The organism is Taibaiella koreensis, from assembly GCF_003545715.1.
Lineage (GTDB): Bacteria > Bacteroidota > Bacteroidia > Chitinophagales > Chitinophagaceae > Taibaiella > Taibaiella koreensis.
Window position 1 is genome coordinate 519,044 of the sequence record NZ_QVNU01000004.1, and the last position, 115,343, is coordinate 634,386.

96 protein-coding genes (2 of these 96 running past the window's edge) are annotated in these 115,343 nt (G+C 50.3%); 43 read left to right on the plus strand and 53 right to left on the minus strand.

The features are described 5' to 3' along the window. Together DZK30_RS15965 and DZK30_RS15970 are read right to left on the minus strand one after the other, a co-directional pair. Window positions 1-198 carry the 5' portion of a DUF427 domain-containing protein gene (locus DZK30_RS15965; RefSeq protein ID WP_118975130.1) on the minus strand. The gene continues 84 nt to the left of window position 1, outside the view, so the window shows 198 of its 282 coding nt (coding positions 1-198); its start codon is at window positions 196-198; its stop codon lies off the left edge, out of view. A gap of 46 nt (window positions 199-244) precedes the next feature. Beyond that, complete coding sequence (locus DZK30_RS15970; RefSeq protein WP_118975131.1) at window positions 245-2,491, minus strand: gliding motility-associated C-terminal domain-containing protein; 2,247 nt, start codon at window positions 2,489-2,491, stop codon at window positions 245-247. A 377-nt stretch (window positions 2,492-2,868) separates the two neighbouring features. Here DZK30_RS15970 and DZK30_RS15975 point away from each other — a divergent pair, with 377 nt between their 5' ends. After that, window positions 2,869-3,045, plus strand: a complete 177-nt coding sequence (locus DZK30_RS15975) for a hypothetical protein (protein WP_162903145.1) — start codon at window positions 2,869-2,871, stop codon at window positions 3,043-3,045. Between the two features lie 57 nt (window positions 3,046-3,102). Here DZK30_RS15975 and DZK30_RS15980 read toward each other — a convergent pair whose 3' ends face one another. Both DZK30_RS15980 and DZK30_RS15985 read right to left on the minus strand, forming a co-directional pair. After that, complete coding sequence (locus tag DZK30_RS15980) at window positions 3,103-4,266, minus strand: trans-sulfuration enzyme family protein (protein ID WP_118975133.1); 1,164 nt, start codon at window positions 4,264-4,266, stop codon at window positions 3,103-3,105. Between the two features lie 31 nt (window positions 4,267-4,297). Beyond that, complete coding sequence (locus DZK30_RS15985) at window positions 4,298-4,750, minus strand: OsmC family protein (RefSeq protein WP_118975134.1); 453 nt, start codon at window positions 4,748-4,750, stop codon at window positions 4,298-4,300. Between the two features lie 66 nt (window positions 4,751-4,816). Here DZK30_RS15985 and metX point away from each other — a divergent pair, with 66 nt between their 5' ends. Continuing rightward, a complete protein-coding gene (metX, locus tag DZK30_RS15990) occupies window positions 4,817-5,857 on the plus strand; it encodes a homoserine O-acetyltransferase MetX (RefSeq protein ID WP_262706909.1) in 1,041 nt (346 codons plus the stop codon). Here the strand turns inward: metX and DZK30_RS15995 are convergent. Beyond that, window positions 5,852-6,253, minus strand: a complete 402-nt coding sequence (locus DZK30_RS15995; protein WP_118975136.1) for a hypothetical protein — start codon at window positions 6,251-6,253, stop codon at window positions 5,852-5,854. The genes metX and DZK30_RS15995 overlap by 6 nt on opposite strands. Before the next feature lie 118 nt (window positions 6,254-6,371). Here DZK30_RS15995 and DZK30_RS16000 point away from each other — a divergent pair, with 118 nt between their 5' ends. Then, on the plus strand, window positions 6,372-7,217 hold the full coding sequence (locus tag DZK30_RS16000) for a phosphatase PAP2 family protein (protein WP_118975137.1): 846 nt from the start codon (window positions 6,372-6,374) through the stop codon (window positions 7,215-7,217). A 121-nt stretch (window positions 7,218-7,338) separates the two neighbouring features. Here the strand turns inward: DZK30_RS16000 and DZK30_RS16005 are convergent, their stop codons facing one another. After that, window positions 7,339-8,340: a lipid A deacylase LpxR family protein gene (locus tag DZK30_RS16005; protein WP_118975138.1), complete on the minus strand. Its 1,002-nt coding sequence runs from the start codon at window positions 8,338-8,340 to the stop codon at window positions 7,339-7,341. Between the two features lie 543 nt (window positions 8,341-8,883). On the opposite strand from DZK30_RS16005, the gene DZK30_RS16010 reads away from it, so the two are divergent. Both DZK30_RS16010 and DZK30_RS16015 read left to right on the plus strand, forming a co-directional pair. Further along, the gene (locus tag DZK30_RS16010) at window positions 8,884-9,885 is read left to right on the plus strand and encodes an EamA family transporter (RefSeq protein ID WP_118975139.1); all 1,002 of its coding nucleotides are present in this window, start codon (window positions 8,884-8,886) and stop codon (window positions 9,883-9,885) included. A gap of 5 nt (window positions 9,886-9,890) precedes the next feature. Beyond that, window positions 9,891-11,351, plus strand: a complete 1,461-nt coding sequence (locus DZK30_RS16015; protein WP_118975140.1) for an amino acid permease — start codon at window positions 9,891-9,893, stop codon at window positions 11,349-11,351. A gap of 431 nt (window positions 11,352-11,782) precedes the next feature. Here the strand turns inward: DZK30_RS16015 and DZK30_RS16020 are convergent, their stop codons facing one another. The 6 genes from DZK30_RS16020 to DZK30_RS16045 form a co-directional block, all read right to left on the minus strand. Beyond that, the gene (locus DZK30_RS16020) at window positions 11,783-12,301 is read right to left on the minus strand and encodes a cupin domain-containing protein (protein ID WP_118975141.1); all 519 of its coding nucleotides are present in this window, start codon (window positions 12,299-12,301) and stop codon (window positions 11,783-11,785) included. A gap of 162 nt (window positions 12,302-12,463) precedes the next feature. Further along, on the minus strand, window positions 12,464-13,894 hold the full coding sequence (locus DZK30_RS16025; RefSeq protein ID WP_118975142.1) for a TolC family protein: 1,431 nt from the start codon (window positions 13,892-13,894) through the stop codon (window positions 12,464-12,466). A 32-nt stretch (window positions 13,895-13,926) separates the two neighbouring features. Then, window positions 13,927-17,103: an efflux RND transporter permease subunit gene (locus DZK30_RS16030; protein ID WP_118975143.1), complete on the minus strand. Its 3,177-nt coding sequence runs from the start codon at window positions 17,101-17,103 to the stop codon at window positions 13,927-13,929. Window positions 17,104-17,279: 176 nt separating this feature from the next. Then, window positions 17,280-18,416, minus strand: a complete 1,137-nt coding sequence (locus tag DZK30_RS16035; RefSeq protein WP_118975144.1) for an efflux RND transporter periplasmic adaptor subunit — start codon at window positions 18,414-18,416, stop codon at window positions 17,280-17,282. Window positions 18,417-18,752: 336 nt separating this feature from the next. Continuing rightward, complete coding sequence (locus tag DZK30_RS16040; RefSeq protein WP_118975145.1) at window positions 18,753-19,355, minus strand: TetR/AcrR family transcriptional regulator; 603 nt, start codon at window positions 19,353-19,355, stop codon at window positions 18,753-18,755. A gap of 354 nt (window positions 19,356-19,709) precedes the next feature. Next, complete coding sequence (locus tag DZK30_RS16045) at window positions 19,710-20,315, minus strand: MCP four helix bundle domain-containing protein (RefSeq protein ID WP_118975146.1); 606 nt, start codon at window positions 20,313-20,315, stop codon at window positions 19,710-19,712. Between the two features lie 621 nt (window positions 20,316-20,936). Between DZK30_RS16045 and DZK30_RS16050 the strand changes: the two genes are divergently transcribed. Continuing rightward, entirely contained in the window at window positions 20,937-21,188 is a 252-nt protein-coding gene (locus DZK30_RS16050; RefSeq protein WP_118975147.1) for a class I lanthipeptide, read from the plus strand. 323 nt (window positions 21,189-21,511) lie between these two features. Here the strand turns inward: DZK30_RS16050 and DZK30_RS16055 are convergent, their stop codons facing one another. The 8 genes from DZK30_RS16055 to DZK30_RS16090 all read right to left on the minus strand — a co-directional run bounded on the left by DZK30_RS16055 (window position 21,512) and on the right by DZK30_RS16090 (window position 36,972). Then, window positions 21,512-23,926: a GAF domain-containing protein gene (locus DZK30_RS16055; protein ID WP_118975148.1), complete on the minus strand. Its 2,415-nt coding sequence runs from the start codon at window positions 23,924-23,926 to the stop codon at window positions 21,512-21,514. 31 nt (window positions 23,927-23,957) lie between these two features. After that, the gene (locus DZK30_RS16060; RefSeq protein ID WP_118975149.1) at window positions 23,958-27,581 is read right to left on the minus strand and encodes a BamA/TamA family outer membrane protein; all 3,624 of its coding nucleotides are present in this window, start codon (window positions 27,579-27,581) and stop codon (window positions 23,958-23,960) included. A gap of 72 nt (window positions 27,582-27,653) precedes the next feature. Continuing rightward, complete coding sequence (locus DZK30_RS16065) at window positions 27,654-28,238, minus strand: phosphatase PAP2 family protein (protein WP_118975150.1); 585 nt, start codon at window positions 28,236-28,238, stop codon at window positions 27,654-27,656. Window positions 28,239-28,269: 31 nt separating this feature from the next. Next, complete coding sequence (locus tag DZK30_RS16070) at window positions 28,270-29,130, minus strand: SdiA-regulated domain-containing protein (RefSeq protein ID WP_118975151.1); 861 nt, start codon at window positions 29,128-29,130, stop codon at window positions 28,270-28,272. Further along, window positions 29,127-31,151, minus strand: a complete 2,025-nt coding sequence (gene ppk1, locus DZK30_RS16075; protein WP_162903146.1) for a polyphosphate kinase 1 — start codon at window positions 31,149-31,151, stop codon at window positions 29,127-29,129. Before ppk1 ends, DZK30_RS16070 begins: the two co-directional genes overlap by 4 nt. A 15-nt stretch (window positions 31,152-31,166) precedes the next feature. Further along, entirely contained in the window at window positions 31,167-32,402 is a 1,236-nt protein-coding gene (locus tag DZK30_RS16080) for a Pycsar system effector family protein (protein ID WP_118975153.1), read from the minus strand. 539 nt (window positions 32,403-32,941) lie between these two features. Next, a complete protein-coding gene (locus tag DZK30_RS16085) occupies window positions 32,942-33,682 on the minus strand; it encodes a LytR/AlgR family response regulator transcription factor (RefSeq protein ID WP_118975268.1) in 741 nt (246 codons plus the stop codon). Between the two features lie 182 nt (window positions 33,683-33,864). After that, window positions 33,865-36,972: a ligand-binding sensor domain-containing protein gene (locus tag DZK30_RS16090; RefSeq protein WP_118975154.1), complete on the minus strand. Its 3,108-nt coding sequence runs from the start codon at window positions 36,970-36,972 to the stop codon at window positions 33,865-33,867. Window positions 36,973-37,227: 255 nt separating this feature from the next. Here DZK30_RS16090 and DZK30_RS16095 point away from each other — a divergent pair, with 255 nt between their 5' ends. Then, entirely contained in the window at window positions 37,228-37,485 is a 258-nt protein-coding gene (locus DZK30_RS16095) for a helix-turn-helix domain-containing protein (protein WP_118975155.1), read from the plus strand. 303 nt (window positions 37,486-37,788) lie between these two features. Here DZK30_RS16095 and DZK30_RS16100 read toward each other — a convergent pair whose 3' ends face one another. From DZK30_RS16100 to DZK30_RS16110, 3 genes are all read right to left on the minus strand, one after another. Beyond that, complete coding sequence (locus tag DZK30_RS16100; RefSeq protein WP_118975156.1) at window positions 37,789-38,853, minus strand: NAD(P)H-dependent flavin oxidoreductase; 1,065 nt, start codon at window positions 38,851-38,853, stop codon at window positions 37,789-37,791. A 69-nt stretch (window positions 38,854-38,922) separates the two neighbouring features. Then, entirely contained in the window at window positions 38,923-39,657 is a 735-nt protein-coding gene (locus DZK30_RS16105) for a LytR/AlgR family response regulator transcription factor (RefSeq protein ID WP_118975157.1), read from the minus strand. Continuing rightward, a complete protein-coding gene (locus DZK30_RS16110; RefSeq protein WP_118975158.1) occupies window positions 39,654-42,497 on the minus strand; it encodes a sensor histidine kinase in 2,844 nt (947 codons plus the stop codon). The genes DZK30_RS16105 and DZK30_RS16110 overlap by 4 nt, the downstream gene beginning before the upstream one ends. 257 nt (window positions 42,498-42,754) lie before the next feature. On the opposite strand from DZK30_RS16110, the gene DZK30_RS16115 reads away from it, so the two are divergent. After that, entirely contained in the window at window positions 42,755-43,687 is a 933-nt protein-coding gene (locus DZK30_RS16115; protein ID WP_118975159.1) for a hypothetical protein, read from the plus strand. 74 nt (window positions 43,688-43,761) lie between these two features. Here DZK30_RS16115 and DZK30_RS16120 read toward each other — a convergent pair whose 3' ends face one another. The 3 genes from DZK30_RS16120 to DZK30_RS16130 are packed head-to-tail and all read right to left on the minus strand — an operon-like array spanning window position 43,762 to window position 47,778. After that, the gene (locus tag DZK30_RS16120; RefSeq protein ID WP_205529467.1) at window positions 43,762-44,802 is read right to left on the minus strand and encodes a TerC/Alx family metal homeostasis membrane protein; all 1,041 of its coding nucleotides are present in this window, start codon (window positions 44,800-44,802) and stop codon (window positions 43,762-43,764) included. Window positions 44,803-44,838: 36 nt separating this feature from the next. Beyond that, complete coding sequence (locus DZK30_RS16125; RefSeq protein WP_118975161.1) at window positions 44,839-46,347, minus strand: helix-hairpin-helix domain-containing protein; 1,509 nt, start codon at window positions 46,345-46,347, stop codon at window positions 44,839-44,841. A gap of 27 nt (window positions 46,348-46,374) precedes the next feature. Next, on the minus strand, window positions 46,375-47,778 hold the full coding sequence (locus DZK30_RS16130; RefSeq protein ID WP_205529468.1) for a PP2C family serine/threonine-protein phosphatase: 1,404 nt from the start codon (window positions 47,776-47,778) through the stop codon (window positions 46,375-46,377). A 118-nt stretch (window positions 47,779-47,896) separates the two neighbouring features. On the opposite strand from DZK30_RS16130, the gene DZK30_RS16135 reads away from it, so the two are divergent. Beyond that, a complete protein-coding gene (locus DZK30_RS16135) occupies window positions 47,897-49,642 on the plus strand; it encodes a hypothetical protein (RefSeq protein ID WP_162903147.1) in 1,746 nt (581 codons plus the stop codon). A 3-nt stretch (window positions 49,643-49,645) separates the two neighbouring features. Here DZK30_RS16135 and DZK30_RS16140 read toward each other — a convergent pair whose 3' ends face one another. From DZK30_RS16140 to rplM, 15 genes are all read right to left on the minus strand, one after another. After that, window positions 49,646-50,698, minus strand: a complete 1,053-nt coding sequence (locus DZK30_RS16140; RefSeq protein WP_118975163.1) for a TerY-C metal binding domain-containing protein — start codon at window positions 50,696-50,698, stop codon at window positions 49,646-49,648. A gap of 589 nt (window positions 50,699-51,287) precedes the next feature. Beyond that, window positions 51,288-51,923, minus strand: coding sequence for a vWA domain-containing protein (locus DZK30_RS16145; RefSeq protein ID WP_118975164.1), 636 nt, complete (start codon window positions 51,921-51,923; stop codon window positions 51,288-51,290). 13 nt (window positions 51,924-51,936) lie between these two features. Beyond that, window positions 51,937-52,575: a vWA domain-containing protein gene (locus DZK30_RS16150; RefSeq protein ID WP_118975165.1), complete on the minus strand. Its 639-nt coding sequence runs from the start codon at window positions 52,573-52,575 to the stop codon at window positions 51,937-51,939. 20 nt (window positions 52,576-52,595) lie between these two features. Continuing rightward, the gene (locus tag DZK30_RS16155) at window positions 52,596-52,961 is read right to left on the minus strand and encodes a hypothetical protein (RefSeq protein ID WP_118975166.1); all 366 of its coding nucleotides are present in this window, start codon (window positions 52,959-52,961) and stop codon (window positions 52,596-52,598) included. 2 nt (window positions 52,962-52,963) lie between these two features. Beyond that, entirely contained in the window at window positions 52,964-53,926 is a 963-nt protein-coding gene (locus DZK30_RS16160; protein ID WP_118975167.1) for a hypothetical protein, read from the minus strand. A gap of 174 nt (window positions 53,927-54,100) precedes the next feature. Then, on the minus strand, window positions 54,101-55,201 hold the full coding sequence (locus DZK30_RS16165) for a toxic anion resistance protein (RefSeq protein WP_118975168.1): 1,101 nt from the start codon (window positions 55,199-55,201) through the stop codon (window positions 54,101-54,103). A 180-nt stretch (window positions 55,202-55,381) separates the two neighbouring features. After that, window positions 55,382-55,990 carry a TerD family protein gene (locus DZK30_RS16170; protein WP_118975169.1) on the minus strand — a complete coding sequence of 203 codons (609 nt, stop codon included), beginning with the start codon at window positions 55,988-55,990 and terminating at the stop codon, window positions 55,382-55,384. A 5-nt stretch (window positions 55,991-55,995) separates the two neighbouring features. Further along, window positions 55,996-56,547 carry a TerD family protein gene (locus DZK30_RS16175; RefSeq protein WP_118975170.1) on the minus strand — a complete coding sequence of 184 codons (552 nt, stop codon included), beginning with the start codon at window positions 56,545-56,547 and terminating at the stop codon, window positions 55,996-55,998. Further along, window positions 56,537-57,358 carry a phosphoribosyltransferase family protein gene (locus tag DZK30_RS16180; protein WP_118975171.1) on the minus strand — a complete coding sequence of 274 codons (822 nt, stop codon included), beginning with the start codon at window positions 57,356-57,358 and terminating at the stop codon, window positions 56,537-56,539. Before DZK30_RS16180 ends, DZK30_RS16175 begins: the two co-directional genes overlap by 11 nt. Next, a complete protein-coding gene (locus DZK30_RS16185) occupies window positions 57,358-58,050 on the minus strand; it encodes an HAD family hydrolase (RefSeq protein ID WP_118975172.1) in 693 nt (230 codons plus the stop codon). The genes DZK30_RS16180 and DZK30_RS16185 overlap by 1 nt, the downstream gene beginning before the upstream one ends. Window positions 58,051-58,054: 4 nt before the next feature. Beyond that, window positions 58,055-58,729 (minus strand): TerD family protein, encoded by a 675-nt coding sequence (locus tag DZK30_RS16190; RefSeq protein WP_118975173.1) that lies wholly within the window; start codon window positions 58,727-58,729, stop codon window positions 58,055-58,057. A 20-nt stretch (window positions 58,730-58,749) separates the two neighbouring features. Further along, the gene (locus DZK30_RS16195; protein ID WP_118975270.1) at window positions 58,750-59,325 is read right to left on the minus strand and encodes a TerD family protein; all 576 of its coding nucleotides are present in this window, start codon (window positions 59,323-59,325) and stop codon (window positions 58,750-58,752) included. Window positions 59,326-59,708: 383 nt separating this feature from the next. Then, on the minus strand, window positions 59,709-60,614 hold the full coding sequence (gene rpsB, locus DZK30_RS16200) for a 30S ribosomal protein S2 (RefSeq protein WP_118975174.1): 906 nt from the start codon (window positions 60,612-60,614) through the stop codon (window positions 59,709-59,711). Between the two features lie 83 nt (window positions 60,615-60,697). After that, window positions 60,698-61,087, minus strand: a complete 390-nt coding sequence (gene rpsI / locus DZK30_RS16205) for a 30S ribosomal protein S9 (RefSeq protein WP_118975175.1) — start codon at window positions 61,085-61,087, stop codon at window positions 60,698-60,700. A 40-nt stretch (window positions 61,088-61,127) separates the two neighbouring features. Continuing rightward, complete coding sequence (gene rplM, locus DZK30_RS16210) at window positions 61,128-61,577, minus strand: 50S ribosomal protein L13 (RefSeq protein ID WP_118975176.1); 450 nt, start codon at window positions 61,575-61,577, stop codon at window positions 61,128-61,130. Between the two features lie 497 nt (window positions 61,578-62,074). Here rplM and DZK30_RS16215 point away from each other — a divergent pair, with 497 nt between their 5' ends. The 8 genes from DZK30_RS16215 (at window position 62,075) to DZK30_RS16250 (ending at window position 71,638) form a co-directional block, all read left to right on the plus strand. After that, window positions 62,075-63,667 (plus strand): glycosyl hydrolase family 28-related protein, encoded by a 1,593-nt coding sequence (locus DZK30_RS16215; RefSeq protein ID WP_162903148.1) that lies wholly within the window; start codon window positions 62,075-62,077, stop codon window positions 63,665-63,667. Window positions 63,668-64,139: 472 nt separating this feature from the next. Next, window positions 64,140-64,370 (plus strand): hypothetical protein, encoded by a 231-nt coding sequence (locus DZK30_RS16220; protein ID WP_118975178.1) that lies wholly within the window; start codon window positions 64,140-64,142, stop codon window positions 64,368-64,370. A gap of 205 nt (window positions 64,371-64,575) precedes the next feature. Continuing rightward, window positions 64,576-64,788, plus strand: a complete 213-nt coding sequence (locus DZK30_RS16225; RefSeq protein ID WP_118975179.1) for a hypothetical protein — start codon at window positions 64,576-64,578, stop codon at window positions 64,786-64,788. Window positions 64,789-64,880: 92 nt separating this feature from the next. Continuing rightward, complete coding sequence (locus DZK30_RS16230) at window positions 64,881-66,092, plus strand: lanthionine synthetase LanC family protein (protein ID WP_118975180.1); 1,212 nt, start codon at window positions 64,881-64,883, stop codon at window positions 66,090-66,092. Window positions 66,093-66,609: 517 nt separating this feature from the next. Beyond that, the gene (locus DZK30_RS16235) at window positions 66,610-67,323 is read left to right on the plus strand and encodes a LytR/AlgR family response regulator transcription factor (protein WP_118975181.1); all 714 of its coding nucleotides are present in this window, start codon (window positions 66,610-66,612) and stop codon (window positions 67,321-67,323) included. Between the two features lie 200 nt (window positions 67,324-67,523). Further along, the gene (locus tag DZK30_RS16240; RefSeq protein WP_118975182.1) at window positions 67,524-68,927 is read left to right on the plus strand and encodes a T9SS type A sorting domain-containing protein; all 1,404 of its coding nucleotides are present in this window, start codon (window positions 67,524-67,526) and stop codon (window positions 68,925-68,927) included. Window positions 68,928-69,015: 88 nt separating this feature from the next. Further along, complete coding sequence (locus tag DZK30_RS16245) at window positions 69,016-69,363, plus strand: YkvA family protein (RefSeq protein WP_118975183.1); 348 nt, start codon at window positions 69,016-69,018, stop codon at window positions 69,361-69,363. A gap of 28 nt (window positions 69,364-69,391) precedes the next feature. Then, on the plus strand, window positions 69,392-71,638 hold the full coding sequence (locus DZK30_RS16250; protein WP_118975184.1) for a WG repeat-containing protein: 2,247 nt from the start codon (window positions 69,392-69,394) through the stop codon (window positions 71,636-71,638). A gap of 20 nt (window positions 71,639-71,658) precedes the next feature. Here DZK30_RS16250 and DZK30_RS16255 read toward each other — a convergent pair whose 3' ends face one another. Continuing rightward, entirely contained in the window at window positions 71,659-72,777 is a 1,119-nt protein-coding gene (locus DZK30_RS16255) for a fatty acid desaturase family protein (protein WP_118975185.1), read from the minus strand. Window positions 72,778-72,963: 186 nt separating this feature from the next. Between DZK30_RS16255 and DZK30_RS16260 the strand changes: the two genes are divergently transcribed. Together DZK30_RS16260 and DZK30_RS16265 are read left to right on the plus strand one after the other, a co-directional pair. After that, window positions 72,964-74,028, plus strand: a complete 1,065-nt coding sequence (locus tag DZK30_RS16260; protein ID WP_162903151.1) for a hypothetical protein — start codon at window positions 72,964-72,966, stop codon at window positions 74,026-74,028. Between the two features lie 228 nt (window positions 74,029-74,256). Continuing rightward, entirely contained in the window at window positions 74,257-74,742 is a 486-nt protein-coding gene (locus tag DZK30_RS16265; protein ID WP_118975187.1) for a hypothetical protein, read from the plus strand. A 128-nt stretch (window positions 74,743-74,870) separates the two neighbouring features. On the opposite strand, the gene rplL is transcribed toward DZK30_RS16265, so the two are convergent. The 4 genes from rplL to rplK all read right to left on the minus strand — a co-directional run bounded on the left by rplL (window position 74,871) and on the right by rplK (window position 77,185). Then, complete coding sequence (rplL, locus tag DZK30_RS16270) at window positions 74,871-75,245, minus strand: 50S ribosomal protein L7/L12 (protein ID WP_118975188.1); 375 nt, start codon at window positions 75,243-75,245, stop codon at window positions 74,871-74,873. A 95-nt stretch (window positions 75,246-75,340) separates the two neighbouring features. Continuing rightward, a complete protein-coding gene (gene rplJ, locus DZK30_RS16275; RefSeq protein ID WP_118975189.1) occupies window positions 75,341-75,919 on the minus strand; it encodes a 50S ribosomal protein L10 in 579 nt (192 codons plus the stop codon). A 90-nt stretch (window positions 75,920-76,009) separates the two neighbouring features. Then, window positions 76,010-76,705, minus strand: coding sequence for a 50S ribosomal protein L1 (gene rplA, locus DZK30_RS16280; protein ID WP_118975190.1), 696 nt, complete (start codon window positions 76,703-76,705; stop codon window positions 76,010-76,012). Between the two features lie 36 nt (window positions 76,706-76,741). Then, window positions 76,742-77,185 (minus strand): 50S ribosomal protein L11, encoded by a 444-nt coding sequence (rplK, locus tag DZK30_RS16285; protein WP_118975191.1) that lies wholly within the window; start codon window positions 77,183-77,185, stop codon window positions 76,742-76,744. Between the two features lie 54 nt (window positions 77,186-77,239). On the opposite strand from rplK, the gene DZK30_RS25900 reads away from it, so the two are divergent. From DZK30_RS25900 to DZK30_RS16340, 10 genes are all read left to right on the plus strand, one after another. Continuing rightward, a complete protein-coding gene (locus tag DZK30_RS25900; protein ID WP_162903152.1) occupies window positions 77,240-77,467 on the plus strand; it encodes a hypothetical protein in 228 nt (75 codons plus the stop codon). A 77-nt stretch (window positions 77,468-77,544) separates the two neighbouring features. After that, the gene (locus DZK30_RS16290; RefSeq protein ID WP_118975192.1) at window positions 77,545-78,471 is read left to right on the plus strand and encodes a TIGR01777 family oxidoreductase; all 927 of its coding nucleotides are present in this window, start codon (window positions 77,545-77,547) and stop codon (window positions 78,469-78,471) included. Between the two features lie 770 nt (window positions 78,472-79,241). Beyond that, window positions 79,242-79,808 carry a hypothetical protein gene (locus DZK30_RS16305; protein ID WP_118975195.1) on the plus strand — a complete coding sequence of 189 codons (567 nt, stop codon included), beginning with the start codon at window positions 79,242-79,244 and terminating at the stop codon, window positions 79,806-79,808. A gap of 162 nt (window positions 79,809-79,970) precedes the next feature. Continuing rightward, window positions 79,971-80,354: a hypothetical protein gene (locus tag DZK30_RS16310; RefSeq protein WP_118975196.1), complete on the plus strand. Its 384-nt coding sequence runs from the start codon at window positions 79,971-79,973 to the stop codon at window positions 80,352-80,354. Window positions 80,355-80,365: 11 nt separating this feature from the next. Then, a complete protein-coding gene (locus tag DZK30_RS16315) occupies window positions 80,366-80,977 on the plus strand; it encodes a hypothetical protein (protein ID WP_118975197.1) in 612 nt (203 codons plus the stop codon). A 2-nt stretch (window positions 80,978-80,979) separates the two neighbouring features. Continuing rightward, a complete protein-coding gene (locus DZK30_RS16320) occupies window positions 80,980-81,597 on the plus strand; it encodes a hypothetical protein (protein ID WP_118975198.1) in 618 nt (205 codons plus the stop codon). 1 nt (window position 81,598) lies between these two features. Continuing rightward, a complete protein-coding gene (locus tag DZK30_RS16325) occupies window positions 81,599-82,084 on the plus strand; it encodes a hypothetical protein (RefSeq protein WP_118975199.1) in 486 nt (161 codons plus the stop codon). A gap of 121 nt (window positions 82,085-82,205) precedes the next feature. Further along, a complete protein-coding gene (locus tag DZK30_RS16330) occupies window positions 82,206-82,508 on the plus strand; it encodes a hypothetical protein (protein WP_118975200.1) in 303 nt (100 codons plus the stop codon). Between the two features lie 3 nt (window positions 82,509-82,511). Next, window positions 82,512-83,291, plus strand: a complete 780-nt coding sequence (locus DZK30_RS16335) for a hypothetical protein (protein ID WP_118975201.1) — start codon at window positions 82,512-82,514, stop codon at window positions 83,289-83,291. A 172-nt stretch (window positions 83,292-83,463) separates the two neighbouring features. Beyond that, a complete protein-coding gene (locus DZK30_RS16340) occupies window positions 83,464-83,775 on the plus strand; it encodes a hypothetical protein (RefSeq protein WP_118975202.1) in 312 nt (103 codons plus the stop codon). 413 nt (window positions 83,776-84,188) lie between these two features. Here DZK30_RS16340 and DZK30_RS16345 read toward each other — a convergent pair whose 3' ends face one another. Further along, window positions 84,189-85,307, minus strand: a complete 1,119-nt coding sequence (locus tag DZK30_RS16345) for an acyltransferase family protein (protein WP_118975203.1) — start codon at window positions 85,305-85,307, stop codon at window positions 84,189-84,191. 106 nt (window positions 85,308-85,413) lie between these two features. Here DZK30_RS16345 and DZK30_RS16350 point away from each other — a divergent pair, with 106 nt between their 5' ends. Next, window positions 85,414-86,025 carry a hypothetical protein gene (locus DZK30_RS16350; RefSeq protein WP_118975204.1) on the plus strand — a complete coding sequence of 204 codons (612 nt, stop codon included), beginning with the start codon at window positions 85,414-85,416 and terminating at the stop codon, window positions 86,023-86,025. A 522-nt stretch (window positions 86,026-86,547) separates the two neighbouring features. Here the strand turns inward: DZK30_RS16350 and DZK30_RS16355 are convergent. Then, window positions 86,548-89,103, minus strand: coding sequence for an ATP-dependent Clp protease ATP-binding subunit (locus DZK30_RS16355; RefSeq protein ID WP_118975205.1), 2,556 nt, complete (start codon window positions 89,101-89,103; stop codon window positions 86,548-86,550). Window positions 89,104-89,413: 310 nt separating this feature from the next. On the opposite strand from DZK30_RS16355, the gene DZK30_RS16360 reads away from it, so the two are divergent. The 5 genes from DZK30_RS16360 (at window position 89,414) to DZK30_RS16380 (ending at window position 95,564) form a co-directional block, all read left to right on the plus strand. After that, a complete protein-coding gene (locus DZK30_RS16360; protein WP_118975206.1) occupies window positions 89,414-89,788 on the plus strand; it encodes an STAS domain-containing protein in 375 nt (124 codons plus the stop codon). 22 nt (window positions 89,789-89,810) lie between these two features. Further along, window positions 89,811-90,722, plus strand: coding sequence for a ribonuclease Z (locus tag DZK30_RS16365; protein ID WP_118975207.1), 912 nt, complete (start codon window positions 89,811-89,813; stop codon window positions 90,720-90,722). A 616-nt stretch (window positions 90,723-91,338) separates the two neighbouring features. Continuing rightward, on the plus strand, window positions 91,339-93,771 hold the full coding sequence (locus DZK30_RS16370; RefSeq protein ID WP_118975208.1) for a C25 family cysteine peptidase: 2,433 nt from the start codon (window positions 91,339-91,341) through the stop codon (window positions 93,769-93,771). A gap of 25 nt (window positions 93,772-93,796) precedes the next feature. Beyond that, window positions 93,797-94,975, plus strand: a complete 1,179-nt coding sequence (locus DZK30_RS16375; protein WP_118975209.1) for a tail fiber domain-containing protein — start codon at window positions 93,797-93,799, stop codon at window positions 94,973-94,975. A gap of 400 nt (window positions 94,976-95,375) precedes the next feature. Next, window positions 95,376-95,564: a hypothetical protein gene (locus tag DZK30_RS16380; protein ID WP_162903153.1), complete on the plus strand. Its 189-nt coding sequence runs from the start codon at window positions 95,376-95,378 to the stop codon at window positions 95,562-95,564. A 225-nt stretch (window positions 95,565-95,789) separates the two neighbouring features. On the opposite strand, the gene DZK30_RS16385 is transcribed toward DZK30_RS16380, so the two are convergent. Next, window positions 95,790-98,219, minus strand: a complete 2,430-nt coding sequence (locus DZK30_RS16385; RefSeq protein ID WP_118975211.1) for a TonB-dependent receptor — start codon at window positions 98,217-98,219, stop codon at window positions 95,790-95,792. A 247-nt stretch (window positions 98,220-98,466) separates the two neighbouring features. Here DZK30_RS16385 and DZK30_RS25905 point away from each other — a divergent pair, with 247 nt between their 5' ends. The 4 genes from DZK30_RS25905 (at window position 98,467) to DZK30_RS16395 (ending at window position 105,024) form a co-directional block, all read left to right on the plus strand. Next, window positions 98,467-98,736: a class I lanthipeptide gene (locus DZK30_RS25905; RefSeq protein ID WP_162903154.1), complete on the plus strand. Its 270-nt coding sequence runs from the start codon at window positions 98,467-98,469 to the stop codon at window positions 98,734-98,736. A 164-nt stretch (window positions 98,737-98,900) separates the two neighbouring features. Next, window positions 98,901-99,191, plus strand: coding sequence for a class I lanthipeptide (locus DZK30_RS26595; RefSeq protein WP_205529469.1), 291 nt, complete (start codon window positions 98,901-98,903; stop codon window positions 99,189-99,191). Window positions 99,192-99,536: 345 nt separating this feature from the next. Further along, a complete protein-coding gene (gene gcvP / locus DZK30_RS16390; RefSeq protein WP_118975212.1) occupies window positions 99,537-102,425 on the plus strand; it encodes an aminomethyl-transferring glycine dehydrogenase in 2,889 nt (962 codons plus the stop codon). A gap of 91 nt (window positions 102,426-102,516) precedes the next feature. Continuing rightward, window positions 102,517-105,024 carry a zinc-dependent metalloprotease gene (locus DZK30_RS16395; protein WP_118975213.1) on the plus strand — a complete coding sequence of 836 codons (2,508 nt, stop codon included), beginning with the start codon at window positions 102,517-102,519 and terminating at the stop codon, window positions 105,022-105,024. Between the two features lie 73 nt (window positions 105,025-105,097). On the opposite strand, the gene DZK30_RS16400 is transcribed toward DZK30_RS16395, so the two are convergent. Continuing rightward, window positions 105,098-105,331, minus strand: a complete 234-nt coding sequence (locus DZK30_RS16400) for a hypothetical protein (protein ID WP_118975214.1) — start codon at window positions 105,329-105,331, stop codon at window positions 105,098-105,100. A 111-nt stretch (window positions 105,332-105,442) separates the two neighbouring features. On the opposite strand from DZK30_RS16400, the gene DZK30_RS16405 reads away from it, so the two are divergent. From DZK30_RS16405 to DZK30_RS16415, 3 genes are all read left to right on the plus strand, one after another. Continuing rightward, window positions 105,443-106,036, plus strand: a complete 594-nt coding sequence (locus tag DZK30_RS16405) for a hypothetical protein (RefSeq protein ID WP_118975215.1) — start codon at window positions 105,443-105,445, stop codon at window positions 106,034-106,036. Between the two features lie 89 nt (window positions 106,037-106,125). Further along, window positions 106,126-108,738, plus strand: coding sequence for a valine--tRNA ligase (locus tag DZK30_RS16410; RefSeq protein WP_118975216.1), 2,613 nt, complete (start codon window positions 106,126-106,128; stop codon window positions 108,736-108,738). A 44-nt stretch (window positions 108,739-108,782) separates the two neighbouring features. After that, a complete protein-coding gene (locus tag DZK30_RS16415) occupies window positions 108,783-109,250 on the plus strand; it encodes a hypothetical protein (RefSeq protein WP_118975217.1) in 468 nt (155 codons plus the stop codon). A gap of 473 nt (window positions 109,251-109,723) precedes the next feature. Here DZK30_RS16415 and DZK30_RS16420 read toward each other — a convergent pair whose 3' ends face one another. From DZK30_RS16420 to DZK30_RS16430, 3 genes are read right to left on the minus strand one after another with little or no spacing between them, the layout of a single operon-like run. Next, window positions 109,724-110,173, minus strand: coding sequence for a hypothetical protein (locus DZK30_RS16420; protein WP_118975218.1), 450 nt, complete (start codon window positions 110,171-110,173; stop codon window positions 109,724-109,726). A gap of 57 nt (window positions 110,174-110,230) precedes the next feature. Then, window positions 110,231-112,975 carry a TonB-dependent receptor gene (locus DZK30_RS16425; RefSeq protein WP_118975219.1) on the minus strand — a complete coding sequence of 915 codons (2,745 nt, stop codon included), beginning with the start codon at window positions 112,973-112,975 and terminating at the stop codon, window positions 110,231-110,233. Between the two features lie 19 nt (window positions 112,976-112,994). Next, complete coding sequence (locus tag DZK30_RS16430) at window positions 112,995-113,738, minus strand: GLPGLI family protein (RefSeq protein ID WP_118975220.1); 744 nt, start codon at window positions 113,736-113,738, stop codon at window positions 112,995-112,997. A gap of 141 nt (window positions 113,739-113,879) precedes the next feature. Between DZK30_RS16430 and DZK30_RS16435 the strand changes: the two genes are divergently transcribed. Next, a protein-coding gene (locus DZK30_RS16435) for a sensor histidine kinase (protein WP_118975221.1) crosses the window boundary here: on the plus strand, window positions 113,880-115,343 show its 5' portion. 42 nt of this gene lie beyond the right edge of the window; only the first 1,464 of its 1,506 coding nucleotides appear in the window; the start codon lies at window positions 113,880-113,882; its stop codon lies beyond the right edge, outside the window.

Consider the following 115,343-nt stretch of genomic DNA (forward strand, 5'->3'; position numbering starts at 1 on the left):
GGCCGCGTCTTTATTTTTTTCTCCGTTGACCTGCAAAGAGTAGTAAGAGGCCTCTCCTTTCCAGGGACAGGTAGTATGAGTAGCCGAATGTTCCAGCAGGTGCATATTGATCGATGAAGGTGGAAAATAATGATTATTCTCGATCACAATGGTATTGTCGCTTTCGGCCAGCACGGCGTCGTTCCATATCGCTTTCATAATTATTATGTTTTAAAAAGTAACAAAACGGAACCGGTATTGTTGCTTAGCGGATCAGTACAAAGCTTCCCTGCTCACGCAGGGAAAGATCGCCCGTGCAGCGGCCCTCTATGCGATAGTAATAGGTACCTGCATCGGCAGGACTGCCGTCAACAGTGCCGTCCCAGCCGGCTTCAATACGGGTGCCCGCAAAAACGATACGGCCCCAGCGGTTAAAGATGCGCAGGATATAGGGATCGGGATGTGCATTGGATACGGGTAAGAAATGATCGTTCAGGCCATCGCCGTTAGGACTGAAAGCGTTAGGCAGCTGCAGCCGGCAGCAATTAGCCGCATTCAGGCGCAGATCGTTTGTATTGCTGCAAGCCAGCAGGTCTTTACCCTTAACCCGGACCAGGTTGTCGCCGGCAGACAAAAGTATGCTCATCTCCTGCCCAGCGCCCAGGAAGCTCCCGTCGTCAAACCATTCATAGCTTGATCCGCCGGAAACCGACAAGTGAAGCGAATCCCCGGCACAAAGCTTTCCTGCGACATCGGGCCCCTGTATCCTGATATCCGGTAAGGCCTGTACGGACAGCAGGAGCACCTCTGTTGAATCACACCCTTGCGGCGTTTGGTAAAGCCGGCTGTAAATACCAGCGCCTTCAAACGGTTCACCGGCAAACCAATAAACCTCACCCTGACAAACAGTCGCCCGCAGGGTATCGTTCCGTGTCTTTTCAATCGTGATCTGCAGACTGTGGTATAGGCTATCACAGCCATAAGTCGTATATAAGGTATCCCGTACTACAGTATCTGCTATATAAAGCTTCCCGTTGACACCGACCGGGCCGCAGGAAACGAGCGTACTGAAACTAACCACGGGATTGGCCGGGACATGAAGCACCAGGGTAACCAGGCTATCGCAGCCTGCATGGGATACAAAGGACTGCATAAAAGTACCGCTACCGTTACAGGATTGCCCACCAAACGGGTAAGGCAACATACCGCTACAGATCGTCGTGTCAACAATGCGGCTGATCACGGGACTAAGAATGTCCAGGATCGTGGTGCTGTCGCAGCCGGAAAGCTGCGAAGCCATGGTATAGGTTGCCGCAGCCGGCCCCGAAGCCGTGACGGTGATCCAGTTCCAGGTATAAGGCAACTGACCGGGACAAAGAGATAAGGTATCGTGGGCAGTAACCGGCGCCAGGGTAAAAAGATCAAGTACGGTCGTGCTGTCGCAGCCGGTCACGACCGAAGGACAGGTAAAGGAGGCAACTGCGGTCCCGGCAACGCCGACACTGATCCCGTTCCAGGTATACGGCAGCTGTCCCATGCAAAGCGTAAGGGCCTGTGTATCGGATCGCAGGGGATTGACCGTCATGATGATGCTATTGCTGACTGCACTGCTACCCGTACAACCCGCTCCCGGTGTGATCACACAGCTGATCCCGTCGCCATTGGACAATACTGCCGTCGTATAGCTGCTGCTGTTACTACCGGTGTTGATGCCGTTCTTCTTCCATTGGAATAAGGGTGCGATGCCGGCATTCACCGCGCTGGCAGTAAAGCTGACCGGCGTACCGGCACAAACGGTATCGCCGGGAATTGCGGTGATACCCGCCATCACAGGCAGCGCCTGGCTGCCGATAGCAGTATCTGCAAGATGGACCAGGATATTCCGCATCAGGTCCTGCGACGCCGGATAAACATTGGCCGCCAACACCCAATCCTGATCGCTAGTAAACAGCAGGCGGCCCGTTCCCGGCGAATGGAACTGCCATCCGACGGGTTGCCCGCCCGCGAGCATAAAGGCAGCGCAATTGCAGGATGCCGAGGCCGTGCAGCCATACCAGAAGTAAGGCAAGGTACTTACGCTCTGGCTTACCGTAGCCAGCGACCCGTTGATCGAAGGATTCAGGTTGCCGTTTAAGACGCCTCCCCATACGAAACTTCCACCCAGGCTATTGATCAGCTGGGCAAAGGCTGCATTGCCAGGTTGGGTGGGCAGGTATTCTCCCTGCAGGTATACCGAACGGCCGCTTTGCAGGAAAGCACGCAGCGTATTGACATGCGTGGGGCTCAGTGCACCCATTGCATTGCTCACGACCAATATATCCACTGTATCCAGCAGGGAAAGATTATTTAGTGTAACGGCAGGTATAATAGCGGTAGTATAACCGGCTCCGGAAGCGACGCCTTGCCAGCGGATATCCATCTGGTAAGGTAAAGAGGCCACAATAGCGACATGAAGCGCCCTGGCAGCAATGCCGTTCAGTGCCAGGAGCAGGAAGAACAGAAGCCGTTTCATGATACAGAGCGATAGAGACCGGCTCCTTCGGCAAGGTGCCAGGCAGGGTTTATGGGATATGCCGGATGTATATGGATAAGGTTAAGCCCATCAGCCGGTAATACTGCAAACGCCGGGTGATCATCTACGGCGGCATCTTGCAACAAGATAAACATTAGCCCGGGTAAAAGGAAGCGGCAGGGTACAAAAAAGGGTAAACCTACCCTATTTATAACCATCAGCTACAGGAATAGCGTACTATAGTCGGGACGGGCAAGCCTTGCGGTCGTCTACGGGTTTATCCTATAAGGGTAAACCCTGAAATTTCCACAGGGGATTACCATGTTAATTTTTAAAGAAAATTTTGATCTACTTTAGCATTCCAAACAATGGAGGCCATGAGTTATCAAATCAAATATACTGATCAAACGGAGCTGAAGCAGATCAAAACCCTTCTTGACCATCCCGAGTTTTACCTGAAGAACCTGGAAGAATACCGGAAAATGCTGGAACTACTCTCACTCAACGAGCATCTTACCCGGCTCCTCATCCAGGAAGACGCGCAACCTATATAAGCACAAACATCAATACCATTGAACAGCCACAGCAAATCCCGCTGTGGCTGTTGTCATTCAGGCTTCCGGCAAGGCCTGCAGAATATCGGCAAGGATATCGTCCCTGTGCTCAAGACCCACCGAGATACGGATGAGCCCAGGGGTTATGTTTACAGCCAGGCGTTCCGCCTCGCTCAACTTGGCATGTGTGGTGCTGGCCGGATGCGAGGCTATGCTGCGTGTATCGCCGAGATTGGCGGTCAGCGACAGCATCTGCAGCCGGTCAAGGAACTGCCGCCCGGCTTCAAGGCCTCCTTTCAGCTCAAAGCAAACAATTCCGCCGCCATTCTTCATCTGCCTTTGTGCGATCGCATATTGCGGATGACTGGGTAGAAAAGGATATTTGAGTCCGCTTAAGGCGGGATGCCCTTCGAGCTGTTGTGCCAGGAACAAAGCATTGGCGGCGTGGCGCTCCATGCGTACATCCAGGGTCTCAAGGCTTTTGCTCAGGATCCAGGCATTGAAGGGGGACAAAGAAGGTCCCATGCTACGACAAAACAGGTAGATCTCCTGGATAAGCGCCTTTTTGCCTGCTACAACACCTGCCAATACCCTCCCCTGTCCATCCAGCCATTTGGTACCCGAATGGATCACCAGGTCGGCCCCATAGGTAATGGGCTGCTGCGCTACCGGTGTGGCAAAGCAATTGTCGACCACCAATAACAGCCGGTGCTTTTGCGCCAGCCGGCCCAGCCGTTCCAGATCAAGAATATCCAGACCCGGATTGGTCGGCGTTTCCACATAGATCATTTTTGTTTCGGGCCGTATGGTCTGCTCCCAGGTATCGGGCTGGTCGGCAGCGAAGTAGGAATAGCTGATCCCATATTTAGGCAGGTATTTGCTCAATACGGTATGAGTGCTGCCAAAGATAGCATTGCAGCTGAGCAGATGATCGCCCTGCTTGAGCAAAGCCAGGAATGTGGATGAGACCGCACTCATGCCGGAAGCCGTGGCGTAAGCGGCTTCCGCACCTTCCAGGGCAGCGATCTTGTCTGTAAATTCAGTAACGTTGGGATTAACGAAACGGCTGTAAATATTGGCCTCCCGCTCATCGGCGAAGGTAGCCCGCATGTCTTCGGCAGAGTCGAAGCAGAAGCTGCTGGTAAGATAAAGAGGTACGGAATGCTCCATTTGTGCGCTGCGCGCCGCCTGGATCCGTATAGCTTTCGAGATCGGGTGCATATGGATGTATTAAAAAGGGTTACCCGCCGCGCTATGCGGTCACGGCGGTATTAAGATGAACAGTATAAGTAATCGCACAGCCTGCACGTCGCAGGGTCTCAGCTACGGAACAATATTTTTCGATCGACAAAGCTGCCGCCCTTTGCGCTTTGTCCTGCTCCAGGGGACCACTCAGGATAAAATCGACATGGGCCTTGATCCAGAGGGCCGGTACCTTATCCTGTTCCCGCTCCCCGGTGATCTTCAGGCTGAAGCCATCGAACGGCTGACGCTGCTTCTCAAGAATAGCCACGATATCGATACCGCTGCAGGTACCCAGGGCCATCAGCAAGCCCTGCATGGGCCGTACCCCATGGCTCACAGAAGCCTGCCTGGGGCGCTCTTCACCATCGGGCACAGACTGGAAGCTCACCTCGTTCTGCTGTTCATCCGAGGCGATAAAAGTGCGGCTGTGGATATCGTAGCGGATCTGTATCTCGGGCATATCTAATTTTTGCTGTAAAAATAAGAAGCAGCCATTACATTTGCCGGGAAATTACAGGACCTGTATCTGTCTATGCAACAAAGCTATCATTACGACCACCCCTTTCTCCTGGAGTGCGGCGCCGAGCTGCCGGAGCTGCATATTGGCTATACGACTTACGGCCAGCTGAACGAAGCCGGAGACAATGTGATCTGGATCTGCCATGCACTTACGGCCAGCGACGATGCTGCCGGCTGGTGGGAAGGCATGATAGGCGAAGGTTGTGCTTTTGATCCCCGCTACCATTACATCGTTTGCGCCAATATTCTGGGTAGTTGCTACGGTAGCACAGGCCCGCTCAGCATTGATAAAACAACGGGAAAGCCTTATTACAGCAACTTCCCGCTGCTTAGTATCCGCGATATGGTACAGGCCCACGTACTGCTGCGGCAACACCTCGGCATCGGCAACATCAGCCTGCTGGCCGGCGGCAGCATGGGCGGCTATCAGGCACTGGAGTGGGCGCTGCTGGAACCGGAGCGCATAGACAGGCTGTTTGTCCTGGCTACCTCGGCAGCTGAAAGCGCCTGGGGTATAGCCGTGCATACAACTCAACGGATCGCGATTGAAGCCGACCCCAGCTTTGGCGAAGATGATCCCGGCGCCGGCGCCAAAGGTCTGAAAGCAGCCAGGGCCATAGGCATGCTTACTTACCGCAACTACGAGCTGATGGTACAGCAGCAAACCGATCCCGACACCGAAAAAACAGACCATTTCAAAGCCAGTGCGTATATGCATTATCAGGGCGATAAGCTGGTCAGGCGTTTCAATGCCTACAGCTACTATTTGCTCAGCAAAGCGATGGATAGCCACAACCTGTCGCGTGGCCGTGGCGGTTCTATACCCCCGGTACTTGCCACGATAAAGCAGCCCGTGCTGTTGATCGGCATTTCCAGCGATATCCTTTGCCCTCCCGAAGAACAGCGGCAGCTGGCTGCACATCTGCCTCATTGCCGTTACGAAGAGATCACCTCTCCTTATGGCCATGACGGTTTCCTGGTCGAATCAGCGCAGATCAGCTTGTTGCTGCAGCAATGGTGGTCAACAAGAAAGGATGGGTTATTATAGCAGGCGGGAAAAAGAAGCAAAAGCAAAGCCGGCAATAAAGAAGGTAAGCAGATTTTTCAGCTCATACCAGCAAAGGCCATGTCCGATTCCCGTGCTGAAGGCCACCACCATGCTGATAAGACCGCAGCAAAGAGCCGATAAGGGCAGCGGCAGACGATACAGGAATAAGCGGTGCAGGATAAGATAAAGGGCGAAGGATAAGGCAAGACCTATAGCGCTTAGCCGCAGCCACTGCCGGTAATCGATCTCCAGCACGGCATCGGAGAGATATCCCCGGTGTGCCGAATGGATCAGCATATCATTGCCCATTACGATCAACATAGAACATACCACAGCTGCGGTAACATAAGAGAGCCCATAGCGAAACCCTGATTTGATCCAGACCGAAGTGAGCATAACGGATATTGTACCCGCAAGGTATTATTTCCTGCCGAGAATCAAAGCAACGATCGACAATTTTGATAGAGACAAGCGTATCGTTATCTTATTTTTGCATTAGTTATTTTTGCAGCCAATGAAGATCTCCATTACGTTACTATACTTAACGTTGTTGCCTCTGGCCCTGAACGCCCAGGCCGATAGCCTGCCCATTGAGACAGACCATAAGGTTTACCAGATGCACCTCAAATACGAGGTGCCCGGTTCCCTGGTGTTTATTGTAGGTTCTTTTTTTGGCTTCAAGGCACTGGATAAAGCTTCGATCATGAGTGAAAGCGATGTCCTGAAGCTAAATCGTGCCAACATTAACGGCTTTGACCGGCCGGTGGTCGACTACAACCCGGCCGGATTTACGAAAGCGGAAGGCCGCTCAGACTTCTTCCTTAATTTCTCTATCGCCAGCCCGGTGCTGCTGGCCCTGGACAAAAGGGTACGGAAGGATTGGCTCGACCTGCTTACCTTGTACATGGTGAGCCATGCGGTCGACAACACCATTTACTTCGCCGCTGCATTTCCGGTACGCCGCGCCCGCCCGCTGACCTACAATCCGGACATACCCATGTCGTTCCGTACCGGAGAGGCCCGCAGCAATTCCTTTTTCAGCGGACACGTTTCGTTCAGCGCCACTTCGACTTTTTTCCTCGTAAAGGTACTCACGGACTACCATCATATCAAAGGCTGGCAACGGATCGCGCTGTACACCGCCGCAGCTATACCGCCGGCTATGGTGGGCTATTACCGCATGCATGCCGGCAAGCACTTCAAGACCGACATATTGCTCGGACTGGTTGTGGGCGGCGCTTCCGGCATACTGGTGCCCGAACTGCACCGCAAGCTAAAGCAACAGAAACACCTTTCCCTGCAACCCTATTTTAATCCCTACGGCGGCACCAGCGGACTAAACCTGAGCTATAGATTTTAGATGTTAGAGATTAGATGTTAGATGTTAGATATTAGATGCAGGAGTCAAAAGATATCAGCACCAGGTTCTTGATACCTGATACCTGATACCTGATACTTGATACCTGGCTCTTGGTTCCAAATCACCAGGCAACATACAAAGAAATATTCCCCAGACGTTCGTGGTTCAAACCATCGAGCAGGCGTGGCATAATACGCTGGGTAAAAGAGAAGCTGACAGGCCCATAGGCAAGCACTGCCGATAGATCCAGGCGCCGCGACACACTGCGATTGCTGCTGATCCGCTTATCGCTGTTTTGGTAATAGTCTGACCGGCCGGCAAAAACACCACCTTCGATCACGGCATTGTAGCCCACCCATTCCAGCGAAGGTCTGGCAGTAATATAAGCTTGTAGCCGGTGCTTCCTGCGGCTTACAAATTGCGGCAGCAGGCCATCGAAGTAAGCATTCATTTTACCGATACGAACCAGGCCGTACAAGGAAGCCCCATCCATCATCGTACCCACCATTGCCTGTCCGCCACCGGTCACATCAAGCCATCGGTTGTATTGCCAAAGCCGCTTTTCAAGGCTAAGGTTCAGGTTAAGTAGGATATCTGTCGGGTATTGCTTATCCCAACCCATAGGCTTTGCCGAATTGATCAATTTATGGACGCCTGTCTGTAGCTGCTCGGCCAGGGAAGCTGGCCCCATGACACCCGCTATCAATTCCGTTTGAACATTATACCCTTTATCCGCATTGGAAGAATGCTGGCTGTAGCTCAGGAACAAAGCACCTGTATAAGGCCAGTCCGACGCATCGGGTTCAGTGGCGTGCAGGTCTTCCGGGGTATACATGGTCTGCATTAAACCAATACCATAGGTATTTACCGCCTGCCTTCCTGCCTTAGGCATCAGCTTGTTGAGAAAGAAACGGGAGGAATCTTTTACAAAGTAATAGTCGAAACGGGTACCATTGGTATAGCCCTTATCCGATGCAGGACCGAAAAGCTTGATCAAGTCATTGTCTTCATAACCTTTAAGGGCATGGCGATACGATGCCTCCTGTTGCCCCGAAGCGCGCAGCGATCCGGCGAGCGAGAGAAATACAATGGACAATCGAGAAAAGAGAAGGAGTCGGTTCATGGTTTAATTGACCTGCCAAAAGTAAGGCTTTCTCCCCGGCCGCTCCCCTGTTCAGAGTTAAATGTTATTGATGTCCTGATTGATGTTATCGCTGTTTTCCCGAAAGCAGGTGACGATTAATGAAATGACGATAGTCTCGCTTGACTAAGATCAATAAATAATTACACCTGTTGGTGATCCGTTATCCTGGCGTAGATTTGCAACCTGAATGAATAGTCAATACCGCCATATCAATAGTAATGCATGCTGCAACAATTGTTGTATGTGTATGGCTATGCTATGGAAAGGCTGATAGACGCTTCATTATTGTTGTCTCCCAGGCTGCCTTTCCTTACCGGAAGGCTTTTTTTATGTACTTTATTTCTCAGAATATGCTGTTGCACACACATTGTTGTCCCTGTTGTATGTACCTGTTCCGGCGACGGAGCCAGCGATGTTGTGCCTGATCCATAAAATCACACAGCATACACAAGGCCTTCTGTCGTACCGGCAGAAGGCCTTTTTCATTTTCATCTCTTTGTCCAACGACTTAATACAAAACAAATGTTACCCGCTACAAAGACAAAGCTACTGACCTTACTGGCCTTTGCCAGTGTCTACCTGATCTGGGGATCCACTTTCCTGGCCATCAGCTATGGCCTCAGGGGTATCCCCCCTTTTTTACTTTCCGGCCTGCGCTTCCTCATAGCCGGCGTGCTGCTATTGCTTTGGCGTTTTTCCCGCGGAGAAAGCGCACAGTCGCGTACCAACTGGCTCAGGAACGGCATTACCGGCATCCTTATTCTTACCGGCGGCACTGGCCTGGTCGCCTGGGGCGAACAATACATCAGCGCCACAGAGGCCGCAATTGCCATAGCCACAGGTCCTTTCTGGTTCATCGCCCTGGATCGTAAAAACTGGCGCAGCTACTTCAGCAATCTTCCTACCATAGCCGGGCTGCTCGTCGGATTTGCCGGATTGCTCCTGTTCTTCAGCGATAGTATAGGCGGCACTGGCCGGCCGGCGGGCAATACAGTGCGCATTCTGGCCTTTGCCGTGTTGGCGCTCAGCTCCATCTCCTGGGTATTGGGGTCGCTATATGCCAAGCATCGCCGGGCCGACCATTCTACTTTTATGAATATCGCACAGCAATTGCTGGTCGCCGGGGTCGCCGCGATGGTGATCAGCGCTTTCCGTGGGGAATGGCAGGATTGGGTTCCGGCAAATGTCCCGCTGCAATCCTGGTTTGGCCTCGTCTTCCTGGTATTGTTCGGATCGATCGTCGCCTACTTATCCTATATCTGGCTGCTGTCCGTCAAATCGCCGGTGCTGGTTAGTACCCATACTTACATCAATCCTATCGTTGCTGTATTGGCCGGCTGGCTCTTCATTGATGAACATATGAGTGTATTCCAGCTGGCTGGTCTCGCCGTGATCCTGGCCGGCGTATTGCTCACCAACGCTTCCGGATACAAGCTTAGCAAAAGATTACGTGTCCGCATCAGGCGTTCCTTTAAAATATGGACGGGCGCACCACGTTCAGACAAATACCTCGTAGAGTTTTAATAGCTATGTTGAAAAAATCGATCGAAAAGCTGCAACAGGAGGCTTCCCTGCAAAACAGCGATACCCTGAAAAGAAGCCTGGGTCCGGTAAACCTTATTGCTATTGGTATCGGCGTGATCATTGGCGCCGGCCTGTTCTCGCTCACCGGCATTGCTGCGGCCAATAATGCGGGGCCTGCCGTTACGCTATCGTTTATTATCGCTGCCATAGGCTGTGCTTTCAGCGCCCTGTGCTATGCAGAATTTGCGGCAATGGTTCCCGTATCGGGCAGCGCTTATACCTATGCCTATGCAACGCTGGGTGAAGTATTTGCCTGGATCATCGGCTGGGACCTGGTGCTGGAATACGCTGTGGGTGCCGCAACCGTGGCGATCAGTTGGTCGCAGTACCTCGCCCGGTTCCTGGAAAAGATACACTTGCAGCTTCCCTACGAACTGATCCATTCTCCCTTCGAGACTGCAATAGCGAGCGATGGTACGGTACTACGTGGCTGGCTCAATTTTCCGGCGGCCCTCATCGTATTGCTCATTACTGCGCTGATCATACGCGGCGTCAGAAAATCGGCCCTGTTCAATATCATCGTTGTCGCGCTGAAAGTGGGCGTAGTGCTACTCTTCGTTGCCCTGGGCTGGCGCTATATCAACCCGGCGCACTATCATCCTTATATTCCGGCCAATACCGGTAGCTTCGGCGCTTTTGGCTGGAGCGGGGTACTGCGTGGCGCAGGCGTTGTCTTCTTTGTCTTTATCGGTTTCGATATTGTCGCCACCATGGCCCAGGAAACGAAAAACCCTCAAAGAAATATGCCTATTGGGATCATTGGCTCCCTGCTCATCTGTACCTTGCTGTTTGTGCTGTTCGGCTATGTAATGACGGGGCTGGCTTCCTACAAGGCTTTTAAAGACAGCGCCGCGCCGGTAGCTGTAGCAATACAACAAACACCCTATGAGTGGCTGAGTTTTGTCATTATTCTGGCCATACTGATCGGGTACACCTCCGTTATCCTTGTCGATCTGCTGGGGCAATCCCGGGTGTTCTATTCCATGAGCCGTGATGGACTGCTACCCAGGCTCTTTTCCCGGCTGCATCCAAGGTTCAGCACGCCTTCGCAGGCCAATACGGTGTTGGGATTGTTCATTGCATTATTTGCCGCCTTTGTTCCCATACAAGTCGTTGGCGAGATGACCAGTATCGGCACCCTGCTGGCTTTTGTCATGGTTTGCCTTGGTGTGCTTATTCTCCGCAGGAAACAACCGGAGATACCGAGGCCTTTCAGAACCCCATGGGTGCCGGTAGTGCCGGTACTGGGCATTATCACGTGCCTAGTCATGATGTACGCGCTACCCTGGGAAACCTGGTTGCGCCTCTTGCTGTGGCTGGCCGCCGGCATGCTCATCTATTGGCTGTATGGCAGGAAGCATAGCAAGCTGCGCCGGGAAAGCATAAGTGAGCAGCCGGAGACATAGTTTGCTGATCATCCTTTCCGGCCAATCAGCGAGGCAACACGACCATCTGGGCGGAACCTGATAGCGGCCTGAACAGGAAAGGGTCGCTTAACCAATAGGAATAAAGACTTCTCGCTGCGACGCCGCATCGCTGCGAGAAAAAAACATATGCCTTTGTGTCGTTGTGTCTTTGCGAGCAAAAAAGGTTTCCTTTAATCCACTGATCGTGCAGACCGGTTATGGCCGTTCCGGCCAATCAGCGAGACAACACAACCATCTGAGCGGAACGCGATAGCGGTCTGAACGATAAAAGGGTTGGCATATGCCTTCTTGTGCCGCTGTGTCTTCCCGGGCAAAAGAGGCCTACCTGCAACGATAAAGAAGAAGCCCCCTCCGTATACCGGACAGGGGCCTCTTTTTGCAAAAAACAACAGCACTCATTCCTCATTCTGTCAGTGTACAGGGCTGATCTTTTTATCGATGCCCAATAACTTTCCTACGAAGGCCAGCAGGGCATGTCCTATTGCCGGTATTCCGGAGCGATAGTACTCTCCCTTGATCTGGTTCAGGATGTATGATTCTTCAATAGCCGACATCAGCCTGGACCTTTTCCTGCTGGTCACCGCCTTTAGCTCGCGGGCCAGCCATTCCGTATGCAGCGCGGGTTTCAGGGTGCTCCTGAACACGACCGCTTTTTCATCTGCATTATAGAAGGCATGCTCCGTATTGCGCGGGATCTCGAAAGATTGTCCCGGCTTGATGATCAGCCTGCGGTCGGGCAACATAATACCCAGCTTGCCGTCGATGGCTTCCAGCTGTATCGTCTGTAACGGATGCCGGTGCAGCGCAGATTCCTCGGTGCAACGGGGCAGTACAGACAGTACTTCTGCATAAGCTCCTCCTGTTTCAGCGCCGCTGCGGGTAACCACAGCCGCGGCCTCCAATGCGTTTACTTTAAAAGGGCTTCCCATTTCATTCGTTTTAAAAAATTAGTAAAATTCAATGTCCTATTGCTTCGACGGGCTCAGCAACCGGGCCTTTCCCATCTGGTCCCTGAACCTGTCGAACTTTTCTCACCAAAGGTAAAGGACAACATTAGCCTTGGTTGCTTCGACAAGTTCAGCAACCGCCTCTTACTTCCAGCCGCCTCCCAGTGAACGGTACAGGTCAACAGCAGCGATCAGCTGATCTCTTTTAAGCGTAGCGACTTCCAGCTCGCTCTGCAACACATTGCTTTGCGCCGTGATCACTTCAAGATAGCTGGCCATACCGCTCTGGAACAACATCCCGGCATTGCCGGTAGCCTGCTGCAGGGCATCGACCCGCTGCACGGCAAAATCATACTGGCTTTGCAGTTTTTCCAATCGGGCCAGAGCGTCGGATACTTCGCCTACGGCAAACAATACCGTCTGCCGGAAACGGATGACGCTCTGCTCGCGTTCTATCTTCGCCACTTCAAACTGCGTCTTCAGCTGGCGTTTGTTAAGGAGGGGCTGCACCAGGTTGCCTGCCACCGTACCGAATAATGATGCCGGTATATTGAACCAATTGCTGGCCTTAAAGGAATTGACCCCACCGCTGGCCGTAATGCTGAGTGTAGGATACATATTGGCCTTACTGATCCCTACCTTGGCGTTAGCCACCGTCAGATCCAACTCAGAGCTACGTACATCGGGCCTGTGGCCCAGCATCGCCGAAGGAAAGCCAGTCGCGAGGCTCTTCGCTACTGGTGTGCTGTTCAGCGTAGATTGGCGCTCAGCAACTGTAGGCAGCACACCGCTCAATACGCTCAATGCATTTTCTTGCACCGTAATGTTCTGCTCCAGCAAAGGCACCAGCTGCGCCGCCACCAGGCGTTGTCCTGTGGCCTGCTGAACAGCCAGCGAAGTAACCTGGCCGGCATCAAACTGCAATTGTATCATGCGCAGGGTACTATCGTTCAGCACCAGGTTCTTGCGGGCCACTTCCAACTGTGCATCCATCATCAACAGGTTGTAATAACCCCGGGCCACATTAGCAACGATATTGGTCTGAATAGCCTTGCGGGCTTCTTCTGTTTGCAGGTAAGCCGCCAGGGCGCTACGTTTCTGATTCCTGATCTTGCCCCATATATCCGCTTCCCAGCTCAATCCTATGCTGGCATTGTAATCTTCAATATGATTGGTCTTCAGGAATTGGTTGGCGCTGATCCCGTTCAGGCTGTTGTCTGAAGGCCGGTTGGAAGCCGCGCCTACCTGTAGCCGTATGTCGGGCGCATAATTCCAGTTGACCTGTTTATACAGGAGCTGTGACGCTTCTATGTTTTTCAGTGCAAGCTGCATGTCGAAGTTCTTCTCAATGGCCTGTCCGATCAGCTTCTGCAGCGAAGGGTCGGCAAAGAAGCTTTTCCAGGGCAGATCGGCTATGGTTTGCGTATCGGTATGCGGGGCTCCTGTTACAGTGACCCCTCTGTAACTATCCGGCAGGCCGGTATCCGGCGTAGCTACGTCTTTCGACACCTTACAGGCGCTAAGGGTTGCCATTGCCGTTACGACCAGGAGATATTTACTGATATATGATTTCATGTCTGCTAAAAATTGGTTGTTAATACAAATCCTTAATAAGTGGTCGCAGCAGCGACTTCTGTTTCCGTTTCTTCTTCAGAAACCCTGGGGCCGGGCCTGCCGGTCACTTTCTCCTGCAGGTACTGGAAGATAACGAACAGCACCGGTATGATAAATACACCCAGGATAACGCCGGTAAGCATGCCGCCTACTGCGCTCCACCCGATAGAGTGGTTACCCATGGCCGATGCGCCTGAAGTCCATACCAGCGGCAACATACCCACCACGAAGGCGAAAGAAGTCATGAGGATGGGACGTAGCCTGAGCCTTGCTGCTTCCAGCGCCGCTTCCAGCAGGCGCATGCCGGCTCTTCGCCGTTGCACTGCAAACTCCACGATCAGGATCGCATTCTTGGCCAGCAGGCCTATCAGCATGATCAGACCTACCTGAACATAGATATTGTTATCGATGCCGGCCATACCAATAAACAGGAACACTCCCAGGATACCTGTGGGCACCGAAAGGATCACCGACAGCGGCAGGATATAGCTTTCGTATTGCGCTGCCAGCAGGAAGTATACAAAGATGATGCTCAGTATAAAGATGAACACGATCTGGTTACCTGTCTTGATCTCCTCACGGGTCATGCCGGTCCATTCGTAGGCATAACCGCGGGGAAGCGATTTCTTGGCGGTCTCTTCGATTGCTTTGATGGCATCGCCGGTGCTATATCCGGGCTTGGGTGCGCCGTTGATCGTTACTGCATTGTACAGGTTGTTACGTGTTACTGTCTCAGGACCGTATTCACGCTTCAGGGTCACCATCGTATTGGCCGGAACCATTTCGCCTTTGTTGTTCTTCACATAGATACCATTGAGCGATTGGATGTCGGAACGGTAAGCAATATCTGCCTGTGCCATTACCCTGTAGTACTTACCAAAGCGGTTGAAGTCTGAAACGAAACTACTACCATAATAGATCTGCAGGGTCTGCAGCAATTCACTGATCGGTACGCCCAGCTGCATCGCTTTCATATTGTCGATCTCTATCTTATACTGCGGGTTGCCTGCTGCGAAGGTGGTGAAGGCTGCTGCGATCTCTTTACGCTTCATCAGCTCGCCGATAAAAGCCCAGGCATTATTGCCCAGATCCTGCAGAGAGCCATTCGTACGGTCCTGGAGCATAAACTCAAAGCCGCTCACATTACCAAAACCCTGTACAGTCGGGAACGTAAAGAAGAAGGTATTGGCATCCTTTACGCTGCTCACCTTCTGGGCCAGCGTATTGGCGATCATATTAATGTCTTCTACCTTACCTCTTTCGCCATGCGGTTTCACACGGATAAAGCCGGCGCCATACGGCGATGCGTTGGCATTGGAAATGAAGTTCAGACCATCGATAACATAACGGTTCTGTGTCGCGGGCTCTGTCTTCACAATGCTGTCGATCGCTGCCATAGCCTTGTGCGTTCTTTCAAGTGAGCTACCCGGAGGGGTATTCACCGCATACAGGATAAAGCCCTGGTCTTCGGTAGGAATAAAGCCTGTAGGAGAGCTTTTCATCATGACAAAGGTTGCAATCACGATCACTGCCAGGCCGCCTATAGCAAGCCATTTGCGGCGTATAAGGAAGCGAAGGCTGTGACCATATTTAGTGGTCAACGTCTTAAAACCTGCGTTGAAAGCGGCAAAGAAGCGGGCCATAAAGCCTTTCTTCTCGTGGCCTTCGCCATGGTGCGTATCCTTGAGGAACAGCGCACACAACGCCGGGCTAAGGGTCAATGCATTCAACGCCGAGATCAGGATCGCGGTAGCCAGTGTAAAAGCAAACTGCCGGTAAAATACCCCTGCAGGGCCTTGCATAAAGCCTACCGGTACGAACACCGCGGCCATGACCAAAGTGATCGAAATGATGGCACCCGATATCTCGTTCATCGACTGTATGGTTGCCTTTCGTGGCGACAGCCGGGTGCGCTCCATCTTTGAGTGCACGGCCTCCACCACCACGATCGCATCATCCACCACGATACCAATAGCCAGTACCAGGGCAAACAGGGTAAGCAGGTTGATGGTAAAACCAAACAACTGCATGAAGAAGAAGGTACCGATAATCGCCACAGGCACTGCTATCGCGGGAATCAGCGTAGAGCGGAAATCCTGCAGGAAGATAAACACCACGATAAATACCAGGATAAAGGCGATAAGCAGTGTCTCCACTACCTGGTGTATGGAGGCGTCCAGGAACTCTTTGGAGTTGTACATAATCGTCGCCTTAACACCCTTGGGCAATTCGGACTGGAATTGCTTTATCTGGCGTTCTGCTTCGGTAAGGATATCGTTGGCATTGGAACCTGCAGTCTGGAATACAGCGAAACCCGATGTAGGGCCACCGTTCAAACGGCCCATAGACGAGTAGGTATAAGAACCGAACTCAACCCTGGCCACGTCTTTCAGGCGCAGCATGGAGCCATCAGAATTGGCCTTGATGATAATGTTCTCGTAGTCTTCGTTCTTGTTAAGCTTGCCTTTGTACTTCAATACGTATTCGAATACTTCTTTGCTGCCTTCACCGAAACGGCCCGGAGCCGCTTCCACGCTTTGATCGCGGATCGCGCGGGTTACATCGTTGGGCGAAAGGCTGTTGGCGGCCAGGCGATCGGGATTGAGCCAGATACGCATGGAATAATCCTTGGAACCGAAGATCTGCGCCTGGCCTACGCCGGGAATACGCTGTACCTGCGGGATCATATTGATCTTGATATAGTTTTGCAGGAAGGTCTCGTCATAAGTGCTGTCGGTACTGGACAAGGCCACGAACATAATGATGCTGTTCTGTTGCTTTTGGGTGGAAATGCCCGCCTGTACTACCTCCTGGGGGATCTGGCTGGTTGCCTTGGATACCCTGCTTTGCACGTTCACCGCAGCGATATCGGGATTGGTACCCTGCTTGAAGTAAACGGTAAGCGTCATGGTACCGTCGTTATTCGAGTTGGAGGTCATGTAGGTCATGTTCTCCACACCGTTGATCGCCTCTTCCAGTGGCGTAGCTACGGAACGCGCTACCACCTCGGCATTCGCACCGGGATAAGCAGCCGTTACCAGCACGCTTGGCGGCGCAATGTCGGGGAACAGCGTGATGGGCAGCGACATCAGTGAGAGGCCGCCCAGCAAAAGCAGGATAATAGAAACAACGGTAGAGAGTACCGGTCTTTCAATGAATTTTTTGAGCATGAACGTATGTTTTTTACAGCTGCAAGGCAGCTTGATTGGGGCAAAAAGAATTCAGGAACGTTGAACCGGTCAACGCTATTCACCAGGCCAACGGCCGGGGAACGCAGGCTGTAAATCGCTATGGCAGCGCATTACAGCTTCAATCGCTAGAAAAAAGAACGGTCGTGTTGATTACCTTACAGCGACTTCGTCTTGAGCACGCTATCGGCGGTTACCATCTGCGGCGCAATAACCACACCGTCCCTCAGGTTGCCGATGCCCGACAGAACGATCTTGTCGCCAGTGCGTACACCATTGTCCACGAAATAATAGCTGGCGGTCTTACCGAGGATACGGATTGGCTTGCTGACTACCTTATTGCTGTCGGCTACGGTATAGACAAACACCTTGTCCTGTATCTCGAAAGTCGCTTCCTGCGGCACGATCAGCGCCGACTGGAACAACTGGGGTATTCTTATTTTACCCGTGTTACCGCTTCTGAGAACACCGTTGTCGTTGGTGAACGTAGCGCGGAAGCTGATCGCACCCATCGTCTTGTCAAATTGGCCTTCGATAGTTTCAATCTTTCCTTTTTGTTCAAACACGCTATTATCGGCCATCACCAGCTCTACCTCGGGCACCTGTTTCAGTTTCTCTTCCAGGGTAGCGCCGGGGAATTTATTTTTAAATGCGATAAAGTCCTGCTCGCTCATGGAGAAATAAGCGTACATCTTCTTCACATCCGACAACATAGTCAGAGGCTGTGTTTCACCACGGCCTACCAGGCTACCGGTCTTGAAGGGTATTCTGCCGATATAGCCGCTTACCGGTGCTGAGATGAGCGTATAGCCTACATTGATCTGTGCGCTGCCCACCATGGCGCGGGCTTGCGCCACGGAAGCTTTCGCCGCTTCGTAGTTGGCCCTGGCGGTTTTCATTTGCACATCAGACACCACTTTGTTGGTTACCAGCGGCTGCAAGCGATCGATCTCCACCTGCTCCTTTTCCATATTGGCTTGTGCAGCCATTAAAGAGGAGCGGGCATTGTTCAGCTGCTCGCTGTACACCCTTTCATTAATCTTGAACAAAGGTTGACCTGCTTTGACAAAGGCACCTTCATCGACATAAATCTTTTCGAGGTAACCATCTACCTGCGGACGGATCTCTACGTTGACCGTACCTTCCAGCGAGGCATTGAACTCCTGGTAAGTCGTTGCGGGCGCCGACACTACCGACATTACCGGCAGTTGGGCTGGGGGCGCCGCGGTTTCAGCAGGTTTAGACGAGCAACTATACAACAGGACCAGGAGACTAAATAAAGGGACAAGTTTCATAACAGCAATAAATTATTTAACAATGTTAAGTATAAGAGTACGAAAAGACCGCAGATATACGTTCGCGCATGAACAATGACATACAGAACGGAATGCGGGTACTGTTGGTTAGGGTTTGGTTGGGGTAATTATGACAGTTGAGGAACGGGGGTAAGCGCGTGGTTTATCGGGGCTGAGGACTATGGATCTTCATAGGTCGTCAATGTGCGGTTGGTTGATGCATGCGATATATGTCTATTGGTTAATTGTTTTTGGCTTTTAATTCCCAGGGAATCCGGAGACCGGATTTCCTGTTATTTTATTTAACGGTGTTAATTGTATCAAACAAAAAAAAAGCTATTTCGAAATCACATTAATGATGCCCGTTATCGCGTCGGAAAGGACCCTCTGGTTGATCTCGTCCGAAACGCCCTGGCGTACGATATTGATCGAGATCAAACCATGCACTACCGACCAGAATGTGTAATACCATTTACAGATATAGTCGTCGCCGGGATCCTTGTCCTTCGTCAGTTCACGCATCACATCCCAGATCAGGTCCGAAGGTTTGGCCACATCGTCGCTCAGCGTTACCTGGTCCATACAACAGTTCATCTCCACACCAAACATCAGCTGGTAAAACTCTTTCTCGGCAAAAGCAAAATCCCAGTAAGCCATCCACATGGCCTCAAGCTGCCGGGCCGGCGTATCGTGCCGGGCCTTGGCCTTTTGCATCTCCATCGATAAGAGCGTAAAACCCTTCTTCGTCACCTCCGAAAGCAGGGCATCCTTATTCGAAAAATACTCGTAAATAATCGGGGCGGTGTACTCTATTTTATCTGCAATCTTACGCATACTCAGCGCCTGCCACCCTTCTTCTTTTCCTATTGTTAGCGCTGCGTCGAGAATATTACATCTGGTTTCTTCTTTTAAACGCAGGATACGGTCTTTGCTTCCCATCACTGTAATTTTACAATCCTAAAATATTTAACACCGTTAGGCAAAGGTAATATCGCCCGAAGCGATTCACCAAATTTTGCCTGCCGGAAAATGAAATTATAACCTGATAGTTCTATAGTATTTTCCAATACTTATTGTAAAACAATCATTTATGAAAATAGTTGACGACAGTATCAACTATTTTCAGTACTGCAAACATACGGTTATCGGCTGATAATGTAGCTACATAATAATGTGAAACTTATGGCAGGGCAGTACCGGCGACGCATGCAGATCTTTACCAGTAGGTATAGCGCTTAAAGCATGTTTCATTTGCTGTCTATGCCAGGAAAACCAACCACGATCAACCTTCTCTTAGTTAAGCGATGGGTCCGGAGGCATTTTCTGACTGAATATATTCTTCGAGAAGCCAATCAGCGAAAGAGTAATAGCCCCGATGATGATCAGCAAACAAACTTCGACGTAGGACAAAAACGTGGAACCACGTACTTTGCTTACCATATCTGCTTTTAAATAACGGCCTTCCCGGGATTGTATCCGAAGAAGATCGTTCAGATTCTCCAGGGTGTTCCCAAAGTGTTGCTCTTCTTTCGGAGCGTTAATAAAAAGTGTGATATTCGATTTCAACGACCGCAAATGAATACTTTCTTCCGGGGTCAGTACCGTGTGCTCATATTTGTCTATAAGCGCCGTAATGGCTTCGCTGCACTTCATCGCTATATTCGATCCTTCACTGTAGTCGGCTGTCTGTGTCAACTGTCTTCGTTTGTATACATATTCGCGCAGTTCAAAAATATAGGTAGAGGGCAATAACCGGTCTTCATAAATAGACGTTGCTGCCTTTTCGATATGTTCAAAGTTAGACTGGTTAATGATATTATTCAGTAATAAACAAATCAACAGGGCAGCCAGCAAGAGGCCAATTCTTGTTTTGTAACGAAGCTGTTGAAACAAATTCATGATAAAATTCTTTTAGAAGTGACGAAAGGCACGCGCTCTGTCTTTTTAAAATTAAGTGGCTGTCCGGATAAAGGAAATAAAGCGTTGCACGTCTATAAATACTAGCCAGCACGCTTTGCTTTATCCATTTTTATTTGATGTCATCATCTTCTTCTTTTTTATTCGCAATCTATGTTTATTGCTTGTTATGGTGCTCATGAGAAAAGTTGCTCCGCCAAAAAAGAAGCAAAAAAGGCGGCAAAAAAACAATGCTCCGCTGTTTTTTTATGGCCGGCGCACCCGGGCTTAAAAACAGGTATCAACTTTAATGCAGCATTGCCGGGCATAAGATCATAAATAACGTTTTAATCATTAACCAAAAGGATCTTTTTTCATTGCTCCTGTTTTGGCTGGTTTTCTATATGCGGATAGGCACTTAAAATTAAATCATTTCCCTGCATAAAAGCGTATTACCATTATTTCCGGATGCAAAAACAAAAGATCCCGATGTGCCAGGCGGATGGCAAATAAGCTGCTGCTTCCGGCCTATCCCACATATCCATGTCGCCGCCTCCCCTAAGGGCGACACTGCACCGTTTCTGCAGTGCGCCTGGTTAGCTTTGAGGAACTAAACATCATCTTATGAAAAAGAAGCAGATCAACTTCTCAAAGAAATTATTCCTGGGCAAAGAAACGGTTGCTAACCTGAGCGACAACCAACAAGCTGCTGTAAAAGGCGGAGCAACCCTGGAAAAAGGCTGCACTGCCGGCCCTTACACGGCACAGTGTCCCTCTGCCGTTTTTATTTGCTACGATACCGCGCATACGGCCTGCCTGCAGACCAACCAGTATTCTTACTGCGTATGCACGATACTCGGTGTTACCGGCTGCTAAGACCAGCTTTTGCCCATGTTACAAAACAGCATTGCTTTTCGGCAGTGCTGTTTTGTTTTTCTCGTGGCGCTGCGAATCCTTCTCTCCGTTCAGACCGCTATCGCGTTCCGACCGGCACTGCTGAAAAAAAGAATGACTATCCCGATAGAGGAAACAGGATACAATTTGCTTTTAAATAACGGTTGCTGAGCCTGTCGAAGCAACATCTTTGTCCTTTCGACAAGCTCAAGGACCGGCTTTGTTTCCTATATCGGGATAGTCAGTAAAAAGAAAACCGGCCCACAGTGTGGACCGGTTCCAGATTATCTTGTATTATTCATTCCTTACTTCCGGCTGAGGCTTACCGCATGTTCCTGCTCTTCGTCAAGCGTACGGCCATTGTCCGCCGCATTTTCTGGGATCACTACGCTTACCCTGATGGCTTTGAGCCCGTTCACGCCCTGCAGCTCTTCCAGCTCCAGGAATTCGATCTCGTCGGTAAGTATATGCTGGTCCTGCAGGTAATGGATATGCGAAATATATTCTTCCACATCCTTGGGCTGAAAATAGACCATAGCGATCTTTCCCGGCTGTGTGAGGCGTTCGTTGCTATCTTTGATCAGCACCTTATCAATCCGCTTCTTGATCATTTCGTAGCGGATGTTATAGGCGCCTTCCACATCGAAACGGTGCTCGTCGTTACGGAAGCTGATGTCGATAGTATTGGCATGTACAAAGATCAGCTGTGTGGTCTCCAGCTTGCGGGGTAGCTCGGCCTGCAGGTTGTGTGTGAGCCGGGCTATAATGGCCATTGAGTTCAGCTGCCACAGGCGCAGGTTCTTCAGGTACAAAGGGTGGAACTCCTTGTCGGGAGTAATGGATTGTCCGATATAGATATCATACTCGATACCATCGCTCCTGAATTTTTCGAAATAGCAGGGATAAGTGCCTTGTATTTCGACGTTCATCTGCTCGAGCAGGTTGCCGATAGTACGGTTCAGCATCTGCAGCGAGTCTTCAAGGGCCTTGCGGTTGTTATGCGCTACACCACCCGGGGCGATAGCGGTAAAATAATGGTCGATAATGGATGCCGTGCGGGGATGCGTCAGACGGAAATGTCCCAGGAAGGGCATGATCTCTTCCTCGAAGTAGAGGTTAAGCTGGAACTCATCGTCGGAAGAAATAAAATCCCTGATCTGCTCCAGCCATTTACGGCTCTTGAAGATCATTTCGCTGGTGAGCCCCATATCTCGGTGATCGCGCAGCTGATCCAGCGTGCTGATGAGTATCTCGAGCTGGCGCTGCATATCCAGGCGCAGCGCGTTGTTCCGCTCCAGGGTAGAGTTGCGGATATCGATAGCGCCGTACAGCGGGTTTACATCGGAGAAGTACACCTGCGCTACCTCGGCCCTGGGGTCCATCTTGCGCTGTTGCAGGTAGTCGAAGGCGACTTCGTTGAAACGCCATTCCACCGCGGGCTGCAGCGAGGTAAATTTCTCCTTCACGGTATTGTCCAGGGTAATATTGTAATCGTCGATCGAGGTTTGCAGCAATTGCTCCAGCAGCGGGATAGCGGGTTCCAGTGCCGACAGCATATTCTCGTTAAGCACATTCTTTTCCCGGCTGTACACCGTAAGCATACCCACCAATTGTTTTTGGAAAAAGATAGGCAGCACGGCGAGGCCTTCCACACCGATCTCACGCAGTACTGGATAAAAATCATCCTCTCCGTCGACAACCTCGCTTACATTTTTGCGGAAGATAATCTGCGGATCGGCCGAATAACGCTGTATGGTTTCCACGTAAGCGTTCATCGACATATTATAGCGGCTGCATACCTGCTGCATATTCTCATTCAGCCCGTCGAAACAATTGGTCACCAGCTTGCCGTTCAGCTTGATCACCGGCGTTAGCTCTATGTCCAGCAGGTTGTTGCCCATCAGCTCCTTGAGGGAAGAGGTGATATCGGCATAGATCATCTGACCCGGCGCCAGGTTCACGATAACATCTTTGATATGCTCCAGCACATATTGTGCGGTAATATCTTTGATACCGATAATAGCAAAACCGTCGAAGCGGAAGCGATCCAGGGGCAAAAAGCGCTGTAGTATCTCAAGCGCGCCAAACTTGCTGTCTTCCGAAAGCCTGATGTTCTCGAAATTGATCTCCGGCAATACATCTTCATAGCTTACGTCGAGAAAGCGTGTGTCCACTTCCAGGCGATAATATTTATTAAGTCCCGTATGCTCGTCCCTGATGTGATGGATCATTTCGTTCTGCACCGGCGCGAAAGAAAAGCCATAGAGCTTTTGCAGCGCCAGGCTATATATATTGGCCAGGCGCATTTTACGCTTTTCTTCGAGATCGACCGCCGGCATTACTCCTTTTTTAATGCCGCCCATTCCATTTTCCAGGAAAGCATAAAGCGCATTGGTACCAAAAAACAGCTGAGGGTTAAACGGTACCGAAAGCGCCCACAGGTCTTCATTTTCGTCGACAATAGGCGCTGCCAGGGTAATATAGATGAGCTCAAACAGCTCCCGATAGGCTTCCACCTGGTCCAGAGGTATCTCCTGGTCCCAGCCGGGGAATGCCATGATGCGATCGATCACGTACCGGAGCTGCTGTACGCGCACTCCGGAGCCACCGTTGTTTATTTTCTCCTTCAAAAAGCGGACAAAGGGCGCTACTGAAAGCACCGAATGTACCCGCTGGAAGGGAAATTCATTATCAATTAAATTTAATAGATTGGTCTTCATTGTTCTGTTTATTTTAAGCAGCTGCCCGCCGTTAAAAGCGGAAACCCATCGCAAAATTGGGATACCAGCCTTCTTCCGAATAGGCCATATTGACCCGGAATACAGCAAGATTAGCCGGGGAAAGGAATAAGCCTGCCCCGACCCCATTGTGCCACTTATCCGATTGCTCGCCGCTCACCCACACTCTTCCGATGTCATAAAAACCCGCAATCCCAAACTGGCCTTTGAATATATAATTGCCGAAGTCAGCTAAGGATATACGAAGTTCCAGATTATTATACAAAGAATGCTGCCCGGCGAAGCGATATTGTCGATACCCCAATAAATTTCCCTGACCGCCGAGGAACATGGATTGGTAAAACGCTGGATTTCCAATACTTATGCCACCCCCAAAACGGTCGGCCAGGACGATGGTCTGCCGGGCATTCAGGCTCTTGTACAAGGCAATCTCCGGCACAATGCGCATAAAGGACCGGGAATAGCTGTTCAAACCGGTATATCCCTGCAGTTCTATGTTGACATAAGTACCCCAGCGCGGCAATATTTTATCGTTGCGCTGGTCGAGGGTATAGGCGATAATAAGGCCCAGGTGCGTTTTATCCTTCTCTACGATGGCGCTGTCATAGCTGTTCAGTTTACTGGTCTGTTCAATAAAGCGACCGTCGTTCTCATGATCGTTAAGGTGATAATACTCCACGGAGGGTCCAATGCTTAAAGCGCTGCCCTTTTCGCCGCGCCAGCGGAGGGCGGTGGAAATATCGATCAGGTTGAACCGGGTACGGTAGTAGCGTTTGAAATTGCCTGTCTTGTCGAATTCCGTTTCGTTGCCACGGCCGAAGAAGTTCTGGGTATTATCGGGCGCCTTAATATTGGCGTCGATCACCACATCGGCATTGCCGATGGCTTTGATAAATTCCCCGTTGTAGCGGATATGGAATGCCTCGGTACTGAACGAGTGGGACAGCATGAACTGGTGCAGGGCGGCATAAGGCAATTGCCGGAACCCCTTTTGCCGGGTAAGCCGCATACCCAGGCCCAGAGATAGCCCATCGTCGGGGTTGATGGCCGCCGTGATGAGCGGCAAACTGGTGTGGTACAGGTTTACCGGCGTAAAGGCCGTATTGAGACTGTCGTCGCGCAGGTGTTTCGCGAGCTTGCCTGTGCGTCCATAGTAACGTTCCTCTTCGCGGTCGTACAACTTGATCCGTTTACGGCTGTCGATAATGTTGTAGGCTTTATCGCCCTTGCCGCCGATCACCCGCAGCTTAACGCCTGAATGCGGTGTATTCACCACCAGGCTGTCGTCGCCCTTACCAATGTACAGGCGCAGCTCGCGGGTAAGGCTGCGCGGATATACTTTATCGAGAAGCGTATCCTTTAGCTCGCCCGATTTATTGATCTTCCGTATCAGCAGGTGTGTTGCATTTTTACCAGGCACATCTTCGGCGAGCACGAATTCGTTCTTGTTGCTGGTATGGATATCGACGATATTGTTGCTGAAGCGGTAATAGCCTTCCATGGCCTCTGCCATACCGTCGCGCCGCTGCTTCAGGGCCGACAGAAGCCAGTCGTGCCGTAAAGGATAGATATCTTTGGGCAGTTGCTGCAAACCTTCTTCCAGCACAGCGTCGGTCACCTGTGTTTTAAATTCCTGCTCGGCGCGCAGCCATTCGTCGTGGCTCATCTGGCTCGCAGGGTGCGCGTTCAGGAAGGCCGATTTATAGAGATAGTGATTGGCGCCGGTTTTTACATTGCCCTTAAAGCCATAGACCCGTGGCATCACAAACAAACGTTTGATCGCCGTGGGCAATATGCCTTGCGTAATGTTGAGCACCATGTCCCGGTCACGGGGAATAGCAACAAAATATTTGTCTTCGTCCTTACCATTTTTATTAAAAAAACGCCATTGATCACCATGACGGTCCCAGTCGGCAAACAGGACATCGATCATACGGGCTTTCAGAAAATTGTAGGCGTCATAGCTGTTATCGTTATCTTTTTGCAGATCCTTCAGCATTTTGATATAGTTCTCCGATTTGCCCAGGGGCTCTCTTTCCTCCAGCAGGCTTACTTTGCCTTCAAACAGCTTGCGGTACATACCCAGACTGCTATCGGGGGCGGCCACACCGATTACCGGTACCGAATGCGGCACATCCAATGCTTTGGCTACCGGCGCAACAATTAACGCCGAATAGGGATGCTGTGCGCTGGTAGCATCGTCGAGCAGCTCCCGCACAAAGGTGCCCTGAAAAGGCACAGGCACTACCAGGTCGGGCTTTTTTTCCACGGTACGCAGCGCATACTCTTTGCCATTTGCATCTTGCAGGCGTAAAGATGTCGACTGGAAACCACCGCCCAGCTTTACCGGCTTAAGACCACCGGCAATCTCCGAGACACGGAGTACCGGCAGCATTGCGGGCTGGGTCCACTCTTTGCGGTAATTCTTTCCGAACACCAGCTGGTATAATTTTCCGTCATTGGCATAGGCAGCATGGGCTTGGGCCACGGTGCTGTCGCCTGTGATGGATTTGAACGCGGCGCCCTCTTTAGGCTTAAAAGGCTTGTAAGGACGGGTAAAACGGAATGCTTCGGTTACTTTACCATCCTGGTAGGTATAGAAAGTAAAACGGACGTCGTTGTTGTACAGCTGGTCGGCCAGAACGTAACCCTGGGTAGCGGTGCCAAATAAGGAATGCTTTCCCTTAATGGTATAATTCTCTTTGGCGCCGCCGCCGCTCACGATCTGGAACTGGTTATCCTTTTTGTTGTCGATCAGCTGCAAACCGTGCTCATGGCCTGAAACGTGAATGAGATTGGGAAAGTCCCGGAATACATTATCTACACTTTTGATCATGTATTGGTACAGGGGATGCCGCACATCTTCCGGATTGGTAAAGTATTTGCGGAACAAAGGATAAATGCTCCCGATACCCGGCAAGGGCACATACAGGTTCTTGCTCACCACCGTAAGCGGGAAAATATGGTCCTTCCAGGAGAAATAGCCGCCATGCGTGCCGTAACTCTGAAAGGGATGGTGCGTGGCCAGCAGGATGGTCTTGTAACGATTTTGATAAAAAAGCTCCTGCAGGGCATTTACCACATCGGTGGTCGAGCGGCAATCGCAATCGGCATCCTTGTTCTCTTTATCGAAGGGATATAGCCACCATTCGCTGTCGAGTGCGATCACGACCAGGCTGTCGGATATGGGAATGGCCACGGGATCGGGGCAGCCGTCGGGCGGCACCAGCTGCAGCAGCGAATCGCCCTGGCTTTGCAGGTATTGCCATTGCTGCTTGATCTTGGCCAGGCCCTGCGGTCCCATACGGTCCCAGTCGTGGTTGCCCGGCACGAAATACACCGGCGCGCCCTGCTCCCGCATTGGCTGATATTGCGATTTCAGTATCTCCTGCGTTAGTTTTTCTTCCGGGCTACCGGGCAGTCCCATACCATGCGGATAAATGTTATCGCCGAGATAGAGCACCGTGGTCTTGCCTGGCAGTACCTGTGCGGCAGCGTGAGGGATCACCAGCTTTTGCTGATCATCCATTTCACCGGCGTCGCCGATCAGGATCACCCGCGAGCGGACCGAGTCCTGGGCCTGTAGCGCGGTAACATTGCAAAAGAATAAGAACAGGACAGTAAAACATTGCTTCATAGGCAAGCGGCAATTGCAGGTTTGGTTTGGTTGTCAACAAAAAACCGGGTCGAAAGATGGACCCGGTTTTTTTTATTTGAATATTTTTTTGGTCAGCCAGTGACTAAGGTAGCCACTGCCAATCCCAACGAGCGCCCCGGCGGCGACATCGGTGGGATAGTGCCGGCCCAGCCGCATCCTGGAATAGCCAACAGAGGCAGCCCAGGCAAAGGCAGGTACCGTAACATACCATTTTTTGTATTGCAAAGATAAGGTGGTGGCCGTCGCAAAAGCAAGGGTCGTGTGTCCGGAAGGAAAAGATTTTCCATAAGACTCCGTGCTGGAATTGATCAGATCGGGATACCGCTGGGCCGGCCGCTCGCGGTTGACCAGGCTTTTGACGCCTCCGGAAACGGCCAGGCAGATACCGATGCTTAATGCCGACTCAAAGCTGTTCTTTATGGCTTGCTTGTCTTTGTAGATAAGGCCATAGGCCAGCGAACCTGCCGTAATCGTCGGCGCGGCATAATACACCGAATTGCTCGTTTGGAGCCAATAGGTTTGTCCGGTGGGATTGCGCGCATTGAATTTACGCAGCAAATCGATGTCCATGTTCTGGGATTGGGCCTGGTGGCAGACAACAGTGCACAGGCTAAAGCACACGATCACACGCTTCATACTAATACTGAATGGATTAGAGATACTAAAATTAACGGCCCGGCTGCTGGAACATGAATTTCAGCACTGTCCCTTTTGCGGTATTGCCGGCCTCGTTTGAAATGTATAGGTTGTTGTCGATATCAAAAGTTATGCCTTCGGGTTGCGGAAACAAGCCTGGGTCCAGTGCGACCACCTGTTTGGGATGCCAGTTCTTATCTGTAACCACCAGGGATTTGTTCACGGAGGAAAGGATGTACCATTCCTGGTTCCGCTTATTAAAAGTCAACGCAGAAGGCCTGAAACCGTTTTTCTTTTTCGGTTTTATCGTTTGTATGGCGTCCGTATTGATCTTGAAATTGCCGGTCATTGCCGGTCTTCCCTGTTCATCCAAATGCAGTATATAACCGCTCACTGAACCCGTCTTCCTATCCGCTCCACAATTCTTACACAAAACATACAGGTTATCGGTAGCATCATCGGCGTACAAACCCTCGTATTCGCCCTCGGGAACCAGGTTTTTCCATTCCTGCACCGAACTGATGGCTGCTCCTTTTGTTTCCTGAAGTGGAAAGTTAAACAAAATTCCGTCACTACGCAAAATTGTGATATATTTTTTTGTAATGCCCAGGTCTTCGTAATCCCCGTGCTTGCCAAAATCCATAGCGGTAACCGGTTTGGGATGGCCGTTTTTCCAGTAAAACAGCTGCCCGTCCTCATCCTGTATGGCATACATGAGCTCCTGGCTGCCGGGGGCGAAGGCAATACCGGAGATCTCGGCCAGCTCTTCGGGCATCACATATTTTACCGGTTTGCTGAAATCGTAGCCGGCAGGGCTCTCAATCGTCTTTTCTCCTTTGCTGCAGGCCGAAAAGGCCAGCAACAGCAACGCCAAGGTCAGTATCCTGTTCATAAGCTGCTTTGTTTGATCATTTGGTAAATCGTTTGCTGGGCATGTGTGGCATCGGGTCCGTCGGAAGGCCCGCCGGTATTGTTGCCGGCAGCATCCACCGTTACCGCGCTGCCGGTATCCGCCAGTTGGATCCGCATCATTTCCTGCAAGGCTGCCTTTAGCTGCGTGTCGTATACCGGGAAGCATACCTCGATCCTGCGGTAGATATTACGATTCATCCAGTCGGCCGAGCCCAGGTACACCTTCGGATCGCCATTATTATGAAAGATAAAGATACGACCATGTTCCAGATAACGGTCCACAATCCTTTTTACTGTAATGCCTTCGCTGAGACCAGGCACGCCGGGCTTCAGCCGGCAAATGCCACGGATGAGCAGCGTTATCTTTACGCCGGCCTGTGCTGCTTCGTACAGCTTATTGATCATTACTTCCTCTTCGAGGTTATTGAGCTTGATACAGATGCTGGCCGGCTTTCCCTGCCGTGCCGCCGTCGTCTCCTCCCCTATCAGGCGCAGAAATTCGTTCTGGAGGTTGAATTGTGCGACCAGCAAGTGTTCGGGCGTAAAGCGATCGCCCGTCCCGGGTTCCCTTCTTTTGGCCAGGAAAATAAAGAGCAGCTCCAGCTCGCGCAACATGCCTTTATGCGTGGTCATCAGGATGTGGTCGGTATAGAACCGCGCAGTGCCCTCGTTGAAATTGCCGGTAGCAAGCAATCCGTAATACACGCTACGGCCTTCTACCTTTCTTTTTACCAGTGCCACCTTGGCATGTACTTTGAGCCCGGGTATGCTATAGATGATCTTCACTCCGGCGGCTTTGAGGCGTTTGGACCAGCGGATATTGTTGGCTTCGTCAAAGCGGGCTTTCAGCTCTACGAAGACGGTTACATTCTTCCCGTTGCGTGCAGCGCTCATAAGCGCATTGCCGATAAGGGAATCGCCGGCCATCCGGTACAGCGTAATAGAGATATCGGTAACCAACGGATCAAGCGCCGCTTCGTTGAAAAACTGCAGCACCGTATCGTAGCTATGGTAGGGTACATGCAACAGCATATCCTGCTCTTGTATGCTATCGAAGATACGTTCACGGGGCAGGCGATACGGAACAGAGGGCCAGCGCTCATAGCTGAGGCTGTCCCGTTTGACAGGAAAATCGGCCAGGTCGCGCAGATTGTGATAAGCGCCACCCTCTACCTGCGTCGCATTTTCCAGGTGGAAAGTCTGCACCAGTTGCTGCAATTCGGCGGCCGGCATTCCGGCATCATACAGCAGCCTTGTGGCCAGTCCCAGATCTCTTATATTGATCTGCTGCTCTATCTTCTCGGCAATATCGCCTTTAAATTCATCGGCCAGGTCCAGCTCGGCATCCCGGGTGATCTTGAAGCTGTAGCAGCTGCGTACCTCCGCCCCGGGCACGAGAAAGGCCAGGTTATCTTTAATGATATCGTCGATCGTCAGCACATACTGTATCCCTTCGATCGTATCGGTATAAAAGCGGCCACATTCCGGCGCAGGGATATTAACGATCACCACGTCTTCCTTGCCGCCTTCGGTAATGCCGATCGCGAAATAGATCTTATTGTTCTCGGGAAAAAAATCGCCGGCCGCCGAAAGACGCACCAGCTGCAGGAAAGCCGCAATGCGGCTCAGGAAGTACGCTTTGGTTGCTGCCTTCAGCAGCTCCGGTACCGGCTGGCGGTATACGAAGCGTATACCCTGCGCCTCAAGCGAAGGCAGGAGTGCCTCCCTGAGCACGCGGCCAAAGGTCTGCTGCTGCCCGGCGATCACGCGGCTTACTTCATCCAGGGTATCTTCTTCCGCCTTTTCGCGGCCGTCGTCGATGCGGCTTAACGCTATAAGGGCAGGAATACGCACCCGGTAAAATTCGTCCAGGTTGGAAGAATAGATCGACAGGAACTTTAGTCGCTCCAGCAGGGGAACTCCCTGGCGCGTTGCTTCCAGCAGTACCCTGCCATTGAAAGAAAGCCAGCTGATATCGCGGTTGGTCAAGTGCGGGTTCAAAACGATGCAATGTTTTTAGATGACTTCGGCATGTATCGCCGAAGCTATAATGAAGGCGATCACTGCTAAGATGAGACCAAACATGAAGATGCTGTAGGAAATGCGCAGCAGGCGATACTTACGGCCCAGTACAACACCCTGGGAGTAGACATCCTTGATCAGCGAGCCGTAAAGAAATTCCCGGTCGGCCATTACCTTCCACATGCCCGACGCGTATTCGTCGAGATCCATTTTATAGAAGTTCCCGAAGAACAGCAGGTTCACTTTTTTCTCTTCTACATCCTGAGGGGTAAACTGGCCGCTGGGTAAAGAGGGGCGCGTGGCCAGGATAGCAAAAATGATGGCCGATACGCTCACAGCCAGGATCAGGTAAGTGGGGATCGCCAGGTATTCCTGCTTGGGTATTTTGCCCAGCAACAGGCTGATAACGGCAGACAGGATAATGGAGTTGACCGTGATCATGATATGTGCCTTGTTATCGGCCATATCGCTCAGCCGCTGGTTATTGCCCGAAGTGGTCCGGAACATGGTCTCAATACCCCGGTCGGGCCGGTTCTTGTCTTTCTTTCCCGTGGGCGCGGATGCGGCGGCCATTTCTGCTGCAATGGCAGGCTCTCCTGACAGAGCAGGGCCAGGCGTAGCGGCTGCCGTTGCCTGTTCTTCTGCTTTGCGTTTCAGTTGTTCCAGGTTTTTGGCCTTTTTATCGTCCAATAGCATGCGGCAATAGTCGGTATGATACCGGTGGCCTTCCAGCAGCCGGATCGTATTCTCGCGCCATTTGTCTTTGCTGATCTTGATACCTTTCAGCAGCTCCGCTTCCTTCCGCAGCAGTTTATTATTGTCCTGGAAATCATCCGTACCGAAATGAAACAGGTCGGCGTCGCATACGATCTGCTCCAGCAGGTTGCTGGGGGCTTGCGGCATCCGCGTCGCCATAATACAATTACCCACGGCTTCGGTTACCGCTGCCGGCACCTGGTTTTCCTCCAGGAATTGCTTTGCCTTCTCTTTGCCAATGGCCTCGTGCCGCATCGGATCTTCAAAGTAGCCGATGTCGTGAAACCAGGCAGCCGTCAGGACTGTAAAATAATCCTGGTCGTTGAGCTGGTAATGGTCGGCGATCTGCCGTACAGCGGCCACCACGCGATCGGTATGCTGCTGGTTATGATAGATGAGCCTTTCGTCATGTACAGACGCGTAGTAGCTCCTGACAAAGGTTTCGGCTTTAATATTCAGCTCTTTATAGTCCATAAAAAGGAACGGTCCGCGTTTTGGATGAATAAGAACGCGGTATTTTTCCTGACAAATATATTCTAAACCTTGTAAAAAAACCGGGAAGTGGGATAAGTCCGGGTATTTCAGGATCTGTACGGCTATGATTTACGTTGCGGGAGACAATAAAAAAAGAAACCGGCCATTTCGCTGCAGGCCCCGTCCCGACATCGTTACAAGCGGAAGAGCCTGTAAAATTTACTGGTTTTTACCTGTAGTTAATTCCAAAGACGGCCATTACCTTTGTCCTATAAGAAAGGCATCTCAATAAGCAACGGAAGAGGTGACCCTAACATCAGGTTAACGACACGACAGCCCCCGTAACTTTTACCTGGAACAAGAGCCTCTTCCGGATACCTTCTTAACCCCTCCGCAAACAAAAAAAGATTGGAGCACCTGAGCCCCGCTCCGATCTTTTTTTATGCCTTTCCGATAACAATCCTAAACATCCTATATTCTATTTCTTTCAGCAGCCGTTCCGACCGCTGGCGCGTTCCGACCGTCGTTTGGCCCGGGATTTACAGCCATCCGTACTGGCTGATCAGATTTTCCTTCTGGTTGCGGGATACAGGCAGCACCTCGTTATTGACCATTGTCAACAGGCTATCGTTGCGATTAAAGTGCTTTACCTGGTTAAGATTGATGATATACTGGCGGTGGATACGCAGGAACTGCTGCTCTTCCAATACCTCCTGGATGTCTTTGAGCGTTTTCGAGATAAGCAGCTTCCGGTTATCGGGGAGCACCAGGCAGGCATAATTGCCGCTGGCTTCTACATAGAGAATGTCTTTCAGATCCACGAAGATAACGCCGGTCTGGCCGGGCACCGCGATCTTGGTGATCTGCCCCTTCTTCAACTGTTGCCGCAATAGCTGCAGCTGGTCGGTCTTCAGCGCTTGCCGTTGGGCAGCTTTTTCCACTACCGGCCTCAGGTCGTCGAGCGCCACCGGCTTCACGAGATAATCCAGGGCATTGAACCGGAAAGCTTTGATCGCAAATTCGTTGTAAGCCGTTACAAATACAACGGAACAATTCAACTGCGGCAGGGCCTCCAACAGCTCAAAGCCGTTCATTACCGGCATTTCGATATCCAGGAACACCAGGTCTGGCTGCAATGTGTTCCAGTGTTCCAAAGCCTTCGCGCTGCTGGTAAACGTGCCGGCGATCTCAACTTCCGGGAAATGTACTTCCAGCATCAGCCGCATTAGCCGGATGCTGTCAGGTTCATCATCGATCAATAAGGCGCGTATGGTGCTCATAGGTTTCATATGCCGGCCGGCAGCGCCAGCAGCTCTGTAAAGTTAAGACGCAATGCGCGATACCGCATCATTGCCCGGGATACCAAATCTATGTTCCCGGAAGACAACGCTATCGCTATACTGTGTGAATGGTAGGCCTGGCGGGAAGAACTACGGGAAATATTGTGTAAGTGGCTGCTTCGCTACCCGACGACTGGTATACGCAAGCGTACCTTGGTCCCGGCCGGCTCGCCATTTACGGTATAGAGATCCGTTACGGTTACGGAAGCATTTGCCCTATAGCGATCGTTAATGAGAGCAATGCGATCGTTGGTAATGTCCATCCCCATCGATTTGTGCGCCACTGATTTGCTTTTCAGCTGCATGGCTTTTTCTCGGCCTATTCCATTGTCTTTGACCACCACAACAAGCATGTTATCCGGCGCTTCGAAGGTGATGGTAATGGTTACGATACCGCCCTCTTCTTTGTGCATGAGGCCATGCCAGATCGCATTTTCCACATAGGGCTGGATCAGCATAGGCGGCACTTCCAGGTATTCAAGGTCTACGTTATTGTCTATATGAACCTCGTAGCGCAGCTTTTCCTTGAAACGGATGCATTCCATTTCCAGGTAGAGGCGAAGCGCCTCCAGCTCCTCCTGCAAGCCTACACGATCGCTCTTGGAATTTTCCAGCACCAGACGCATCAGCCGTGAAAATTTATCCAGGTATACCGTTGCTGCAGGAGCGTTGTTTTCAGCCGCATACAGCTTGATCGAATTGAGACAATTGAAAATAAAATGGGGGTTCATACGGGAACGCATCAGCTGCATCTCGGTCTCCGCCAGTTTCTGACGATACACGGCTTCCTTGCGAATATTGGCAATACGCGTCCGTAACAGCAGGAAGATGAGCAGGCCGGCCACCAGCAATACAGCGATACGAAAGAGCAGGGTCTCGTACCAGTAGGGCAATACTTTGAGATAAAGCTGCGCTTCCTTGCTGAATACCCCATCGTTGTTGCTGCCGCGCAGATGAAGCACATAATCGCCCCTGGCCAGGCTACCAAGATCAATATCCCCGTTGCTTACCTGCTGCCACTCCCCATCTTTAACACCCAAGCGGTAATAGTATTTATTTTCCCGTGGCGATGTGTAATTGGTCAGCGCAAAGTGTATGTGTATCAGTCGCGTGCCCGGCGCCAGCTGTACCTCAGCTGTAGCCGGGGCGGGCAGCGCAACCGGCCTGCCATCGGCTTCGATATCCAGGAGCACTACCTGCGGCACAATGTCGTTGGTCTTTATGCTATAGGGGTTGAAGCGGGTAACGATGCCCTGGAAGCCTAACAAGAAATTGCCCTGAGGATCGGCCTCAAAAAAGCCATAATCTTCATATTGATAGGGAAGACCATCGTTAAGGTCAAAATAGTTGAACTTATTGCGGCCATCAAAGCGGATAATACCATGCTGGGAAGGGATCCAGAGGCAACCCGTTGTATCGGCCAGTATTCTTTTCAGATTTTGCTCAGGCAAGCCGGAACTTGTGCCGATCAGCACCCCTTTCCGACCGGTTGCATCAACCTTGATCAAGCCTGAAGCAGACGCTGCCCATACCCTACCCTCTTTGTCCCTGGTAATGTCTGTGACCCATCGGGCTACGGCCGGCTGACCGTTTTCCCGGAACAGGCTCACCTTCCGGAACCGGTCGATCAGGGAATCATAAATACTAAGCCCGCCTACGCTACCGACCCATAACAGGCCGTTCTGCTCCAGCAGACAGGAATAGACGGGCCCGTCTATCCCGTCGCCATCGGGCTTATAATGCCGGATAAACTGCTCCCTGAAGGGATCAAACAGGTAAAGACCGTTGCTACGTGCACGGATCCAGAATAAGCCGTCGCTCCGGCGGTAGATCTTAGACACAACGCTTTCTTCCGGCTTTGTGCTGTCGATACCCGGTGGCATCATCTGGCGGTACCTGCCCGCCCGTTCCCTTACCAGTCCGGCATCGGTGCTGTACCAGAGGTCGCCGGAACTGTCTTTAAAAATGCTATTGACCGAATGGGCTTCGACTTTATCGCTGCCCGGAGGAATTGCCGTAATATGTTGTCGCAAACGCCAGTCCTTGTCCAGCCGGTAGATCCCTTTGCCCGGTGCGCTGGTGAGATAGATCTCGTCATTTGTCTGGAGAATATTGTTGGGCAAACCAAAATCCCTGGGATTGCTGTTGCCGGCCTGCAGGTACAGCCGCAGGTTGTCGAAATATTGCAGATGGGGATCAACAATAGCAATACCGTTGTCGGTGGCGAGCCACAGCCGGTTGTGCCGGTCGCGCAGCAATCCGTAAACGGCAAATGCCGGGAATGAAGCGGGATCGTCGCGATCGGACAAATAGGTTTTTGTCAGGGCGCTTCCGGGATCTTTCAGTATAAGGCCGCGATTGGTACCGATACACAGCCAGGACAAGCCGTTATTATCTTCCCAGAGCGAAAGGGCGTATACCAAGGTACCGGCATCGCCTGCAAAGCCAGCTGATGAAAGATATTGTTGCAGCTCCGGATCAAAGACAGTCACTCCCTGGCCGAAGCGGCCGATACACAAGCGGTTTGCCGCAATTTCACAAAAAGTATTGGCGTTGCCGGCAGCTGCCGGGCCACAAGGCCGGAGCTGCCGGGCTGCTTCATCGAGCCGGTACAATCCTGAATAGCCCAGGGCCCAGAGCCGGTGCTGGCTGTCTTCCTTCACGAGGTTGAAGAGATGGCGCAACCCGGGTGGTATTGCTTGTGCTACTGCCGGCGCCTGGTAAGTGGTAAATTGGTTACGCTTGTAATCAAATAGCTGTACACCGCCGCCCGTAGCCAGCCAAAGCCGGCCCCGGCTGTCAATAAAGGGCGTGCAACGCTCGTTCTCAGCCAGGCTATTGGGATTGGCCGCATCGTGCCTGAAGCTGCTCCGCTTGCCGCTGCCGGGATCGAAGCGGTAGAGGCCGGCCGGTGTGCTCAGCCAGAGCTGGTGTTCGCGGTCTTCCACGATGCAGCGGACCACCTGGCTTCCCGGCCGTTGCTCTTCCTCGTCATAATAGCGGTATTGCTTAAAGCCGGTCCCGTCGTAACGGTTCAGCCCCTGGTTGGTCCCTACCCAAATGATTCCCCGGCTATCTTCAAAAATGCAGTTTACGGCATTGGTGCTCAACCCGTCCTTAACGGTAAGATGACTGAACTGCAGACCGGGAAAAGACCGTGTTGCCGCTGCCGGGGCGGCGGTGGGCCACAGGCAAAACAACAGCAGTAAAAAGACACCGGTTATTTTCATCTTGTACGATAGTAGCCATGAAGTTAGGGAATATGCATCGTGTCGTTGGCCGCCAATGTGTAAACAGCCGGAACCAGGCGGCGGACGGCGGGATCGGCGCTGTGAGCTGCACGGTCCATACACGCTTCACTCAATATATCTGCTGTTCAGCCGTACATAGCGGCATTTCACACAACTGCGACGGAAGACATGGACTGCCACAGGTACATTTGACTACGGAGAACAGGTAAATCGCCCACTCAAATAAGGTAATGTATGATAAAGCTACCGGATTTCTTACCCACGATCGGCCCCGAAAAAGCCTGGAGCAGCCTGACGGCCCGCGAAAAAGAAGTATTGAGACTGATTATCGACGGCTATACCAATTGTGAGATTGCGGCTTTGCTGTTTGTGAGCACCCGTACCATAGATAAGCACAGGCAGAACCTGATGCTGAAGCTCGACGCCCGCAACACGGCTGTGCTGGTACACTATACCATCAAAAAACTATTCCGCCTCTTACCCGCATCCTGAAAACAAAAACCGGTCCTATCACCATGATTTTCGTTTCTGGCCTATGAGCGTAGTGTCGTTTACTAAGTATTTTCCCCAAATAAAAGGCTATACAGCTAACCGTGGAGATCGCTAAGCTGAACGCAATGGGCACAAAGATTGGGTATGAAATGCTAGATTGAGAAAACAATTTCCGTGAAGAAAATATACCGGCAGATCTGATCAGCTGCGCTCTCCCGCGCAATCCCATTAAGTGGTAATGCGGTCAAAGGTGTAGATGATTCATGGCGCCCGCAGATGTGAACACGACAATGCGTCTCCCGCTCAGGATAATGCCTCCGCTTCCCTGATGATCCGTTGCAGGATGTGCTGAACAGGCAGCGCTTCTGCTCCCCCGGCCGATTGACCGGCCCATAAGTTGAACCAGCGGGGATCGTCCTGCCGCTGCGCTGCCGCCCTGAATGCAGTCGTCAGGCTGTTTTGATAAGGATATTCCGGTATCCCCAGTCCGGCATCATCAAACTGCTCCATCAAAGTATTAAAAAGCCCGCGGGCCCAGCGTCCCGAAAAGGCGCGGGTAAGACGGCTGTCTGTATCTTTTGCAGCCTGCAGCGCGCGCCGGTAAGATGGCGCGGCCAGGCTTTCGTCGCTGGCGATCAGGGCCGATCCAACCTGCACACCGGCAGCCCCCAACATCATCGCAGCCCTGGTCGTCCGGCCGTCGTTAATACCCCCGGCCGCGATCACCGGGCATTGCACGCTATCGGCCACCTGCGGGATCAGCGAGAAGCTCCCTACTTCAGGCAGACGCTCAGGCTGCAGAAAAGAGCCCCGGTGCCCCCCTGCCTCGATGCCCTGCGCGATAATGGCGTCAATACCCTTCTCCCCAAGCGCAAGGGCTTCCGCTACCGAAGTGGCGGTGCCCGTGAGCACCATTCCTTTTTGGCGGCAGAATGCCAAGGCCTCATCGTCCATCATCCCGAAAGTGAAGCTGACCTGGGTGATCCCTTCATCGGCCAATACCTGCAGCTGGTCTTTATAGCTGTAATGCGTGAATGCGGTAATCGCTTTGTCTTCATAAACCAGTCCGCTTTCTTCGGCAATGCCACGCAACCATTGCTGCATGCGGGATGCAACGCCTTCATCCGTAGCAGGTGGTATCTCGTATACAAAAAGATTAACGGCAAAGGACCGGCCGGTCAATGCCCGGGTGCTCCGGATCAATGCTGCTGTTCGCTCCGGGGATAAGCCACCTACAGGCAGCGCGCCCAGACAGCCGTTATTAGCTGCTGCGGCCACCATTTGCGGCGATGTTACACCCAGCATGGGCGCCTGTATTAAAGGGTACTCTATCTGAAAAAGGCGGGTAAGATCATTAGTCCATTCCATAGCGAAGCAAATCGACAATAAAGATACGACAGGATTGAGATTTAATAAGGTCCGGGCACGGCTCCACTACTATTTAAAGTACTGCAGGAGTTGTTCTTTTCTTCTTACAGAAACGGGTAGCTCCTTTCCATTTTCCAGCACCAGCATACCGCCGCTACCACGCTGGTAGGAACAGATATATTTGAGGTTAACAATGTAACGATCGTGAATGCGTAAAAAGGACTGCTGCGGCAATAGTTGTTCAAAAGTGCCGATCTGCCGGCTCACCAGTATCTGGCGACCTTCATTTAAAAAAAAGGTGGTATAGTTGCCGCTGCTTTCACAGTACAAAATGGCTTCCTGCGCAACGAACACCCATCCCTTCTGTGTCGCCAACGCCAGCTTCTTTTCTCCTGATGCGAAGACCTTCCCGGCCTCCTGGCGTACCAGGGCCTGTCTTTGCTGAATGCGTTCCAATATTTTGCTCACGGTAAGCACCAGCCTCGCCGCATCTACCGGTTTGGTAAGGTAACCGCTGGCCTGGTGCTCAAAGGCCTTGAGCGCGTACTCGCTGTATGCCGTTACGAAAACGAGCTCCGGGGGCACGTGTTCTTCCAGGCGATGCAACAGCTCAAATGCGTCGATCCCCGGCATATAAATATCCAGAAACAGCAGATCGGGTCGCTGCGCAACGATCTGCGGAATAGCATCGGCAGAATCGGTTGCCGTACCGCAAAGGCTTACCTGTGGGAAATAACGGGTCAGCTGGCTCTTCAACACGCTGATGTTGGTGTCCTGGTCGTCAAGGAGAAATGCTTTGATCATAATGTTTGGTTTATTTCCTGATGTCTTAAAGGGATGCTCAGCTCAACGATCGTTCCGGAGGGATCATTATCGCCGATAGTGATACATGCCTGGTAGAGCCGGGCCCTTCGGCGGGTGATCGACAGGCCCCTTCCTTCCTGCATTTGCCCAGCGGCCACGGGTACCCGGCCGTTGCCATTGTCGATGATCGTGCAAACTAAACGGTCATTCTCTTCCCGGAACAGGACCTGTATCCTGCCCTTTTGTTCGCGCACGCGGGCAACGCCATGCTTCACGGCGTTTTCGATACAAGGCTGCAGCAGCATGGGAGGCAACAGCACCTGGTCGGATTGTAACAGAGGTGCTACGGCAATGGAAAAAGAAAAACGGTTGTTTACATTTACCTGTTCCAGCGAAAGGTACATATCGATATACTGTATCTCCCGGGAAAGGCTATGAAAGGAATGGACCGATCCCTCAAGCGTCATGCGGAACAAGCTGGCAAAACGGTCCATGTATTGATCGGCCTCTTCCAGCCGGTGCTCATAGATGAGGCCCTTGATCGAGTTGAGACAATTAAACACAAAGTGCGGATTGATCTGTGCTTTAAGCGCGGCCAGCTCCAGCTCACGCAGCCGACCTTCCTGTTCCAGCGTGTCCCTGGCCTTATTGTACCGGAACCGGTACCAAAGCCTGGTGAGCAGCAGTGCTGCCACGAGTACCGAAACCGAGAGAATAATGATGAAGGAAGCTTTTTGATAAAAGGGATAAGCCACTTGTATATGCAGCAAACGGGTATCGGAAGGCCGGGCATAATTGTTCAATACTTGTACCGAGAGCAGGTAGTCGCCCGGTCCCAGGTTATGAAAATCGAAGAAGGGCTCCGACGCATAGGTCCAGGCCCCATCATTAATGCGATAACGATAGCGTAAGGGGAATTGCTCGTAATTTACAGTGGAAAAGGCGACGGAAAAATCGTGTATCCCCGGCGTTAGCTCATAACTGTCCTTTAGTTCTGTGGGCACACCATCGATAAGAATACGGTCGGGCTGCAGCCTGAAATTCCGTACCGGCTCAATCGTTCCATCGGGAAGAATGAGCAGCCCCCGGCTTCCCATCCCGTATATTTTCCCGCCGGCATAGTGCAGGTATTTGATCCCCTCCTGCTGTGCCGTATGCAACGTGAGCAGTTCCGTCATCCGGATCCGGCCATGCATTACCTTGCAGGTCATGCGCTGTACACCATTGGCATAGCCCAGCACCAGCTGCTGCCGGCCGTCGATGGCCAGGGTTTCGATCACGTTACCGGTAAGGCCATTATTTTCGCCCGCAATTTTTTGCATCCGGTTGCCATACAGGGCCCAAAGCCCCTTGCCTCCGGTGGCGATCCAGAGGATACTGTCATGATAAGCCAGATCCATTATCCTGATATCGGAAAGATCAGCGGTATTCCGGTTTACTACCCGGCCATCAGGCAGCCACTGCTGCAGTCCACGATAATTGCCGATATAGACTGTTGCTCCAGGTCCTTCACTGATGCTGGTACAGCGTTCGTTCGACAGCTTTGTCAAGGCCCCGCTGTTACCATTCAGCACGAAAGCGCCTGCGCCGGTGGCCAGGTAACGGATCGAATCGTTATAACGGTAAACATCTTTGACCTGGCCGACCGAGCCGAGCTTCCGGGTCATTCCCTCTTTTCCGGTTGTACGCACATCGCCACCGTATATCCAGGTCTGCGGTCCTATGATCTCTGCAAATTTCTGGTTCACCTGCCGTTCGTAGTCCGGCAGCAACAACCCTTTTAAATGTTCTGGATATAGCCGGCGGTTCCGTGCATCCAGCACCTGTACCTCTGTTCCGTTTTGCAGCAGGTAAGCAGGAGCGGCCGGAAGCTGGTGATACCGGCCGGTATCTGTACTTACCGACACATAAATGCCTTCATCATGGGTAAAGGCCACCCTGACCCGATGGTCGGCGCTTTCTGTGGCGGTAGAAAGAAACGAGCGCTTTCCCAGGACATTTACCAGACCCGACGAACGATGGACCGTCATCAGCGTCCGGTCATCTTTTCCCAGCAAAAGACTGTCTCCCCAAAAGCCGAAACGGGATACAGCAGCCGGCAGCCGTATATTTCTCATCGCCACGCCTGCTACCCCTATACGCGTATCGATACAGGTGAGAAAAGACGTTTTTCCCCCTAGCCAAAGCAAGGGACCTTCCCATTCATAACGCAGGTAGGAAAAAGGCTGGGGAAGGGAATCTATCGCTCCCGACCGGTGCAGCAACAATATTTTACGCAAGCTAAAGAGCACCAGGTCGCCGGCATTATTTTGAAAGAGCGTCGACAGCGGACCGAAAGCGCCCCGGGGTAATGGATAGCTTTTGATCCAGCGCCGGTTTCGCACCAGGCGGATGGTTCTTGCCGCCACCAGAGCTACGGTACTGTCTTTTATCGGGAATACCTGGTAGCTGCCGTCTTGCCGCACCGTATCGGGATCGATAATGGTATTGACATTGATAAAAAGCGTTTTTCCCGGTTCCAGGAAAGCCGCTTCCCGTTGAAAGGCTGCGGCCCATATCACACCGGCTTCATCTTCTTTCAAATAAATGATGTCGTTGGCGGGTAGGCCGTCCCTCACCGTATAATGGATAAAAGAAACGCCGTTAAAGCGGGAAAGCCCCCTTCCGGTACAGATCCACAGATAATTATTGCGATCAAACAGACCGTTGTAGGCGAGATCGGATAGCAAACCGTTCTGCTCGTGGTAATGCGCTATGCGCTCCTGCCCTATGACCGGCCCGGGCAACAGCCCATGAAGCAGCAGGCAGCACAGCGCCCATTTGCGGGCCAATCCGGTCATAGCAAGTTTGGTGTTTGGTGTAATGGGAGAAAACCATCCTAATATACGGCAATGTGGAAACCATTCCAAACATTTCTGCTATTTAACCAAGTGGAAATGTGCGCTATTTATTAACCTTCTTTAACCTGTTTGCGGCTATACAACGATATCGCTCTTTTAACCGGGAAAAGCGACACTTATACAATAGGAATGTTTCCGGAAGAGCGGGCAACCTATTTTCGGGCCTATAAACAACAATTTATAAACCAAAGCGACAAATGAAAAAGACCATCCTCAGCACCCTTTTGTTATCTGCTGTCTTTGCCGGCTGCAACAAGTCGGCCACGGAAATCTCCTCTGACCCTTTCTCTACGAAAGAAGGAGAACAATATGGTTTGACCATCCGGAATGGCATGCTATATTTTAAAAAAGCACAGCTTTATGCTGATCTTGTCGGCAAACCGGAAGCAACAATCCTTGCGATCCTCAAGCCTTATGAGCATGCCACGCAATTTACCTCTCTTGCCGAGCAAAAGTCAGATTTCCGGGAGAAAGATGAAGTGTATGGAAATGTCATTGCCACGCTGCTTAACAAAGATCAGCTGATTGCTATCGAAAATAAGATCTTCCGCATCAATGCAGCTACGGGTAAAGTATATACGATCCCATTCGACAACGCCACTCCGGAAGTGCTAAATGCATTGATTGCAGAAAATACCAGCAGTCCTTCCGTTAAAGCAAGAACAGTTGATGAGGATCTTTTTGAATTACTCGACTACCAGGATACCCGAAGCGGACCCGGCAGCGGATGCCCGCAAACAGGAGAAAACATAACGGATCATAGATCTACAGCATCTACTTTTTGCGTTCCGGGCGATGGAAGCGGAAACCCGGCGTTCGATATCGAAGCCAAGTATATAAGATATGGTGTCTACTTCGAATTATTTGCCGTAAGCAGGGGTGTGTCGTTCATCGGTAATGCAGAAGTCTCCTGTTACGCCAATTATCTTCAATGTGCTCCGGCAACATACAGGAGAAACGGAAATGCTTCGCAATTTGTGGAAAATGCTACTTATACCTATCCGGGCTACGGTAAGAAGAACTGGTACAATGGCGCTTACCGGCTTTGTAATTTCTATGTAAGGGCAACGACGATCTATAACGGCATGAGCAACCCCTGGACCGATTGCCGCTTCAATTACACACCTTGATCGACAATCACACTTATGAATATGAAAAAGCCGGCATCCTCATCAGGCGCCGGCTTTTTAGTATGTCTCTAAACTTACTCTGCCGTTTTTTCCACTTCTTTCTTTTCCGGTATTACCAATGAAGCAACCACCGAAAGGATCAGCACACCGCCAACGATCGACAGCGAAAGCGGCGAAGAAATATGAAAGAAAGGCGCGATTACCATTTTGACGCCGATGAACGTAAGGATCACAGCCAGGCCGTACTTCAACAGCCGGAACATGTGAATAAAGTTGGCCAGCAGGAAATACAAGGCCCTTAGACCCAGGATGGCAAAGATGTTGGAGGTATATAAAATAAAAGGATCGTCGGGCGCAATGGCAAAAATGGCCGGAATAGAGTCCACAGCAAACAACAGATCGGTAAACTCGATCACGCCGACCACGACCAACAGTGGTGTCGCCAGCTTGATCCCGTTTTCTATTGTAAAAAATTTATCCCCATCAAAATTCTTGCTCACTTTAAATAGCTTGTATACCAGCTTGGCCCCAGGGCTTTTGGTAAAATCCTTTTCTTCATCATCATCCTCTCCAGCAAAGGCCGATTTAATACCGGCGTAGATGAGGAATAGGCCGAAAATGGCGAGGACGATATTGATACGGGCCGGCATGCCGAAGATATTCATTACCGGTAAATAGGTTACATTGATCAACCCGACGCCGGTAAAGATAAAAATGGCGCGGAAAACCAGGGCGCCGATAATACCCCAGAAGAGCACCTTATGGTGTACCTCTTTCGGTACATTAAAAAAGCCGAATACCAGGATAAAAACAAAGAGGTTATCGACGGAAAGCGCTTTCTCGATCCAGTAAGCGGACTGGAACTGGGTGAATTTTTCAAAGGCGACTTCAGGGGAATCGGCGCGGAACACCAGGTAGACCACACCGCTGAAGATCATCGAAAGGGATATCCATACCAGGGACCAGATCAATGCCTCCCGGTTGCTTACAGCATGGCTTTTCTTATTAAAAACCCCAAGATCCAGCAACAGCATGACGAGGACGATTACGGCAAAACCGATCAGGATGCCGGGATGGCTTAACATAGAGACACTTAACAAAAGCTTACTGATCATTATTCATTTTTAAGGGATGAGAGAACGCAATTTAATCTATTTATTGGCAATGGTGACCACGACAATGCGGCCGCCTTCCTCGCGGGAGAGCAGTAGTTTTTTTCCGTCGGTGAGGACAACCATTTCGCCGGGAGGGATTTCCTTGTCTTCCGTAACGTCTTTCAGGGAATCCAGCTTTTGGTTTACCAACACCCAATTGCCCTGGTGAAAGGTAAAATAGCCCACCGGAACTTTTTGCTCCGGCGTCAGTTTTTCGTTCCGGATCACATCCCGGTTGGCATGCCAGGCAAAGAGATACTGGTTGTTATATACCATCAACCTATGGTTTTCAGGGCGCCATACCCCTTCTTTAAACTGGTAGTACAGGTCCAGGACGGGCAACGTGCCCTGATGCGGCGTACCACAAAAAGGGCATCTTGGCCGTGTACTGTTGTCGAACACATACCATTTTTGCTGACAGCCGGGATTACTGCAGGGCTGTATCAGATCGGTCGTTTTGAGCAGCGCTTCTTCCCACTCATTGGCTATGGGTCGTAGCATGGGCTGATGCAGCCCCTCGATAAAAGCTTTATCGAATAAGGCCTTCAGGTAAGGCCCCGTGACCGTATACGGCATTTTGGTTACATCAGTCCAGGGCAGTTCCTTGGGATTGAGCTGGTTCTGCTTGGGGCGATTGGACGTATCGGTGGGGTGCTCGATAAACAAAGCCTTCTCTCCCATAGCCAGCAGATCGTCCTTCTCCGTATCCAGATCATGGATCTTACCGCCCTTGAGCGGATGCCGGTAGAGCAGGTACATATAGATCATAACAGCCAGGGCATGAAGATCGGTGAGCCGGCTGGGAAGCTTCCGGTTAGGATCCTTGATATCCAGGTGCTTGGTTGCCAGCACTTCAGGTGCAATAAAGTCGGCGGTGCCAATTACGTCGGGCGGGAACAGGCCAGGCACTACCAGGCCGTCAATATCGATAATGGCGGCCGATTTGGTAACCGGGTCGACCAATACATTTTTGTAAGAAAGATCGGAATGGGCCAGGCCGGCGGCATGGAGGCGCTTGACTCCTCTTGAGATATTAACACATATCTGAAAGTAGCTCAGCCAGTTACCTAGTTCGGAATCATCCAGGCGCAATGGGAATTGCTTGTTGCGGAATTTGGGCGATGCAAACCATCTCCCTTCCTTCTCTCTTCCACGGATGAGGTCGTTGGCAGCATAGCCTTTCTGAAAGAAGAAATTGCGGTTATAAGTAGGCACCACAATACCCAGCTTCCGGTTTTGCTCCACCACGTCGGTAGGCCAGGAATACAGGTCCTTATAGTATTCCCCTCCTTCTCTTTTAAAGAAGCTATCGTAGTACTGCGTTACGATCTTGACCAGCCGCTCACGTGCATTATGATCCTGCACCTCGCGATAAAAAGCAACCACGTAAGAACGGTCGGGGCTGAAATAAACATCCTTCATACCACCACGCATGGGCTCGCCATTATCCACATATTGATAAGTACGACCATTCGAAATGACTGAAAAAACAGTTTTGGTAACCATTGTTATATTTTGTTTACCATATAGTTACTAAAATAAGATTGCAAGCGTACGGTCATCGTGATTGCCCGGGCTCCAGAAATCCATCCAGGCCGATAGCTGCGCCGGCAGCTCAGGATTGGCGGCATCCAGCACGACGGCAGCCGCTTCGGGATTGTTTCCCTGCAGATCGGCCAGGAAGGCCTGCCAGCGTTCAGGTTTCTCCAGGTTGGCTTCCACTTCAAACTTCGGATCGTAAATACCATCCGTCATCATGACCAGGTAGTTAAAATCGGCGACCCATTTGAATCCGAAACGCCCGGCAAAGGTATCGTTTTGAAAAATCTCAGGCAGAGTGATAAAACGGGTTCCCCCGCCAAACTCGCCGACATCCATTTTATTCATCAGGTTTATTGACTGCAAATCGTTGTACCACAATATAATGGGACAATCTCCGACACCAAATGATAAGATGGCATATCCTTGCTCATACTTTTTGACCAAGGTAAAGATCAGGGTAGCGTGAAAGTCGCTTGTGGCGGCGCCGGTTTCCGCCGCCAGGGCCTCCAACTGCCTGAAGGCGTAACGGGCCGCTCCGCCCAACTGATGATAGACGATGTGACTGATCTTTTTCTGCGTTTCTTGTTCCAGCACAGCACCGGCGCCATGGAGCAGGTCATCGAGGTCGTTGAAAGCGCCGGCCGGTAGCCTGTCGGCAAAGAAATCCGAGACCGCCTTACAGGCCACCCGCGCACCTTCGCGGGCATAACGGGCACTTCCTGCGCCGTCGGACACTGCTATAAGGCTCCAGCCGCTTTCGGGAAAATAGCGGAAGGCAAAGTCGTCATCCCGGAAAGTGCCGTTGTTGGCATGAGATCTCCCACGCTTGGATGAAACCACTAAATATTTGTTTCCCAATGGTTCGAAAACAGTTATTTCATCTTCTTTCCAATATAAGGCGTCCTTTTCCGACGGCTGGTTTTTCCATAGTGAACGCGGATCGGGGTTAACGATCAGCATCAGGGGACGTTCCTGCCATTCCCCGGTTGCCACATCATCGGCAAACTGGTATTGAAGCTGCAGCTTATGATCGCCCGCTTCTTCAGGGATCCCGGAAAGCTGCCCGGTAGCCGCGTCATATGCAAGCCCGGACCGATCCAATCCTTCCAGCCTGAAGGCGACCATATCCTGCCAGCCATACTGTTCAGGCAGCAGGCGTGCTTCATAAGGCTTGCCCACTGTTCCATTGGGTATGAGCACTTGTTGCCTCCGGATATCTTCGATGCGGTTCTTTTTAGCAAAGTCTTTCATAAGCATTTCCTGTAAAGCCAATATGCGGCTTGCGGCGTCGAGGTATTGCTCCTGGCTGCAAAATGCCTCCAGCAGAGATCGCCTGTCTTCGGCAGTGGGCTGCCGGGTAGCGAGGAACAGTTCCAGGTATTGTTTGGGTTCCATTAATACTTAGTTCTCCTGTATTGTAGCAAGACAATGACGGTATGCAATATAATGTATTCCTCATGATAATTGGCCATTGCCCTGCTCCGGGTCTCTTTTTGGCGTAACTTGCTCTTCTATGCATCGATCCATATTACTCATCATGCTGCTGGGTGTGTGCCTCAAGAGTGCCATCGCACAAAAACATAAGCCCGGCGCAAGTACTCCGGGTAACCAGGCGCGTGCCACTACAGGAAGCCGGATACTATTCGGAGACCTGGTATCGATCTGTAACAGACCGGGAGAAAGAACCCGGATACTCCGGCAAAGACATTTCGCCCCTCCAAAAGGCCATACACTAGGGCAGGGTTATCCTGTCAATGATACTTTCCACAACAATTCCGGCGAAGAACTCATCTGTATGTATGATCCTTACGAAAGCGCCAGGGCTATCGTTATTTTCCATACATCATCGGCGCAGCTGGCCCGCCAGCTGGTTTCCGATGCATTGAAAAGCGACTACAGAGCAGTCGACAGCGTCGAAATGGTGACAGGCAATAACGAGGAAAGCTATTTGACCAATGAGGTGACCTACCTTGAGCAACCGGCATTCGAAAAACCGCCGCCCTACCCCGGAGCATATGCAGTATCCTTCGCTACTTCGGAAACTTATTCCGGCAACAAAAAAATATACGTTTTTACCTTTACAATAACCTCACCATATGGGATCGTGGACCCGGGTCCGGTTGATCCCGGTCCGGGACCGGTGATGCCGGCAAGCCGGCTTTCGCCAGATGGCGCCATCGACACCCTCTCTGTTGAAACCGGGAAGCCGGTGTTGCTTTTTGTCGAGATCAATGACCGGATGATCCGGAATGGCTCCAGGCCCGATCAGGATTCCCTGGATTTTTTCAAAAAGCGAAATTTCTTTTACAACTCCTTCAAAAGGTTGACAAAGGCTTATCCGCAGGATCAGTACCGCTATATAGATGTCTTCCGCCCCACCCTTGTACGCTATGGCAACCGCAGAAAAGAAACCCTGTATTGCCTTCCCGGCGGGCATACTTCAGGCTTCGCTTTCTGGAGCGGTCATATCACAGACGCCATCGTCTGGCAAGGGCAATGGCAGGACGCCTACTTTACCGTGAGCAATGCCACCGGTGACAACCGGCAGCGGCCGGGCTACGCCAGATACAGGAGCGATTCGCTTGAGGTGGCCCGCCTGTCGGGCAGGCCCTCATTCAATCCTTCTCCGCGCCTGCTGCAATACCTGGATCATTTTATTGTATCTGCTGTATGGGAAGAAGGGCTGCTGCCCTTGCCCCTGCTCAACCTGGCGGGGGTACGGAGCATCGTGGCTTCAGACAAAGCGATAACCATGCGGTACTTTTTTAACCGCAAGGGACAGCTCGATTCCCTAACCAGGACAACAGCACCTAGCTTCACTGAGACCAAAAGCATCATACGCCGGGAGGGCGTTCCGGTGCTCGCCCGGATGAATAAGGACAGCTCACATTTTTCGTATTCCGGCGATACGCTAGTTGTATTGCATAAGGGGTCTGTATTACGATATGTGCTCCAGGATGACCTACTGCTGCTTACGGATCATTTTGAAACCGGCTACGACAATTATCTGAGAAACAATATACGGGAATTCGTCAACGGGCCGGAGCATATCCTGCTAAAACCAGCTCACGAAAAAGACGCCGAAGGCAGCCTGACGCTTGCCGAAAGCTATTTATATATCAGAACCGGTGAAGGCCAATTCAGACCCAAGCAAAGCAGGTATATTTTTCGCAAAGGCATATTGCAACACATCGAATTGAACAGCGCTAAGCAAAACCCCAACGACCAATATTTCGTTTTTATCAAAAATTATGACTAACGCCTAGCCTTGCGTACGGTTGACATCAAATCCGCCTTCGCCGATACCGTAGGTACCCTGCCGGCCACACCAGGGACAGGTGCTTACCTGCTCGTCGCCGATACAATGCAGCTGTCCGCAGGAGCACATGGCAAAGCCGATCTGGTTACCACAGCAGGGACAGGTAGGGCTCCCGATCAGCTCGTCGCTGCTGATGCGCGAGGGTCCTGCCGTTTCATCCGATAGCTCAAAGTAATGCTGATCGACCTGGAAGGCGCCCACCAGGCGGTATTCCAGTGTGCTGAACCCCATTTCGGAAAAAGCGGAAGGTTGGAGATTGCGCCGGTATTTCATCAAATAAGGCCGCTGGGTATTCTGGCATTTTGCCGCCAACACCACATAATTGCTATCCGTATAGCTTACCGGCGCCGGCGCTTTGGTCACATCAATCTTTGAAAGCGTATCCCCATCGATAGTGGCCAGGTCGAAGCCGGTACCATTGCTTTCCACTTTTTCGCTGCTGGTTTTGATCGAATCGGTAACCCACTTGAAGAATTGCTTATAAGCGGAGGGATCGGTATTCTTAAAATGCAGCACATTGTCGGTCAGCTGGCGCAGGACCTGTGTATCCGCCTCATCGCCGAAGGAGATCGCTACCATATTGGCTGTCCGTTGCCAGTTGGTTTTCCATTCCGCGATCACAGCTGCAGTATCGTCGGTCGGCACGCCGTCGGTAAAGAGAAATACGATCGGTTTCCAATCACCTTTTTGCTCCATGGTCGTTTTCACCAGGTTGCGGCGCAGCTCATACATCAGGTGTCCCATCCCCTTGCTCAACGAAGTACCTGAGCCAATAGGAAAACGGGGTGGGTAGAAATTGATGATCTCCTGCAATGGTACCAGGGTCTTGGCCTGCCCGGCAAAAACAATAATGGATACCCATACCGTTTCGATGGCATAAGGATCGGTCTTCAGTGCCTGGACAATCTGCGACAGGCCTTCTTCTACCTGCTGTACGGGCTCGCCAACCATGGACTCGGAAACATCGATCAGGAAATAGATAGGAAGTCTTCTCATAAAGTGAAAGATTTTAGGTGGCTATCCGGATAAAGGAAACAAAGTTTTGTACGTCTATAATGCCAGCTAGCACGCTTTGGTTTACCCGTATTTTTATTTGGTGTCATTTATCTTCCTCTTTTTTGCTCCGCCAAAAAAGAGGCAAAAAAGGCGGCAAAAAAACAATGCTCCGCTGTTTTTTTGTGGCCTGCGCACCCAAGCTTAAAAACAGATAGTAACTTTAATGCAGCATTGCCGGGCATTGGGTCATGGATCAACGTTTTAATCATTGACCCAAAGGATCATTTCTTTATTGTTCCTATTTTTAGCTGGGTTTCTATATCCGGATAGTCAGAAAAATTTATTTAACCGCAAAGAACGCTAAGGAATAATTTTTCATTTTTAACCGCAAAGGACGCGAAGTGAATATAAGCAAGGAAATACTTTGTGCTCTTTGCGCATCCTTTGCCTCTTTGCGGTTGATCATTCTTTGTCTTAAATCGCAAAGGACTTTTTCCTTTTAAAGTGGTATGCTACTTACATTAACTTACCTCACACACCCTATATCTAAAGTCTAATATCCAAAGTCTAATATCTACATCTAAAAAAATCAGATCACCAGGTGCACTTCTGCCGGCGGCGGCGGCAAGGGCAGGCTTTCTACCGTGCCTACACTTTTATTGCCTTGCTCGATGGTGTCGGAAACCCATTTGAAGAATTGCTTCAGGGTGGCGGTATCGGCAGTATCGAGGTGCACCACATTATCCGTAAGTTCCTTCAGCATGCTGTCGTCGGCCAGGTGACCGGCAGCACAGCCTACAATAGCGGCAAAGTGAAGCGACTTTATTTTAGGCAGCATTTCGCGATACAGCTGTATATCGGAAGGTTTGCCGTCGGTAAACAGGAAAAACAAGGGCTTCCAGTCGCCTTTCTGGCTATCGCTACCCTTGCGCACTTCGCTGATCACCTTCTGATGGATCAGTTCCAGCCCTTTACCGGTATTGGTAGGGCCACTTTGCGGGCAGGTAATTTCGGGCAGCTGAAAATGAACCAGCTCGGTAAGCGGTACCAGCTCCCGCACCTCACGATCAAAAGTAACAATGCTGATCCAGAGCGAATCGAGGGCCTGGGCATCGCTGCGCAGGGTATTGATCATACCGCTTAGGGCGTTGTTCAGGGCCTGGATGGGCTCACCGAACATAGATCCGGATGTATCGAGTAAAAAATAAACGGGTAGTCTTCTCATCGTGTGTTAGGGCTTAAACGACAATATTCAATTCGGCAGGCGGTGGCGGCAGCTCTTCCCAGCCGGTCACCTCCTTGCCGCTGCTTTCAATTTTGGTGGAAGTAGCGCTTATCGAAGCAGATACCCAGGAAAAAAAACGCGAAATGGTGGCGGCATCGGTGGTATCCAGTTGCACCACAGTATCGGTGATCTTCTTCAGCGATGCGGTATCGGCTTTAGCGCCGGCGGCACAGGCCACGGTAATGGCCGTTTTGCGCTGGCGGTATTCGGCCAGGCCGCTTTGCCAGTCATCGGTGGGGATACCGTCAGTCATGATAAAGACCATAGGCTTCCAGTCGCCTTTTTGCTCCGTAGTCGTTTTCGCAACCTCGGTATCGATACAGCGGCTCAGTACCTTAAGCGCATCGCCCAGGGCGGTGGTACCGCTGGCTTTGATCTCGGTCATCTGGAAGGCTGCCAGCTCGGTAAGCGGAATGATCTGCCGCGCCATGCTATCAAAAGTAATGATACTGATAAAAGCCGTTTCGATGGCTTGCGGATTTTGCCGCAGCGAGCTGATCATCAACTGTACGCCGTTCTTTACCGCCTCAATGGGCTCGCCATTCATCGAACCCGAAGTATCGAGCACCAGGTATACGGGCAGTCTTCTCATAGTTAATCGATTTACAGGGTCTATAAAAATTCCGGATGGCTACCTGTGAAGGCATCCCGGAATACGATGGTTTGGGCTACGGCGCGAAAGCTATAGGAGACCGTATTATTATCCATCAATAAAAACACTTCAGGGTACTGCATGATCTCCGGCCGCTTCAACTGCAACGAAACATCCATGTTATAGCTGCTGCCCGGCGGTTCCCTGATCTCGATAAAACGCCAACACGTACCATCGTCCATGCGATCAATAAACGCGGCCAGTCCATGAAGCTGCAATACCTTCCCCTCATTGTTCCGCTCCTTATGCTTAAAAAACAACTGCAGCCTGTCTCCCAAAAGATTTTTTTTCACAAGCAAATAGTCGCCGATATCTGTTCTCATCATGCTTACATCCTTTCGGTATTCAGCATCGTTTTCAGGATATTGGCCTGCACATCGAAGTCGTCCATAAAATCCATGAAATCCATGCTGTTCACTTTTTCATAATACTCTGTCAGCAGCTTTTTGATATCCGCCGGGATCTGCGTTTTGATCTTTACCGCCTGCTGCTCCAGGAGCAGGTTTTTTTCCGTCAGCTCCTGCACTACTTTGGCCCGTTTGGATAGCGCTTCCGTTGGGTCAATGCCCGCAATCTTTTCAAAGGGGAAAGAGAGAAACATATTCCGGGACGAATAATAGGCAAAAAAAACGTCGTCGTCCGGCAACCGGTACACTTCCAACAGCAAAGCACCGGCCTTGAGCCCGCAATAGAATGTATTGTTGAATAGGTACCGGCATTCGAGACCTAGCAACTTTTTCTCGATCATTCCGTAGCCGTTGTGGTAGACCTCCTCCGGATCATAAGCCGTAAGCTCATAAAAAAGATCCTCGCTGATCTCGTGGAAGAAGTCTTTGGCATAACGCCCGCCAAACTGCTGCATGTTCTTCGCAAAGGGGTAATCTCTGGACAGATCCGAAAGATTGTTGTATAGCCGCTCCAGCGATTCGTTGATCTTCTGGGTTTGCTTTTGCTTGCCAAACTCATAGCTCTCTTCCGTCCGCATGGCGTCCGATATCTTAGTGATGAGTTGGTTATTCAGCTCGATCTCATCGAAAGTCAGGCTTACGCTTTTTTCGTTGGCTTTTTTGATCCGGCGCAGCAATTCCAGCACGCTTTCGGTAAACTGTAAATGAAAGAGCTGCAGTTTATTGATATCCAGTTCGGGATTGGCCTCAAACAGCTTTTCGATAACCTGGCTGCGCACATAGATCTTGTAAATTACATCATCTTCGAAAAAGGCTGACAGGATCTGTAATTTACTGATGATCTTTTTTGATTCGCTTAATATCTGTTTCTGGTTATCGTCCATTGGTTAACGGTATTCGCCAGGCAGAGACGTTGCCATGCCTGTCCCCGTAAAAAACGTATCCGTGTAGAGACGCATGCAATCATATTGTGAGACGCATACAATGCGTCTTTATATTATGAGACGCATGCCATGCGTCTCTACACGCGATATATACAATGCATCTCTACACGCGGGTTAATGGGTACGGGTCAGGTTCTTTTTCAACTCGGATTCCAGCGTTTGCAGCTCCGTATCCAGCTTGCGCCGGTTCTCTGCACCCTCTTCATGAATGCGTTTCACCTCGTTGAGGGTCTCGATTAACGATGCGGTGGTCTTCTTCAGCGTATCGATCGATACCACTGTCTTTTCATTCTCACGGGCCACATCGATACTGTTTTGCTTCAGCAGCTCCGCATTCTTCTCCAGTATGGTATTGGTGGTTTCCGATATCTTTTTCTGCATTTCCACGTTGGCCTTCTGGCGTTGCAGCGCTACGGCAATCGTAAGCTGGTTTTTCCATACCGGTATCGTGGTCGATACAATAGACTGGGCCTTTTCGGCGATCGAGGTATTGTTGTTCTGCACCACCCTGATCTGCGCCAGGGATTGCAGCATAATGAAGCGGACCACTTTCATATCGGCCAGGCGCTTATCGAGACGGTTTACAAAATCGCGCATGTCGGCAATCTCGTAGTCCTGGTAAGCAGCCGGATTGGCATCCATCTCAGCCAGCTTCTGCGACAGCTCCTGGTACCTGAGATGACCGGCGACGATCAACTCTTCCATTTGCGCGATATAGGTCCTGTTGCTATCAAACATGGTCTGCAGCGAGCTGTTGTCCTTGATCGAGTTTAACCGGCCTGCTTTAACCTTATTGGTGATTTTGTCAATATTGCCCACTACGGTATCGTACTTCTGGAACAGCTTCTTCACATCAAAAGTCAGCTTTTTCAACAAAGGGATACGGGACAGGAAACGCTGGAAACCGCTCTGGTTCAGCTCATCCACATCGATGTAATTCAGCTCTGTCAGCAGATCGTTGATCAGACCGCCTACCTCGCCGGAATTATAGGTCCGTACCGAGGTCAGGAACTCGTTACTGTATTTCTCCATCGAATTCTGCGCCTCGACACCATAGTTCAGGATTGAATTGGCATCGCCGGGCTTCAGGGCTTTGCTGATCTCGTCGAAACGTTGGGTCTCCGCAGGGGTAAGGCTATTGGTATCCACATTACCTTCCTTGTCGATGCGGGTGATCGCTGTGGAGGGGTTTGTGGCATTTGTGTTTGTTTCCATATCTGTCAATGATGAGGAATAAAGTTATCAATTATTGCTTAGCCAGAAAAATAGTGGCCTGTTTATTCGGTGAATGGGGCTAGACCATCGGTCTGCCCCATTAAAAGTCTGTTATATCATCTTATCACGTTTTCCTATAGAGACGTTGCATGCAACGTCTCTATAGGAAAACGCAGGAGTTTATATATAGCTGCCCTGGATGGTTTTTACGGTCTGCTCCACATCCCGGTCCTTGGTAGGCTCACCGATGGCGTTGAATTTCCATTCGCCATTGCGTTTATAGAAGGTGCCCATTACCATGGATACATGCCCTGCAAACTGGGTTTCGCCGGCAATATTATAGGTTGCAAATACCTCATTGACTTTGGAAGGCGAACCTTCGTAGATGCGGATGGAAGCAAAAGGAACGATCGCAAAATCATGTCCCTGGAAGCTGTTCAGAAAAAAGGCTACCGAGGTAACCGAAGGATCCAGGCGGGAGAGATCTACCGAGATCACCTCGTTGTCCAGGCCGTCATCGCCGTTCAGATCGCCGGTAAGATCATCGCCGCTATGCACTACTGCCCTGTCGCGCGAACGAAGGTTGCGAAAATATACTACATCTACCACTTGCTTGTTCTCGTTGAACAGGGCGCAACTGCCGTCGAGATCAACGGCTTCCTTCTTGGTACCAAACAATCCTTTTTTCTGGATCGCGCCCCAGTTAATACCGACACATACCTGCTGCAGCTTGCTGCCATTGGACTTTTCCAGGTTGATCTTTTGTCCTTTCTGAAGATTGATAACCATAGAGATTAGTTGTATTTATTAAGATAATCCTGCAGGCCACCTTTCATACCCATGCCTACAGCTTCAAATTTCCACTGGCCGCTGCGGTTGTAAATGCGGCCGAATTCTACTGCCGTCTCGATGGAGAAATCCTCGTCCAACTCATACTTCACCAGCTCATTGTTCTGCTCATCTACGATACGGATAAAGGAGTTGCGTACCTGGCCAAAATTCTGGCGGCGGGCTTCTGCGTCGTGGATCGTTACCACGATGCATATCTCTTTGGCCGCAGCATTGATCTTGGTGAGGTCGACCTTGATCTGCTCATCATCGCCGGCGCCTTCGCCGGTCAGGTTGTCGCCGGTATGCACTACCGCTTCATCCGGTGATTTCTTGTTGTTATAGAACACAAAGTAATCGTCGGCCACCAGCTTGCCATGCTCACCGAGAATAAAGATGGAGGCATCGAGGTCGAAACCTTCGCCGGTGGCGCTGCTATTGGTATCCCATCCCAGGCCTACCGTAAATTTGGGCGCATCGATATTTTCGCGCTGGCCCTTTTGAAGATTAATTGCCATAATTGATATGATTTGTGATTAGCATTAAATTGTGCTGATAGTCTTCCATTAGGTGGTAATTGTTACCGATGGCATAGTTGACCATTTCAGGCAGACGTTCTTCCCGCAGTGCATGGATGAACGCCATGAGGTCCACGGGATCCGATTTGAGAATATATTTGATGATACGGGTATTCATGATGAAATTATCCTCGTTAATGATCGTCACAAGGTCGCTGCGATCCTTCACGGCAAAGTAGTTGAGATAATTCTCAAAGTTAGGCGGTATCGCCTTATTCATCAGTTGTGCATAATAGACAAACACGAACCGGCCCTTGATCTCTTCCCGTTCCAGCTGCTGTCTGATGATCTGCTCATGGCTACCGGTGATCTTGATATCATCGATGAAAAGGACCATCCGGCCTTCCAGGAAATGCTTATCCAGGTGATAGGTATCGGAAGAAATGAGTCGCATCCTTTCTTCAAAATCGAGGTTACCATAATCGACTGTATAGGTCTTGTAGCGATGGATCTTGGATTGCAGCAACGATTTGCGCTGATGACGGAACAGGAACCGGTTCACTTCATCCCTGAAGAATAAGGACAGGGCATTGGACGCTGTAGGTATTGCATGATAAGGACTGGGAACAAAAACGATATTCTCTTCGGCCAGCAGGGCATCGCCGTGCAATTCTACAAAATGGCGCCCCAGCTCCTGCCCGAAAGCACGGGCGATATCCCCGTCGCCAAACTTGAATTTGCTGTAAGCGGCGGCGTCGAAGGGAATCTGTCCGGGATCGTCGATATGATGTCTTGAAAAGTCGGAATACATTAATTCAAAAATAAGTTACGCAAAGTGGCGTCCTGCTCCAGCAGCGCAGAGCGGAAACCGAAGCGCCGGGCGCCCTCAAGGTCGGCTATGGGGTTGTCGCCCACATGAAGAAGCTCTTCTTTTTCCAGCGGCCTCAGCCTTGCCGACGCTTCCATAAGCTGCCCGTAGGCCTTAAACGAAGGTTTGGAGCTGCCTATCTCATCGGAATATAGCTGAAAGTCGAAATACACCGCAATGCCCAACCGCTCCAGTACGGGCCTTAGGGTACGCCCCAGTATGAAGCCCGTATTGCTGAGGATGCTCAGGGTATGACCCTTTGCCCGCAACGCTTCCAGTATGCCGGCAGTACCTGTATCCAACAGACGGGGCATATGTTCAAAGAACAGGAGCTCCGCTTTTTGGTAGTATGCCGTCATGGCTTCTTCCTCGATGGCATCGGGCGGCACGCCCAGCCGGTCGAGGATCACATACAGCATTTCGCTGTACTGGACATTACCGCCCGCCCTTTCGTTGATCCGGTTGAACAGGCGATCGTGGTAAGTAAATACCTCCTGCACTTCGGCATCGCTCCGGCGTACCCCGAAATGCTGCGCCATCAGCACAGCACGACGGGATTTATATTCCGGATTGGAGCAGATGAGCGTGAGCCAGAGGTCAAAGGAAATATGCCTGATCCCCTCAAGTAGCGCCATGTGATTAACGGGTATATTGTCTCAGTATCTCTACGAAATTGTCGGAAGATTCGGGATTACCCAGTGCGCGGAATTTCCAGCCGCCATCTTTACGATAAACTTCTGCAAAGACCATGCCACACATATTGTTGAAGGTGGCATCGCCCGACATGCTGTATTTCGCGATCTCGCGGCCGCGGGCATCCACCGCGCGGATAAAGGCATTCTCGACCATACCGAAATGCTGCCCGTTCTGGCGACCCTGGTAAATGGTTACGAGAAAAACAATGCGATCGTATTTGGGATCGAGCGCATTGAGCCTGACGATGATCTGCTCATCGTCGCCCTCGCCGGCCCCGGTACGGTTGTCGCCCGTAAGCCATATATTGCCCGATGGATGTTTCTGGGAATTGAAGAAGATGATATCGCCCTGGTAAAGACCGATCTGGCGGCCATCGTTGGATTGCACTGTGCGACCGAGATCGGCCACCTTCCCCTGGGCATCGAGCAGGAAGGCAATGGCATCAAGGTCATAATCGGCCTCTTTATTACCACCCAGCAGCTTGCCCAGGAAGCCGCCGCTCTTTTGCTGGCGTACGTCCCAGCCCAGCCCGATAGTTACTTGTGAAAGGTCGAACTCTTCGCCTTTATCGTTTTTACGCAGGTCGATGGTCTGACCCTTTACCAGATTAATTGCCATAAATAATAGGGGTTTAAAGCTTATTTGATCACCTGGCCGGTGAAATATTTGGATACAAAAAAGGCAAGATCTTCCTTATAGCCGATGCCCGATGCTTCGAATTTCCACGTTCCATTACGTTTATACAGGCGGCCGAATTCTACGGCAGTTTCAATAGAGAAGTCTTCGCCCAGTTCATATTTAGCGACTTCACTACCGTTGGCATCGTCCACGATACGAATATAGGAATTGCGTACCTGGCCAAAGTTCTGATGACGCTGCGCGGCTTCATGTATCGTCACCACAAACAGGATCTCTTCGATAGCAGCATCGACTTTGATCAGGTCTACCTGGATGGTTTCATCGTCGCCGTCGGCGCTGTTGCCACCCGTAGGATCGTCGCCCGTATGGTGCAGGCCGCCATCGGGAGAGTCGGTATTGCCATAAAAAACAAAATATTCTTCAGCCGGGATCAGGCGGTTGTTGTTGATCATGAAAGCTGAAGCATCGAGGTCGAAAGCCGCGCCGGTACCCTCGTTGGGGTTCCAGCCCAGCCCTACACTCAGTTTGGAAAGGCCAATATCGATTTTCTGGCCCTTCTGGAGATTTATCGCCATAGTACAGGATTTAATCGCCGTAAAAATAGGGATAAATTTGAGAGAAAGGCCGAACTGGATTTGCGGAAATCTCCTATTGCGCTGTTTATTAAACAAATTATAACAGCTTAATGGTTTCCTTGCAGTGCAAATAGGGAGTTTTTCGCATCATGGTGCAGGGCTATGACGAAGGTAAATAAATGGCTGCTATGGTTAGGAATTGTACAGGCCTTAGCAGCACAGCGTCACCCGGCTACGTAGAGACGTTGCATGCCTATGTAGTAGTGCCGGCTGTGTAGAGACGTTGCATGCAACGTCTCTACACAGCCGGGGAAAAACAAAAAAACCGTTCCTCTTTCGGGGAAACGGTTTTTGATAACTTGAACAGTTGGCCGGATAATCGCTTATCGCTTGGCGCCTGCACCAGCTGCGGGCCTGCGGCCACCGGGACCGGAAGTACCGCCACCACCGGGGCCACGACGGCCACGGCCTGCGCCACCAGCAGCACCACCGGGCTTACCGCCGCTGCGCTTGGCTTCCTCGTCGTCCAGATCAAGACCACGGGTGCGCTCTGTAAATTCTTCTTCACCTTCTTCCTGCTCCTGCTCTTTATTCTGGGCGCGTTCTTCTACGCCTTCGATAATAGCCGCCACCAGGTAGTTGGTTACGATAGCGATCGATTTGGTCGCATCATCGTTGGAGGGTATGGAGAAGTCAACTTTTGTAGGATCGCTGTTGGTATCTACCATCGCAAAGGTAGTGATACCCAAGCGCTTGGCTTCTGCCAGGGCGATGTGCTCGTGGCTGATGTCCACGATGAACAGCGCTGCAGGCGTACGGCCCATCTGGGAGATACCACCCAGTACTTTTTCCATTTTCTGCTTGCTGCGGTCCAGGGTCAGGCGTTCCTTTTTGGTTACGCTATCCAGGGTACCGTCGTTCAGCATTTTTTCGATGCTCTGCATCTTCTTCACACTCTTACGAATGGTTTGGAAGTTGGTAAGCATACCACCCAGCCAGCGCTCGGTAACGAAAGGCATGTTGGCTTTTGCAGCAGCTTCGGCAACGATCTCTTTCGCTTGCTTTTTGGTCGCAACGAACATGATCTTCTTACCGCTTTTGGCGATAGACTTCAGGGCAGCAGCAGATTCCTGCAGGCCTTCGATAGTCTTGTTCAGATCGATGATGTGAATGCCGTTCTTTTCGGTAAAGATGAAAGGCAGCATTTTCGGATTCCATTTTTTCTTCTGGTGACCGAAGTGTACGCCCGCTTCCAGCAACTGCTGATGTAATGATTTATTTTCTTCCATTGTTGGAAAATTGAATGAGTTGATAATGATTTAAAAATAAGCTTATCCTCATTACCGCCCTTTGCAGGACAATAATAACCGGATTAACGTTTAGAGAACTGGAAGCTACGACGTGCTTTAGCTTTACCGAATTTCTTACGTTCAACCACACGGGGATCGCGACGCAATAAGCCTTGTTTTTTCAACGCAGGACGAAAATCTCCGTTCACTTCGCAGAGCGCGCGGGCAATTCCTAATTTAATGGCTTCGGCCTGGCCTTTAGGACCACCGCCTTGTACATTTACCGTAATATCGTACTGATCCACGGCTTCTATCGTTTTCAGCGGAAGCTCTACCTGGTTCTGCAGGTAGATCAGTGTGAAGTAGGATTTATATTCTTTGTCGTTTACCTTGATCTCGCCGGTACCCTTGCTCAGGTATACGCGGGCTACCGCTTCTTTACGACGACCTACTGCATTTTTTTGTTTTTCCATTATCGTTAGAAAGTTAATATGCCCCTAAAGGGCCTAGGGGTTAATATTTGAATTCTTTGGGTTGTTGCGCCTGATGTCCATGTTCTGCGCCTTCGTAAACAAACAGCTTTTTGTACATTGCACGACCCAGACGATTCTTGGGCAGCATGCCTTTTACAGCGCGCTCGATCACAGCGTTGGGACGACGGTTGATCAGGTTTTTGGCAGATTCATGTTTCTGGCCGCCAGGATAACCGGTTACGTGCTGGTAATCTTTATCTTCCAGCTTATTGCCGGTCAGTACGATCTTTCCGGAATTGATCACGATCACATAATCTCCGCAATCGAAGTGAGGCGTATAGTAAGCCTTGTTTTTGCCACGCAGTACGGCAGCAATTTTAGAACTGAAGCGACCTAAAGTCTGGTTGGTAGCGTCGGCAACCCACCATTCACGCTTCACGATGTTTTCGTTAGCAGACTGGGTCCTGTAGCTCAATTGTTTAAGAGACATTGTAAATTTGCTTTTTGCTTGAACGATAATTCTTTTTCGCCGTTGCCTTATGTTTTACAACATAAAAATACTTGCAATCGGAGCGCAAAGGTAAAACCAGTGTGGAAAACTACCAAAATTTTCATTACTTTTTTTTCACACGCCTTTGCAAGATATTGATTTTCAATAAATATTTTGGATTTATTTTTGAATACCATACCCAAAACCCCTATTTTCCAGGCTTTTTAACCGTAACACTACGACCATAGGCAGTACAGCACTCCATCCTGGCGCCTGACCCTGATCTGCACAGGCATCAATCATAAATTTCTTGTTTGTCCCGGATGATCTACCCGGCAAGGGGACAGCCACGCCCATAAAAGCTATTGACAGCAACGCCCCCGATTGGCGTAGCCCCAAGGTAATTTAGCGCTATCATTCATCCGGTTTACCAGATACCGGGATTTTTATCTTTTAAACACAATTTTATGCCTACACCTTCAAATCACAGTTTTTCTGTGGACACTTTAACTGATCCTTCAAACGGCCTGATCACGCTTGACGGCGCCTTCGACGGGCAAACCGTAAATGTATCGGGTTATTACACAACCAACGATGGCGGCGGCGGCACCTTTTACTGGGATGCCGGCAACCTGGACAGCGCCAACGACGGCACCATCTTTACCGGCGCGACACCGGCCGCCGGTCGCTGGAAGCGCATTTTCAGCAATACCGTAGACGTTAAATGGTTTGGCGCCAAAGGCGACAATGTCACCGATGATACCGTTGCGCTTCAGAAAGCGCTGGATTTCGTAGCCATACATGCCTACGATCTGCACCTTTCTATGGGAACATACCGGGTCACGACTCCGGCCAGCGGTACACACGTATTGCTGCTGGATCTGTACCAACGCAATACCCTCAATATCTTCGGCGATGGTACAGCACAGTCGGTCATACATTACGATGCCGATCTCTCCAATCCCAATGCCAATTGCGATGTGTTCAAAATACTGGGCACTATCGGCAATACTTTCGAGATCAGCAATTTTTCTGTTTTGGGCAACAACAACGCCAATGTTCGTGGCCGGGGCTTGTCACTGGAATACATGACCACCGTCACTGCCAGGAACTTGAAACTGCAGCTACTGGATACCGGCATTTATCTGAAAGATGTGCTCAGCAGCAATTTTCTGAATGTGAGCTGCAACTATTGTCGCGTAGGTGTGGAGGGAAAAGGAGAAGGAGGCCGGCCTGGTCCGAATGACTTCGGTGTGCTGCCGCCCAACCTGATCAATTTTACCTCCGGTTATCTCAGCAGCAATTTCAGCTATGGCGCCATTCTTTCCCGCTTGCATAGCGTTACCTTCCTGGCCAGCTCGTTTGAAGGCAATGGTGCACAGGGCGACTCTGGCACAGGCGGCCTGTACTGCTATTTTGATGCCGCCAACGGCGCCAACGGGATCAACATCAATAACTGCTACTTTGAAGGGAATGCAGGAGGCGCCGATATTACGGTAGATAATGCCGGTAGCGGAACACATACCTTCTCAGGCAATACTTTTAACCGGCTGAATGCCACGGCATATACCATCAACAACATTCTCATCAACGGCAACGGCTCCAACCCGGCGACCTTTGGTCTTAGCAGAACCAAGCTCGTCTTCCTGGGCAACGGCTTCCTGGTAGCCAATAGCTATGTAGCCGATGCCGGCCGTAAAACCATTCAATTGCAGGATGGCGGCAGCTACGGTCAGTTTGATGTAGTGGAAGAAAGCAATGTGTACACGGGGATCGTCGATGCTCCTGCCTTCAGCAGCAAGACCCCTCAACTTTCGGAAACCACCAGGGTAAAAGCCTTTGGCCGCTTTAACAGCGATGGTAGCCCGCTTTCATCTTATAATGTTGCTTCCTGTCAGCAGGTGGCAACGGGTGTGTACAATGTCTACTATGCCAATCCTATGTCCCTCACAGTGGCGGGCACCCCTGCCCTCGTGGGCAGCGTCGGACATATTTATATCAGCTACGAAGATCCCACTTATATTCAGGTGGCGATAACAGATACGAGCGCGGCGCCAATGGACAGCCGGTTTACGCTGGCTGTATATTAAGATACATGACTATCCCGGTATGGAAAACAAAACACCCGAATTCTTTGAGCATATCCTTCAGACGGCGATAGAATGGCGTTTCTGCGGGCACAACAAGTGTGGTCGGGCTGCTTAAGCTAAAGTTTCTTGTATCGGGATAGTCAATTCATGTATCTATCAGCAACCTGCAGAGCTATCCGCGGTTGGGAAGCCTTCATTCGAAGGCTTCCTTTTTATCCGGTCATGTCCTGTTCAGCCTATCCAGTTTGCTCACCATAAATGGTGTCTTCATCCTTTGCATCCCCTTTTTGATACCGGTCAAAAGCGCTTTGGTGTATTAATTCTCTAACGGTCTGTTCCGCTACCCTATTTTAGTTCTGTAGATAAGTGATCCGAAGGCTGGCCTTTTATCACCTATCTGTCCTGGCCAGGAAAGGGACATCCGAAAACCTTTAAAAGAGTAGGAATTACCATTCATTTAAAATCAAAATCTATGAAACGCACAAAGCAAAACGGCAAATTGAAACTCGGAAAAGACGTAGTGAGCAGCCTGACAAAGGCCGAACAGAACAACCTCCTGGGTGGCGAACCGCAATGGACGACTTCCTTTGGAAATTGCAGCGGCTTTTTGTGCTGCAACCCAACAGGGTTAACCAAAACCTATTCACAAGTATTCAAATGCCTGCCCCAGGAACCGCAAGAGCCCCAAGGTGGTCTTGACTAAATTGACAGGCGTTAAGAACCCTTAAAGAAAAATCAAGCGTTATTTTTTCAGACTATCCGGGTATAGGAAACGAAGCCGGTCCTTGCGCTGGTTGAAAGGACAAAGATGATGCTTCGAACAAGCGCAGCAACCATTAATTGGAAGCAAATTGTATCCTATTTCTTATATCCGGATAGTTACTTATTTTTTTGTAAAATCAAGATTCATGAAACGCGCAAAGCAAAACAATAAGCTGAAGCTGGGGAAAGACGTAGTCGGCAGCCTGACCAGGAACGAACAAAATATTCTTTTGGCCGGCAAGGCCGCACTGTTAACTACGTCCTTTATGCAGTGCAGCGGTTTGACCTGTTGCCAGCCAACAAGGTATTGCTCCATAGGGGGCAGATGCCTTGAAGAAGGCGTTGAAAACCCGGAATAAGCTTACCTATCTAAAGATCCCGGCGATCTCCGGTTGCCGGGACTCTTCTACAAGCCGGGATAGCTTCATCTATTGCGACATCCCCGGAACGAATGTACCTGCATACCGCCACTGTAAAACAGGATAAAATGATCGATACTCTTAACAACACGAAACTAGCGCGTATCAACGAAGTGCTGGCTGCGACACAACCCCTGCATCATGGTTTTCTCGGAGGCACCCTGGGACTATTGTATTACTACTATTATGCTGCAGAAGCGTTGCAGGACGAATCGCTTTATGATAAAGCCGATGTGCTGATCGAACAGGTATTTGAAAACCTGAACAACGACAGTAGCCTGCTGTCGGGCTATGCCTTTAGCGACGGCGCCGCAGGCCTGGGTTATGTGCTCAACAACCTGCAGCAGAACGGCCTGCTGGAGTTTGATGTTGAGACCGAGCTGGCCGGTATTGACCGGTATATCTTTGATTCGGCGTTGGATCATATCGCCCAAACAGAGGTGGATTACCTGCACGGCGCTATGGGCGCGCTCCACTATTTTTCTTCCAGGCTGCAAACACCGGTGATCAACCAATATGTCAATGATCTCACAGCAGCATTCTGTGCTGCTGCCATCTCTCATGGCGATGGCATTTACTTTTTGAATTTCAGCCTGGAACGCCTTAACGACAAAAAGATCGACCTGGGCCTGGCGCATGGTCTTCCCGGCCTTTTGCTGCTGCTGATTAATGCCTGGCCGCATCTAAAGGATAAAGAACAGGTAGCAACGATCATAAAACGGGGCATTTCCTTTATCCTGGAGCAGGAGCAACCCGCTTCCTTATCGACAGAGGAATATTCTGCCTTTCCCTGTTACCTGGAGCTGGATCCATACCAATCCGTCCGCATAGACCGGCTGGCTTGGTGTTATGGCGATCTCAATACGGTACTACTTTTATACCGTGCCGGCAAGCTGCTGGGAACAGATGCCTATACCAATATTGCCGACCAGATAGGATTGGCATCAGCCAACCGGAAAAGTGAAGAAGCCACCTTAAGTAAGGATACTCATTTTTGTCATGGCAGCGCCGGGCTGGCACAGTTTTACAAATGTTTATACCAGGAAAGCGGCAACCCGGCCTATCTTGATGCTTACCATTTTTGGATTGGTGTTACTATGGATCTTATTGATCAGGAAATAGAAAAGAAGCAATATGCGACTAATCCCGTAAGCATACTGGAAGGTTGGCCGGGAGTAGCGCTTGTGCTTACGGAGTATATTACCGACCGGCCTATGAATTGGCCCAAAGCCTTTCTCTTATAGTCAACAATACACCCCATAACCGCCAGCTTACAGGATCATGAGGGAACATGAGTATTCCTTCACTCCATCTTTTTTCCCGTCGCACGGCACAACATTGTGTGTAACCTTATGATCCGGAATTTTCCCCCAGCCCCGCCTGCATAGGCCGGGGCATTTGCATTAAGCTACTCCCTGAAAAGAAAAACAAAGTGTTTTTATATTATTGACCGTCCGCTTGTAGGAAACCAATTAATTCCGGTCCTTGAGCCAGTCGAAAGGGCAACGATGCAATGGTGCTTCGACAGGCTCAGCAACCGTTACCAAGACGAATTTGACTCATGTTTCCCTATCGGGATAGTTAGTTTTACATTTAACAACAAGCACCAGACAGGGGCGGTTCTCCGGAAACGGTATCGTCGATATAAATGGGAATGGCACGGGCTATATCCCGATAAGCTTTTATCTTCACGTGGCAAACGGCAGGCAGTCGTTTCAAAGGAAATACCCTTCCCTATCTCGTTCATTAACCCTATAAGGTATGATCCATTGCCTGATAATAGATGATGAGCCGGCGGCAATCGATGTGATCGCCGCGTATATAAACGAAGTCCCTTACTTTGACCTGGCGGGCGCAACCCGGAATCCCCTGGAAGGGTTGCAGCTCATCCACGAGCGGCAGGTAGATCTGCTGTTTCTCGATATCGAGATGTCGGAGCTGACAGGATTGGAACTGATGCAAGCCATAAACGGCAAATGCAAAGTGATCTTCACCACGGCACATGATCGCTATGCCCTGGATGGCTTTGAGCTCGATGCGATCGACTATCTCCTGAAGCCCGTACACTTTCCCAGGTTCCTGAAAGCAGCGCAAAAGGCCAGGGATATCCTGGATCCTTTAAAAAAAGAGCAAGCCGAGCCGGACTTTATCATCGTCCAGGGCGATAGCAAGGGAAAGTTGATCAAGATCGACATGGCAGACATCGATTATATCGAAGGTATGCGCAACTATGTCGCTATTGTTTGCGGGGCTACCAAGGTCCTATCGCTGATGAACATGAAGGACCTGGAAGAGAAGCTCTTTAAAAAGAATTTCATCAGGGTACATAAATCCTATATTGTACCTGTTGCCAATATTGCCTCGGTGGAAATGAATATTATCCGTTTGAAACGGAACAGCAAGATAGAAATTGTAGTCGGCAATGCTTATAAAGCGGGATTTCTCGAAATGATGCGGGCAAATATGATCTCTTAGCGCCTATAGCCATCAGGCATTTTATAAATTGATTTTCATTCTTTTAAAATAAGAAACAACCAGTCATGTATCTGAATATATTCCTTATTAGTTACCAGTTAGTCTATACCCTGAAACCGGTATTTCCATAAATTTCAGAAATATCACCTGGTACAATTGCCAAATCCCGCCGTCTGTCAATCTAGAACAATTCATAAAACATGAAAACAACTATTTTACTGACGGCTCTATTGGCCGTCGGTTTTGGACAGGCAACCGCGCAGCACAGCACAGAAATTGAAAAACGGATCGGGAAGCATCAGGCTTTTATTGATCGTCTGCTACAGGCACAAAGTAACAATGCCTCCTCACAAAAACCGACCGGCATCGCGCATCGTGTGGTTGCAACAACGACATACACCGAAGCCGGACTTTTTGACGATTCAACAGCATACCGCTATTCCGGGTCGCGGGGATCGAAGTTTAACTATAATGACGCTTACGGATACCGGCGCTCCTTCCAGGACGACCAGGGACCGACTTTGTCTGCACCGGCGGCACCGACAAGCCTGCCCGACAGTATTAAGTACATTTCAGAAGGCTTTACGCGATTTGAAGTGGCCAGCTATCGCCCGGATAACAAAATGAGCCAAACCACCTCACATGCCGATATTCAGGCCTCCCGCCAGGTCAATGCCTATAATGCCCAGGGATACCGGGTACTGTCGTATTCCCTTGAAAGCAACGATAACGGCAGCCACTACGATACGTTGCAGAAAAGAACATTTACCTATAACAACACTTTTACCCGGGTGATGACCGACAGCATGTTTAACAAAATGGGTAGCACTTACAGGCTATATGGCACTTACAGGTATTACTACAACAGTGGCGATAAACTGGACTCCATGGTCTCCTATGGAAACCCGCTCAGCCCTGCGCTAAAGGTCGGGAAGATGACGTTCTATTACTACCCTGGCGGGGAGCTGATGAAGACGACCATGGAAGACTTTTCTCTTCCCGATGTAAGGATTATTTCCGTAGATTCCATGGGCTACACTACTGGCATTCCTTATACCACTTTCCACTCAGGCCTGATCAAGCTGATGCAGACCGGAATGCCGGATGACATATTCGGTTCTACCTGGATCAATTACCCCGGAACAAACGGTTTACCAGATTCTGCTCAATTGTACGACTACAATCCAACGACAAGCAGCATGCAGCTCAAAGATGTGGGTGTATATCGGTATACAAGCTTCGGCGAACCGGATAGCCTGCTGGTTTATGGAGCCGGTGAACATGCACCCAGACGCAGCATCAAATACTATTACGAATCCTACGAAACTACCGTCTCGATAAAACCCATTGCCGCCAGCAAGGATTTCAGCCTCTATCCCAATCCCTTTGACAAAAGCATTACTATCGACTGGAAAGGGAAACAGGGAGAGCAAGTTGCGATATCCCTTACCGATATGATTGGACGGGAGGTGTTGCGCACAGGCCTGAAATTGAACACAGGGCCTAACGGCCTTAACCTGCCCCACTTAAATCCGGGCGCTTACATCCTGCTAATCAGGGATGCCGCGGGCAAAACATGGAGCAGTAAAGTGATCAGGCAATAGACCCGCACTATCTTTTGCAACGCGCGACCCTAGCCGGTCGCGCGTTGCTTTTTTACTGAGCATTAAATTGTTATTTTTTGACTAAAACATGCAACAAGGTTCACAAAACAGCTTAACTTCAAGCATGGTCCGGCAATGGAACAAATACAGACGGCATGCCGGTAATGCTTACCAGGTTTACCGCAGCAGGAAATTGCTGCTACCCATGCTGCGCGATGTATTTAAAGGACGATACCGCCTTTCCTTTCTGACGATGCTGGCGGCACTGCTGTGTATCGCCTATATCTTTTCTCCCTTCGACCTGCTGCCGGATTTCATACCCTTTATCGGATGGATCGACGATGGCGCCTGCTTTTGGTTATTGCTACAACAATTAAAAAAGGAAACGGCGCGTTATTATCTTTACAGGGAAGCCTCGGCGACAGTACAGCAATAGTAGCCGTGACCTCTGCAATCCGATAACCATGATCCTCTGTTTGCGTGCGCTCATCATTTTCGTATGCTGTTTCTTTGCCCCGGCCTTGTCCTATAGCAAGGCCTTACCCCGGCTGATCCCTTACCGCGAAGGCGACAGATGGGGCTATGCCGATACTACAGGCTTTATTCGAATCCGGCCGCAATGGCACAGCGCCGGGCTCTTCCACAACAATCGCGCTATTGTAACGGTACCAGGCAAGGAAAGAAATATCACCTTTTGCCTGATCGATACCAACGGGAATTACCTAATTCCGCCGGTCCGGCACTGGAACGGCACTTATGACGCGCTCAACAGCTACGATGCTAGGAAACATTGGGGTATGATCGACAGCACAGGTGTGCTGTTATTACCCTATGAATACGATGCGCCGCCAGCACCTATACGGCTTTATGGAGATGGCCAATCGCTGATCACGCTATCCCGGAAAGGAGTCCTGGGTATCGCCAGCCCACATGGAACGGTATTGCTGCCGCCTCTTTACCAGACCATCCTACCCGTTTATAACACCTCACAGCACCTCGCGATGTTGCTGGCGCAAAAAGGCAAGCAATGGTTGCTGATCAACGACAGTTTTGGGGAGGTGGCCGCACAGGTGTGCGACAGTATGTGGGTTATTGATGGTGCCAATGGCTGGATGGGCTTTGCACAAAATGACCGCAGAGGTATTATCAGCAGGGATGGCCGCATCGTGGTGCCTGCAGCATATGAAGAAGCTGCGCCTATGAATAACAGCGCGGGCGGCGCTTATTTTCTGGTCAGAACCGCCGATGGGTATGGCGTGGTCGACGACAAAGGAAAGCGCATCATCGATACCCGCTACAAAGAGCGGCCTTCCCGGTATACCGACGGCAATTTCCGTGTGGTGGAACCTGTAGGAAAAGACTACCGGGTATCCGTAGTCAGCCCCCAGGGCAAGGTATTGTTGCCGCCGGTACAAGGCGAAGTGCTCGTGTATCCCGATTCCGTTGTATTGGTTCGCTCGCTGGGCCTCGTCGATTCCGGCAGGCGCCATTACCTGCGTCAATCCATACAGCAACTGGATCCACTCACCTATAAGCCCAGGGGACAAGCGCATTTCACTACAAAAAAAACGGACTGGGAATTCCCTTTTCTCCAGCCCCAGATGTGTGGTACGGGTGCTTATGAGAGCCGCGTACTGGAGCAATTGCGCCCCAAGTATTTTAAAAAAAACCAGTTTGCCGAATTTAAAGGATTTGATCACGGCGGCAGGTATTGGGCGGCTACCGGCTATGTATTGCTCAACGATTCTCTTCGCTGCTATGCCGTGACCAGCAACAATGACGGCCGACCTTATACCGCAGTGGTCGACGAGAACAACCGTTTTGTCTTAGGCCCTTTCGAAGGAGGAAGCATCTATAGCGGCAACATCGCGCAAAACGAGCTGCTGGTACGCTATTCGGCTAATAATTCCTACATGTTGACCGACACGGGGTTCAGGCCGCTATCACCAAAGATACCGTATAAGATCAAGGTCGCGCTGCGCCGGATTGGTTCGCTACGTTACCTGGCCGAAGTACCGGAGCATGCTTACCGGCCCGCGCCGGAAGTCCGGACAGCATTGCAGAAAGCACAGCGAAGGCAGGATAAGTCTCTGGCGATGGCCTATACCTCATACGTTATCGAGCGCATCATCGACGATACAGGCGCCTGTGTACGGGCGCTGGAACCTTATTGGATACAAGGTGTTTGCGATAGTGCCGGAGCCTGGAAGCAAATGGGCGGGAACGATCGCCTGCTGCTGGTTACCGATAGCAATCTTACGCAGGGTATTCTGGACCCGGATGGTGCCATCATGTATCCTCAGTTGAGCTTTCATTATGCAAGCTTAGCTACAGGAAGCCACTTGAACATAACCGCAGGTAATCAGACGCCACTATTCCTGGCCACTGATAGCGCAGGCTATTGCGGCCTGGTCAATACAAAGAATCAGATCGTCTATCCACAAGTCAGCTTTCATCACCGCAAAAAGGTAAAGCTATGGGACTGGAACCTCGTGTTTTTTCCGGATGAGCAGGCACTGGTTGATAGCCTTAACCAGGCCCTGATACCCGGTGCATCGGAGCTTCGCATTGCCAATGCAACATCGGACAAGATACTTGTGCAAAGTACCCAAAACATTGCCGGGCTCTATACCTGTTCTTACAAAGATTCGTCCGGACAATACTTCCAGGTCTATATTGATCGTAACGGGCGTGTCTACGGAAAAGACTAAGGGGAAAGTACAGAATAGGATCAGGCCATTTCGACCAACGGCCGCTTCTGTATTGCCACCGGGTTTTCGGGACGCTTACCTAGCTCCCTGAGGAAACGGAAGTGAGAATTGATAGCGCTCATCATGTTGGGCATACTATGGTATGCAATATCAAACTCCCTGCACTTCGCTTCTACGATCTTGCTCAGCGCGGGATAATGCACATGGCTGATCTTGGGAAACAGGTGATGCTCGATCTGGAAGTTGAGTCCGCCAACAAACCAGGAAATGATTTTGCTTTTGCGGGAGAAGTTGGCCGTAGTCTTGATCTGGTGGATCGCCCATTCGTTTTCGATATGCTTGAAATCGGAAGCATCTACAAATTCAAATTCGGTTTCTTCCACCACATGCGCCAACTGGAACACGATCGTGAGGGTAAAGCCCATGGCTGCATGCATACACAGGAACCCTACAAGCCAGGGCAACCAGCCTACCAGTACGATAGGTATGGCCATATAGAATACGACATACAGTAGCTTACTTACCCAGAAGATGATATGCTCTTTGCGATCCATCTTGGGCATGGGTGTGGTGTATACCTTTTGCGTGGCATATTTTACCGGATCGGAAACAAATACCCAAAAAATGGAGGCCAGCATATAAAGAAAAGGCAGGTAAATGTGCTGGAAACGATGCGCAGGCACCCAGCGTTGCGTGTTGCACATGCGGATGAAAGGACTGCGTGCAATATCATCGTCCACACCATCCACATTGGTATAAGTATGGTGAATAATATTGTGCTTCTGCTTCCAGAAGAAGGCATTGCCCCCGAGCGCGTTGAGCGTAAGCCCCATTAGCTCATTTACCCATTTTTTGCTGGAATAGCTGCCATGGCAGCCGTCATGCATTACGTCGAAGCCGATTCCTGCAATCACCAGGCCCAAGGCCAGGCAGCACAGGATACTTACCAGCGCAGGTAGTGTGGCCAGCAGCAAGGTAAGATACAGGGATATGGCCGAACCGATAAGCACAAGCGTCTTCAGATGTAATTTCCAGTTACCGGTCTTCTTCAATTGCTGAGTGACGAAATAGTCCTCAACAGCCTTCTTTAACGACGGAAAGAACACTGCGTTCTTGTTGTTATAAGTTACTTTCGGCATTGACTTGAGATTAAAAAAAATATTAAAAATATACAGCTACGCCTGCCGGCGCATGTCTCCAAATGAAACGGCCAAAGTTACGAAAAAAAGGGGAAACAGGAACAGGGAAAGCAACCCATACATTTGTTTAAAATTGAATAAAATAAATCACCAGGATTAACGTTAATTTGCAAAAACCACCGAATTTTGCTCCGTCTTCTTACCCTTTTGCTGCTCTGCAGCCTCCTTACCTTGAGCGCTTTATCGGCCAGCGCCAAAAAACAAATTTTCTGGACCATAACCCCTACCGACACGCTTAGTGGCAACATAAGCTTCGGCTCGGTGCGGGTAATTGATCAGCGGGAAGACAAAAGCAATCTCGGCACTGTGCTGGGTTGGGGCAAAAAAGGTGTCCTCACTGCGGATAGTCTCCCGGTTGCTTTGAAGCACATGATCACAACCATGTTACGAACGGCGCAGCCCAAAGCGGAGCAGGAGCTGCTCGTTGTGGTTAAAGCGATAACATTGACCGACTTTATCAAGACAGTCCGTACCGTGGGCTCTGTCTACCTGAGAATCGATTGGTACCTGGGACAACAGGACCGCTATGCGCTGGCCCTGCAGACGGATTCGCTGTACGAATTCCCGGCGCCGTCTCCTATAGATCTGCTGGCCGATTTTTTCTTAACCGAATCGGTGAAGGAAGCCGCAGCGCTGGCGCCGCCGGCGGCTTACACCCTTAGGCTGCCGGAGCTGCTGGCAACCGAAGAGCAGGTAAGGGCGCAGCAACCCATATACAAAGCTGCACCGGGTAAAGGCATTTATTATACACAGGAGCAATTCCGGAGCAACAGCCCGCAATCGGCCGATTTCATATACAAGCATTATACCGGGAGTCTTTATCTGGATGAATTTTACCTGAAGAACGAAAAAGGTAAACGGGGCCGCAACCTGGCCGATACAGCTTATGCCATATACAATGGTGAAAAGTGGTTCCGCCCTTATACCGAAACGGACTTCAAAGAGATGAAGCGTGCTGGGAACGATTTCTATTACTACGCCATTCAGAAAGGTATCCACATAGAAGACTACAGCGCTGTAGCCGGTGCTGGCGCTTCCGGCGGTATATTGGGTACATTGATCAGTACAGCAGCGGCAAAGGCAATGCAAGACCGGCAATACCGCAAGCCTATCCCTATGGCAGATGCCTTGTACCGCATGCGTATCGATCCCGTAACCGGCAAGGGAAAAAGAGTAGAGCGCCTGCAATAGGATCAATACCTTTACCCGCACGTATCGCGGCGGATCAGTATAAATTCGTTTGCAAGGGATACGAACAGAAATCCTTCCATAAAGTATTTCGCCTCCGGATAAAAGAAACGTATAAATACTACCTGTAGAAATCGGGTAGTTTTACGCGTGTATGATCTGTACAATCGTTCTAATTTTGAAATGAGGGTAAACGAATAATCAATTTTACCATCACTAAAAAACCAAACGATGACAAACTACATCTACGATGGATCTCTTGCGGAAAACATATCCTTCAGCACTATGATCTCAGCGGCACAATCGAAGCATGGCGGACCGCAGCCAATTTGCAAGCAGAAAATCACAAAGATGATCCCACAGGAAGAGGGTATCGCGATCAAGCTGGATGGCAGCGATACCAGGTATGTTGCCGTGCCGCTCATATCCTGTGCGGCAGTTATATTTGCAAGCGCCCAATCGGACACGGCTTACCTGTATCATGCATTGAGCGGGACTGTGCCTCAGCAAATATTCAATACAGCTATGGCAGCACTGGGAAAGGTCGCGTTGCAAAGTGTTTTTGTTATCTATACATTTACCAACCCTTCGGATAAAAATTATATAGCAGATGCAGGCGCGCTAGCGCTATACGGTATCCCCGACAAAAACATCATTTTCGCACCCAGCCTTTTAGGTTCGACCTTTGGCATTAACGCGCAAACGATAGTTGGCTGACCGGTACATTGACAACATCAGATGAGGCCGCAGTTCAGCCTGAGTTTACGTGAAAACGATTTGATTCCCCCAAAAGAAAGAGCTGCCCATAAGGACAGCTCTTTGCTATAAGGTTCTCGCTAAGAAAATTAGGCAACTTCAACTTCAGCGCCAGCTTCTTTAAGCTTACCGGCGATATCGTCGGCTTCAGCTTTAGAGATTTTTTCTTTAACTGCTTTGGGAGCACCATCAACCAGTTCTTTAGCCTCTTTCAGACCCAGACCGGTCAGGTCTTTCACGATTTTCACTACGTTCAGCTTAGAAGCGCCGGGGCTCTTCAGGATAACGTCGAATTCAGTTTTTTCAGCTGCAGCTGCTGCGCCACCACCGTCGCCGGCAGCTACTACTACTGCTGCTGCAGCGGGTTCAATACCGTAATCGGCTTTCAGCACGTCAGCCAGTTCCTGAACTTCTTTAACGGTTAAGTTTACTAATGATTCGGCTAATGCTTTTACGTCTGCCATTTTTATAAATTTTTTGAATGTTTTGAAATATTGTTACTGTAACTATATGTGGACTTGGAAGCCGTTATTAAGGGCAGCTTAAAGCTGCCGGGTACTTACTCTGCAGCAGGCGCCTCGGGAGCTGAAGCTTCCGGTGCATCTGTTGCAGGAGCATCGGGAGCAGCTTCAGGCGCAGCGCCACCTTCTTGTTCCGCTTTGTTCTGCAGGGCAGAGATAACGCGGCTGATGGGCGATTGCAGCAAGCCGATAACTTCGCCGATAAGCTCGTTCTTGGTCTTGATGTTTTTCAGGTTAGTCAGCTGGTTGTCGCCGATGAACAGGTCTTCGCCGATGAAGGCTGCCTTCAGGGCGGGTTTTTCACCTTTGGCCTCGTTGCGGAAAGCGCTGATGATAACAGCCGGCTCCTTGGGAGAATCGGAGAACATCAGGGCGGTTACGCCATGCAGGGCATCATAGATACCAGCATACTTTTCGCTGTTCAGGCTTTCGAGGGCTTTGCGGATCAGTGTGTTCTTAGCCACTTTCATCTCCACATTCTTCTCAAAGCAAGTCCTGCGCAGCTTGTTGATCTGGGCTACAGTCAACGACTCCGTATTGGTAACATAAAAGTTACTGTATTGTGAGAATTTATCTTTTAAAAGCTCAATCGCTTCTGATTTTTGAGCAGTGTTCATTTTTTAAATGATTTTGACCCTGTCGGGACGGTTATACAATTTCGATTCTGCTGCCACGTTCAACCCTGTAACGGGGGTCTAAAGGGGCCTTTAGTTCGCTACAGATTTAGTGTCGATTGCTAAACCAGGGCTCATAGAAGAAGCCATGCTCACACCTTTTACATAAATACCCTTAGCTGTGCTGGGTTTCATACGGATAAGCGTGTTGATCAGCTCCTGAGCATTCTCAGCGATTTTATTCGGTTCGAAAGAGACGCGGCCGATGGAAGCGTGAATAATACCGGCTTTATCTACTTTGAACGCAATTTTACCACCTTTTACGTCGTTTACGGCAGCAGCTACATCGTTGGTAACCGTACCGGTCTTGGGGTTCGGCATCAGGTTACGGGGACCCAGCACTTTACCCAGCTTACCGATCTTAGGCATTACGGAAGGTGTAGCCACGATCACGTCTACATCGGTCCAGCCGCCTTCGATCTTCTGGATAAATTCGTCCAGGCCTACGAAGTCTGCACCGGCAGCTTTAGCTTCAGCCTCTTTATCGGGAGGGCAAAGTACCAGCACCGATTTGGTTTTACCGGTTCCGTGAGGGAGGGTTACTGTACCGCGCAGCGCCTGGTCGGCTTTCTTGGGATCGATGCCCAAGCGGATGTGTACGTCCACAGAGCTATCAAACTTGGTACAGTTAATTTCTTTTACCATCTGGGCCGCTTCGGCCAGAGTATACACTTTATTTTTATCAAGCTTAGCTTCTACAGCTTTTCTTTTTTTATTTAAAGATGCCATTGCAACAAATGTTTAAATAAGGTGAACCAATAGGGATTAATTCTGCCAGGGTGCAGTACCTTCAACTGTGAGTCCCATGCTGCGGGCAGTACCAGCTACCATTTTCATGGCGCTTTCCACGGTGAAGCAGTTCAGATCGGCCATTTTATCTTTGGCGATCTCTTCCACCTGTGCCCAGGTCACTTTACCTACTTTGTTACGGTTAGGCTCTTTGGATCCGCTCTTGATCTTGGCCTGCTCCATCAGCTGAATCGCTGCGGGAGGAGTTTTGATCACGAATTCAAAAGACTTATCGCTGAAAACAGTAATGAGTACGGGTAATATTTTACCTTGTTTGTCCTGTGTACGTGCGTTGAATTGTTTGCAGAATTCCATGATGTTCACACCTTTGGAACCCAACGCTGGACCGATTGGCGGAGCCGGGTTGGCCTGGCCGCCTTTACATTGGAGCTTTACGTAGCCCGAAATTTCTTTAGCCATTGCTTAATTTTTTGGTATTAACGAGTTAAATTAAACCTCTCCCAAATCCGTAAAATGATAAGAGCAGTATTCAATCAAGGGCGCAAAGGTAAGCACTTTTTAAATACAAAAAATATTTTTTTGTGCCCCGGACAAATTTCCTTGAAAGCAGGCAAAAGTAAGCCTTTTGAAGTACGCTCCCGTCAAATAGGTACCGGATCCTTTTATCGCCGGGAACGCAACGCTAAAACAGGTGCAGAACACAACCGGGGTCATGAATTAAAAACCTACCTTTATAGGTAATTTATTGCTTTCCAATTATTAGTATCTACGATCAACTACTTTCCGCTTGTGTTGTTGCTTTATAAAAACCAAATACCATGTCTGTAGTCCTCATTACCGGTGGTACCGGCACTGTAGGCCGGCGATTGACGAGTCTGCTTGTCAGCAAAGGATACCAGGTCATTGTCCTGAGCCGGGGCGACGGGGAAAACCGGGTACCGGGTATCCGCTATGCGCGCTGGGATATAGAGCGGGGCGAGATAGACCAGGATGCCATCGCCGACAGCGATTATGTGATCCACCTGGCCGGGGCAGGCGTAGCCGAAAAACGATGGACACAGGCCCGGAAGCAGGTAATCCTGGACAGCAGGACGCATAGCAGCCGGCTCCTGGCCGATGCCCTTAAAGCCATTCCGAATCGTGTCAAAGCCGTTATTTCGGCGTCGGCATCGGGTTATTACGGCGCCGATACTTTACTTTCCCTCAACGATGGCTTTACCTGGGACGATCCGCCGGCCGACGATTTCCTGGCGCAGGTATGCCGGCAATGGGAAGAAAGTATTGCTCCCGTAAAGGACCTGGGCAAAAGGCTGGTGATCCTGCGCACGGGTATTGTGCTCAGCCGCGATGGGGGCGCCCTTAAGGAGTTCGTACGTCCGCTCCGCTTTCGCGTCGCCGCAATATTGGGCAGTGGCAGGCAAATCGTGAGCTGGATCCATGAAGACGATCTGTGCCGCATGTACCTCCACGCCCTGGAAAACGAGGCTGCAGAAGATGCTTACAATGCAGTAGCGCCCCACCCCGTTACCAACAGGCAGTTGGTAACGGCCCTCGCAAAAGCAAAAGGCGGCTTCTATATTCCGCTACAGGTACCCGCCTTCGCCCTGCGGCTGGCCCTCGGCGAAATGGCCACAGAAGTACTGAAAAGCGCCCGTCTCAGCAGCGACAGGATCGAAGAAGAAGGCTTTACCTTTGCCTATCCCGACATCGCCGCTGCAGCAGCCGAACTGTTGGGCAGGCGTTGACACCAATCCCCTTTGCCATGATCTATTTCCCTGGCCTGGACGTTGAAAAAAGCCGGCAGCGGCGTTGGCTTGAAAGAAAAGCCTCTCTGATCCGATCATAACAGCCGCCAGAAGTATCATAAATTCACTATCATTTATGAAAAAAATATTGCTACTATTTGTTTCATTGCTGTTTATTGTACCAGGAGACGCGCAAACCTACAGCTCAATAATATCAGATAAAGAGATTTACGAATTCCTCAATTGGCTTAGCAGGTCTGAGGAAAAACACGCAGAAGAACCTTTTCTTAAACGGAAGCAAATTCATAATAGGATGCTACAGTGGGATACGTCCAATTTTATAAATAGGATTAATAAGAATACAGGAGCATCGAGCCATCTATACTTATTCGGTAAGGCCAGGCTTCTGATACCATATTCAAGGCCGATGACCAGGCATATTTATTCCTTCAATATACAGCTATTAGGGATAGTGTTTGGCACAAGGCATTTAAAAATACCAATCTATTAAAGGATAAAAAGCAAAAACAAATCAATAGATATTTTTACGCTGTTCCACTTTTCTCTAAAGATAAAATGCATGTCATTGTTTACAAAATGTACTATTGTGGTAGTCTGTGTGCCTATTTCGGTTATTACATTTACCAAAAAGTAACTAATAAGACCTGGAAATCGATAGCCTGTATTCACTGTGGAATAAGCTAAAGCAAAAACATCGCCGCTGCAGCAGCCGAACTGTTGGGCAGGCATTGACACCAATCCCCTTTGCCATGATCTATTTCCCCGGCCTGGACGTTCAAAAAAGCCGGCAGCGGCGTTGGCTCACCTACAAAGAATCCATAGGTAGCCGCCTGGAACGCTATGCTGTCTATTTGATATTCACCTTCCAGCTCCTTTGCTTGACGCTTATCTTCAACGGTCTGGATGCCGGCAATTCCAATGACCTCTTCCTGATGTGGTTCCTTATGCCACTCTTGATGCTGCTGGCCCTGTACATCCTCGTGTTAAAAGCGCTTGAAAAATTCCTGAAAAAGCGGACAACAGTTTGCAGCAAAAAGGAAAACAAAACGCTGCTGCAACAATTGGCAACCAGGAGGAGATGGCAGACCCGGCGGCTATCGGGCGACTGCCTCATCTATACCACCTCCGAGCACAACTTTTCCTATAATGTCTCGACCATTATGGTCTTCCTGGTAGAAGATGGCCGTATTCTGTATTCTCTTTTTCGGAAACGTCCCAGGTTGGATATTCCCTCACTCTTCGAGATATGGCTGCTCCGTTACGATATGAGAATGCTTTCCCGTGAAGCAATGAAAGCAAACCTGCAGGCGTTATAAAATACACTAAGACTGCCCTGCCTGAGCCAGATAAGCGCCGGCTTTAAGTTTGGCTTCGATACTATAAACGCCAGCAGCTTTGCCTACTGGGATCATAAGATCTCCACCGGACCAATACCCGGCCGGACAAACTATTTAACCGCAACCTGAAATCACAATACAATGCGCCGATACCTTATTGCAGCAGCAGCCTTTATCTTTTCCCTTCCTACCTTTGCGCAGAAGGCCTATGAAGCCGTTTACTACCGGGGAAAGACCCAGAATATAGGTGTTCGGTTTACCTTAGGCGCCGGCTACCTGCCCGCCTGTGAAATCGAAACGACCGATCTCAAAACCCATAAAACCTCCACCTTCCTGCCGGAAATCGGGGTGCCTGATGAGAAAAAGCAAATGAAGTTTTACCATTTCAGCGCTTCACAAAAAGCCTTCAGCGACTACTTCATCATTGACGGCATAGAAGAGGGCTATGATGAAGTGCCGGCTAAGCTCTACGGGAGGTATTACTTTAACGGCAAGGCTTATCCACTTACGCTAAAGCGGAAATAAATTCTTTAAAGATGCTTATTAAAAAAGTGATCCCCTTACTACCGCTATTCCTGCTCTGGATGGGTAGTATAGCGCTGCAGGCACAAACGGGCAAAGCAAAGCTGCTGCCCGAAACAGCCAACCAGGAAGACCTGCCGGCCAATGAGTACCTGCAGCAAAAGCTGCAGCCTATTCGCGACAACTTTAAGCGGATCAACAGCACGACCCGCTGGAGCCGCATCAAAAAGATAGACCTTCCCCAGACGGGCGAAGGCGGCATAGCCACCTTTTATTACCAGAAGGGTAAGCTGGAAAAGATCGTGAGCCGGCAGTTTGGCGAGACCTTCCAGCAACTTAACGAATACTATCTGCTGAACGGACAATTATCCTTTGTGCTGGAACGTTATTACCGTTATAACAGGCCTATTTATTATGATTCTACAGCCATGAAGGCAGCAAACGATACAGAAGCCTTTGCCATCGACAGCTCGGAGATCGAAGAAGATCGCAGCTATTTCGAGCGAGGCACACTCCTCCACCTGGTCAACAACCAGGATTGCGGCGCACCCTTTGCCGCCGACTATTTAAAGGAAGAGCAGCAGCGGATCCTGGCCGACTATAAACGCCTTCGTCAATTGAAATAAATATGACCGGGACAGCGACTGCCAAGCTTGGTCTTGCGCTCATGGCCGGCTTTATGCTGGCCACCGTTGCCGGCACCTTAAGCCACGAAGGCGGTCATTACCTGGTGACCCGTAGCCTGGGCTACCGGGCATCGATCAATTACCAAGCTACAATGTGGTACCCGGGACAAAAATTTCGGGACAAAGATCTGCTACCCATTGTATGGGGCGGCCCCTTACAAACCATGTTCACAGGTACCCTGGGCTTTCTGCTTCTGTGGCGCTACCGGCGATCCTTTCATCCCGGGAAGCCGCTGAATTTCGGGCAATGGCTCCTGATCTTTATCAGCCTTTTCTGGCTCAGGCAGCCTGCCAACCTGGCCATGGGCATAGGCATATGGCTGCTCACAGGCCGTATGCCTCATAGCGGCGACGAAACCCGTCTGGCAGTCTATCATCACTGGCCTCCTGGCGCTGTTGCCTGGCCTTCCGCGCTCATTGGTATCGCAGTATTGTTTGTGGTTATCTTCCGGTTCGTTCCGCGCGGTCAGCGTATCCTGTTTATGATTGCAGGGCTGTTGGGCGGTTGCGCCGGCTATATCCTGTGGTTTCACTATCTTGGTCCTATCCTGATGCCCTAGTATGGAAACAAATAGTAGCGAAAATGTCGACCTGTTGCTGCGCATCGATCCGCATGGCTGGAGCAGCTGTACTTTTTTACAGAAAGGCCATATCGTAACGCTCAGCGCTTCTTTTCTCTTCGGAGATCCTTTCGAAATACTTATTACGGCATTGTCACAGTTGGATAGCGGCAGCCCCGAGGCAAGCTTCGACTGGTACGATGAGCCGGGTGGCTACAGGTTTACCTTCCGCAAGCTAACATCCAATGAACGTATCAGCCTGCAGATCGATCGCTTCGATGAAAGCTATGGCTACAACCCTCAACCCAGGGATCGCATACTGGAGGCTACGCTGCCTTTGTCCTATTGGATCGTATTATATTATCTGCAGCTGAAGAAGCTGGCCTGCCTGTTGCAGGACCGGACATACGCACAGAACAGGCAGGTGTTTCCCTTTAAGCTTTTCCGGTCCTTTGAAGCTTTGGTGCTGCATCGCTATTTCCGGTAATTATCTGCAGCACCGGCGATACCCCGGACAAGTTGTCCCCCACTTTTATTCCCCGTTCAAAATAGGGTTGTGTGAATGATTATTTTCTCTAATTTGTGTAGCAAATCCAAACCACAACCCTATGCTACCACTAAGATTACAGCAGATTAAACAGCTGCTGGAAGAAAAACAAGAACCATTGGCCCCATCCGGCGGCAACGAAGCCCTGGCGCAGCAAGCGCTATCTGAGGAAGAAAGGGAGCTGCTTGCGGAGCTGGCTTTCCTCGATGCCAGCGAAAGCATTCAGCTTACGCTAAGAGATGATTACAATGAGGCGCTTTACGGGAAACCCTTATCCAGAAGCGCTCTGGCAGGGATCATCCTGGCGCCCACCCCGGGACAGTGCCCTGCCTGCGGCCGTAAGTTTAACGTTCAAAGCACTTAAACTATGGCAAAAGGAAACTACATCGTCAGCGCGACAGAAGAACGGAATGATATTGTATTCTCCCCGGCCCCCGATGCCGAAGATCCCATCCCCTCAGACCAGCAGGACCTGATGTTCCAGGTAGGCAGCGTACTGGAGGTGGTAAAACAGCTCTATCAACAAAATGACCAGGCCTCTTTCTCCAATTATTTTAACCAATTGCTCAGCCTGGCGCAGGTAGGCCTCGTAGGCGCCAACAGCCAACCGGCCCTGGCCCTGAGGGCTCTGGAGCAGATCAAGGCAGAGATCGTTAACCGGGAGAGCGGCAAAAAGAAGAACGGCTACCTGCGGAAGCTGGGCAAGCTGGCGCTGCTGGCAGGCCTGCCGCCCTTATTGATCGGCTGCTGCTTTAACTATTTCATCTGCAGGGACGACAATTCGTTGCCTGGCTGCCTCAATTTCAGCTACGCAGCAGCATTGCTGGTATTATGGTCGGGTTGTATGATGGGCGTATGGCTTTCGTTTGCTATTACCCGTACCGTACTCAGCTTCGACGAATTGGTGATCATTGAAAAGGATCGCCTGGAGCCGGGCCTTAGACTTATCTTTACCGGGCTTCTTTCCCTGGTTTTTGGCCTGCTGTTCATCCGTAAGGCGATCGTTGTCAGCCTGGGCGATATCAGCTCGGTCAATATGGCAAAAGATTGCCTTACCGCATTTATCATGGGCGTCCTGCTTGGCCTCAACGAAAAGATCATTGGCAATTCACTGACCAGGAAGACTTCAGGCATCTTTGATAAATAGCCCTTAACTGCGCTCTTTTGATGAGCCTCGGACAATCAAGCCAGGTGTTTTTGGGGGGAGAAAATAAATGCCATGAATGCAAATATCCTGTTATCAGTTCATGCAAGGATTTCACTGAAAAAAATTTTCAGTAGCATTCGGGACATTTGGGTTTCAATAAACTTGGAACCATATGAAAAAGAAAAAATTGGATTTAGGCAAAAAGCTGATGCTCAACAAGGAGAAGATCACCGCAATTTCCAATCCCGGAGGAATTGCCGGCGGATCTACAGACAAGTTTCACGCCTGTAATTTCACCATGCAACAGTCCTGCCAGGTTTGTATTACGGTAGGCGGCGGAGACACCTGCCGTGACAATATGTGCGGCCTTGGCCCATCGGGTGTAAGCTGTGTATACGGGCCCGGCTGCGCATCGGGCACACCCGACTGCACCGTTGGCTATCCCTGCCGCGAAGTGATAACAGACGTTATCCGGTGCCATTAAAGACATATTGTACAGCGTCACAGAGTCACCTGTTATCCGGGTGGCTCTTTCTATTTCAAAGGCAGCAGGAGATAAAGACGTTGCCGGCAGGGACTGCCTGGCCTTCCGCAGATATCGGTATTGCAGAATTATTTGTGGTTCTCTTCCGGTTCATTCCGCGTGGTCAGCGTATCTTGTTTATGATTGCAGGGCGGCTGGGCGGTTGCGCGGGCCAAATCCTGTGGTTTCACTATCTTGGCCTTATCCTGATGCCCTAAGGCGTGGCTCCCTTAATTTCCCTGGCTATCTATAATCATTCTTAAAGCGGTTCGGTTACCCGTGCTTGCAGACTTTCTATGACGGCTATAAGCCAACATCACAGTTAATCCGGGAGGCGTCTCCGTTTCCCTCTTACAATAGCCTTACCACAAGCTTTACGCATTCAATAAGCCTATCCATTTATCCCGCAGCCATACCGCCGGTTTCTCGATCATATACCGGAACAGTACACCTGCCGCCAGGCAGCACAGCAGGCAAAGGAGCAGTGAAAAATTACTTCCGGGGTCCATGCCCACCTGGTCCAGGAAATTCTGGACCAGGTGAATAACACCTTTGTGCGTCAGGTATACCGAGTAAGATAAGCTTGCCAGCTGAGCCGTAATCCATGAACGATAGCGGAACAGAAAAGTAGAAGGCGATACTGCGGCCAGTACCAGGCAACCGAAGCCCAGGGCAACCGCGCTGAAACCAGCTATGGAGGCAGTAAATGTATAAGGATCCAGGCATAGCCGGAAGGCTGCAGCCAATACCACTATTCCCGCAAGCAGGAAGAAGTTCCCGTAGCGGCTAAGCCTGCTCAACAGAGGCTCTTTGTACACGTACAAGAAAGCCAGCATTACTCCCAGCACAATCCCATCCAGCCTGGTATAGGTCGGGTAATAAATCCAACGGTACCAGGTTAGCCAGAAACGGTCACTGTCCAGATCAGGCCTAACAAACACATTCCAGGACAAGTACCGTAGCAGCATGACGAGGAGCAATAAAAAAAAGGCAATGCCCGGGACGAAACGGATAGCTTTTACCTTATTCAAGAACAGCAGGCAAAAGGGCAGCGTGAGGTAAAACTGCTCTTCGATACACAACGACCAGGCGTGGGAAAAGGTACCTTTATGTATCACATCCAAACCGAAGTTTTGCGTAAAGGATAGGAACTTCCACAAAGGCGCCAGGGCTTCCCGCTCGCGGAAAGCCGGTACAAGAAAGTACAGTCCCACCACAACGAGGTAAGGCGGAAGGATCCGGAAAAGGCGTTTCAGAAAGAAATCTTTCTTTGCGATCGTGCCGCTGTACTTCAACTGCCGGAAAAGCTGCCCCGCTATCAGCCAGCCGCTAAGCACGAAGAAGAGGTCGACGCCCATCCAACCCCATTGCCCAACGGTATCGACCCATGCCGGATGGCTAAAGGCCCTGTAATGGAACAGCAGGACCATAACGATGGCCAGGGCCCTTAAATGATCGAGGCCATAAAAGCGTTGCGGCAAGCGACTTTCCATAAGATCGGGTAATCCAGTGCGGCAAATGTGCGGTATTCCGGGTAAATAGGCAAACCGTAAATAAAGAAAAACGCGCCTTTTCAAAAAATACCGGGAAACAGGGTGGATGGCTCAGGAAATACGAGGCATTCGTATCTTTATCGCTATGAAAACGCAGGAGCATTCGGTGCTAAAAGGCCTCAAAACATGGCTGCGAAAAGGATTTGGCGTGGAAACCTTTGTTTACTACACCCAACAGCCCATGGCAGCATTAAAGGCGGCTATCCAAGACGTACTTGATGCCTCTGGAAGCTTTAGCCTTTCCCTGAAGCTTTCGGGCACATTCCTCTCCGATCATGAATTTGAACTGTCGGCCACCCGTAACATCTTTTTTGTCCTGACAAAGCCCGACATGCACGAACGGCAATTAGCTTATGTATATGGCAAGCTTTTCACAGATGACCAAAACAGGACTGCCGTGTGGCTGGCCGTGCGTCCCAATGCCCCTATCCCACCCGCACTGGCATTGCTTTTTCCGTTCGTCTGGCTGGCTGGCATGCTTCTTTTATTCCATACAGCCTGGAAGGCGCCCTTTAGTATCGTCCTCTGCCTGGCGCTTGCGGGTTTTCCCCTGCTTCTTTTGCACATAGCAATAACAAGCTATGCCAAGCGTCGATTGAGGGAAAGGGTTGTCCGCACCTTCAATCTTCAGCCGGTGGATCAGCCCAATGAACAATAGTGTAGCTTCACAAATCTCATTACAAGCAAATAAAATTTACTGGCTATCCGGATAAAGGAAATGAAGTTCTGTAGTCTATAAATATCAGTTAGCACGGTTTGCTTACTCGTCTCTTTTATTTGGTGTCAATATCTTCTTCTTTTTTGCTCCGCCAAAAAAGAAGCAAAAAAGGCGGCAAAAAAACAATGCTCCGCTGTTTTTTTGTGGCCGGCGCACCCGGGCTTAAAAACAGGTATCAACTTTAATGCAGCATTGCCGGGCATATGACCATAGATCAACCTTCTAATGATTAACCAAAATGATCATTTTTTCATCGTTCCTATTTTGGGACTGGTTTCCCCATACTTTAATTTTACGCTTGCATCTCAATGCAAATACTGTATTGCAATTCGAAGCGACAAAGGATTTTGCCTTTTTGATTTTTGCCTTTTGATTTTTGAATTTTGATTTTCAACCATTGAATTCCCATAAAAAGAATAAGCCCGGCACCGCCGGGCTTATTCTTTTTATGGGAGACGATTCTTACTCTTTCGTCTCTGTTTTTTCTTTCTTGTCTTTGCCTTTGGATACGCTGAAGACGATCTTCTCCTGGGCCTTATCGTAGTCGGCGATCGCTTTATCCCCTTCCTTGATGTTGTGGTTCAGGATTTCTTCGGCCAGCGGGTCTTCCAGGTATTTCTGTATGGCCCTGTGTAGCGGACGGGCGCCAAACTGCTGATCATAGCCTTTCTCGGCAATGAACTTACGCGCTTCAGCCGTCAGCTCCAGGGTAAAGCCCAAAGTATTCATCCGTTTCAGCACATCCTTCATAATGATGTCGATAATCTCGTTGATATGCTCTTCGTTCAGTTGGTTGAAGATAACCACATCATCGATACGGTTGAGGAACTCGGGGCTGAAGGTACGTTTCAGGGCCCTTTCGATTACCGCACGGTTATTCTCTTCGGAAGAGGATATCTTGGTTGCGGTAGCGAAGCCTACACCGTCGCCGAAGTCTTTCAACTGGCGGGCGCCGATATTGGAGGTCATGATAATGATGGAGTTTTTGAAATCCACCTTACGACCCAGGCCATCGGTCAGCTGGCCATCGTCAAGTACCTGCAGCAGGATATTGAAGATATCGGGATGCGCTTTTTCAATCTCGTCGAGCAGCACTACGGAGTAGGGTTTGCGGCGTACTTTTTCGGTAAGCTGTCCGCCTTCTTCGTAACCTACATAGCCCGGAGGCGCGCCAATGAGGCGGCTCAGCGAGAATTTCTCCATGTATTCGCTCATATCCACGCGGATAAGGGCATCTTCACTGTCGAACAGGTAGCGGGCCAGCGATTTGGCCAGCTCAGTCTTACCCACCCCGGTAGGTCCGAGGAAGATGAAGGAGCCGATCGGCTTTTTAGGATCTTTCAGGCCCACACGGTTACGCTGGATGGCTTTTACGGTTTTGGCAATGGCATCGTCCTGGCCTACCACCATACCCCGCAGATCGTCGCCCATGCGGCGCAGCTTCTCGCTCTCGGCTTCCACCATACGCATTACCGGTATGCCGGTCATCATGCTCACTACCTCGGCGATATCTTCTTCGTGAATAGGATAGCGTTTATGCTTCACCTCTTCTTCCCACTCGTTCTTGGCTTTTTCCAACTCTTCGCCCAGGCGCTTTTCTTTATCGCGCAGGGAAGCGGCTTCTTCAAAGCGTTGGCTCTTCACCACTTTATTTTTCTCCAGTTTAATATCCTCGATCTTTTTTTCCAGGTCCAGGATATTTTTGGGGACATTAATGTTTTTGAGGTGCACGCGGGCGCCCACTTCGTCCATTACGTCGATGGCCTTATCGGGCAGCAGGCGGTCGGTCATATAGCGGTCGCTCAACTTCACGCAGGCTTCCACGGCTTCCTTATCATAGGTCACATTGTGGAACTCTTCGTACTTGGGACGGATGTTGTTGAGAATGGTAATGGCTTCGTCCACGCTGGGCGGCTCTACCAGCACTTTCTGGAAGCGGCGGTCAAGCGCGCCATCCTTTTCGATGTACATACGGTACTCGTCCAGGGTAGAGGCGCCGATACATTGCAATTCGCCACGGCTCAATGCCGGCTTGAAGATGTTGGAAGCGTCGAGCGAACCAGAAGCGCCACCGGCACCTACAATAGTGTGGATCTCATCGATGAACAGAATCACATCGCGGTTCTTTTCCAGCTCATTCATGATGGCTTTCATCCTTTCTTCAAACTGGCCCCGGTACTTGGTGCCGGCTACCAGCGCAGCCAGGTCGAGGCTGATCACGCGTTTGTCGAACAGGATACGTGATACTTTACGCTGCACGATGCGCAAGGCCAGGCCTTCCACGATGGCCGTCTTACCCACACCGGGTTCGCCGATGAGGATAGGATTGTTCTTTTTACGGCGCGACAGGATCTGCGATACACGCTCTATTTCCTGTTCGCGGCCTACGATGGGATCCAGGTTGCCCAGCTCGGCCATGCGGGTAATATCGCGACCGAAATTGTCCAGCACAGGCGTTTTGGATTTTACGTTACCGGCAGCTGCACCACCCTGGCGCTGGCGCTGCTGGTATTGACGGCGTTCTTCGTCGTCAAACTCTTCGGAGCCGGGATCATTGGTATATTCGGCTCCCGGGGTTTCGCCCTGGAGTATGCTCAGTTCGCTTTTGAAGCGATCGTAATCCACCTCATAATGATTCAGGATCTGAGCGGCGGGATTTTCTTTATTTTTCAAAATAGAAAGCATTAAATGTTCAGACTCCACAGTACGGCTCTTGAGCGTTTTGGCTTCCAATACCGTAATGCGTATAACTTTTTCGGCCTGGCGGGTCAGGGGCAGGCTGTTGAGGTTGGCGATGGTGCGGCTTCCTTTGTCCTTGATCACCACTTCCACTTCTTTGCGCAGATCGAACAGGTCGATCTTCATCGACTGCAGGATGCGCATAGCGAGGCTTTCTCCTTCCCTGATAAGACCCAGCAATAAATGTTCCGTTCCTATGAAGTCATTCCCCAGGCGCAAAGCCTCTTCGCGGCTGTAAGAAATGATCTCCTTAACTTTCGGTGAGAAATTAGAATCCATGAGGATAATCGAGATTAAATTGTTTGCTTTCAAAGATAACTGCTGCGTACCAACATAAAAATGACTGATTTGTTGCCAACTACGCAGCGGTTATTTTCCGTCATTGGTAATAACCCAAAGATATTTTCTTTTTAAACGGCAAACGGTTGTTATTATTGAATGCTAAGTTAGATAAAATTGATCATTATTGAACGTCGAAACTTCGTCTGAAGGAAGAGGGGCTGCGGTTTCCCGATTTCCGCATTTTTAGATTACATTTGAACCTTTTATCATCGGAAAAGTCAAAATACCAATAACAATCAACAGTAAAATGGAATTCAAAATTGATACCAAACCAACTTACACTGTAATTACGCCGGATTCGGGTGATTTAAGTGTAAATTTGGCAGAGGTAATACGACAAAAGGTAGGAGAAGCGACAGAAGCGGGCAGTCATAATTTCGTGATCGACTTACAGCACATCGGCAATATGGACATGGCGGCAGGCGATGTACTGCTGGAATTGCACAATACCGTCTACAACCGGGGCGGCTCTCTGGTATTCACCTCACCCGAAGATGTGGTAATGCAGACCCTTAAAAAAGGCCAGTACCACCTGAGTCTCAATATTACGCCTACGCTGGTGGAGGCGATCGACATTATCAGTATGGAAGTACTGGAGCGCGACCTGCTGGGTGAATCCTGAGGTTGCTGCCAATTGAATGCGCATGAATATTAAAGTAACCATTCTCGGTAATAACTCTGCATTGCCGGCTTACGACCGGCATCCTACGGCCCAGGTGGTCGATATACGGGAACAGCAGTTCCTGGTCGATTGCGGCGAGGGCACCCAGAGCCAGATGCAGCGGTTTAACATCAGGCGCCGGCGAATCAACTATATTTTCATCAGCCATTTGCATGGCGATCACTATTTCGGCCTTATGGGCCTGCTCACGAGTATGGGCCTTGTGGGGCGTACCAATGAGCTGCATTTGTTCGGACCGCCTCCGCTGAAAGAGATCGTTGATCTGCAGCTGGCAGTTGCCGGTACAGTGCTGCCCTACCCCATCGTGTTTACCCCGGTAACGGAAGGCATGGCGCGGGTGCTGGTCGATACACAGCATTATGCGGTACATTGCTTCCCGGTTGAGCATCGCATAGCCTGTCACGGCTTTGTATTTACGGCCAAAAGCGGTGGCCGCCGATTGCTGCCCGAAAAATGCCGCGAGCAGGAAATCCCTGCGGCTTTTTACCCTTACCTGAAGCAGGGCGACGATTACCTGCGCCGCGACGGCCTGCTGATCCGCAATGATGAGGTAACGGAACCCGGTCCGCCCGACAAACACTATGCTTATTGCGCCGATACGCTCTATACGCACTCTTTCCTTCATCATATTGCCGGTGCCGATGCGGTATACCACGAAAGTACCTACCTCGACGACCAGCGCGAACGGGCCCGGGAGCGCTTCCACAGTACAGCTGCGCAAGCGGCTGAGCTGGCTAAGGCCGCCGGGGCCAGGCGCCTGCTGCTGGGCCATTTTTCATCGAAATACCAGGACCTTACCGCCTTTTATACGGAAGCCAGCGCTATTTTTCCCGATGTGGAGGTTACCATAGAAGGTACGACCTATGAGATTTGATGTGGGTATTGGGTAGTGAGTATTGAGATTTGCGTATTGAGATTTGTTAGTTGGCAATTGGCAGTTGGCAATGAGCAGCCAGGAGTGAATTTTGAATTTTGAATTTTATCCCATCCTCTTTATTGCCTGTCACGGCATCATAAGGTCTTCCAATCCTAAATATTTCTACTTGTTATCGCACACATATCAAGTGTTTGATCTCATTTATCAAAAAGTGCTGGAGCAAAGGAGAATCAGCCCTTAATTTAGGCCCTATTAAAGAAATAGCCAAAGCGTCCTAAACTAATCTGAACTTTTAACACTCACAAAACGGCACAATGATAAAGCCGATTGGCGTTTCGCTTATTCTTCTTGGCCTGCCCTTTATCCGCCTTCGGCATTTGCGCAGCAATATTTTTATCCTCTACTTACACTTACCGGCCTTAGATCTGCTTCATAGGACTTACCGATTGTACTTGCTTAATCCGGCAGCTATTTTGCCGGCATCCGGTTAGTACGCACGGCAATTCAGAACCGGTTTTCTATCTACAGATAATAATCATTCTATCCTGATTCAGGATCCAGCTCGTTATTTATTTTTTTAGCCATCCAAAGACTAACCTTTTAAACAAACCGTATGACACTACTCCGAAGTAAAGAAGACGTATTCCGTTTTCTCAAAGCAAAAGGCAGGCAGGGTATTTTGCTGATACCATTGCTGTTTGCCCTCACTAAAGCAGGAGCCCAGCCTCCCGTAAGCGTCAATCAGACGCTCACATTCAGCCAGAGCGACCTGGGAATAACGACCATTACCGGCGCCGATGCCAATGTCTATTCCGTGGTCAACTACAAAGGACTTGGCAATACAGATCAGGTGGGCAGCCCTTCTCTTCCGGTACAGTATATACAGCTCATCGTTCCGAGAGATGTTACTTTCTCTACGATATCGGTCCAGACAAGCACCCCTCAGAATATTGCACTAAGCCGCCCGGTATACCCGGCCCAGCACCCGATACCAACAGGGGAAACCGATCCGCCACCACCTTTTGCGCCACCCGACCCAAGCATCTATGGTGGTTCCTCTCCCTATCCTTCCCAATTAGTGAAGTATATAGGCGACGGTTATTTTGACGGGGATAAGCATATCGTAACGGTAGCGGTTTACCCGGTACAATATGCCCCGGCAGCGGCCAACCTGGTCTTCTATTCCTCCATAACCTTTTCCGTCAGCCAGAATTTTGCCTTAGATCCGGCAATCCATAGCATTGCCAAAGATGCGGTTCCCAACCAGGATATGTATGACCGTGCCCTGCGGGGCATAATTGCCAATCCCCAGGATATCGCGCTCTTCGGCCCGAACACTACCCAGCCTAAACCCACAAGCTGGCAAGTCCCCTTTTACCAATATGTGATCATCACTTCAAAGGAATTGACACCCGCATTTGAAGAACTGATCGGATGGAAAAGAAGAAAGGGGCTCAATGCCGGCATTGTCGATATCAAGGATATCCTTACCGATCCTGCTTCGGCCGGGGGAGACCTGGTTTCCAACATCAACGACGATGCCGGAAAATTGCGTAAGTACTTATCGGAAGCCTATCAGCATGGTACGGTTTATGCTTTGCTCGGCGGTGATGCCACCATTATCCCGGTGCGGTATTGTGCGGGCGATAACAATATCTACATATCACCGGACCTGAATGGTCATATCCCTTCCGATCTGTATTATACCGATTTCAATGGCAACTGGAATGCAGATGGAGATATTTATTATGGTGAAGATGTTGGAGATCTTGTAGATTATCAGCCGGAGATCTTCGTTGGCAGGACCTTATTTCATACACAACTGCAGGCCAGGAACCACATCCACAAGATCATTCGTTACGAGCGCAATCCCGGAAGAGGAGACAATGATTATCTTACCCGGGCCTTTATGAACCAGGATGATGAATTGCTCGATGGCCATGAGGCCAATATTATTGCCAATGAGCTGGCATTTATCCCTTCCGGCAGCACCAATATCTGGAATGAGGCTCCACCTCCGGGCTCCAACCTTAACCCTACCGGCCCCAATGGTACTGATGTGGTAACGGAAATAGAAAAACACTATGGCCTGGTGAGCCTGTTCGGACATGGCGGTCCCTGGAGTATTACGGTATCGGCATCAGACTTTAATAAATGCCCCAAACAGTATGTAACCTCTACGGATGCCATTACAGGCATATGCACTACGGCGGCACAATATGGCAACGGATTCGACAACCTGGATGATTTCAACCACCTTAACCATCCTTACCAGAATTATCCTTACCTCTTCTATACCATCGCCTGCGAAACCATTCCCTATGATGATGAGCTGGGCAATATTGATAACCTGCCCCATATGGGCGAGGCTGCTACCAGCTACAATAAAGCCGGCGCCTTTGCTTATATGGCCAATACCAGGGATGGCTGGGTGGGTACCTCAACAGAGCTTTATCAACGCTTTGTTCAAAAGATAGCACAAGGCTATCCTCAATTAGGTGTGGCCGAAGGTCTTTCCAAAGCCGTATTCCCCAACAGCTTATTTTACAGAGCCAGCTGGTGCAAAAAAGCACACAGCCTTATCGGTTGTCCCGAAACGGAATTCTGGACAGGAAAACCGGAAATATTTGGGAAAGCCTCAGTTCAGGGCAGCGCTTCCAGCGTTACAGTGAACACCGGCGGTCCCGATGCCACGATCTGTGTCATCAGCGCACTGGACAACGGGCAGACCTATCAGCAGGTGGTTTCGGGTGCGACAACGCATACGTTCAATGGGGTGCCCAGCCCTTATGCGGTCTGCATCACCAGGCACAATTTCCTTCCTTATCTCTGGCAAAGCGATGTTGCGGTACAGAATCACGACTTTACCGGCACCGCTTATGTGGCTGCAGAGAATATCTCGTCGGGACAAGCAGTTGATCCTAATAATACTACAGGAGCAACAACAGTAAAAAGTACAGGGAACGTCTTTTTTCACGCCGAAGGCACTATCCTGCTGGACAAAGGGTTTGAAGTAGAACCCGGCGGCGCATTTGAAGCTAAATAATTACTCAATAAAAAATTCAAATAAAATGAAAACAAACATCTTATCCATAGTGCTTGCCTCAACATTAATCGCAGGCACTGCAAGCGCCCAGATTAAAGTAACCTCTGCTACCGGCAAGGTAAAAGTAGGGCTCGAAACACCCGCAAACATTGCCCAGGACCCGTTGGATGCCCTGCGGATGCACGTTTTCGGACCCAATGGCGATTTGCGTACGGGAGTTAAAGTAGCCCTGGGCGATTTTGGCTCTTATCCCAGCGGCGGCTGGAATGTATTCCTCGGAGAATATGGCGACGATGATTCCGATCAACTCTGGCTACATGGCAAAAGAGGCACTTACCTTACTTATGGCGGCCAGGCCGATCACATTATCGGCTATTACGATATTACACAAGGCAATGTTTTCCACTTCAATTGCGACGTATATTCTTATGGCGTAGCGCTGGCTTCCGACGCCCGGTTCAAAACCAATGTCGAAAATATAAGCAGTGCGCTGGAACAATTGAAAAAATTACGCGGCGTAAGCTACAACCTGTTGCCTCATGTTTTGAATATAGCCAATAAATCGGGCGGCAGCCAGACAGGCAATACAGAGGCAAAGGCAGGCGGTATGGGAACCGAAAAAGAACGTAAGGATAAGGCGCTTCTGGCGCAAATGCAAAAAGACCAGGATCAAACCGGGCCCAAAAGGCTGGGCCTGATTGCCCAGGAAGTGGAAAAAGTATTTCCGGAACTGGTCAAAAAAGATTCTTCCAATTATTTGTATGTAGATTATATAGGACTGATCCCCGTTATGATCGAAGGCATCAAAGAACAGGAGGAGTTGATCGAGGTTCAAAATGCAAAAATAAAAGAGCTGGAAAGCCGGCTGAACAGCGTCGAAGGCAAAATGATCGGCTGGTTCAACGAAAATAACGGTACAGATATGACCGATCCCAAAGCAGCAAATTCTTATTTATTCCAGAACAACCCCAATCCTTTCAATTCCACCACTGAGATCACTTACTATGTAGCGAGCAACATAAAGACGGCCACTATTCATATTTTTGACATGCAGGGTAACATGATTAAATCTTACCCTGTTAAAGGCAATGGTAAAGGCCAGGTATCGATCAATGGATCGGAGCTCAAAGCAGGGATGTATATTTATAACCTTGTGGTAGATGGCCAGGAAGCGGATGTTAAACGGATGACCTTGATTAAATAAAGGTGTTTTCTATTCCATTATTCAAAAGCAGGCAGCGTCGTTAGCGGCGTTGCCTGCTTTTTAGTATTGAGTAGTGAGTAGTGAGTAGTGAGTAGTGAGTAGTGAGTAGTGAGTAGTGAGTAGTGAGTAGTGAGTAGTGAGTAGTGAGTAGTGAGTAGTGAGTAGTGAGTAGTGAGTAGTGAGATTTGGAAATTGCCAACTGCCAACTGCCCACCTGGTAAATAACCGCAAAGATCGCTAAGCAGTACGCAAAGGGCGCAAAAGATAAGTGTGCGTATTGGAGCTTGAAATTGGCAATGGGTAGTTGGCAATGGGCAGTGAGTAGCCTGGATCCGGGGACTGTATTGGAATTTGAATTTTGGAATTTGGAATTTGGAATTTATTTTTTGAATTTTATGGTATGAAACAACATTTCGGAAAATACTTTTTCCTGATCCCGCTGGGATTATTCATCAGCGCCGCGAGCCTGATCCTTTTCAGATATGTAAGTGCTCCGGATATGGTGAGGGGTTTAAGTTTGGGTACAGGCATAGGACTCATGCTCCTGGCCTTTATCAAACAGCCTAAACAAGCCAGGCCTACCCGTTAAAGGATGACTTTGCTATGCGCCTGCAAAGTAAACTGTAAGCATTTGTAAGCCACTGTAAGCAGCAAAAAAAGCGGTATCGAATAAGATTCGATACCGCTTTCATACTTACGTTTATTCCATTGTTCAATATCCAAGTTCCAAGTTCCAAATTCCAAGAAGCAAATTCCAAGATTCAAGAACCATCTAATATCTAATATCTAACGTCTAACGTCTAATATCCAAAGCCTATTTGATCCGCTTTCCTTCGCTTTCCGATGCGGTCTTGCGCTGGCGGGCACCTTTGATCTCGCTGCTGCCAAAGCGATAGCTGAAGTTGAGGCGCACCATACGGTTTTCGTTACGCTGGTTGATGTCCAGGTTTACGCCGCCGTAGCGGTTATAACCCCTGAACCGGTTGGTGTACAATACGTCGGACATGCTCAGCTTTACACTCGCACGTTCGTTGAGAAAGCGCTTCTGCACACCAATATCAAGCGAGCCCATGGGCTTGTATTGCCAGGTGCCTTCGATACCCTCTCCGCTGAACCAGCCGCCCACTTCGGCGCTGAAACCCTTGCCCAGCGTAAAAGTATTCTGCATATAGAGGCCATAGGTACTACCTTTCAGGTCGATGCTGGTATGGTTGAAATCGCCTTTAATGGTCTGGTAGTTGTACCAGAAGTTGACATAACCGTTCCACCATTTCGCAATAGGAATAGGCGTGCCTATGCCGAAGGTATACATGTTCTGGCTGGCAATGTTCTGTACCTGTATAAAGGTGGCGTTACCGTTGATAGTATCGGTGATCTGCGTGGCATAATCCTTGGCATGGCTGTAGCCCAGGGTAAAGTTCAGCATGGACTTGTAGGTATAGCTGAGCTCGATATTGTTGGAATACTGCGGCCTCAGGAAAGCGTTGCCTTTTTCATAGGTCATCTGGTCGATCTTATTTTCAAAGGGATTCAGATCCTGGTAGCTGGGGCGGTCGATCCTGCGGGTATAGCTAAGACCAAGGGCGTGCGATTCGTTGATGGTGTACCCGATCACGGCATTGGGGAAAAAGTCCAGATAGTTCCGTTTCACCGTATTATCATCCTGCAAGGTACCGTCGGCGCGGGTCAGCTCGCCCTTGCTGTTGGTCTGTTCCATACGCAAGCCCGCCTGCAGGCTCCATTGCTTGCCCAGCGAGAGGCTATAATTCACATAAGCGGCGTTCACATTTTCGCTGTAGGCGAAGCTGTTGCTCTGGCTCAGGTCTTTAACCGGCGTGTTGTCGGTGTACTTAAAGAAATCAAAGGTATTGCTGGTCTTTACCCAGGCCGTTTTGACGCCATAACCCAGGGTACCTTTACCCAGCTTGTGCTCCAGGTCCAGCTTGGCAGTATAGATATCGATATCGGTAGGTGTTTTGTTGCCATTGATAATGGTATACAGCAGGTTGTTGTTGGCGTCAAAATAATTGTTGGGCTGGTAGCTGGTACCTGTGCTGTGAAACTTGCCGTAGTCGGCATCGAAGCTGATGGTGGTTCCGCTGCTATCGTTGGCGTAACGGTAGTTGAGGTTCACATTGCCGTTGTTGCGGGTAATGGGCACACGGTTGCTGGATACCAGTTTTTTCTGGAAGGCACCGGAGGCCTCATCAGAAATATCGGTGGTTCCATCGGTATCGAAGGATCCGCCGCCCAGACCACCGGTAAACATGAGGCCTACGGTATTCTTATTATCGATAAAATAGTCGGCCCCGGCCTTGAGATTCAGATTTTTCCGTCCCTGGGTCAACACAGTCTTCTGGTCGTAGATGCTGCCGCCCTGTGGCCGGTGAATGTCGAGCTTGCTTTCCCACAGGCCGGTAGCGCCGCTGATATTGCTGAAGATATTCACCTTTTTGTCGCGGTAGTTAAGGCTTACGGCGCCGTTGCCCTTGGGCGTAATGCCCTGCATATAGCCTAGTTCCACGCTACCGTTGGTCCCAAACTTCCGGTTCTTTTTCAGGCGGATATTGATGATACCGGCATTGCCGCTGGCATCGAATTTGGCGCCGGGATTGCTGATGAGCTCGATCGCTTCCACGTCGCTGCTGTTGATGCTCTTCAGGTAATCGGCCAGGCCTTTGCTGTCGAGCTGTGTCATTTTGCCGTCGATATATACTTTTATACCCGACCGGCCCTTCATGCTGATGTTGTCATTATTGTCTACCATAACGCCGGGACTTTTTTGCAGCAATTCCAGGGCATTGCTGCCGGTAGCATTAATGCTGCCCTCAACATTGAATACGACCTTGCCGGGCTTTACCTCTACCATAGGCTTGCGGGAGGTGATGACCACACCCTCCATCGCCCGGGTTTCCGGCGCCAATTTTACTTCGGGCGCCTGGTAGCCCTGCGTGGCATCGGGAGTAAAGGGAGCCAGGTATTGTTTCTGGTATCCCATGCTGGAAAAGCTAAGCAGGTAGCTCCCGCTTGTTTCGCCTTCAAGCTCGTAGACACCGGAGGTATCGGTAATGGCAGCCTTGACCAGGCTGCTGTCGCTGGCCTTCAGCAGCGATACGGTTACGGCTTCCAGCGGTTGGTTATGTTCCTCTCTGACCTTCCCTGAAATGGTTCCTAAGGATTGCGCATTTGCCTTAATAGCTGATAATAAGCAAATTGCAATAGTGATGTGGGTTAGTGGTTTCATGTCGTAAAGTATTATTTTTTACCTATTACAATGCAAAAGTAGGTACCTTTTATAACATAGTACTTGCTTTAACAATTATTTATAACTTAAACCTGCGAAAATAATAGGGGGTAGAAAAACGAGGGAGATAAGGTAGATCGGTTAGCAGAGCAAAAGGTTACAAGCAGAAAAAAATTCTGCCTGCTGTCGTTCTACTGAAAAAAGATTGCAGTGATTGAGTATAATATTGCATGTAAATAAAATAAAAATGAAAAAGACAAAATTATTACTGGGTAAAAAGCTCAACCTCGTCAAGGAAACGATTACAACACTGGACCAACGCAGTGCAGAACAAATTGCCGGTGGCGCTACCATTCAGCCGGCTTCCTGCACGCCTACACTTTGTGTCTCCATCTGTCCAACAGCCTGTTTTACTTCAAATGCCCCGGTATGCTGTGTCGGTCCAAGCAATACCTGCGATACTTTGCAACAAAGCTGCGGTGGTGCTTGCCCTGTTCCAACCTTAGGGTGTCCTTAATCAATCGGGTAATGGCAGTAGGAAGATCCGAAGTGGAGATCTTTTTACTGCCATTTTTCCGGACGCAGGATTCCTGTGGAGAAACCTCGCGACGAAGAAAATAGTATTGAAGAAAGTTTTGTAATAAAGGCAACGATATTATTAACAAATAAAAAATACAAAATGTGAAAAAGACAAAATTAACGTTGCGTAAAAAGCTCAACCTCGTTAAGGAAATAGTTACACCTCTGGATCAGCGTCGGTCAAGTCAAATTAGGGGTGGCTCTTTTATACTAACTGGCTGTGCAGAAACGCTGGAGCCACTTTTTTGTGAGACCAGGGATATCCATTTTTGTCAGACCAAGGATGTCAATTCTGTTACACCGGTATGCTGTGTTGCCGCGTCCAAAACCTGCGACACCTTGCAGCAAAGCTGCGGTGGTGCCTGCCCTGTTCCAACCTTAGGTTGTCCTTAATCCCAATCGGATATTCATAAAAAAGCCCTCCGCGGAGGGCTTTTTTTATTTTTGTTCCTCGCATCAGCTCCTGAACGGGACGTTGCGGAAGAGGTCACCGGCGAACGGTTCCAATTGTTGCTATTACTATCAGATCATCATTGCCCTGACCGTATTAGTATTACTGTAATGACGTTTCGTGAAGTATTGCTATAGGCGGATGCTTCAATAGTGTGATCGAGACCGCAATTATAAATTGCAGCAATAGCAGGATTGTATTTACCCTGATGTCCACACGTAACCATTTCATAATTCTGCGCTTTTGTTCTAATTTTGCGCATTCTTTTCCTAATCTATTTATTCTCTATGAATCTCTTTGCTCAATTGCAGCACGAATTTCTCCAACGCCATATGGGGCCCGACGAACAGGAAACCCGCGAAATGCTTGATACCATCGGCATCGACAGCCTGGATGAACTGATCCAAAAGACGGTTCCGCAGGCGATACGCCTGCCGAAGGCCCTGGATCTTCCTGCTGCAGTGAGTGAGGCGGAGTACCTGCGCCAGCTGAAGCTCATTTCCTTAGGAAATAAAGTAGCGAAAACCTATATCGGCCAAGGCTACTACGATACGCATACACCCAGCGTTATTCTCCGTAATATTTTTGAAAATCCGGGTTGGTACACCCAGTACACGCCTTACCAGGCCGAGATCGCCCAGGGGCGCCTGGAAAGTCTGCTGAACTTCCAGACCGTAGTGAGCGACCTTACAGCACTGCCTATTGCGAATGCATCATTGCTGGATGAAGCCACTGCCGCGGCCGAGGCCATGGCCATGTTCTTCCACATGCTGAATAAGAACAGCGACAACCCGGAGCGCCCGAAATTGTTCGTGGACAATGAGCTGTTCCCACAGACCAAAGATGTGGTCGTAACCCGCGCCACACCACTCAGTATTGAAGTCGTATTTGGCGATTATAAAACAGCGGCGATCGACAACAGCTATTTCGGCGCGCTGGTGCAATATCCCAATGATAAGGGATCGGTAGAAGATTACCGTAGCTTTATCGACCAGGTACATGCCGCCGGTGCATATGTAGGTATGGCTACCGACCTGCTGGCCCTTACTTTGCTCACGCCTCCGGGTGAGCTGGGTGCCGATGCCGCTTTCGGCGTAGCGCAACGTTTCGGCGTGCCGCTGGGCTTCGGTGGTCCGCATGCGGCTTTCTTTTCCTGCAAGGACGAGTTCAAGCGCGCCATCCCGGGCCGTATCATCGGCATCAGCATAGATGCGCAGGGCAACCGTGCGCTGCGTATGGCGTTGCAAACCCGCGAACAGCATATCAAGCGTGAAAAAGCCACCTCCAATATCTGTACCGCACAGGCTTTGCTGGCCAATATGGCGGCTATGTACGCCGTATTCCATGGACCAGACGGCCTGAAAAACATAGCCTTGCGGGTAAATGTACTGACGCAGGCGCTGGCCGACGCGCTCCGGGGCGAAGGTCATGAGCTGGTTTCCAATTCCTTCTTCGATACGGTAGTGATCAGGACAGATAAAGTTGCTGCTATTAAAGAAAAGGCACTGGCCACCGATATCAACTTCCGCTATTTCCCCGGCGGCGATATGATTGGCATCTCGCTGGACGAGACCACCAATTTCCAGGACCTTGCCGACATCATTAATGCCCTGAACCTGGTAGAAGGCGCCGTAGGCTATGATGCCGACGAAGACAATATACTGGACGGTGTACCCGAGGCGCTGGTGCGTACCTCACCCTTCCTTACCCAACAGGTGTTCAATGTGCATCACAGCGAAACACAGATGATGCGCTATATTAAATTCCTGGAGAACAAGGACCTGAGCCTGAATACGAGCATGATATCCCTGGGCAGCTGCACCATGAAGCTGAATGCTGCTACGGAAATGATACCGTTGAGCTGGAGCCACTGGAGCAAGATCCATCCTTTTACACCCGCCGACCAGGCCAAAGGTTATCTGCAGATCGTACGCGAACTGGAGGCTTACCTGAGCGAAATCACCGGCTTTGCTGCCTGCAGCCTGCAGCCCAACAGCGGTGCTTCGGGTGAGTATGCGGGCCTGCTGGCGATCAAGGGCTACCATGAAAGCCGTGGCGATCATCACCGCAATGTGATCCTGATCCCTATTTCGGCGCACGGCACCAATCCTGCGTCTGCGGTAATGGTAGGCTATAAGGTGGTGGTAGTGAAAGCCCTGGAGAATGGCAATATCGATGTGGAAGACCTGAAGGCCAAGGCCGAGCAGCACGCCGCCAACCTGGCCGGTATTATGATCACCTACCCTTCTACCTATGGTATTTACGAGGAAAGCGTGAAAGATATTATTGCCATTATCCACGACAACGGCGGACAGGTATATATGGACGGCGCCAACATGAACGCCCAGGTAGGCCTTACTGCACCGGGCTATATCGGCGCCGATGTGTGCCACCTGAACCTGCACAAGACTTTCGCTATCCCACATGGCGGCGGTGGTCCGGGCATGGGTCCCATCTGTGTAGCAGAGCATCTGAAGCCTTTCCTGCCCGGTCACGTGTTCGGCAAGGATACCGATAATAATGATAACTGGCAGCATGGCGTATCGGCTGCGCCTTACGGCTCGGCTTCCATTTTGCTCATCAGCTATGCCTATATCCGCATGCTGGGTCCGGTGGGTGTACGCCAGGCCACAGAATATGCGATCCTGAATGCCAACTATATGAAGGCCCGCCTGCAGAACGACTACCCGATCCTGTATTCCGGTGTAAACGGTACTTGCGCGCATGAGTTTATCGTGGACCTGCGTCCGTTTAAGAAGAGCGCCGAGATCGAAGCCGAAGATGTGGCCAAGCGCCTGATGGACTATGGCTTCCATGCGCCTACCATGAGTTTTCCCGTGGCCGGTACCATAATGATCGAGCCTACGGAAAGTGAAGATAAGGCCGAGCTTGACCGTTTCTGCGACGCTTTGCTGGCGATACGTGAAGAGATCAGGGCTGTCGAAGAAGGCCGCGCCGATGCGAAAGATAATCCGCTCAAGCATGCGCCCCATACCCAACAGGTTGTGATCAGCTCGGAATGGAACCATGCTTATAGCCGCGAAACAGCCGCGTTCCCGCTGCATTATGTACAAAGCAGCAAGTTCTGGCCTTCCGTTGCCCGCGTAAACAACACAGCCGGCGACCGTAACCTGATCTGTACCTGCGAGCCTACAGAAGCGTACATGGAAGCTTAACTTTTCATTTGTAGTTTTTTTATAATTTTATGAGCTGATCCTTCACCGGGATCAGCTTTTTTTATACCAACCAATAAAACCTGCTCTTTGTATGCATCGAAAATTTACCCTGCTTTTTGCAGCCTTTACCGTTTTGTCCCAGGCGTTGTTTGCTGGCATATCGGAATACTGGCAGCCGGTACACCCCGATCTCGTAAAGCCGGCCGGCATGCGCCGACTGTCGCCGGATCACTATCAAACCTATACCTTGCGCTTCACTGATCTTCGTGAACAGCTGCTATTGCTGTCTACCGACCCTGCGAGAGGTGCAACCATTGTGTTACCCACACCTGACGGCGGCAGCAGGACTTTTCGCATATGGCAAAGCCCGATGATGGAGCCTGCCCTGGCTGCAAAATACCCCGAACTAAAGACCTTTACCGCGGAAGCTACAGATGACCGCCGGGTAACGGCCAAGCTTAACCTGGGTCCCGATGGCTTTCATGCTTATGTGTACAATGGTGCACAAACCTATCTCATAGATCCCTACAGCGATGTTGAGGATGGCAATTACCTGTGCTACTTCCGCAAGGATTATACACAAAACCAGGGTATGCCTTGCGGTGTAACCGGCGGCGATACCGGAACGGCGGTGGACCCGCAGGAAGGTACTGCCCTGCAGCGAACCTACGGCACGCAACGCCGGAATTACCGGCTGGCCCTGGCCTGTACCGGCGAGTATGCGACAGCCGTAGGCGGAACCACACCTACCAAAGCCAGCGTGCTGGCCCAGATGGTGCTTATCATGAACCGGGTAAATGGTGTGTATGAACGTGAGCTCGCTGCAACCATGACTTTAGTGGGTAATACCGATACACTGATCTTTCTTAATGGTGCTACAGACCCTTACACGAACAATGATCCCAATGCACTGCTCACGCAGAATCAGGCGACCGTCGATAGCCGCATCGGCAGCGCGGGCTACGACATCGGGCATGTGTTCACCACGGGTGGTGGTGGCCTCGCCGGTCTGGGCGTTCTGTGCAACAATAGCGCCAAAGCTGAGGGAGAAACAGGTTTGCCGTCTCCTTTCGGCGACCCTTTTGCCATCGACTTCGTGGCGCATGAGATGGGGCACCAGTTTGGCTCCAACCATACCTACAACTCATCTCAGGGCAACTGCGGCGGTAATGGCGAAAGCACGATGGCTTTCGAAGTGGGCAGCGGCTCGACCATTATGGCCTACGCCGGCATCTGCAACGGCGATGATCTGCAGCCCCATAGCGATGCTTATTTTCATGCCGTGAGCCTGAGGAATATTACTAATTACATCGGCAATGCCGCTACAGGCGGCTCTTGCCCTACGGTTACCGCATCGGTCAATATACCCAATACATATCCCGATTTTACCGCAAGCTATAGCATACCGGTGTGGACACCTTTTGAGCTCACCGCACCGGCGGTGACAGATGCTACCATGGATACCCTCAATTATTGCTGGGAAGAATGGGACCTGGGCGGCTTTGGCCAGACCTGGAATGCAGTCGACAATACTATGCCCTATTTCCGTTCTTTTAACCCTTCCGCTTCGCCCGTCAGGGTTCTTCCCAGCATGAACAATGTGCTGGCCGGGAACTATTTTTATAAAGGAGAGCGCCTGCCTACCGCTGCCCGTACGCTGAAGTTCATCCTCACCACCCGCGATATCTATCAGGGCTGGGGCTGCTTCAATGCCTCCTTCGATACCGATACCATTACACTGAATGTGGTATCGCTGGGACCGGATACCTTCAAGGTAAGCTCACAAGCTACTGCTGCTACCTGGAATACCGGCTCCACACAGACGATAACCTGGAATGTAGCCAATACAACGGCCGCACCTATCAATGCCGCCAATGTCGATATCTTTTTGTCGGTAGATAGTGGCAGAACCTTTCCTTATACGCTAGCCACTGCCGTGCCCAATACGGGCGGCGCCGCCATTACAGTTCCCACTGCTGCTACCGCATCGACAAAGGCCAGGGTAAAAGTAAAAGGCAGCGGCAATGTCTTCTTCCAGGTAAACCGGGCCAATATTACGATCAATGTGGTGCCGCTGCCGGTTACCCTGCAATCGTTTACAGCATCACCAAAGGGTTGTGGTATCGCGTTGCAATGGACCACAAGCAATGAGCGTCACTTCGATCATTTCGAGCTGGAACGTAGCAACGATGGTATTCAGTTTGACATGATAGCACGCATTTCCTCTGGTAACGGTAACATTTATGGTTACGAGGACAAGGCACTTAAGGATGGCGATTATTATTACAGGCTACGGATGGTGGATGCCGACGCATCGTTTGCTTACAGCCCTGTGGCGAGCACACGGCTGTCTTGCCATGGACAGAACAGTGTGGCTGTTTTTCCCAACCCGGCAAAGGATAAAGTGACGATAAGAACAAGTAATGCAGTAGTACAGCTAAACCTGTCGACGGTTAGCGGACAGCTATTGCTGCATGATACAGGCCTGCAAGTGACAGAAAAAACACTTGACCTGAAGGGACTGGCTACGGGCATCTATCTCCTGCAGCTGCGTTATGCCGACGGCTCCGGGAATACAGTCAAGCTCGTGAGAGAATAACGGTCAAAGCTATAATGAAAAGCGCAAGAGCTTCCGGCTCTTGCGCTTTTTTACTCCGGTGCTTACCGGATCATTAAGATTTTTTAGGAGCGCTTGTTGTTTTCGCTTCTTTCACCGGCGCTTTAGACGCGTCGTTGATCGTAGCTGTTTTCTCTCCCTTTTTATTGCTTCCTTTTTCTTTGGCAGCCTTTTCTCCGGTGCAATGCCCGCTCTTTCCCTTGCAGCAACCTTCTTTATGACCATCGTGCGCAAATGCGGTAGCGCCCATGATAAAGGTAGCTCCCAGCAATAAGGTTAGTTTTTTCATCTCGTAATTTTTTATACCCAAAAATACAGATAATTCGTTCAACAAGCACCATCACATCAGCTAGATATAATTTATATAGGTTTTGTTCCGTTATCTTGGTAAAACCACACCATGAATTACAAATCGACATTGCTATTGTTATGTCCTCTTCTTTTTGCGTGGATCGGTCGTGCCGGAGGACAGGAAGCGCAGCCCGCTTCTGATTACGGTGACAATATTGTTTGCCTGATGCCGGCATTGGCCAACAATACCGGTCCCGGCCTGGGTTTCAGCTACGAGCGTTTTCTGGACGACATGGACAGGATCAGCTTTTACGTACCGGTATACTATACCCGTCGCAAGTCCCGGTGGTCCTACTCCGAACATTATAAAACGAATTGTTTCGGAGCGGTATTCGGCTTTAAGCTTTATCCTGGTTCAAGCAAGGGGCCGGTACGTTATGCTTTCGGCTTCGGCATACCGCTGGACCTGCTGACCCGTAAGACAGACGAGGTGCAAACGCATGTCGCTATTTATGATTCGCAACGGACGGACCATTTTGTAAGAACAGGCTTCTTGTTCCACAATTCGCTTAACTGCACGATTAAGCGCCATTGGGTGCTGGCCGCCGATCTTCAGATGGGTTTTACCGCTACGGATGAAAAAGATTACGATACCACGGTCCCTTTCGTCCTGCTGATGTTTAAAGCAGGTTACCGGTTCTGAAAATATATCAGCTCATTATCATGTAGCAAAGTCCCGGCTGCTTTCCCTTTTGGCGACAAATCGCTACCTTTGCATCCATTATTTTCAACATGGAACTGAGCAAGAACTACGAACCGCAGGCCATTGAGCAGAAATGGTATACCTACTGGAACGACAAAGGATATTTTCATAGCGAGCCCGATGAACGGCCTGCTTATACTATAGTCATGCCGCCGCCCAATGTAACGGGCGTGTTGCATATGGGCCATGCCCTCAACAATACTGTGCAGGACATCTTGCTGCGACGCGCCAGGATGCAGGGATTCAACACCTGCTGGGTACCCGGCACCGACCATGCCTCGATCGCTACCGAAGCCAAAGTGGTGGGTATGTTGCGGGAAAAAGGGATTGATAAGAATACCCTGAGCCGCGACGAGTTCCTGAAATATGCCTGGGAATGGAAAGAGAAGTACGGCGGCATTATCCTGCAGCAGCTCAAAAAGCTGGGCTGTTCCCTGGATTGGGAGCGCACGCACTTCACTATGGATGATGCTTATTATAAAGCGGTGATGCGGGTGTTTGTGGAATTGCATCGTAAAGGCAATATCTATCGCGGCGTCAAAATGATCAACTGGGATCCCCAGGCGCTCACCGCCCTGAGCGACGAGGAAGTACTGCACAAAGAAACGCAGTCTAAGCTCACTTATGTGCAGTACCGTATCGATAGCGACATCGAAGAATACATCACTATCGCTACGGTGCGTCCGGAGACGATACTAGGTGATACGGCTGTGTGTGTACACCCCGATGACGAGCGCTATGCCCACCTGAAGGGCAAATTCTGCTTTGTACCACTGATCAACCGCAGGATACCGATCATATTTGACGAATACATCGATAAAGAATTCGGTACCGGCGCGCTGAAAGTAACACCTGCGCATGATATCAACGACTATAACCTGGGCCAGAAGCACCAGCTGGAGATCGTGGATACCCTCAACCCTAATGGTACTTTAAGCGAGGCAGCACAGCTATACATTGGTGAAGACCGCTTTGCGGTACGTAAGAAGATCGTGGAAGACCTGAAAGCTTCCGGCAATTTTGTAAAGCAGGAAGATTATACCAACCAGGTGGGCGTATCGGAACGGAGCGGTGCGGTGATCGAGCCCCGTCTGTCGATGCAGTGGTGGTGTAGCATGGAAGAAATGGCGAAACCGGCCCTGGAAGCGGTAATGAACGATGATATCCGGTTTTTCCCTTCGAAGTTCAAGAACCTGTACCGCCACTGGATGGGCAATATTAAAGACTGGTGCATTAGCCGCCAGCTCTGGTGGGGACAGCGTATCCCGGCCTGGTACGATAAAGCGGGCAATATTTATGTGGGCGAAAATGCAGCAGAAGCATTGGCACAATTCCAGCAGCAGCAACCCGGCGGCAGCATGGAAGACCTGCGCCAAGAAGCGGATGTGCTCGACACCTGGTTTTCTGCCTGGCTGTGGCCAATGGAGGTATTCGGCTGGAATGAAGATGGTAACAATAAAGAGCTTGCTTACTACTACCCTACCAATACACTGGTTACTGCTCCCGACATTATTTTCTTTTGGGTTGCGCGTATGGTAATGGCAGGCTTTGAATTCAAAGGCAAGAAGCCGTTTAACCAGGTATATTTCACCGGGCTGATCCGCGATAAGCAGGGCCGCAAGATGAGCAAGCAGTTGGGCAATTCGCCCGACCTGTTGCAGCTGATCGACGATCATGGCGCCGATATTGTGCGTTTTAGTGTAATGATCTCCTCTCCCGCGGGTAATGATATCTTGTACGACGAGGCTTTCCTGGAGCAAGGGCGCAACTTCTCCAATAAGATATGGAACGCGCTCAAGCTGGTAAAAATGTGGGAAAGCCGGACAGATGAAGCAGCTACGCTGAATCATTTCGCTACAGGCTGGATGCAGGCCAGGATCGACGAAGCGCGGCAACAGATCGAGACTTTGTTTGTCGATTTCAAGCTGAGCGAAGCACTGAAGCTGACCTACTCGCTGATCTGGGACGATTTCTGCTCCTGGTACCTGGAATGGGTGAAGCCCGGCATGAACGAGCCAATGCATCCTACAGTATACCAGCAAACACTATCGCTATTTGAAGACTTGTTACAGCTGCTGCATCCCTTTATGCCCTTCCTTACCGAAGAGGTATTTCACCTGCTGCGCGAGCAGCCGGCCGATCTTATCGTAAGGCAGTTGCCTGCCGCGGCAGCGCGCAACGAGCAGGTATTGCTGCAAGGTCGTCTGCTACAGGAACTGATCACAGCGATAAGGGATACCCGCAACAAGAACCAGCTGAAGCCAAAGGATACGATTTCCCTCTTTGTCGATTCGGCCAATACCATGTTTTATACTGCTGCCGGTAACATATTGCAACGCCAGGTGAATGCCGATACACTAGAAGCGACCAATGCGCCGGTGAATGGGGCTATGACCCTGGTGGTACAGACAGAAAAGCTGTACCTGCAAAGTCATGCTGCAGTGGATACCGGCGTTCAAAAGACCAAAATGGAGGAGGAGCTGCAATACCTGAAAGGCTTCCTCGTAAGCGTAGATAAAAAACTGAGCAACGAAAAATTTGTGCAGAACGCCAAGCCCGACGTGATCGCCAATGAGCGAAAAAAACAGGCAGATGCCGAAGCGAAGATCAAAACCCTGGAAGAAAGCCTGAGCTTGCTGTAAAGGGGGTAAGCGCGACTGTAAATTTTATTTATCTTTATGACCTTATGAAGAAGTACATAGCTGCATTGGGTATTATCGGTATCAGCCTGGGCGTGGTTGCCAGCACGGCGCAAAAGCCACAACCAGGTAAAAAAACGTATAAAGGCAAGGCTTTTTTGGCCGGTGGAAAGATCGCTACCGGCAAGATATCCAAAAAGCAGTTTGACTCGCTGATCGCTTATCCGCTTGCGGGTAGGGATACAGCCAACAATGAGCGTCCTGTGGTTAGCTTTATGTTCACCTATGCCGAGCGTGCCGTCTATGAAGATAGTACCGGCAGGCCCCGTATCATGGCTGACTATTATGGCACCGAAAGTACCCGTGGTAAGCTCACTGACGATTGGGTCGCCCAGATCAGGAGCCGCAGCAAACAAGGCGATACGGCCTTTTTCTTCGATATCAAAGGTTCCTATACCGACTCATCGCATACGCGGTTTCCCATCGAGCCTATCACGCTGATCATTACAGAATAAGCTGATCGTTACAAAATAAATATAAATGGAGGTCGTTTGACCTCCATTTATATTTTCCTCCCACGCTTCTTCATCTGTTCGCCTGTTCTTCCTACAAACCGGCCCAGCTATTTTCTTCCACTCTTGCCAGCATTTTACCGAACTATCGCTTCTGGTTTTTGTTCTTGATACAATATTTTCTTTCAAACTAAAATACTACGCTTATATGGATTGGCTCAGAGGATTACTTGCTGGCGCAGCTGCCTGGAAATGGGGCGGCGGTTGTCTTGGTACGATACTTGTTTTTGTAATCGTCTATTGGCTGCTTGGCCAGGCAGGCTGTTGATTATATTGTTTGTGTAGAGACGTTGCCTGTGTAGAGACGTTGCATGCAACGTCTCTACAACGTATGTGGCCGGAGGCATTTTGCAAACAATAATACCATTAGAAACATTACATAGCAATGTCACTAATGGTATAAAATGGGTAAGGTATTAAAAACGTTCGTCCTCTTCGTCGATATCGGGGTTATTGACATCATTGGGCATATCAAGGTCCTCACCCAGATCGAAAGCATTGTCCTCGTCCGGACCTTCGTTCAATTCGTCACCATCTTCATCCGTATCGTCGAGCAGATCTGAAGCTCTGGATTCGTCGCTCGAGGTATCCCGCTCCGATTCTTCCAGCAGCGCAATCTCATCAGGGGAAATATCGGTGTCATCGTCAATCAATTCTCCATCCTCATCTTCTTCTTGTATTTCCGGCAGGCCTTCACGGTATGACTCCGGCTCTTCTACCGGTTCGGGCAGGTCCCTCGGCAGGCGGTAGTCGTCGCCGCTGTCGGGCATACGTTCAATCTCTTCGTTATCCAAATGCGTCGTGCGCCTATCGACCTTATCCTTGTGTAGCTGGTTGTCTTCGTTCTTTTGCTGGTCCTTTGTCATTTCAGGTTTGCTTTTTGGTTATACTCTGAAAACAAACAGGCAGCCATAAAGTTGAGCCTACCGCTGTTTGATGTTAATCGACGGTCCACCGCTGCCGGCTTTATTAAGCTTGTAGGTAAAGGAAAGCATGCCATATCGGCCAATGGTATTGCTGCGTTGTTCTAGCAGATAATTGAGCTGGCTGGTCCGCAGCACCGACTTGTTGCGGTCAAGCAGATCAAAGCCTGTAAGGCTGATGGTGCCACGTTGGCTTTTAAAAACATAGCGGCTGATCTCCGCCTTGATCAGGGGAATGGTTACCGGCTTATCAAAACTTTGCGCTGCATAATGGTCAATATCTCCCGACAAGGTAAAGCTCCAGTTTACCGTAGGCCGGTAGCTGATCTCTGCATAACCGTTGAAGTTATAGTAAATGTTGTTGAGCTCGGTGTTCAGGGAAAAGAACGACTGGTTCAAGGCTATACTACCACCCCAGCTGACGTCCCATACATCGCTCTTCAGGTTATTGAAGCCAAGCTTCAATTTGTGGGTCAGGGTATTGTTAATATTTTCAATGCCATTTACCGGCCCCAAGGTCCTGTTCCAGGTTTCTTCCAGGCCGGCAGTGATATTGAGCCCTATCTTTTTCACCGGCCGGCCATACTGCGTTCTCAACGCTGCCTGTATGGCATAACTGGTATTGATAGCGGTGATGTCCTGGCTCAGATCGGGCTGTACCAGGCGACTCCACCCGATCTTATTCCGGGTATAGCGACCGTCGAGCACGGCGAAAAAATTAGTCATATTGAACTGATCGAAATGGTTGTAGTTGATACTGACATGATGCTCGTATTCCGGCGCCAGGCCGGCGCTTCCCCGTACACGCAATAGCGGGTTGCTGTAGTCGGTAACCGGCATCAGCTGCAGCACTGCGGGCGCTGTAACACTGGTGTTGTATTGCAACGAAAGGCGCTGGCCCATAGAAAAATCCCTCTGCCACCAGGCCGATGGGAGCCAATAGGCGTAATGGCTTTGGCTTAGCTGCTGTCCGTTCATATACGGGCTAAGTCCGAGCGCCTGCCATTGCAGTTCCGCCGACCAACGTATCTTTTTGGTGGTCTTCTTGAGCGTCAGGCCCGGCGTTAGCTGCCATACATTGCGGTAAAACCAGGGGCTGAGCGAGTCGATGAAGCCTTCATTGCTACCAGGTGTTCCCTGTTCTCTCTTCAGCGATTCTTTTTGGAAGCTCACTTCTGCCGACGGCTCGAGGTAATAACTCTTCCCCAGAGACCGCGTAGGCGCAAAAGAAAAAGCGCCGTTCCACTTTTTGCCATGGTTATCGCGATATTGGCTACTGTTCAGCTGCTGCCCGTCAAGATAAGTAGTATTGGTCCAGCTATTCCGGTCATGGCTACCCGAGTAGCCGGCATTCAGGTTGGTTTTCAGCACCGGCCATTTTCCCTTCAGCTTTGTTGTGAGCTCAAGGGTGCCACCCACCTCGCCACCGTTGCCGGTCCTGTCGCTGCGACTGTCGAGGCTGTTCTGCAACAGGGCAGCCTGATAGGTTTCCGACAAGGACTTGCCATCACCATTGTTTGTTTCCAGCTTACCATAGGCCGTTACCCTGAGCTGGTGTATAGAATCGATCTCTGTACGCCAGCTTGCATTCAGGCGATGGGTAAGGTTTTGCTCATTGGCGGTATTACTATTGTTCTGCTCAAAGTTTTCGCCCGGTGCGAAGTTGCGCCGGTAAACGTATTGGTCGAGAAATTTGTCCACACCGTTGCCCATATAATTAAAGTTTAAACGGCTGTTGGTCCAGGGCTCCAGGGTGTAATTGAGGCCGGCCGCACCAGACTTCATTTTCCCGGGCACCGGCTGGCCAAAGTCTACCGGCGCTTCATTGCTGTTGAGGTTAATGTTGCCGCCGCCTTGCAGCAGAGAGCCAAGGCCGCCATTAAAATCAAGATAATCCTGGAAGGTAAAGCCAAATTTATTGATGTTGTTGAGCATACCCATAGCGGCTACCTGGCTTTTGGGTCTGAACTTAAATGCTTTTAGCGCCGCATCATATTTTTCGGGCGTGCCCAGCCCACCCTTGGCCTCTCCAAAATAGCCCGTCTTCTTCCCCTCCTTGAGGGTAAGGTTAAGGGTTTGGTCTCTTTGGCCATCATCAACGCCAGAGAAGAGACTGGCATCAGATTTTTTTTCAAAGCTCTGCACTTTATCAACCGCATCAGCCGGCAGGTTACGTGTCGCCATTTTGGGATCATCGCCAAAAAATTCTTTGCCATCCACCAGCACTTTTTTCACGTCTTTACCCATCGATTTAATGTTCCCCTCTTTATCCACCTGCACGCCGGGCAGCTTACGCAACAGGTCTTCCACAACCGCATTCGGCTTTACTTTATAAGATCCGGCGTTGTATTCCAGCGTATCTCCTTTTATCCTGACCGGCACTTTTTCGCCAGAGATCACGACCTCACCCAGCGTATGCGCGCCATCGTTCACTTTCAAGGCTACCGTACCCAGGTCTTCCCCCTCTAAGGGGACACTCAGGCTCCGGTATTCGGTATAATAACCCATTACAGCTACTTGCAGCAAATAATTCCCTGACTTGACTTCGGATATCAGGAATCGGCCTTCGCGATTGCTGATTGCGAAAGCCACCATTGTAGAGTCCTGGGGATTCAGCAGCGAAACGGAAGCGCCGGGCAGCGGTTGTGTCGCTGTATCGCTTACTTTACCGGTAATCCGGTAATTGGCATAGCTCGCCAGGCTGCCTACCAGAAGCAGCAGGCAGATCATTATGAATCTGTGCATGGTTAATGGTTTACAGCGGTTATTTAATAATGATCACCTGTCCTTTGCCTCCTCCGTACTGTTTTTTCATTTCCTCCTCTTTTTCTTTGGCGAGCCGCGCAAACTCTTCTCCTGTTATCTTTTTGCCTTTGGTAGGCTCTTTAATGCTTTTTCCACCGCCAGGATCGGCTTCAATACCGGTGGCCAGGAGATGAATATGCTTGCCTATACTGGCTTCCAGTATCATGCCTGGTAGGCCGGAGAGGCCTGCAGGTCCGGCGCTTACCGGAATGTCGGGCGTATACCATACCGTTATAGAATCTTCTGTGCCTTTACCGGCGACAGCTTCCATACAAGCCCGGTCCAATATCTTCTTTTGCCTGCCCGTCGTTTTCCATTGATGATTGTTGGACGTACCCGTTACCAGGAATTTACGGCCCATGAGGTCTTTCTCTTCGATCAGGGCTTTGGTTTCTAAATTGAGATAGGTTTTCTCCTCCGGCATCGTTCTCGATATGCTGATCTTCATATCGCCCTCGCTCAGTTCTTCTTTATCTTCATCTCCTTTTTCCTTATTTTCATACAATGCGGCACCAGTATTAAAATGCAGGAGCTTTTCTGTCTTTTGCGGTTTTCCCAGCATCTCGGCAAGCGCGTCGGGTATGCCTTCTGACTTACCTACATCAATGGAGATGGTCTGCTCATAGGCGATTAACCCAGATGTTTGCTGGGCGGCGGCAGAGAGACACAAACAAGCCAATGGCAGGGCGAATAGTCTTTTCATATTGTTGTCGTTTATGGGACAAAGCTATCTGCGCCCCGCAGCAAAGCGGGTTAACTGCCACCCAAATAAGGTTAAATTAGGTTAACGAAACCGGCTGAAGCGCCCGGCTTTTGTTTTCTTTGCAGTATAAAATAAACGATCATGCCACAGGGAAGACAAGGGAGGCGATTAAAGGCGATCGGCTGGCTAATGCTGGCAGGCGAACTACTGCTGCTGCTTTTTCTCGGACAGTGGCTACGCGCACAATATAAAGGACAGCAAGGAAGGCTGGACCAGGAAGTGAAGATGACCTTTGCCCTTACAGAAGCGCACCTCAACGACAGCTTATTCAGGAATACACTTTCCTTTATCCTGGCATCTAACGACAGCGCTAAGAACCTCCCCGGCGGACAGGTTGCTTTCGGCCATGTGATACCCAGACGCGGCAAGGATACTTCCGCGTTTTATACGATAAGCATTACTAACGACCAAAAGACACGGCCCCACCTCGACCCGGCCCGGCCGATGAACATACAAATGAAGAGTAACGGCGCCACCATTATACGGTTACCCAATGCGCCGGCCAAGGCAAGCATCAGCCTGCCACTGCTTTCAGCGGAAACGCCCGAACAGGAGGTACTGGGGCAAATGATCCGCCTGGCGCTGAGCCAGAGAAAGCATGTCGATGAGATCCGCACCGCAGCGGACAGCGTGCTTTGGCTAAAAACCTTCCAGGCAGCGCTGAGCGAAAAGCAAAAGGGGCTATCGGTCCATTGGGATACAACCATCACAACATCAAACAAATTGTTCCACTACGGCGCCGACGATAGCCTTAATGTGCCCTTTATGGTAACAGGTTACAATACTATCCTGGCTAAAGGCATCGCGCCGCAGGTCGCCTTCTGCCTGCTGCTGGCATTGCTCATCGGCGGCGCCTTCCTGCTGGCCTACCGTACCATGCGGCAGCAAGCACGGTTTAATACTCAAAAGGATAGCTTTATCAGCAACATCTCTCACGAGCTTAAAACACCGGTTGCCACGACCAGGGTAGCGCTGGAAGCATTGACTACCTATGAGGGTATCGAAGATCCGGAAAGGGCAAAAAAATACCTGAATGTGGCCCATTGGGAAATGAACCGTCTCAGTATCCTTATCGATCGCATCATGAACGTGATCCAGGTGCAGAATGGTAAAATACAACTGGACACAGAATCGTTGCAACCTGCAGCCCTTGTGGAAGAGCTGGTCCAAACGCTTCAGCCCGTTTTCACAGAAAAGAAAGTAAAGGTAATATGGACGCCGGGCAATCCCGAAGCGACGATTACAGGCGATAAGGTCCATTTGCTGGGCGCCGTCTACAACCTGCTCGATAATGCCTTGAAATACGGTGGCAACGAGGTGAGGATAAGCCAGGCGATCGACGGCAACCGGCTACGGCTGACCGTTGCCGATAACGGGCCGGGCATCGCCGACGAGTACCGGCACAAAGTGTTCGAAAGCTTTTTCCGTATCCCATCCGGCAACCGGCATGATGTCAAAGGGCACGGACTGGGGCTAAGTTACGCCTACGATATCATCAGGGCGCATGGCGGCCAGCTTAACCTGGACAGATATGCCGGCAATGGC

Bases quoted from the DNA above. Each gene is read 5' to 3' on its own strand.
- DZK30_RS15970 (WP_118975131.1), bottom strand. From the start codon at position 2,491: ATGAAACGGCTTCTGTTCTTCCTGCTCCTGGCACTGAACGGCATTGCT.
- DZK30_RS15975 (WP_162903145.1), top strand. From the start codon at position 2,869: ATGAGTTATCAAATCAAATATACTGATCAAACGGAGCTGAAGCAGATC.
- DZK30_RS15980 (WP_118975133.1), bottom strand. From the start codon at position 4,266: ATGCACCCGATCTCGAAAGCTATACGGATCCAGGCGGCGCGCAGCGCA.
- DZK30_RS15985 (WP_118975134.1), bottom strand. From the start codon at position 4,750: ATGCCCGAGATACAGATCCGCTACGATATCCACAGCCGCACTTTTATC.
- DZK30_RS15995 (WP_118975136.1), bottom strand. From the start codon at position 6,253: ATGCTCACTTCGGTCTGGATCAAATCAGGGTTTCGCTATGGGCTCTCT.
- DZK30_RS16000 (WP_118975137.1), top strand. From the start codon at position 6,372: ATGAAGATCTCCATTACGTTACTATACTTAACGTTGTTGCCTCTGGCC.
- DZK30_RS16005 (WP_118975138.1), bottom strand. From the start codon at position 8,340: ATGAACCGACTCCTTCTCTTTTCTCGATTGTCCATTGTATTTCTCTCG.
- DZK30_RS16010 (WP_118975139.1), top strand. From the start codon at position 8,884: ATGTTACCCGCTACAAAGACAAAGCTACTGACCTTACTGGCCTTTGCC.
- DZK30_RS16015 (WP_118975140.1), top strand. From the start codon at position 9,891: ATGTTGAAAAAATCGATCGAAAAGCTGCAACAGGAGGCTTCCCTGCAA.
- DZK30_RS16020 (WP_118975141.1), bottom strand. From the start codon at position 12,301: ATGGGAAGCCCTTTTAAAGTAAACGCATTGGAGGCCGCGGCTGTGGTT.
- DZK30_RS16025 (WP_118975142.1), bottom strand. From the start codon at position 13,894: ATGAAATCATATATCAGTAAATATCTCCTGGTCGTAACGGCAATGGCA.
- DZK30_RS16030 (WP_118975143.1), bottom strand. From the start codon at position 17,103: ATGCTCAAAAAATTCATTGAAAGACCGGTACTCTCTACCGTTGTTTCT.
- DZK30_RS16035 (WP_118975144.1), bottom strand. From the start codon at position 18,416: ATGAAACTTGTCCCTTTATTTAGTCTCCTGGTCCTGTTGTATAGTTGC.
- DZK30_RS16040 (WP_118975145.1), bottom strand. From the start codon at position 19,355: ATGGGAAGCAAAGACCGTATCCTGCGTTTAAAAGAAGAAACCAGATGT.
- DZK30_RS16045 (WP_118975146.1), bottom strand. From the start codon at position 20,315: ATGAATTTGTTTCAACAGCTTCGTTACAAAACAAGAATTGGCCTCTTG.
- DZK30_RS16050 (WP_118975147.1), top strand. From the start codon at position 20,937: ATGAAAAAGAAGCAGATCAACTTCTCAAAGAAATTATTCCTGGGCAAA.
- DZK30_RS16055 (WP_118975148.1), bottom strand. From the start codon at position 23,926: ATGAAGACCAATCTATTAAATTTAATTGATAATGAATTTCCCTTCCAG.
- DZK30_RS16060 (WP_118975149.1), bottom strand. From the start codon at position 27,581: ATGAAGCAATGTTTTACTGTCCTGTTCTTATTCTTTTGCAATGTTACC.
- DZK30_RS16065 (WP_118975150.1), bottom strand. From the start codon at position 28,238: ATGAAGCGTGTGATCGTGTGCTTTAGCCTGTGCACTGTTGTCTGCCAC.
- DZK30_RS16070 (WP_118975151.1), bottom strand. From the start codon at position 29,130: ATGAACAGGATACTGACCTTGGCGTTGCTGTTGCTGGCCTTTTCGGCC.
- DZK30_RS16080 (WP_118975153.1), bottom strand. From the start codon at position 32,402: ATGGACTATAAAGAGCTGAATATTAAAGCCGAAACCTTTGTCAGGAGC.
- DZK30_RS16085 (WP_118975268.1), bottom strand. From the start codon at position 33,682: ATGAGCACCATACGCGCCTTATTGATCGATGATGAACCTGACAGCATC.
- DZK30_RS16090 (WP_118975154.1), bottom strand. From the start codon at position 36,972: ATGAAAATAACCGGTGTCTTTTTACTGCTGTTGTTTTGCCTGTGGCCC.
- DZK30_RS16095 (WP_118975155.1), top strand. From the start codon at position 37,228: ATGATAAAGCTACCGGATTTCTTACCCACGATCGGCCCCGAAAAAGCC.
- DZK30_RS16100 (WP_118975156.1), bottom strand. From the start codon at position 38,853: ATGGAATGGACTAATGATCTTACCCGCCTTTTTCAGATAGAGTACCCT.
- DZK30_RS16105 (WP_118975157.1), bottom strand. From the start codon at position 39,657: ATGATCAAAGCATTTCTCCTTGACGACCAGGACACCAACATCAGCGTG.
- DZK30_RS16110 (WP_118975158.1), bottom strand. From the start codon at position 42,497: ATGACCGGATTGGCCCGCAAATGGGCGCTGTGCTGCCTGCTGCTTCAT.
- DZK30_RS16115 (WP_118975159.1), top strand. From the start codon at position 42,755: ATGAAAAAGACCATCCTCAGCACCCTTTTGTTATCTGCTGTCTTTGCC.
- DZK30_RS16120 (WP_205529467.1), bottom strand. From the start codon at position 44,802: ATGATCAGTAAGCTTTTGTTAAGTGTCTCTATGTTAAGCCATCCCGGC.
- DZK30_RS16125 (WP_118975161.1), bottom strand. From the start codon at position 46,347: ATGGTTACCAAAACTGTTTTTTCAGTCATTTCGAATGGTCGTACTTAT.
- DZK30_RS16130 (WP_205529468.1), bottom strand. From the start codon at position 47,778: ATGGAACCCAAACAATACCTGGAACTGTTCCTCGCTACCCGGCAGCCC.
- DZK30_RS16135 (WP_162903147.1), top strand. From the start codon at position 47,897: ATGCATCGATCCATATTACTCATCATGCTGCTGGGTGTGTGCCTCAAG.
- DZK30_RS16140 (WP_118975163.1), bottom strand. From the start codon at position 50,698: ATGAGAAGACTTCCTATCTATTTCCTGATCGATGTTTCCGAGTCCATG.
- DZK30_RS16145 (WP_118975164.1), bottom strand. From the start codon at position 51,923: ATGAGAAGACTACCCGTTTATTTTTTACTCGATACATCCGGATCTATG.
- DZK30_RS16150 (WP_118975165.1), bottom strand. From the start codon at position 52,575: ATGAGAAGACTGCCCGTATACCTGGTGCTCGATACTTCGGGTTCGATG.
- DZK30_RS16155 (WP_118975166.1), bottom strand. From the start codon at position 52,961: ATGATGAGAACAGATATCGGCGACTATTTGCTTGTGAAAAAAAATCTT.
- DZK30_RS16160 (WP_118975167.1), bottom strand. From the start codon at position 53,926: ATGGACGATAACCAGAAACAGATATTAAGCGAATCAAAAAAGATCATC.
- DZK30_RS16165 (WP_118975168.1), bottom strand. From the start codon at position 55,201: ATGGAAACAAACACAAATGCCACAAACCCCTCCACAGCGATCACCCGC.
- DZK30_RS16170 (WP_118975169.1), bottom strand. From the start codon at position 55,990: ATGGTTATCAATCTTCAGAAAGGACAAAAGATCAACCTGGAAAAGTCC.
- DZK30_RS16175 (WP_118975170.1), bottom strand. From the start codon at position 56,547: ATGGCAATTAATCTTCAAAAGGGCCAGCGCGAAAATATCGATGCGCCC.
- DZK30_RS16180 (WP_118975171.1), bottom strand. From the start codon at position 57,358: ATGTATTCCGACTTTTCAAGACATCATATCGACGATCCCGGACAGATT.
- DZK30_RS16185 (WP_118975172.1), bottom strand. From the start codon at position 58,050: ATGGCGCTACTTGAGGGGATCAGGCATATTTCCTTTGACCTCTGGCTC.
- DZK30_RS16190 (WP_118975173.1), bottom strand. From the start codon at position 58,729: ATGGCAATTAATCTGGTAAAGGGTCAGACCATCGACCTGCGTAAAAAC.
- DZK30_RS16195 (WP_118975270.1), bottom strand. From the start codon at position 59,325: ATGGCGATAAATCTCCAGAAGGGCCAGAAAATCGATATTGGCCTTTCC.
- rpsB (WP_118975174.1), bottom strand. From the start codon at position 60,614: ATGGAAGAAAATAAATCATTACATCAGCAGTTGCTGGAAGCGGGCGTA.
- rpsI (WP_118975175.1), bottom strand. From the start codon at position 61,087: ATGGAAAAACAAAAAAATGCAGTAGGTCGTCGTAAAGAAGCGGTAGCC.
- rplM (WP_118975176.1), bottom strand. From the start codon at position 61,577: ATGTCTCTTAAACAATTGAGCTACAGGACCCAGTCTGCTAACGAAAAC.
- DZK30_RS16220 (WP_118975178.1), top strand. From the start codon at position 64,140: ATGAAACGCACAAAGCAAAACGGCAAATTGAAACTCGGAAAAGACGTA.
- DZK30_RS16225 (WP_118975179.1), top strand. From the start codon at position 64,576: ATGAAACGCGCAAAGCAAAACAATAAGCTGAAGCTGGGGAAAGACGTA.
- DZK30_RS16230 (WP_118975180.1), top strand. From the start codon at position 64,881: ATGTACCTGCATACCGCCACTGTAAAACAGGATAAAATGATCGATACT.
- DZK30_RS16235 (WP_118975181.1), top strand. From the start codon at position 66,610: ATGATCCATTGCCTGATAATAGATGATGAGCCGGCGGCAATCGATGTG.
- DZK30_RS16240 (WP_118975182.1), top strand. From the start codon at position 67,524: ATGAAAACAACTATTTTACTGACGGCTCTATTGGCCGTCGGTTTTGGA.
- DZK30_RS16245 (WP_118975183.1), top strand. From the start codon at position 69,016: ATGCAACAAGGTTCACAAAACAGCTTAACTTCAAGCATGGTCCGGCAA.
- DZK30_RS16250 (WP_118975184.1), top strand. From the start codon at position 69,392: ATGATCCTCTGTTTGCGTGCGCTCATCATTTTCGTATGCTGTTTCTTT.
- DZK30_RS16255 (WP_118975185.1), bottom strand. From the start codon at position 72,777: ATGCCGAAAGTAACTTATAACAACAAGAACGCAGTGTTCTTTCCGTCG.
- DZK30_RS16265 (WP_118975187.1), top strand. From the start codon at position 74,257: ATGACAAACTACATCTACGATGGATCTCTTGCGGAAAACATATCCTTC.
- rplL (WP_118975188.1), bottom strand. From the start codon at position 75,245: ATGGCAGACGTAAAAGCATTAGCCGAATCATTAGTAAACTTAACCGTT.
- rplJ (WP_118975189.1), bottom strand. From the start codon at position 75,919: ATGAACACTGCTCAAAAATCAGAAGCGATTGAGCTTTTAAAAGATAAA.
- rplA (WP_118975190.1), bottom strand. From the start codon at position 76,705: ATGGCATCTTTAAATAAAAAAAGAAAAGCTGTAGAAGCTAAGCTTGAT.
- rplK (WP_118975191.1), bottom strand. From the start codon at position 77,185: ATGGCTAAAGAAATTTCGGGCTACGTAAAGCTCCAATGTAAAGGCGGC.
- DZK30_RS25900 (WP_162903152.1), top strand. From the start codon at position 77,240: ATGATAAGAGCAGTATTCAATCAAGGGCGCAAAGGTAAGCACTTTTTA.
- DZK30_RS16290 (WP_118975192.1), top strand. From the start codon at position 77,545: ATGTCTGTAGTCCTCATTACCGGTGGTACCGGCACTGTAGGCCGGCGA.
- DZK30_RS16305 (WP_118975195.1), top strand. From the start codon at position 79,242: ATGATCTATTTCCCCGGCCTGGACGTTCAAAAAAGCCGGCAGCGGCGT.
- DZK30_RS16310 (WP_118975196.1), top strand. From the start codon at position 79,971: ATGCGCCGATACCTTATTGCAGCAGCAGCCTTTATCTTTTCCCTTCCT.
- DZK30_RS16315 (WP_118975197.1), top strand. From the start codon at position 80,366: ATGCTTATTAAAAAAGTGATCCCCTTACTACCGCTATTCCTGCTCTGG.
- DZK30_RS16320 (WP_118975198.1), top strand. From the start codon at position 80,980: ATGACCGGGACAGCGACTGCCAAGCTTGGTCTTGCGCTCATGGCCGGC.
- DZK30_RS16325 (WP_118975199.1), top strand. From the start codon at position 81,599: ATGGAAACAAATAGTAGCGAAAATGTCGACCTGTTGCTGCGCATCGAT.
- DZK30_RS16330 (WP_118975200.1), top strand. From the start codon at position 82,206: ATGCTACCACTAAGATTACAGCAGATTAAACAGCTGCTGGAAGAAAAA.
- DZK30_RS16335 (WP_118975201.1), top strand. From the start codon at position 82,512: ATGGCAAAAGGAAACTACATCGTCAGCGCGACAGAAGAACGGAATGAT.
- DZK30_RS16340 (WP_118975202.1), top strand. From the start codon at position 83,464: ATGAAAAAGAAAAAATTGGATTTAGGCAAAAAGCTGATGCTCAACAAG.
- DZK30_RS16345 (WP_118975203.1), bottom strand. From the start codon at position 85,307: ATGGAAAGTCGCTTGCCGCAACGCTTTTATGGCCTCGATCATTTAAGG.
- DZK30_RS16350 (WP_118975204.1), top strand. From the start codon at position 85,414: ATGGCTCAGGAAATACGAGGCATTCGTATCTTTATCGCTATGAAAACG.
- DZK30_RS16355 (WP_118975205.1), bottom strand. From the start codon at position 89,103: ATGGATTCTAATTTCTCACCGAAAGTTAAGGAGATCATTTCTTACAGC.
- DZK30_RS16360 (WP_118975206.1), top strand. From the start codon at position 89,414: ATGGAATTCAAAATTGATACCAAACCAACTTACACTGTAATTACGCCG.
- DZK30_RS16365 (WP_118975207.1), top strand. From the start codon at position 89,811: ATGAATATTAAAGTAACCATTCTCGGTAATAACTCTGCATTGCCGGCT.
- DZK30_RS16370 (WP_118975208.1), top strand. From the start codon at position 91,339: ATGACACTACTCCGAAGTAAAGAAGACGTATTCCGTTTTCTCAAAGCA.
- DZK30_RS16375 (WP_118975209.1), top strand. From the start codon at position 93,797: ATGAAAACAAACATCTTATCCATAGTGCTTGCCTCAACATTAATCGCA.
- DZK30_RS16380 (WP_162903153.1), top strand. From the start codon at position 95,376: ATGAAACAACATTTCGGAAAATACTTTTTCCTGATCCCGCTGGGATTA.
- DZK30_RS16385 (WP_118975211.1), bottom strand. From the start codon at position 98,219: ATGAAACCACTAACCCACATCACTATTGCAATTTGCTTATTATCAGCT.
- DZK30_RS25905 (WP_162903154.1), top strand. From the start codon at position 98,467: ATGAAAAAGACAAAATTATTACTGGGTAAAAAGCTCAACCTCGTCAAG.
- gcvP (WP_118975212.1), top strand. From the start codon at position 99,537: ATGAATCTCTTTGCTCAATTGCAGCACGAATTTCTCCAACGCCATATG.
- DZK30_RS16395 (WP_118975213.1), top strand. From the start codon at position 102,517: ATGCATCGAAAATTTACCCTGCTTTTTGCAGCCTTTACCGTTTTGTCC.
- DZK30_RS16400 (WP_118975214.1), bottom strand. From the start codon at position 105,331: ATGAAAAAACTAACCTTATTGCTGGGAGCTACCTTTATCATGGGCGCT.
- DZK30_RS16405 (WP_118975215.1), top strand. From the start codon at position 105,443: ATGAATTACAAATCGACATTGCTATTGTTATGTCCTCTTCTTTTTGCG.
- DZK30_RS16410 (WP_118975216.1), top strand. From the start codon at position 106,126: ATGGAACTGAGCAAGAACTACGAACCGCAGGCCATTGAGCAGAAATGG.
- DZK30_RS16415 (WP_118975217.1), top strand. From the start codon at position 108,783: ATGAAGAAGTACATAGCTGCATTGGGTATTATCGGTATCAGCCTGGGC.
- DZK30_RS16420 (WP_118975218.1), bottom strand. From the start codon at position 110,173: ATGACAAAGGACCAGCAAAAGAACGAAGACAACCAGCTACACAAGGAT.
- DZK30_RS16425 (WP_118975219.1), bottom strand. From the start codon at position 112,975: ATGCACAGATTCATAATGATCTGCCTGCTGCTTCTGGTAGGCAGCCTG.
- DZK30_RS16430 (WP_118975220.1), bottom strand. From the start codon at position 113,738: ATGAAAAGACTATTCGCCCTGCCATTGGCTTGTTTGTGTCTCTCTGCC.